This is a genomic window from Pseudomonas putida (assembly GCF_050990305.1).
Taxonomy (GTDB): domain Bacteria; phylum Pseudomonadota; class Gammaproteobacteria; order Pseudomonadales; family Pseudomonadaceae; genus Aquipseudomonas; species Aquipseudomonas putida_AH.
This window is the reverse complement of record NZ_CP158817.1, coordinates 6458344-6573686: the sequence shown is the minus strand read 5'-3', so window position 1 is coordinate 6573686 and position 115343 is coordinate 6458344. Positions and strand designations below refer to the sequence as shown.

103 protein-coding genes and 1 pseudogene (2 of these 104 only partly in view) are annotated in these 115343 nt (G+C 58.8%); 58 read left to right on the top strand and 46 right to left on the bottom strand.

The features are described 5' to 3' along the window. The 22 genes from mnmE to ABTV22_RS29840 form a co-directional block, all read left to right on the top strand. On the top strand, positions 1–1140 hold the 3' portion of the coding sequence (gene mnmE / locus ABTV22_RS29945; protein ID WP_433737943.1) for a tRNA uridine-5-carboxymethylaminomethyl(34) synthesis GTPase MnmE. Its footprint begins 231 nt before the window's first position; the window shows 1140 of its 1371 coding nt (coding positions 232–1371); its start codon lies off the left edge, out of view; the stop codon is at positions 1138–1140. Between the two features lie 551 nt (positions 1141–1691). Beyond that, positions 1692–3590 carry a tRNA uridine-5-carboxymethylaminomethyl(34) synthesis enzyme MnmG gene (mnmG, locus tag ABTV22_RS29940; RefSeq protein ID WP_433737941.1) on the top strand — a complete coding sequence of 633 codons (1899 nt, stop codon included), beginning with the start codon at positions 1692–1694 and terminating at the stop codon, positions 3588–3590. Beyond that, positions 3587–4231, top strand: coding sequence for a 16S rRNA (guanine(527)-N(7))-methyltransferase RsmG (gene rsmG / locus ABTV22_RS29935; RefSeq protein ID WP_433737940.1), 645 nt, complete (start codon positions 3587–3589; stop codon positions 4229–4231). The genes mnmG and rsmG overlap by 4 nt, the downstream gene beginning before the upstream one ends. 18 nt (positions 4232–4249) lie before the next feature. Next, positions 4250–5047 carry a ParA family protein gene (locus ABTV22_RS29930; protein WP_060540279.1) on the top strand — a complete coding sequence of 266 codons (798 nt, stop codon included), beginning with the start codon at positions 4250–4252 and terminating at the stop codon, positions 5045–5047. 9 nt (positions 5048–5056) lie between these two features. Further along, on the top strand, positions 5057–5929 hold the full coding sequence (locus ABTV22_RS29925) for a ParB/RepB/Spo0J family partition protein (RefSeq protein WP_433737939.1): 873 nt from the start codon (positions 5057–5059) through the stop codon (positions 5927–5929). A gap of 148 nt (positions 5930–6077) precedes the next feature. Then, positions 6078–6485, top strand: a complete 408-nt coding sequence (locus ABTV22_RS29920; protein ID WP_433737938.1) for a F0F1 ATP synthase subunit I — start codon at positions 6078–6080, stop codon at positions 6483–6485. A gap of 16 nt (positions 6486–6501) precedes the next feature. Next, positions 6502–7371 (top strand): F0F1 ATP synthase subunit A, encoded by an 870-nt coding sequence (atpB, locus tag ABTV22_RS29915; protein WP_433737936.1) that lies wholly within the window; start codon positions 6502–6504, stop codon positions 7369–7371. Positions 7372–7505: 134 nt separating this feature from the next. Further along, positions 7506–7763, top strand: a complete 258-nt coding sequence (gene atpE / locus ABTV22_RS29910) for a F0F1 ATP synthase subunit C (protein ID WP_003097235.1) — start codon at positions 7506–7508, stop codon at positions 7761–7763. A 58-nt stretch (positions 7764–7821) separates the two neighbouring features. Next, positions 7822–8292 (top strand): F0F1 ATP synthase subunit B, encoded by a 471-nt coding sequence (locus ABTV22_RS29905; protein WP_433737934.1) that lies wholly within the window; start codon positions 7822–7824, stop codon positions 8290–8292. A 12-nt stretch (positions 8293–8304) separates the two neighbouring features. Further along, entirely contained in the window at positions 8305–8841 is a 537-nt protein-coding gene (locus ABTV22_RS29900) for a F0F1 ATP synthase subunit delta (RefSeq protein WP_085716114.1), read from the top strand. 21 nt (positions 8842–8862) lie between these two features. After that, on the top strand, positions 8863–10407 hold the full coding sequence (gene atpA, locus ABTV22_RS29895; protein WP_433737933.1) for a F0F1 ATP synthase subunit alpha: 1545 nt from the start codon (positions 8863–8865) through the stop codon (positions 10405–10407). A gap of 50 nt (positions 10408–10457) precedes the next feature. Then, positions 10458–11318, top strand: a complete 861-nt coding sequence (gene atpG, locus ABTV22_RS29890; protein ID WP_433737932.1) for a F0F1 ATP synthase subunit gamma — start codon at positions 10458–10460, stop codon at positions 11316–11318. A 27-nt stretch (positions 11319–11345) separates the two neighbouring features. After that, positions 11346–12722, top strand: a complete 1377-nt coding sequence (gene atpD, locus ABTV22_RS29885; RefSeq protein ID WP_433737931.1) for a F0F1 ATP synthase subunit beta — start codon at positions 11346–11348, stop codon at positions 12720–12722. Between the two features lie 45 nt (positions 12723–12767). Next, positions 12768–13193 carry a F0F1 ATP synthase subunit epsilon gene (locus ABTV22_RS29880; protein ID WP_110965655.1) on the top strand — a complete coding sequence of 142 codons (426 nt, stop codon included), beginning with the start codon at positions 12768–12770 and terminating at the stop codon, positions 13191–13193. A 113-nt stretch (positions 13194–13306) separates the two neighbouring features. Further along, positions 13307–14674 carry a bifunctional UDP-N-acetylglucosamine diphosphorylase/glucosamine-1-phosphate N-acetyltransferase GlmU gene (glmU, locus tag ABTV22_RS29875; RefSeq protein ID WP_433737930.1) on the top strand — a complete coding sequence of 456 codons (1368 nt, stop codon included), beginning with the start codon at positions 13307–13309 and terminating at the stop codon, positions 14672–14674. A gap of 200 nt (positions 14675–14874) precedes the next feature. Then, positions 14875–15651, top strand: coding sequence for a DeoR/GlpR family DNA-binding transcription regulator (locus ABTV22_RS29870; protein WP_433737928.1), 777 nt, complete (start codon positions 14875–14877; stop codon positions 15649–15651). Position 15652: 1 nt separating this feature from the next. Then, the gene (gene glmS, locus ABTV22_RS29865) at positions 15653–17485 is read left to right on the top strand and encodes a glutamine--fructose-6-phosphate transaminase (isomerizing) (RefSeq protein WP_433737927.1); all 1833 of its coding nucleotides are present in this window, start codon (positions 15653–15655) and stop codon (positions 17483–17485) included. A gap of 76 nt (positions 17486–17561) precedes the next feature. Further along, a complete protein-coding gene (locus tag ABTV22_RS29860; protein WP_433737925.1) occupies positions 17562–18464 on the top strand; it encodes a LysR family transcriptional regulator in 903 nt (300 codons plus the stop codon). A 129-nt stretch (positions 18465–18593) separates the two neighbouring features. Beyond that, positions 18594–19220 (top strand): glutathione S-transferase family protein, encoded by a 627-nt coding sequence (locus ABTV22_RS29855; protein ID WP_433737924.1) that lies wholly within the window; start codon positions 18594–18596, stop codon positions 19218–19220. A gap of 61 nt (positions 19221–19281) precedes the next feature. Beyond that, on the top strand, positions 19282–21312 hold the full coding sequence (locus ABTV22_RS29850; RefSeq protein ID WP_433737923.1) for a pyridoxamine 5'-phosphate oxidase family protein: 2031 nt from the start codon (positions 19282–19284) through the stop codon (positions 21310–21312). Between the two features lie 111 nt (positions 21313–21423). Further along, a complete protein-coding gene (locus ABTV22_RS29845; RefSeq protein WP_433737922.1) occupies positions 21424–22617 on the top strand; it encodes a DUF3142 domain-containing protein in 1194 nt (397 codons plus the stop codon). Continuing rightward, positions 22604–24718 carry a hypothetical protein gene (locus tag ABTV22_RS29840; protein WP_433737921.1) on the top strand — a complete coding sequence of 705 codons (2115 nt, stop codon included), beginning with the start codon at positions 22604–22606 and terminating at the stop codon, positions 24716–24718. The genes ABTV22_RS29845 and ABTV22_RS29840 overlap by 14 nt, the downstream gene beginning before the upstream one ends. A 3-nt stretch (positions 24719–24721) precedes the next feature. On the opposite strand, the gene ABTV22_RS29835 is transcribed toward ABTV22_RS29840, so the two are convergent. After that, on the bottom strand, positions 24722–25351 hold the full coding sequence (locus ABTV22_RS29835) for a LysE family translocator (RefSeq protein WP_433737920.1): 630 nt from the start codon (positions 25349–25351) through the stop codon (positions 24722–24724). A gap of 145 nt (positions 25352–25496) precedes the next feature. Here ABTV22_RS29835 and ABTV22_RS29830 point away from each other — a divergent pair, with 145 nt between their 5' ends. Further along, complete coding sequence (locus ABTV22_RS29830) at positions 25497–25970, top strand: Lrp/AsnC family transcriptional regulator (RefSeq protein ID WP_433737919.1); 474 nt, start codon at positions 25497–25499, stop codon at positions 25968–25970. Positions 25971–26054: 84 nt separating this feature from the next. On the opposite strand, the gene lpdA is transcribed toward ABTV22_RS29830, so the two are convergent. Then, positions 26055–27455 (bottom strand): dihydrolipoyl dehydrogenase, encoded by a 1401-nt coding sequence (gene lpdA, locus ABTV22_RS29825; protein ID WP_433737918.1) that lies wholly within the window; start codon positions 27453–27455, stop codon positions 26055–26057. 217 nt (positions 27456–27672) lie between these two features. On the opposite strand from lpdA, the gene hflK (ABTV22_RS29820) reads away from it, so the two are divergent. The 5 genes from hflK (ABTV22_RS29820) to cfaB all read left to right on the top strand — a co-directional run bounded on the left by hflK (ABTV22_RS29820) (position 27673) and on the right by cfaB (position 35152). Continuing rightward, complete coding sequence (hflK, locus tag ABTV22_RS29820) at positions 27673–29631, top strand: protease modulator HflK (protein WP_433741543.1); 1959 nt, start codon at positions 27673–27675, stop codon at positions 29629–29631. Beyond that, positions 29628–30671 carry a protease modulator HflC gene (gene hflC, locus ABTV22_RS29815; RefSeq protein ID WP_433737916.1) on the top strand — a complete coding sequence of 348 codons (1044 nt, stop codon included), beginning with the start codon at positions 29628–29630 and terminating at the stop codon, positions 30669–30671. The genes hflK (ABTV22_RS29820) and hflC overlap by 4 nt, the downstream gene beginning before the upstream one ends. Further along, complete coding sequence (hflK, locus tag ABTV22_RS29810) at positions 30668–31726, top strand: protease modulator HflK (protein WP_433737915.1); 1059 nt, start codon at positions 30668–30670, stop codon at positions 31724–31726. The genes hflC and hflK (ABTV22_RS29810) overlap by 4 nt, the downstream gene beginning before the upstream one ends. Then, a complete protein-coding gene (locus tag ABTV22_RS29805) occupies positions 31723–33621 on the top strand; it encodes a cation-translocating P-type ATPase (protein ID WP_433737914.1) in 1899 nt (632 codons plus the stop codon). The genes hflK (ABTV22_RS29810) and ABTV22_RS29805 overlap by 4 nt, the downstream gene beginning before the upstream one ends. 346 nt (positions 33622–33967) lie before the next feature. Next, positions 33968–35152 carry a C17 cyclopropane fatty acid synthase CfaB gene (gene cfaB, locus ABTV22_RS29800; RefSeq protein WP_433737913.1) on the top strand — a complete coding sequence of 395 codons (1185 nt, stop codon included), beginning with the start codon at positions 33968–33970 and terminating at the stop codon, positions 35150–35152. On the opposite strand, the gene cls is transcribed toward cfaB, so the two are convergent. Further along, positions 35149–36588: a cardiolipin synthase gene (gene cls / locus ABTV22_RS29795; RefSeq protein WP_433737912.1), complete on the bottom strand. Its 1440-nt coding sequence runs from the start codon at positions 36586–36588 to the stop codon at positions 35149–35151. The genes cfaB and cls overlap by 4 nt on opposite strands. 133 nt (positions 36589–36721) lie before the next feature. Here cls and ABTV22_RS29790 point away from each other — a divergent pair, with 133 nt between their 5' ends. Then, positions 36722–37243 (top strand): DUF3617 domain-containing protein, encoded by a 522-nt coding sequence (locus tag ABTV22_RS29790; protein WP_433741542.1) that lies wholly within the window; start codon positions 36722–36724, stop codon positions 37241–37243. Positions 37244–37333: 90 nt separating this feature from the next. Here the strand turns inward: ABTV22_RS29790 and ABTV22_RS29785 are convergent, their stop codons facing one another. The 6 genes and pseudogenes from ABTV22_RS29785 to ABTV22_RS29760 form a co-directional block, all read right to left on the bottom strand. Continuing rightward, entirely contained in the window at positions 37334–38230 is an 897-nt protein-coding gene (locus tag ABTV22_RS29785; RefSeq protein WP_433737911.1) for a His/Gly/Thr/Pro-type tRNA ligase C-terminal domain-containing protein, read from the bottom strand. Positions 38231–38451: 221 nt separating this feature from the next. Further along, a complete protein-coding gene (locus tag ABTV22_RS29780) occupies positions 38452–39327 on the bottom strand; it encodes a metal ABC transporter substrate-binding protein (protein ID WP_433737910.1) in 876 nt (291 codons plus the stop codon). Between the two features lie 11 nt (positions 39328–39338). Beyond that, the gene (locus ABTV22_RS29775) at positions 39339–40205 is read right to left on the bottom strand and encodes a metal ABC transporter permease (RefSeq protein WP_433737909.1); all 867 of its coding nucleotides are present in this window, start codon (positions 40203–40205) and stop codon (positions 39339–39341) included. Continuing rightward, positions 40205–40873, bottom strand: a complete 669-nt coding sequence (locus ABTV22_RS29770; RefSeq protein ID WP_433737908.1) for a metal ABC transporter ATP-binding protein — start codon at positions 40871–40873, stop codon at positions 40205–40207. The genes ABTV22_RS29775 and ABTV22_RS29770 overlap by 1 nt, the downstream gene beginning before the upstream one ends. Continuing rightward, the gene (gene folE2 / locus ABTV22_RS29765) at positions 40870–41766 is read right to left on the bottom strand and encodes a GTP cyclohydrolase FolE2 (protein WP_433737906.1); all 897 of its coding nucleotides are present in this window, start codon (positions 41764–41766) and stop codon (positions 40870–40872) included. Before folE2 ends, ABTV22_RS29770 begins: the two co-directional genes overlap by 4 nt. Before the next feature lie 121 nt (positions 41767–41887). Next, positions 41888–42264, bottom strand: a pseudogene (locus tag ABTV22_RS29760) (glutamine synthetase). 141 nt (positions 42265–42405) lie between these two features. Here ABTV22_RS29760 and zigA point away from each other — a divergent pair. Continuing rightward, positions 42406–43611 (top strand): zinc metallochaperone GTPase ZigA, encoded by a 1206-nt coding sequence (gene zigA, locus ABTV22_RS29755; RefSeq protein WP_433741540.1) that lies wholly within the window; start codon positions 42406–42408, stop codon positions 43609–43611. A 12-nt stretch (positions 43612–43623) separates the two neighbouring features. Here the strand turns inward: zigA and ABTV22_RS29750 are convergent, their stop codons facing one another. Then, the gene (locus tag ABTV22_RS29750; protein WP_433737905.1) at positions 43624–43980 is read right to left on the bottom strand and encodes an NADH:ubiquinone oxidoreductase; all 357 of its coding nucleotides are present in this window, start codon (positions 43978–43980) and stop codon (positions 43624–43626) included. Positions 43981–44005: 25 nt separating this feature from the next. On the opposite strand from ABTV22_RS29750, the gene ABTV22_RS29745 reads away from it, so the two are divergent. Next, positions 44006–44971, top strand: a complete 966-nt coding sequence (locus tag ABTV22_RS29745) for a CobW family GTP-binding protein (protein WP_433737903.1) — start codon at positions 44006–44008, stop codon at positions 44969–44971. Positions 44972–45039: 68 nt separating this feature from the next. Here ABTV22_RS29745 and ABTV22_RS29740 read toward each other — a convergent pair whose 3' ends face one another. Next, positions 45040–45453: a DUF3301 domain-containing protein gene (locus ABTV22_RS29740; protein WP_433737902.1), complete on the bottom strand. Its 414-nt coding sequence runs from the start codon at positions 45451–45453 to the stop codon at positions 45040–45042. A 119-nt stretch (positions 45454–45572) separates the two neighbouring features. Between ABTV22_RS29740 and pdxY the strand changes: the two genes are divergently transcribed. Then, entirely contained in the window at positions 45573–46445 is an 873-nt protein-coding gene (pdxY, locus tag ABTV22_RS29735; protein ID WP_433737901.1) for a pyridoxal kinase PdxY, read from the top strand. A gap of 91 nt (positions 46446–46536) precedes the next feature. Here the strand turns inward: pdxY and ABTV22_RS29730 are convergent, their stop codons facing one another. After that, positions 46537–47019, bottom strand: a complete 483-nt coding sequence (locus ABTV22_RS29730; RefSeq protein WP_096514158.1) for an acyl-CoA thioesterase — start codon at positions 47017–47019, stop codon at positions 46537–46539. Between the two features lie 281 nt (positions 47020–47300). Between ABTV22_RS29730 and ABTV22_RS29725 the strand changes: the two genes are divergently transcribed. Beyond that, positions 47301–49064: a cation:proton antiporter gene (locus tag ABTV22_RS29725; RefSeq protein WP_433737900.1), complete on the top strand. Its 1764-nt coding sequence runs from the start codon at positions 47301–47303 to the stop codon at positions 49062–49064. A 21-nt stretch (positions 49065–49085) separates the two neighbouring features. Here the strand turns inward: ABTV22_RS29725 and ABTV22_RS29720 are convergent, their stop codons facing one another. The 4 genes from ABTV22_RS29720 to uvrD all read right to left on the bottom strand — a co-directional run bounded on the left by ABTV22_RS29720 (position 49086) and on the right by uvrD (position 53429). After that, on the bottom strand, positions 49086–49493 hold the full coding sequence (locus ABTV22_RS29720; RefSeq protein ID WP_007954245.1) for an SMI1/KNR4 family protein: 408 nt from the start codon (positions 49491–49493) through the stop codon (positions 49086–49088). Between the two features lie 138 nt (positions 49494–49631). Then, entirely contained in the window at positions 49632–50510 is an 879-nt protein-coding gene (locus tag ABTV22_RS29715; RefSeq protein WP_433737899.1) for a Tim44 domain-containing protein, read from the bottom strand. 179 nt (positions 50511–50689) lie between these two features. After that, a complete protein-coding gene (locus tag ABTV22_RS29710; protein WP_433737898.1) occupies positions 50690–51130 on the bottom strand; it encodes an EamA family transporter in 441 nt (146 codons plus the stop codon). A gap of 115 nt (positions 51131–51245) precedes the next feature. Further along, positions 51246–53429: a DNA helicase II gene (gene uvrD, locus ABTV22_RS29705; RefSeq protein ID WP_433737897.1), complete on the bottom strand. Its 2184-nt coding sequence runs from the start codon at positions 53427–53429 to the stop codon at positions 51246–51248. Between the two features lie 260 nt (positions 53430–53689). Between uvrD and ABTV22_RS29700 the strand changes: the two genes are divergently transcribed. Further along, complete coding sequence (locus ABTV22_RS29700) at positions 53690–56551, top strand: EAL domain-containing protein (RefSeq protein ID WP_433737896.1); 2862 nt, start codon at positions 53690–53692, stop codon at positions 56549–56551. Between the two features lie 54 nt (positions 56552–56605). Here ABTV22_RS29700 and ABTV22_RS29695 read toward each other — a convergent pair whose 3' ends face one another. Continuing rightward, complete coding sequence (locus ABTV22_RS29695) at positions 56606–56920, bottom strand: hypothetical protein (protein ID WP_433737895.1); 315 nt, start codon at positions 56918–56920, stop codon at positions 56606–56608. Positions 56921–57269: 349 nt separating this feature from the next. Between ABTV22_RS29695 and hexR the strand changes: the two genes are divergently transcribed. Then, complete coding sequence (hexR, locus tag ABTV22_RS29690) at positions 57270–58136, top strand: transcriptional regulator HexR (protein ID WP_433737894.1); 867 nt, start codon at positions 57270–57272, stop codon at positions 58134–58136. A gap of 159 nt (positions 58137–58295) precedes the next feature. After that, positions 58296–58508, top strand: a complete 213-nt coding sequence (locus ABTV22_RS29685; protein WP_433737893.1) for a PA3496 family putative envelope integrity protein — start codon at positions 58296–58298, stop codon at positions 58506–58508. On the opposite strand, the gene ABTV22_RS29680 is transcribed toward ABTV22_RS29685, so the two are convergent. Next, positions 58450–59412 carry a LysR family transcriptional regulator gene (locus tag ABTV22_RS29680; protein ID WP_433737892.1) on the bottom strand — a complete coding sequence of 321 codons (963 nt, stop codon included), beginning with the start codon at positions 59410–59412 and terminating at the stop codon, positions 58450–58452. The two genes, ABTV22_RS29685 and ABTV22_RS29680, sit on opposite strands and share 59 nt — an antisense overlap. 190 nt (positions 59413–59602) lie before the next feature. On the opposite strand from ABTV22_RS29680, the gene ABTV22_RS29675 reads away from it, so the two are divergent. Then, the gene (locus tag ABTV22_RS29675) at positions 59603–61018 is read left to right on the top strand and encodes an acetyl-CoA carboxylase biotin carboxylase subunit (protein WP_433737891.1); all 1416 of its coding nucleotides are present in this window, start codon (positions 59603–59605) and stop codon (positions 61016–61018) included. Between the two features lie 11 nt (positions 61019–61029). After that, complete coding sequence (oadA, locus tag ABTV22_RS29670) at positions 61030–62838, top strand: sodium-extruding oxaloacetate decarboxylase subunit alpha (protein ID WP_433737890.1); 1809 nt, start codon at positions 61030–61032, stop codon at positions 62836–62838. Between the two features lie 78 nt (positions 62839–62916). Here the strand turns inward: oadA and ABTV22_RS29665 are convergent, their stop codons facing one another. From ABTV22_RS29665 to ABTV22_RS29650, 4 genes are all read right to left on the bottom strand, one after another. After that, positions 62917–64038 carry an autotransporter outer membrane beta-barrel domain-containing protein gene (locus ABTV22_RS29665; RefSeq protein ID WP_433737889.1) on the bottom strand — a complete coding sequence of 374 codons (1122 nt, stop codon included), beginning with the start codon at positions 64036–64038 and terminating at the stop codon, positions 62917–62919. 307 nt (positions 64039–64345) lie between these two features. Next, positions 64346–65017, bottom strand: coding sequence for a GNAT family N-acetyltransferase (locus ABTV22_RS29660; protein WP_433737888.1), 672 nt, complete (start codon positions 65015–65017; stop codon positions 64346–64348). 17 nt (positions 65018–65034) lie between these two features. After that, a complete protein-coding gene (locus ABTV22_RS29655) occupies positions 65035–65481 on the bottom strand; it encodes an N-acetyltransferase family protein (protein ID WP_433737886.1) in 447 nt (148 codons plus the stop codon). Between the two features lie 9 nt (positions 65482–65490). Continuing rightward, complete coding sequence (locus tag ABTV22_RS29650; protein ID WP_433737885.1) at positions 65491–66114, bottom strand: FMN-binding negative transcriptional regulator; 624 nt, start codon at positions 66112–66114, stop codon at positions 65491–65493. A gap of 92 nt (positions 66115–66206) precedes the next feature. Between ABTV22_RS29650 and ABTV22_RS29645 the strand changes: the two genes are divergently transcribed. Further along, positions 66207–67757 (top strand): PLP-dependent aminotransferase family protein, encoded by a 1551-nt coding sequence (locus ABTV22_RS29645; RefSeq protein ID WP_433737884.1) that lies wholly within the window; start codon positions 66207–66209, stop codon positions 67755–67757. A 102-nt stretch (positions 67758–67859) separates the two neighbouring features. Here ABTV22_RS29645 and ABTV22_RS29640 read toward each other — a convergent pair whose 3' ends face one another. The 6 genes from ABTV22_RS29640 to aspA all read right to left on the bottom strand — a co-directional run bounded on the left by ABTV22_RS29640 (position 67860) and on the right by aspA (position 78799). Beyond that, on the bottom strand, positions 67860–72410 hold the full coding sequence (locus tag ABTV22_RS29640) for a hypothetical protein (RefSeq protein WP_433737883.1): 4551 nt from the start codon (positions 72408–72410) through the stop codon (positions 67860–67862). A gap of 150 nt (positions 72411–72560) precedes the next feature. Then, positions 72561–73661, bottom strand: coding sequence for a polyamine ABC transporter substrate-binding protein (locus tag ABTV22_RS29635; protein ID WP_433737882.1), 1101 nt, complete (start codon positions 73659–73661; stop codon positions 72561–72563). Positions 73662–73676: 15 nt separating this feature from the next. Then, positions 73677–74705 (bottom strand): histone deacetylase family protein, encoded by a 1029-nt coding sequence (locus tag ABTV22_RS29630; protein ID WP_433737881.1) that lies wholly within the window; start codon positions 74703–74705, stop codon positions 73677–73679. A gap of 234 nt (positions 74706–74939) precedes the next feature. Then, positions 74940–75932, bottom strand: a complete 993-nt coding sequence (locus tag ABTV22_RS29625; RefSeq protein WP_433737880.1) for an AraC family transcriptional regulator — start codon at positions 75930–75932, stop codon at positions 74940–74942. Between the two features lie 160 nt (positions 75933–76092). Then, positions 76093–77097, bottom strand: a complete 1005-nt coding sequence (locus ABTV22_RS29620; protein ID WP_433737879.1) for an asparaginase — start codon at positions 77095–77097, stop codon at positions 76093–76095. Between the two features lie 277 nt (positions 77098–77374). After that, positions 77375–78799, bottom strand: a complete 1425-nt coding sequence (aspA, locus tag ABTV22_RS29615; protein WP_433737878.1) for an aspartate ammonia-lyase — start codon at positions 78797–78799, stop codon at positions 77375–77377. Between the two features lie 180 nt (positions 78800–78979). Here aspA and ABTV22_RS29610 point away from each other — a divergent pair, with 180 nt between their 5' ends. From ABTV22_RS29610 to ABTV22_RS29590, 5 genes are all read left to right on the top strand, one after another. Continuing rightward, positions 78980–79897 (top strand): LysR substrate-binding domain-containing protein, encoded by a 918-nt coding sequence (locus ABTV22_RS29610; protein WP_433737877.1) that lies wholly within the window; start codon positions 78980–78982, stop codon positions 79895–79897. A 306-nt stretch (positions 79898–80203) separates the two neighbouring features. Beyond that, positions 80204–80695, top strand: a complete 492-nt coding sequence (gene purE, locus ABTV22_RS29605) for a 5-(carboxyamino)imidazole ribonucleotide mutase (RefSeq protein WP_034149342.1) — start codon at positions 80204–80206, stop codon at positions 80693–80695. Positions 80696–80706: 11 nt separating this feature from the next. After that, a complete protein-coding gene (locus ABTV22_RS29600; RefSeq protein ID WP_433737876.1) occupies positions 80707–81789 on the top strand; it encodes a 5-(carboxyamino)imidazole ribonucleotide synthase in 1083 nt (360 codons plus the stop codon). A 108-nt stretch (positions 81790–81897) separates the two neighbouring features. Further along, positions 81898–82143, top strand: coding sequence for a GlsB/YeaQ/YmgE family stress response membrane protein (locus tag ABTV22_RS29595; RefSeq protein ID WP_103395967.1), 246 nt, complete (start codon positions 81898–81900; stop codon positions 82141–82143). Between the two features lie 87 nt (positions 82144–82230). Further along, positions 82231–82767 carry a DUF3299 domain-containing protein gene (locus ABTV22_RS29590; protein ID WP_433737874.1) on the top strand — a complete coding sequence of 179 codons (537 nt, stop codon included), beginning with the start codon at positions 82231–82233 and terminating at the stop codon, positions 82765–82767. A 76-nt stretch (positions 82768–82843) separates the two neighbouring features. Here the strand turns inward: ABTV22_RS29590 and ABTV22_RS29585 are convergent, their stop codons facing one another. Both ABTV22_RS29585 and ABTV22_RS29580 read right to left on the bottom strand, forming a co-directional pair. Then, positions 82844–83743, bottom strand: coding sequence for a D-hexose-6-phosphate mutarotase (locus ABTV22_RS29585; RefSeq protein WP_433737873.1), 900 nt, complete (start codon positions 83741–83743; stop codon positions 82844–82846). A 70-nt stretch (positions 83744–83813) separates the two neighbouring features. Next, complete coding sequence (locus ABTV22_RS29580) at positions 83814–84218, bottom strand: acyl-CoA thioesterase (protein WP_007942704.1); 405 nt, start codon at positions 84216–84218, stop codon at positions 83814–83816. A 363-nt stretch (positions 84219–84581) separates the two neighbouring features. Here ABTV22_RS29580 and ABTV22_RS29575 point away from each other — a divergent pair, with 363 nt between their 5' ends. The 8 genes from ABTV22_RS29575 to ABTV22_RS29540 all read left to right on the top strand — a co-directional run bounded on the left by ABTV22_RS29575 (position 84582) and on the right by ABTV22_RS29540 (position 95383). Further along, complete coding sequence (locus tag ABTV22_RS29575) at positions 84582–85880, top strand: MFS transporter (RefSeq protein WP_433737872.1); 1299 nt, start codon at positions 84582–84584, stop codon at positions 85878–85880. Positions 85881–86081: 201 nt separating this feature from the next. Then, complete coding sequence (locus ABTV22_RS29570) at positions 86082–87083, top strand: phosphate ABC transporter substrate-binding protein PstS (RefSeq protein ID WP_008045533.1); 1002 nt, start codon at positions 86082–86084, stop codon at positions 87081–87083. 465 nt (positions 87084–87548) lie between these two features. Next, the gene (locus ABTV22_RS29565; protein WP_433741539.1) at positions 87549–89582 is read left to right on the top strand and encodes an ABC transporter permease subunit; all 2034 of its coding nucleotides are present in this window, start codon (positions 87549–87551) and stop codon (positions 89580–89582) included. Positions 89583–89597: 15 nt separating this feature from the next. Then, entirely contained in the window at positions 89598–91268 is a 1671-nt protein-coding gene (pstA, locus tag ABTV22_RS29560; RefSeq protein ID WP_433737871.1) for a phosphate ABC transporter permease PstA, read from the top strand. A 201-nt stretch (positions 91269–91469) separates the two neighbouring features. After that, entirely contained in the window at positions 91470–92303 is an 834-nt protein-coding gene (pstB, locus tag ABTV22_RS29555) for a phosphate ABC transporter ATP-binding protein PstB (protein WP_175387254.1), read from the top strand. A gap of 106 nt (positions 92304–92409) precedes the next feature. After that, positions 92410–93171, top strand: coding sequence for a phosphate signaling complex protein PhoU (gene phoU / locus ABTV22_RS29550; protein WP_095194608.1), 762 nt, complete (start codon positions 92410–92412; stop codon positions 93169–93171). Between the two features lie 169 nt (positions 93172–93340). Next, positions 93341–94267, top strand: a complete 927-nt coding sequence (locus ABTV22_RS29545) for a response regulator (RefSeq protein ID WP_433737869.1) — start codon at positions 93341–93343, stop codon at positions 94265–94267. Positions 94268–94465: 198 nt separating this feature from the next. Beyond that, on the top strand, positions 94466–95383 hold the full coding sequence (locus ABTV22_RS29540) for a peptidoglycan DD-metalloendopeptidase family protein (RefSeq protein ID WP_433737868.1): 918 nt from the start codon (positions 94466–94468) through the stop codon (positions 95381–95383). Between the two features lie 65 nt (positions 95384–95448). Here the strand turns inward: ABTV22_RS29540 and ABTV22_RS29535 are convergent, their stop codons facing one another. The 3 genes from ABTV22_RS29535 to phoB all read right to left on the bottom strand — a co-directional run bounded on the left by ABTV22_RS29535 (position 95449) and on the right by phoB (position 98960). Beyond that, positions 95449–96789, bottom strand: a complete 1341-nt coding sequence (locus ABTV22_RS29535) for a hemolysin family protein (protein WP_433737866.1) — start codon at positions 96787–96789, stop codon at positions 95449–95451. Positions 96790–96902: 113 nt separating this feature from the next. Continuing rightward, positions 96903–98189: a phosphate regulon sensor histidine kinase PhoR gene (gene phoR, locus ABTV22_RS29530; RefSeq protein ID WP_433741538.1), complete on the bottom strand. Its 1287-nt coding sequence runs from the start codon at positions 98187–98189 to the stop codon at positions 96903–96905. A gap of 81 nt (positions 98190–98270) precedes the next feature. Next, positions 98271–98960, bottom strand: a complete 690-nt coding sequence (gene phoB / locus ABTV22_RS29525; RefSeq protein WP_008064504.1) for a phosphate regulon transcriptional regulator PhoB — start codon at positions 98958–98960, stop codon at positions 98271–98273. A 152-nt stretch (positions 98961–99112) separates the two neighbouring features. Here phoB and ABTV22_RS29520 point away from each other — a divergent pair, with 152 nt between their 5' ends. Then, positions 99113–99496, top strand: coding sequence for a COG4315 family predicted lipoprotein (locus ABTV22_RS29520; protein WP_433737865.1), 384 nt, complete (start codon positions 99113–99115; stop codon positions 99494–99496). Positions 99497–99585: 89 nt separating this feature from the next. Here the strand turns inward: ABTV22_RS29520 and ubiA are convergent, their stop codons facing one another. Both ubiA and ABTV22_RS29510 read right to left on the bottom strand, forming a co-directional pair. Continuing rightward, the gene (ubiA, locus tag ABTV22_RS29515) at positions 99586–100476 is read right to left on the bottom strand and encodes a 4-hydroxybenzoate octaprenyltransferase (protein ID WP_433737864.1); all 891 of its coding nucleotides are present in this window, start codon (positions 100474–100476) and stop codon (positions 99586–99588) included. After that, positions 100476–101039, bottom strand: a complete 564-nt coding sequence (locus tag ABTV22_RS29510; RefSeq protein ID WP_433737863.1) for a chorismate--pyruvate lyase family protein — start codon at positions 101037–101039, stop codon at positions 100476–100478. Before ABTV22_RS29510 ends, ubiA begins: the two co-directional genes overlap by 1 nt. A gap of 199 nt (positions 101040–101238) precedes the next feature. Here ABTV22_RS29510 and ABTV22_RS29505 point away from each other — a divergent pair, with 199 nt between their 5' ends. From ABTV22_RS29505 to ABTV22_RS29495, 3 genes are all read left to right on the top strand, one after another. Beyond that, a complete protein-coding gene (locus ABTV22_RS29505) occupies positions 101239–101409 on the top strand; it encodes a rubredoxin (protein ID WP_007942683.1) in 171 nt (56 codons plus the stop codon). A gap of 18 nt (positions 101410–101427) precedes the next feature. Further along, positions 101428–102576: an NAD(P)/FAD-dependent oxidoreductase gene (locus tag ABTV22_RS29500; RefSeq protein WP_433737862.1), complete on the top strand. Its 1149-nt coding sequence runs from the start codon at positions 101428–101430 to the stop codon at positions 102574–102576. Positions 102577–102770: 194 nt separating this feature from the next. Then, positions 102771–103046 (top strand): HU family DNA-binding protein, encoded by a 276-nt coding sequence (locus tag ABTV22_RS29495; RefSeq protein WP_003213368.1) that lies wholly within the window; start codon positions 102771–102773, stop codon positions 103044–103046. Between the two features lie 83 nt (positions 103047–103129). Here ABTV22_RS29495 and ABTV22_RS29490 read toward each other — a convergent pair whose 3' ends face one another. After that, positions 103130–103513, bottom strand: coding sequence for a hypothetical protein (locus tag ABTV22_RS29490; RefSeq protein WP_433737860.1), 384 nt, complete (start codon positions 103511–103513; stop codon positions 103130–103132). Next, entirely contained in the window at positions 103510–104922 is a 1413-nt protein-coding gene (locus ABTV22_RS29485) for a PAAR domain-containing protein (RefSeq protein ID WP_433737859.1), read from the bottom strand. The genes ABTV22_RS29490 and ABTV22_RS29485 overlap by 4 nt, the downstream gene beginning before the upstream one ends. A 665-nt stretch (positions 104923–105587) precedes the next feature. Between ABTV22_RS29485 and ABTV22_RS29480 the strand changes: the two genes are divergently transcribed. Then, positions 105588–105971, top strand: coding sequence for a helicase (locus ABTV22_RS29480; protein ID WP_433737858.1), 384 nt, complete (start codon positions 105588–105590; stop codon positions 105969–105971). Here the strand turns inward: ABTV22_RS29480 and ABTV22_RS29475 are convergent. The 8 genes from ABTV22_RS29475 to exbB all read right to left on the bottom strand — a co-directional run bounded on the left by ABTV22_RS29475 (position 105961) and on the right by exbB (position 114048). After that, positions 105961–106734, bottom strand: coding sequence for a Fic/DOC family protein (locus ABTV22_RS29475; RefSeq protein ID WP_433737857.1), 774 nt, complete (start codon positions 106732–106734; stop codon positions 105961–105963). The two genes, ABTV22_RS29480 and ABTV22_RS29475, sit on opposite strands and share 11 nt — an antisense overlap. Beyond that, entirely contained in the window at positions 106731–106988 is a 258-nt protein-coding gene (locus ABTV22_RS29470) for a hypothetical protein (RefSeq protein ID WP_433737855.1), read from the bottom strand. The genes ABTV22_RS29475 and ABTV22_RS29470 overlap by 4 nt, the downstream gene beginning before the upstream one ends. Positions 106989–107145: 157 nt before the next feature. After that, on the bottom strand, positions 107146–108546 hold the full coding sequence (locus ABTV22_RS29465) for an aminoacyl-tRNA deacylase and HDOD domain-containing protein (RefSeq protein WP_433737854.1): 1401 nt from the start codon (positions 108544–108546) through the stop codon (positions 107146–107148). Positions 108547–108624: 78 nt separating this feature from the next. Next, complete coding sequence (recG, locus tag ABTV22_RS29460; RefSeq protein WP_433737853.1) at positions 108625–110700, bottom strand: ATP-dependent DNA helicase RecG; 2076 nt, start codon at positions 110698–110700, stop codon at positions 108625–108627. A gap of 9 nt (positions 110701–110709) precedes the next feature. Next, complete coding sequence (locus ABTV22_RS29455) at positions 110710–111639, bottom strand: hydrogen peroxide-inducible genes activator (RefSeq protein ID WP_175375796.1); 930 nt, start codon at positions 111637–111639, stop codon at positions 110710–110712. A gap of 265 nt (positions 111640–111904) precedes the next feature. Next, positions 111905–112654: an energy transducer TonB family protein gene (locus tag ABTV22_RS29450; protein WP_433737852.1), complete on the bottom strand. Its 750-nt coding sequence runs from the start codon at positions 112652–112654 to the stop codon at positions 111905–111907. Then, entirely contained in the window at positions 112651–113079 is a 429-nt protein-coding gene (gene exbD / locus ABTV22_RS29445) for a TonB system transport protein ExbD (RefSeq protein ID WP_433737851.1), read from the bottom strand. The genes ABTV22_RS29450 and exbD overlap by 4 nt, the downstream gene beginning before the upstream one ends. Before the next feature lie 6 nt (positions 113080–113085). After that, a complete protein-coding gene (gene exbB / locus ABTV22_RS29440) occupies positions 113086–114048 on the bottom strand; it encodes a tonB-system energizer ExbB (RefSeq protein WP_433737849.1) in 963 nt (320 codons plus the stop codon). A gap of 188 nt (positions 114049–114236) precedes the next feature. Here exbB and ABTV22_RS29435 point away from each other — a divergent pair, with 188 nt between their 5' ends. Then, positions 114237–115091: an SDR family oxidoreductase gene (locus ABTV22_RS29435; protein WP_433737847.1), complete on the top strand. Its 855-nt coding sequence runs from the start codon at positions 114237–114239 to the stop codon at positions 115089–115091. 88 nt (positions 115092–115179) lie between these two features. Here ABTV22_RS29435 and ABTV22_RS29430 read toward each other — a convergent pair whose 3' ends face one another. Continuing rightward, positions 115180–115343 carry the 3' end of a hypothetical protein gene (locus ABTV22_RS29430; RefSeq protein WP_433737846.1) on the bottom strand. The gene runs 577 nt beyond the window's last position, so 164 of the gene's 741 nt are visible here — the last part of the coding sequence; the start codon falls outside the window, past its right edge; it ends in the stop codon at positions 115180–115182.

Genomic DNA, 115343 nt, shown 5'->3' with positions numbered 1-115343 from the left:
GACGTGCTTGAGCTGCAGGGACATGGCGGCCCCATCGTTCTGGATATGTTGCTCAAGCGCTGCCTTGAATTAGGTTGTCGACTCGCCCGCCCCGGGGAGTTCAGCGAACGTGCGTTCCTCAACGACAAACTCGATCTGGCCCAGGCCGAGGCAATTGCCGACTTGATCGAAGCCAGTTCTGCACAGGCCGCGCGCAACGCTTTGCGTTCCCTGCAAGGCGCGTTTTCGTCCCGTGTGCATAACCTCACAGAGCAACTCATCGGCCTGCGTATTTACGTCGAAGCGGCAATCGACTTTCCGGAAGAAGAAATCGACTTTCTTGCCGATGGCCACGTATTGAGCATGCTCGACAAAGTGCGTGAAGAGTTATCCACCGTCATGCGTGAAGCCGGTCAAGGCGCCTTGTTACGCGATGGCATGACGGTGGTGATTGCCGGTCGGCCGAATGCCGGTAAATCCAGCCTGCTCAACGCGCTGGCAGGCCGCGAGGCTGCCATTGTGACCGAAATTGCCGGTACCACCCGCGATGTATTGCGCGAACATATCCACATCGACGGCATGCCACTTCATGTGGTGGACACTGCAGGTCTTCGCGATACAGATGATCATGTGGAAAAAATCGGCGTGGAGCGTGCCTTGAAGGCCATCAGCGAAGCGGATCGCGTGCTGTTGGTTGTCGATGCTACGGCGCCTGAAGCGCTTGATCCCTTCGCCTTATGGCCAGAATTTCTTGAAACTCGCCCCGATCCGGCAAAAGTTACGCTGATCCGCAACAAGGCTGATTTGACGGGTGAAACAATTGCCCTGGATGTCAGCGAGGATGGCCATGTCACCATTAGCCTGAGTGCAAAATCTGCAGGTCCAGGCCTGGAACTGCTGCGCGAGCACCTCAAGGCCTGCATGGGGTACGAGCAGACATCGGAAAGCAGCTTCAGTGCTCGCCGCCGTCACCTTGAAGCCTTACGTCATGCCAGTGCGTCCCTGGAACACGGCCGTTCTCAACTGACCCTGGCCGGTGCGGGTGAATTGCTGGCCGAGGACCTTCGCCAGGCTCAGCAATTTCTAGGGGAAATCACCGGGGCCTTCAGCTCAGATGACCTATTAGGGCGAATCTTCTCCAGCTTCTGCATCGGTAAATAGTCCCGTCGTTGTTCACAGGCAGGCCATTCGGACCTGCCTGTCCTCTCCTTCTCAAAACAAAACCTTCCATATCGAGTGAACTCACCCTGGCTGAGCGGATTCGTCGTGGCCAAATTTCGCCCGCACGCGTCCTTTTCTGTGGATTAAGCTCTGTGAATAACTGCCACTGAGGGCAGTTGATAACAGGGCCTCAAAACTGAAGGTAACCCGTTCTGTGGATAACCACTCCATTCATCCACAGGCTTAAACCGGTTATCCAAGGACCTCATTGGCACATGAACACAGGGTTTTAAACCTCTGTACACGTTGAAAATAAAGGCCTGTATCAATCTATCCACAGAAAGGCCGCTCACTAGAAATAAACATAAAAACAAAGATTTAATAAATTTCTTTCTTTTTAATTTCTATAACCGTGAGTTCTCCACAGCTGGTTAAATTTTGTGCAAAGGGTTCTTTAGGAAGGGCGAAGTCCCTATACTTGTCGACCAGGTCCAAAAACCTGAGCTCAAACTATTCCTGAATTACCTACTTAAGCAGGCACGAGGTGCGTGGTGGATTTCCCTTCCCGTTTTGAAGTGATCGTCATCGGCGGCGGTCATGCCGGTACCGAGGCAGCACTGGCCTCAGCACGTATGGGGGTGAAAACCCTTTTGCTGACGCATAACGTGGAAACCCTCGGTGCCATGAGCTGCAACCCCGCCATCGGCGGTATTGGCAAAAGCCACCTGGTCAAGGAAATCGATGCCTTGGGCGGCGCGATGGCCATCGCTACCGATAAAGGTGGTATTCAGTTTCGCGTGTTGAACAGCCGTAAAGGCCCCGCTGTGCGAGCAACCCGCGCACAGGCAGACCGGGTTCTGTACAAGGCGGCTGTCCGCGAAATTCTTGAAAACCAGCCGAACCTGTGGATATTTCAACAGGCAGCGGACGATCTGATCGTCGAGCAGGAACAAGTCCGTGGTGTTGTCACCCAAATGGGTCTGCGATTCCTCGCCGATTCTGTGGTGTTGACCACAGGTACCTTCCTCGGTGGACTTATCCACATTGGTTTGCAGAATTTTTCCGGCGGGCGCGCCGGTGATCCACCTTCGATCGCGCTAGCTCACCGTTTGCGTGAACTTCCATTGCGTGTGGGTCGTTTGAAAACCGGCACCCCACCGCGTATTGACAGCCGGTCTGTGGATTTCTCGGTGATGACCGAGCAACCGGGTGATACGCCGATCCCGGTGATGTCGTTCATGGGCAACAAGGAACAGCATCCACAGCAGGTCAGTTGCTGGATTACCCATACGAATTCGCGCACCCACGAAATCATTGCCGCGAACCTCGACCGTTCACCGATGTATTCCGCTGCCGGTGAGATCGAAGGTATTGGTCCTCGTTATTGCCCTTCAATCGAAGACAAGATCCATCGCTTTGCCGACAAGGCAAGCCACCAAGTTTTCATCGAACCAGAAGGCCTGACGACAAACGAGTTGTATCCGAACGGGATATCCACATCCCTGCCGTTCGACGTGCAACTGCAGATCGTGCAATCGATCCGTGGCATGGAAAACGCGCACATCGTGCGTCCCGGCTACGCCATCGAGTACGACTACTTCGATCCTCGCGATCTGAAGTACAGCCTGGAAACCAAAGTCATTGGCGGTTTGTTCTTCGCCGGACAAATCAACGGCACCACCGGGTACGAAGAAGCCGGCGCCCAGGGATTGTTGGCCGGGACCAACGCTGCACTGCGTGCACAGGGCAAAGACGCCTGGTGCCCACGTCGCGACGAGGCCTACATCGGTGTGTTGGTCGATGACTTGATTACCCTCGGTACCCAAGAGCCGTACCGGATGTTCACCTCCCGTGCCGAATATCGGCTGATTCTGCGTGAAGATAACGCCGACCTGCGCCTGACCGAAAAAGGCCGTGAACTGGGTCTGGTGGACGACGTGCGTTGGGCGGCATTCTGCAAAAAACGCGAAAGCATCGAACTGGAAGAGCAGCGCCTGAAAAGCACCTGGGTTCGCCCCGGTACCGTGCAGGGCGATGCGATTGCCGATAAATTCGGCACGCCGCTGACTCATGAATACAACTTGCTCAACCTCTTGAGTCGCCCGGAAATCGACTACGCTGGCCTGATCGCCGTAACCGGTGAAGGTGCGCAAGACCCACAGGTCGCCGAGCAGGTCGAAATCAAGACCAAGTACGCGGGCTACATTGATCGCCAACAGGAAGAAATTGCCCGGCTGCGCGCCAGCGAAGACACGAAACTGCCTGTGGATATCGATTACACGAACATTTCCGGTCTCTCAAAAGAGATCCAGAGCAAGCTCGGTGCGACTCGTCCGGAAACCTTGGGTCAGGCGTCGCGTATCCCGGGCGTTACGCCAGCTGCGATTTCCCTGTTGATGATTCATTTGAAAAAACGCGGCGCGGGCCGTCAGTTGGAGCAAAGCGCTTGAGTTCGTTGGTCACCTTGCAACATGCCGAAGAGTTATCCACAGGGGCGCATCAGCTCGGTGTGACGCTGACAGAAACCCAGCACGCGAAACTGCTGGGTTACCTGGCTCTGTTGATTAAATGGAACAAGGCTTACAACCTGACCGCTGTACGTGACCCGGATGAAATGGTGTCCCGTCACTTGCTCGATAGTTTGAGTGTGATGTCATTCATCGAAAACGGTCGCTGGCTGGACGTTGGCAGCGGCGGAGGCATGCCGGGTATCCCTCTGGCCATCCTGTTTCCGGAGTCTCAGGTCACCTGCCTGGACAGCAATGGCAAGAAGACTCGCTTCCTGACCCAGGTCAAACTCGAACTCAAACTGGATAACCTGCAAGTTATCCACAGTCGTGTCGAAGCCTTTCAACCTGCTCAGCCGTTCAACGGGATCATTTCCCGAGCGTTCAGCAGCATGGAAAACTTCACGAACTGGACTCGTCACTTGGGTGACACCGAAACACGTTGGCTGGCAATGAAGGGCGTTCATCCCGCTGATGAGCTGGTAGCATTGCCAACAGACTTCCACCTCGATAGCGAACACGCCCTGGCCGTACCCGGTTGCCAAGGCCAACGCCATCTGCTGATACTGCGCCGCACGGCATGATTGGGAACACAAGCAAGAATGGCTAAGGTATTCGCGATAGCGAACCAGAAGGGTGGTGTGGGCAAGACCACCACCTGCATCAACCTCGCAGCATCCCTCGTCGCCACCAAGCGCCGGGTGTTGTTGATCGATCTCGATCCACAGGGCAACGCCACCATGGGTAGCGGTGTGGATAAACACGGGCTGGAAAACTCGGTCTATGACCTGCTGATCGGTGAATGCGATCTGGCCCAGGCCATGCACTTTTCCGAGCACGGTGGTTACCAGCTGTTGCCGGCCAACCGCGATCTGACCGCTGCCGAAGTGGTTTTGCTGGAAATGCAAATGAAGGAAAGCCGCCTGCGCAGTGCGTTGGCGCCGATCCGTGAAAACTACGATTACATTTTGATCGATTGTCCACCGTCGCTTTCGATGCTGACGTTGAACGCATTGGTTGCCGCGGATGGGGTAATTATCCCCATGCAGTGCGAGTACTTTGCACTCGAAGGGTTGAGCGACCTTGTGGATAACATCAAGCGCATCGCGGAATTGCTAAACCCGAACCTCAAGGTCGAAGGCCTGTTACGTACGATGTACGACCCACGCCTGAGCCTGATGAACGATGTGTCGGCGCAGCTCAAGGAACACTTCGGTGATCAGCTCTACGACACCGTCATTCCGCGCAACATTCGACTGGCCGAAGCGCCAAGCTACGGCATGCCGGCGCTGGCGTATGACAAAGCATCTCGTGGCGCCGTCGCTTATCTCGCCCTGGCGGGCGAGATGGTTCGCCGTCAACGCAAAAACTCACGCATCGCCGCTGCTCAGGCAACTTAAGGAATCCCCATGGCCGTCAAGAAACGAGGTCTCGGACGTGGACTGGATGCACTGCTGAGTGGTCCGACTGTCAGCGCGCTGGAAGAACAGGCGGTTCAAGCCGATCAACGCGAGTTGCAACATTTGCCGCTGGATCTGCTGCAGCGTGGCAAGTACCAGCCACGGCGCGATATGGATGTTCAGGCGCTCGAAGAGCTCGCGCAGTCGATCAAGGCTCAGGGCGTCATGCAACCGATCGTGGTTCGCCCGATTGCTGGCGGTCGCTTCGAAATCATTGCCGGTGAGCGCCGCTGGCGTGCCAGCCAGCAGGCAGGCCAGGAAACCATCCCCGCCATGGTCCGCGATGTGCCGGACGAAACCGCGATTGCGATGGCGCTGATCGAGAACATTCAGCGCGAAGACCTCAACCCCATCGAAGAAGCATTGGCCTTGCAGCGTCTGCAGCAGGAATTTCAGCTGACTCAGCAGCAGGTGGCTGAGGCTGTGGGTAAGTCCCGCGTGACAGTGGCCAATCTACTGCGCTTGATTTCCCTGCCTGAAGTTATCAAGACCATGTTGTCCCACGGCGACCTGGAAATGGGTCATGCCCGTGCATTGCTCGGTTTGCCGGATAATCAACAGGTTGAAGGGGCGCGACATGTTGTCGCACGCGGACTGACGGTGCGCCAAACTGAAGCACTGGTTCGCCAGTGGTTGAGTGGCAAACCGGAGCCTGTAGAAGTTGCAAAACCGGACCCGGATATCGCGCGGTTGGAGCAGCGTCTGGCCGAGCGCCTAGGCTCTGCGGTGCAGATTCGACACGGTAAGAAAGGGAAGGGGCAGTTAGTGATTGGATATAACTCCCTGGATGAACTACAAGGTGTACTCGCACATATCCGCTGAAACATTTCCACATGTAGCGCGCAGTCGGAAATCACTACCTGATAGTTGAATAGGGGCTGAACCGCCCCTATACTCTGCGCGCATTTTGTCGGCACAAATTATGCCAAGTTATTGAATTTCGGCAGCCGACCATTGGAGAGCAATAGTGATGGAAACACGCACGCCAAACCGCTTGCCGTTCCATCGTCTGGCGGTTTTTCCGGTGTTGGTGGCTCAATTTGTCATTTTGCTCATTGCCGCTTTGGCGCTCTGGCAATGGTATGGAGTCGTTGCCGGGTACTCGGGACTTTGCGGAGGCCTGATAGCCTTGCTGCCCAATGTTTATTTCGCTCACAGAGCATTCCGGTTTTCCGGCGCTCGAGCAGCTCAAGCCATCGTCCGGTCTTTTTACGCCGGCGAGGCGGGCAAACTGATTTTGACGGCAGTGCTCTTTGCATTGACGTTTGCAGGTGTGAAGCCACTGGCGCCGCTAGCTGTATTCGGCGTCTTCGTGCTGACCCAACTGGTCAGCTGGTTCGCGCCCCTGCTGATGAGAACAAGACTTTCGAGACCTTAGGGCGTTTGAGGCAACCATGGCAGAGACAACCGCTTCGGGCTATATCCAGCACCACTTGCAGAACCTGACTTTCGGTCAGCACCCTACCGGCGGCTGGGGCTTTGCCCACACCGCAGCAGAAGCCAAGGAAATGGGCTTCTGGGCTTTCCACGTCGATACCCTCGGCTGGTCGATCGCATTGGGTCTGATCTTCGTTTTCCTTTTCCGCATGGCGGCAAAGAAAGCGACTTCCGGTCAACCAGGTGCTTTGCAGAACTTCGTTGAAGTTTTGGTCGAATTCGTCGATGGCAGCGTGAAAGACAGCTTCCACGGCCGTAGCCCGGTAATTGCGCCGTTGGCACTGACCATCTTCGTCTGGGTGTTCCTGATGAACGCCGTCGATCTGGTACCGGTCGACTGGATTCCTCAGCTGGCCATCCTGATCTCCGGCGACCATCACATCCCATTCCGCGCCGTGTCGACCACAGACCCGAACGCAACCCTGGGCATGGCGTTCTCGGTTTTCGCACTGATCATTTTCTATAGCATCAAGGTCAAGGGCATCGGCGGTTTCATCGGCGAGCTGACCCTGCACCCGTTCGGCAGCAAGAACATCTTCGTTCAGATCCTGCTGATCCCGGTGAACTTCCTGCTGGAATTCGTGACCCTGATCGCCAAGCCGATCTCTCTGGCTCTGCGTCTGTTCGGCAACATGTATGCCGGCGAGTTGGTGTTCATTCTGATCGCTGTGATGTTCGGCAGCGGTCTGCTCTGGCTCAGCGGCCTGGGCGTTGTTCTGCAGTGGGCGTGGGCGGTATTCCACATCCTGATCATCACCCTGCAGGCGTTCATCTTCATGATGTTGACCATCGTCTACCTGTCGATGGCGCACGAAGAAAACCATTAAGACCAGTTTCGACTAGTCTGATGTCCCTCTCGGTCAAACGGGAGGGGAGTCCTTACGGGGACTCTGAAACGATTTGTTTTACCGCTTTAAATTAAAAAAACCTAAACCATACGACGTAAAAGTCGGGAGGAAAGATGGAAACTGTAGTTGGTCTAACCGCTATCGCTGTTGCACTGTTGATCGGCCTGGGCGCACTGGGTACCGCAATTGGTTTCGGCCTGCTGGGCGGCAAGTTCCTGGAAGGCGCAGCGCGTCAGCCAGAAATGGTTCCAATGCTGCAAGTTAAAATGTTCATCGTTGCCGGTCTGCTCGACGCCGTAACCATGATCGGTGTTGGTATCGCTCTGTTCTTCACCTTTGCGAACCCGTTCGTTGGTCAGATCGCTGGCTAATTACTCGGATCTTCCGAGTAATTTGATGTGATGGACAACGTAACTGCGAGGTGTTGGCGTGAACATTAATGCGACCCTGATTGGCCAGTCCGTTGCGTTCCTCATTTTTGTACTGTTCTGCATGAAGTTCGTATGGCCTCCGGTCATCGCGGCACTGCACGAACGTCAAAAGAAGATCGCGGATGGATTGGACGCTGCCAGCCGAGCAGCTCGCGACCTGGAGTTGGCCCACGAGAAAGTGGGGCAACAACTGCGCGAAGCGAAAGCTCAGGCAGCTGAAATCATCGAGCAAGCCAAGAAGCGCGGTTCTCAGATTGTCGACGAAGCCCGTGAACAGGCTCGCGTCGAAGCTGACCGTGTGAAGGCTCAGGCTCAGGCCGAGATCGAACAGGAATTGAACAGCGTCAAAGACGCGCTGCGCGCCCAAGTGGGTAGCCTGGCCGTTGGCGGTGCCGCGAAGATCCTGGGTGCCACAATCGATCAAAACGCGCACGCAGAGCTGGTTAACCAACTGGCTGCTGAAATCTAAGCGAGGGCGATCATGGCAGAACTGACCACGTTGGCCCGACCTTACGCTAAGGCGGCCTTCGAGCACGCTCAGGCCCACCAGCAACTGGCCAATTGGTCAGCCATGCTCGGCCTGGCAGCAGCGGTGTCGGAAGACGACACCATGCAGCGCGTGCTCAAGGCCCCGCGACTGACGAGCGCAGAAAAGGCCGCCACGTTCATTGACGTGTGCGGCGACAAGTTTGATGCCAAGGCACAGAATTTCATCCACGTTGTTGCCGAAAACGAGCGTCTCCTGCTTCTGCCGGAGATCGCCGCGTTGTTCGACCTGTACAAGGCCGAGCAAGAGAAATCGGTAGACGTAGAAGTGACCAGTGCTTTTGCATTGAACCAAGAACAGCAAGACAAACTCGCCAAGGTTCTCAGTGCACGACTCAACCGGGAAGTGCGCCTGCAAGTCGAGGAAGACAGTTCCCTTATTGGGGGCGTTGTCATCCGCGCCGGCGACCTGGTTATCGATGGCTCGATTCGCGGCAAAATCGCGAAACTTGCCGAAGCATTGAAATCTTGAGTTTGAAGGGGCAGCAGAGCAATGCAGCAACTCAATCCTTCCGAAATAAGTGAAATTATCAAGGGCCGCATCGAAAAGCTCGATGTGACCTCCCAAGCCCGTAACGAAGGCACTGTCGTCAGCGTATCTGACGGTATCGTGCGGATTCACGGTCTGGCCGACGTAATGTCTGGCGAGATGATCGAGTTTCCGGGCGGCGTCTACGGTATGGCCCTCAACCTGGAGCAAGACTCCGTAGGTGCCGTTATCTTGGGCGCATACCAGTCTCTGGCTGAAGGCATGAGCGCCAAGTGCACTGGCCGCATCCTGGAAGTTCCGGTTGGTAAGGAACTGCTGGGTCGCGTAGTCGATGCACTGGGTAACCCAGTTGACGGCAAAGGTCCGCTGAACAACACCGCGACCGACGCGGTCGAGAAAGTTGCTCCAGGCGTGATCTGGCGTAAGTCGGTAGACCAGCCTGTACAGACTGGCTACAAGGCTGTCGATGCGATGATCCCTGTCGGCCGTGGCCAGCGTGAGCTGATCATCGGCGACCGTCAGATCGGTAAAACCGCTCTGGCGATTGACGCGATCATCAACCAGAAAGACAGCGGCATTTTCTGCGTCTACGTAGCTGTTGGTCAGAAGCAATCGACCATCGCCAACGTGGTTCGCAAGCTGGAAGAAAACGGCGCACTGAAAAACACGATCATCGTGGCTGCCAGTGCTTCGGAATCTCCTGCGCTGCAATACCTGGCTCCGTACGCCGGTTGCACCATGGGTGAATTCTTCCGTGACCGCGGTGAAGACGCGCTGATCGTTTATGACGATCTGTCCAAGCAGGCAGTGGCTTACCGCCAGATCTCCCTGCTGCTGCGCCGTCCACCAGGCCGTGAAGCTTACCCAGGCGACGTGTTCTATCTCCACTCCCGTCTGCTGGAGCGCGCATCCCGCGTTTCGGAAGAGTACGTAGAGAAGTTCACCAATGGCGCAGTGACCGGTAAAACCGGCTCCCTGACTGCACTGCCGATCATCGAAACCCAGGCTGGCGACGTTTCCGCGTTCGTTCCGACCAACGTGATTTCCATCACCGACGGTCAGATCTTCCTGGAATCGGCCATGTTCAACTCGGGCATCCGCCCTGCAGTGAACGCCGGTGTTTCGGTATCCCGTGTGGGTGGTGCCGCTCAGACCAAGATCATCAAGAAGCTGTCCGGTGGTATCCGTACCGCTCTGGCTCAGTACCGTGAACTGGCGGCATTCGCCCAGTTTGCTTCTGACCTGGACGAAGCGACACGTAAGCAACTTGAGCATGGTCAGCGCGTTACCGAGCTGATGAAGCAGAAGCAATACGCGCCAATGTCGATCGCCGACATGTCGCTGTCGCTGTATGCCGCTGAGCGTGGGTTCCTGACTGACGTAGAAATCACCAAAGTCGGCAGCTTCGAGCAAGCGCTGATTGCTTACTTCAACCGCGATCACGCCGACCTTATGGCGAAGATCAACGTGAAGGGTGACTTCAATGACGAAATCGACGCTGGCCTGAAAGCCGGTATCGAGAAGTTCAAGGCCACCCAAACCTGGTAAGCCGCAGCGGGAGCCGCAAGGCTCCCGCTTGCTAACCTGATAGGTGTTACATGGCAGGCGCAAAAGAGATTCGCAGTAAGATTGCGAGCATCAAAAGCACGCAAAAAATTACCAGCGCCATGGAAAAAGTGGCGGTCAGCAAAATGCGCAGGGCACAAATGCGCATGGCTGCTACCCGCCCTTATGCGGAGCGCATCCGCCAGGTTATTGGCCATCTGGCCAACGCTAACCCGGAATATCGCCACCCGTTCATGATCGACCGTGAAGTAAAGCGCGTCGGTTATGTCGTTGTGAGCAGTGACCGTGGTCTGTGTGGTGGCTTGAACACCAACCTGTTCAAGGCTTTGGTCAAGGACATGGCGGTAAACCGCGAAAACGGTGTCGAGATCGATCTGTGTGTGATTGGTAGCAAGGGTGCGGCTTTCTTCCGCAACTTCGGCGGTAACGTCGTTGCAGCTATCAGCCACTTGGGTGAAGAGCCGTCGATCAATGACCTGATCGGCAGCGTCAAGGTGATGCTGGATGCTTATCTGGACGGCCGTATTGACCGTTTGTCCGTGGTATCCAACAAGTTCATCAACACCATGACGCAAACGCCTACCGTGGAGCAGTTGGTTCCGCTGGTGGCAACCCCGGATCAAGAGCTCAAGCACCACTGGGACTATCTCTACGAACCTGACGCCAAAGAGCTGCTTGACGGCCTGATGGTGCGTTACGTGGAGGCTCAGGTGTACCAGGCGGTGGTCGAGAACAACGCGGCTGAACAAGCTGCGCGGATGATCGCGATGAAGAACGCTACCGACAACGCCGGTGATTTGATCAGCGAATTGCAGCTGGTCTACAACAAGGCGCGTCAGGCTGCGATCACCCAAGAGATCTCGGAAATCGTCGGCGGCGCTGCCGCGGTTTAACGGTTCAAATTTTCAGAGGATCCAGCTATGAGTAGCGGACGTATCGTTCAAATCATCGGCGCCGTTATCGACGTGGAATTTCCACGCGACAGCGTACCGAGCATCTACAACGCGCTGAAAGTACAAGGCGCGGAAACTACCCTGGAAGTCCAGCAGCAGCTGGGTGACGGCGTAGTGCGTACCATTGCGATGGGTACCACCGAGGGCTTGAAGCGCGGTCTGGACGTGGTCGACACCAAGGCTGCCATCTCCGTACCGGTCGGTAAAGCGACCCTGGGCCGGATCATGGACGTCCTGGGCAACCCGATTGACGAAGCTGGCCCGATCGACACCGAAGAGCGCTGGGGTATTCACCGCGCTGCTCCATCCTTCGCAGAACAAGCAGGCGGCAACGACCTGCTGGAAACCGGCATCAAGGTTATCGACCTGGTTTGCCCGTTCGCCAAGGGTGGTAAAGTCGGTCTGTTCGGTGGTGCCGGTGTAGGCAAAACCGTAAACATGATGGAACTGATCCGTAACATCGCCATCGAGCACAGCGGTTATTCCGTGTTCGCCGGTGTGGGTGAGCGTACTCGTGAGGGTAACGACTTCTACCACGAGATGAAGGACTCCAACGTTCTGGACAAAGTGGCACTGGTTTACGGTCAGATGAACGAGCCGCCGGGAAACCGTCTGCGCGTAGCTTTGACTGGTCTGACCATGGCCGAGAAGTTCCGTGACGAAGGTAACGACGTTCTGCTGTTCGTCGACAACATCTATCGTTACACCTTGGCCGGTACTGAAGTATCCGCACTGCTGGGCCGTATGCCTTCGGCAGTAGGTTACCAGCCGACCCTGGCTGAAGAGATGGGCGTGCTGCAAGAGCGCATCACTTCGACCAAGCAAGGTTCGATTACGTCGATCCAGGCCGTATACGTACCAGCGGACGACTTGACTGACCCGTCGCCAGCGACCACCTTCGCCCACTTGGACGCTACTGTCGTTCTGTCCCGTGACATCGCTTCCCTGGGTATCTACCCAGCGGTAGACCCACTGGACTCGACTTCGCGTCAGCTGGACCCGAACGTGATCGGCAACGACCACTACGAAACCGCTCGCGGTGTTCAGTATGTGCTGCAGCGTTACAAAGAACTGAAGGACATCATCGCGATCCTGGGTATGGACGAGCTGTCGGAAGCCGACAAGCAGTTGGTAAACCGTGCTCGTAAGATCCAGCGTTTCTTGTCGCAGCCGTTCTTCGTGGCTGAAGTCTTCACTGGTTCCCCAGGTAAATACGTTTCCCTGAAAGACACCATTGCTGGCTTCAAAGGCATCCTCAACGGTGACTACGACCACCTGCCAGAACAAGCGTTCTACATGGTCGGCGGCATCGAAGAAGCGATCGAGAAAGCCAAGAAACTGTAATCCCGGCGCCCGGAAACGGGCGCTAATTTAGGGTGAGGCAATCAGATGGCTATGACAGTCCATTGCGATATCGTCAGCGCGGAAGGAGAAATCTTTTCCGGTCTGGTCGAGATGGTGATTGCGCACGGTGCACTGGGTGATCTTGGTATCGCTCTGGGTCACGCGCCGCTGATCACTAACCTGAAGCCAGGCCCGATCCGCCTGGTCAAGCAGGGCGGGGAAGAGGAGGTGTATTACATCTCCGGTGGTTTCCTCGAGGTTCAGCCGAACATGGTCAAGGTACTTGCCGACACTGTGCAACGCGCTGCCGACCTGGACGAAGCCTCCGCTCAGGAAGCCGTTAAGGCTGCCGAGAAGGCGTTGCATGACCGGGGCGCAGAATTCGATTACGGTTCTGCCTCCGCACGTTTGGCCGAGGCTGCAGCTCAGCTGCGTACCGTCCAACAGATCCGCAAGAAGTTCGGCCACTAAGGCGCGCTTGTTGTGTGATTGATAAAAAAGGGTAGCCTCGGCTACCCTTTTTTCTTTTCCGATGTTCATCACTTTGGTCGCCGCCGCTGACCACCCAGGATTGGTAGCCAGTCATGTCACTTGAAATCGTTATCCTCGCTGCTGGCCAAGGTACGCGCATGCGTTCGGCCTTGCCGAAAGTCTTGCACCCGATTGCCGGCAACTCGATGCTTGGCCATGTTATCCACAGCGCCCGACAACTTAATCCACAGCGCATCCATGTGGTGATTGGCCACGGTGCCGATTCGGTGCGTGAACGTCTTGCCGCTGACGATCTGAATTTCGTCCTTCAGGACAAACAACTGGGCACCGGCCATGCCGTGGCTCAAGCCGTTCCCTTTATCAAATCCGATACGGTGCTGATTCTGTACGGGGACGTACCACTGATTGAAGTGGAAACCCTGCAGCGCCTGCTCAAGAAAGTTGCGCCGAAGCAATTGGGTCTGCTGACCGTCGAACTGGACGACCCGACCGGCTATGGCCGTATCGTTCGTGACGCCAACGGGCAAGTAACTGCCATCGTCGAGCAGAAAGACGCCAACGAAGCCGAACGTGCGATCACTGAAGGTAACACTGGCATTCTCGCGTTGCCTTTCGAAAGCCTGGGCGGTTGGATGAGCCGTCTCTCCAACAACAATGCCCAAGGCGAGTACTACCTGACTGACGTGATTGCCATGGCGGTGAGCGATGGTCTGGTGGTGGCCACCGAGCAACCTCACGATGCCATGGAAGTGCAGGGCGCCAATGACCGCAGGCAGCTTTCTGAACTTGAGCGTCACTATCAATTGCGCGCCGCTCGCCGCTTGATGGCCCAAGGCGTAACACTGCGGGACCCGGCACGTTTCGACGTACGCGGTGAAGTGACCGTGGGTCGTGACGTGCTAATCGATATCAACGTGATCCTCGAAGGCAAGGTTGTCATCGAAGACGATGTGGTGATCGGACCGAACTGCGTGATCAAGGACAGCACCCTGCGCAAAGGTGTGGTGATCAAGGCGAACAGCCATATCGAAGGTGCCATTCTTGGTGAAGGCAGCGATGCTGGTCCGTTCGCGCGTTTGCGTCCTGGCTCGGTGCTTGAAGCGAAGGCGCATGTGGGTAACTTCGTCGAGCTGAAAAACGCGCACCTGGGCGAAGGCGCCAAGGCCGGTCATCTGACCTACCTGGGCGATGCCGAAATTGGCGCGCGCACCAACATTGGTGCTGGCACGATCACCTGTAACTACGATGGCGCCAACAAGTGGAAAACCGTGTTGGGTGAGGATGTCTTCATCGGTTCCAACAACTCGCTGGTGGCACCTGTGGATATCTCTTCTGGTGCTACCACGGCGGCCGGTTCGACCATTACGCAGAATGTGGATAACGCGCAGTTGGCCATTGGTCGCGCGCGGCAGAAGAACATCGATGGCTGGAAGCGGCCGGAGAAGCCAAAGAAGAGCTGAGTTATCCACAGCTGGAGAAAATCAAAAGATCGCAGCCTGCGACAGCTCCTACAAGGTGAAACTTATCCCCATGTAGGAGCTGCCGCAGGCTGCGATCTTTTTGTTATCCACAACGGTTATTTATCACCTCGTGCTTGACGAAGTTTCACTGATAGGTTTTGATTGCTTACGTTATCTTTCGAAACGAAACTTACTAAGCCATGTCGAAACGCAACACCCCCCAGCGCCGCCACAACATCCTGGCCTTGCTCAACGAGCAGGGTGAAGTCAGTGTGGACGAACTGGCCAAGCGTTTCGAAACCTCTGAAGTTACGATTCGCAAGGACCTGGCCGCACTTGAAAGCAATGGTCTGCTGCTGCGCCGTTATGGTGGTGCGATCACCATGCCTCAGGAGTTGGTGGCCGATCTTGGCCAGCCGATTTCCAAATACAAGCAAGCCATCGCCCGTGCGGCAGTGACGCGGATTCGCGAACATGCGCGCATTATCATCGACAGCGGCAGCACTACCGCATCGATGATTCCGGAACTCGGTCAACAACCGGGCCTGGTGGTGATGACCAACTCTCTGCATGTCGCCAATGCTTTGAGCGAACTCGAACATGAGCCGGTGCTGTTGATGACTGGGGGCACCTGGGACCCGCACTCCGAGTCCTTTCAGGGGCAGGTGGCCGAGCAGGTACTACGCTCTTACGACTTTGATCAGTTGTTCATCGGTGCCGACGGTATCGATCTCGTGCGCGGTACCACCACGTTCAACGAACTCTTGGGTTTGAGCCGGGTCATGGCTGAGGTGGCCCGCGAAGTGGTGGTCATGGTCGAGGCCGACAAGATCGGCCGCAAGATTCCCAACCTGGAGCTGCCCTGGAGCAGTGTCCATACCCTTATTACCGATGATCGCCTGCCGCAAGAGGCCCGCGATCAGATTCAGGCCCGCGGCATCACATTAATTTGCGCGGCTGTCAGTCAGGAGAAATAGCATGTGTGGAATTGTTGGCGCAGTCGCAGAACGTAACATCACTGCCATCCTGCTCGAAGGCCTGAAGCGTCTGGAATACCGTGGGTATGACAGCGCCGGCGTGGCGGTTTTTACTAATGACGGAAAACTTGAGCGCTTGCGCCGACCGGGCAAAGTCGCCGAGTTGGAACAGGCTCTGGCTGAACAAGCGTTGACCGGTCGCCTGGGCATCGCCCACACCCGCTGGGCCACTCACGGTGCACCGTGCGAGCGCAATGCACACCCACATTTCTCCGGTGATCTGGCGGTGGTGCACAACGGCATCATCGAAAACCACGAAGCGTTGCGCGAACAACTCAAAGCCTTGGGTTACGTCTTCACGTCGGACACCGACACCGAAGTCATCGCTCACCTGCTCAACCACAAACTCAAGGACCTGCAAGACCTGACCGTGGCCCTCAAGGCAACCGTCAAAGAATTGCACGGTGCTTACGGCTTGGCGGTGATCAGCGGCCAGCAACCCGACCGTCTGGTGGCGGCTCGCAGCGGTAGCCCGCTGGTGATTGGCCTGGGGCTGGGTGAAAACTTCCTGGCTTCCGACCAGTTGGCCCTGCGCCAAGTCACCGACCGTTTCATGTACCTGGAGGAGGGCGATATCGCAGAAATTCGTCGCGACAGCGTGCAGATCTGGGACGTGACCGGTCAGGTGGTAGAGCGCCAGACAGTGCAATACAGCGACGGCGCCGAAGCCGCTGATAAAGGCGAGTTCCGCCACTACATGCTCAAGGAAATCCATGAGCAACCGTCCGTGGTGCAACGTACCCTGGAAGGTCGTCTGAGCCAGAACCAAGTGCTGGTGCAAGCGTTCGGTCCACAGGCTGCCGAACTGTTCGCCAAAGTGCGTAATGTACAGATCGTCGCTTGCGGCACCAGCTACCACGCTGGCATGGTCGCGCGTTACTGGCTCGAAGAACTGGCCGGCATCCCGTGCCAGGTCGAAGTCGCCAGCGAGTTCCGCTACCGCAAGGTGGTGGTGCAGCCTGACACGCTGTTCGTCACCATTTCCCAGTCAGGCGAAACCGCCGACACCTTGGCCGCCCTGCGTAATGCCAAGGAATTGGGATTCCTCGCCAGTCTGGCGATCTGCAACGTCGGCATCAGCTCTCTGGTGCGTGAATCCGATTTGACGCTGCTGACCCAGGCCGGTCGCGAAATCGGCGTGGCATCAACCAAGGCATTCACCACACAACTGGTTGGCCTACTGTTGCTGACCCTGTCCCTGGGCCAGGTTCGCGGTACCTTGGCCCATGGCGTAGAAGCCTCGCTGGTCGAAGAACTGCGTCGTCTGCCGACCCGCCTGGGTGAAGCGCTGGCGATGGACAGCACTGTGGAAAAGGTGGCCGAGCTGTTCGCCGAGAAGAATCACACGCTGTTCCTTGGCCGCGGCGCGCAATTCCCTGTTGCGATGGAAGGGGCGCTCAAGCTCAAGGAAATCTCCTACATTCACGCTGAAGCCTACCCGGCCGGCGAACTGAAACATGGTCCATTGGCGCTTGTGGATAACGACATGCCCGTGGTCACCGTCGCGCCGAACAACGAACTGCTGGAGAAACTGAAATCCAACCTTCAGGAAGTCCGCGCCCGTGGTGGTGAGCTGATCGTCTTCGCCGACGAGAAGGCCGGCATGACCAATGGTGAAGGTACGCACGTTGTGCAGATGCCGCATATCCACGACATCCTCTCGCCAATCCTCTACACCATCCCGCTGCAATTGCTGTCGTACTACGTGGCCGTGTTGAAAGGCACCGACGTCGACCAGCCACGAAACCTGGCAAAATCGGTGACTGTGGAATAAGTTATCCACAGCAGATCACACCTTGAAAATCGCAGCCAACAGGCTGCGATTTTTTTATCTGAATCGAGGGTACGCCATGGACCGCTTCCAGGAAATGCAGGTCTTCGCCGCCATTGCCCAGGAGCAGGGCTTTTCGGCGGCGGCGCGGCGTTTGGGCATGTCGGCGGCCAGTGTCACCCGGGCGGTCGCGGCGTTGGAGAAGCGCATTGGCACGCACTTGCTGACGCGCACCACGCGCAGTGTGCATTTGAGCGAGGCGGGTCAGCGGTTTCTTGAAGACTGTCGGAGAATTCTCAGCGAGGTACAAGAAGCTGAAGATTCGGCAGCAGGCAGTCACGCCCAACCCCGTGGGCAATTGACGATTACGGCACCGGTTTTATTTGGTGAGTTGTTCGTCACTCCGCTGATGGTGAGTTTTCTGACGCAATTCCCGGAAGTCACGATCAATGCCCTGCTGGTGGACCGTGTGGTTAGTGTGGTCGAGGAGGGCGTTGATGTGGCGGTGCGCATCGGTGAACTGCCCGACAGCAATCAACATGCGATCCGGGTCGGCGAAGTGCGGCGGGTGATTGTTGCGTCGCCGAAGTTTCTGGCGAGCCATGGTCGCCCAACGCACCCTCTGGATCTGGTTCAGGGGCCGATTATCGCGACGTCCGCTATCGGCCAGTTAAGAAGCTGGCCATTCCTCGAACATGGCGAGCCGCTCAGTGTCCGCGCTGATCCAAGACTTGTGGTGACGGCGAATCAGGCCGCCATCACCGCAGCGGCCCTCGGTTTGGGCTTCACTCGCGTACTGTCCTATCAGGTCGCGAGCAAAGTGGCGGCCGGGGAGCTGGAAATCATCCTGGCGGATTTCGAGATGCCGCCATTGCCCATCCATGTGGTTTACCAAGGTGGGCGCAAGGCGCCGACGCGGGTTCGCAGTTTTGTCGACTTCACGGTGAAGGCGCTCAGGGAGCATCCGGCCTTGCAGGAATAAAGTTCTATTTCACTGGATGAAATAATGGATTGCGTTTGCTGGTTATTCTGTTGTTTTGGTGAGTAGTAGAAGATGGCTGCCATCGGCGCTGATCTGTCCTGAACTGCGCCACTCACTGCGGAGTCGACCATGCAAGCCATCAAGCTCTACAACTTCCCACGTTCCGGCCACGCTCACCGTGTGGAATTGATGCTTTCGCTGCTGAACCTGCCGACCGAACTGATCTTCGTCGACTTGGCCAAGGGCGAGCATAAAAAACCTGAGTACCTGGCGCTGAATGCCTTTGGTCAGGTGCCGGTGCTGGACGATCAGGGCGTGGTGTTGGCGGACTCCAACGCGATTCTGGTTTACCTGGCGCAAAAGTATGGCAACGGTCGATGGTTACCCGCCGATCCCGTCGGGGCGGCAAAAGTGCAGCGCTGGTTGTCCGTCGCCGCCGGCCCCATCGCATTCGGTCCCGCCCGGGCCCGATTGATCACGGTGTTCGGTGCACCCTACAACGCTGAAGAAACGATCGCTTACGCCCATACCGTGCTCAAGGTCATCGATCACGAATTGGCTAAGTCAGCTTATCTGACCGGCGATGAACCGACGATTGCAGACGTGGCGGCTTACAGCTATATCGCCCACGCGCCGGAAGGCAATGTGTCGCTGGATGACTACGCTAACATCCGTGCCTGGCTAACCCGCGTCGAAGCCTTGCCCGGATTTGTCGGCATGCCGCGCACGGTCGCCGGCCTGCAAAAAACAGCCTGATGATTGTGGCCCGGTTTTCGGGCCCTTCACGCTGCGCCATGGGTGCAGGGGAGAAGCCGTAATGGATCGTTCACCGTGGCATGTCGGCGAGCAACAGTTGCAGGCACATGTAGGCGTTGTCGAGCGCATGGAGACGCTGGGTCGTAGGGTGATTCGCACCGAGATGCCGGATCAGCACCGTACCTTCTACGAGCAATTGCCGTTCATGCTGTACGGCGCGGTTGATGGGGACGGGCTTCCCTGGGCCAGCGTGCTGGAAGGCGAACCGGGCTTTGCCCATTCACCCGAGCCGGGTGTATTGCAGTTCAACAGCCTGCCGGCTGCCGACGATCCGGCGCAGTTGGGCGACGGGGCGGCGATTGGACTTCTGGGGATCGAGCTGCACACTCGACGGCGCAACCGAATCAACGGGCGGGTGGGTGGCTTATCGACCAGCGGCTTCGGGGTGGCGGTGCAACAGTCGTTCGGCAACTGCCCACAGTACATACAACTGCGCCAGTTTCGTACGGTGCCGTTGACGGACCCGGCCACGCGTGTCGCCCAGCACCTGAGCGAGCTGGATGATGCAGCCAAAGCCGTGATCGCCGAGGCAGACACCTTCTTTGTCGCCAGTTACGTGGACGTTGATGGCGAGCGTTCGGTGGATGTTTCCCATCGCGGAGGGCAGGCCGGATTCGTGCAAGTGGAAGGAAACTGCCTGACCATTCCTGACTTCGCCGGTAATCTGTTTTTCAACACGCTGGGCAATCTACTGGTCAATCCTCGGGCCGGTTTGCTGTTCATCGATTTTAATTCCGGTGATCTGCTACAACTGAGTGGCCGTACCGAAATCATTCTTGAAGGGCCAGAGGTTGAGGCTTTTCAGGGTGCCGAACGTCTATGGATGTTCCACGTGGAACACGTTGTTCGTCGTCCTGCTGCACTTGCCCTACGTTGGCGATTCGATGGTGTATCCCCCACCAGTTTGTTGACAGGCACCTGGCCACAAGCCAAGGCCCGCCTACAAGCACAGGCCCTGGGAGATAAATGGCGGCCATTGCGGGTGGCGCGGATCGAAGCGGAAAGCCACAACATCCGCTCGATTTATCTGGAGCCCGCCGATGGCGCCGGGTTTCCTCTGTTTCAAGCCGGGCAGCATCTACCGCTGCGATTCAACATCGACGGTGAAGTGCATATCCGCACCTACAGCCTATCGAGTGCACCGTCTGATGATTTTTTTCGCATCAGTGTGAAGCGTGACGGGCGAGTATCGTCGCACTTGCACGAGCAGGTTAACGTGGGTGATCTGTTGGAAGCACGCGCTCCTCAAGGGCATTTCACCGTAGCCCCTCATGAACGTCGTCCTCTGGTTTTGCTTGCGGCCGGCGTGGGTATTACACCTTTGCTGTCGATGTTGCGCGAAGTGGTTTATCAGGGATTGCGTACGCGCCGTATCCGGCCGACCTTGTTCCTGCAGAGTTCGCGCGGCTTGGCCGATCAGGTGTTTGGTGCTGAACTCAATCGCTTGCTCGACGATGCCGGTGACGCGGTCAAGGTCGTACGTCTGCTCAGTCAACCGGAGCCTGAAGCGCGGGAAGGTGAGGATTTCGAATTGACCGGGCGGATTGACGTCGCCGTACTCAAAGACCTGATTGAAGCCGACGATTACGATCAGGTGGATTTTGTCCTCTGCGGTCCGAGCAGTTTTACCCAAGGGTTATACGACGGTCTGCGGGAGCTGAATATTCGCGACGCGCGGATTCATGCCGAAACCTTCGGTCCTTCAACATTGCGTCGGCGTTTGGACCCCGATGCAATCATCATCGAGCAACCGCCCGCCGCGACGACCTCGGTGCCGGTGGTGTTCCAGCGTTCGGCCAAGGAGGCGCGTTGGCAACCCGAAGGCGGCAGTTTGCTGGAGCTGGCGGAAAGCCGTGGCTTGCATCCGGAATTCAGTTGCCGTGGCGGCTCCTGCGGAACCTGCAAGACGCGTCTGGTCAGTGGCCAAGTGCATTATCCGCAGCCTCCCGCGGAGGTGCCGGATGAAGGACAGGTGCTGATTTGCTGTGCGATTCCGGCTCAGGGCACGCAGCCTTTGGTTCTGGATCTCTGATAAATGCACCTGGCTGAATATTGCTCACCAGTCGATGGCTGAGTAGGGTAATGGTCAGAACGAAGAAGGGCCGAGAAAGGCCCTTTGTGCATTTCAGGGACAGGCGTTTTCATGGTTTCTTTTACTCGCTGGATGATCGTGTTGACGGCCCTGGCGCTGCTCAACGGTTGCGGACAGGACGCACCGCCGCTCGATCAGCAACTTTATGTCTGGCAACGGCAATGGACACCGGCCCATGAAGCGGCCCTGAGAGACAGCCACACAGACTTCTCCACATTGCGTGTGCTTGCCTTGCAGGCATTCCCCCAGGCGGGCTGGAGTCGGGCGCGGATAGATCCGACGCTGCTCAGGGGTGATGGTCGGCCAGTGATTGCAGTGATTCGTCTCGATGGTCAGCTCAAGTCGCTGGATCAGGACGAGGCCACAGCGCAGATCCAGCAGGTGATCGGTGATTGGCAAGCACAGGGTTTGAGCCTCTCTGGCGTGGAAATCGATCATGATGCGGGCAGCGCGCGACTACCGGCCTACCGTGAATTTCTGATGCATTTGCGCGCAGTGCTGCCGACCACTATGGCGCTGAGTATCACTGCATTGCCGGCCTGGCTCGACAGCCCCGAATTACCCGCGCTCTTATCCACAGTCGACAGCAGTGTGTTGCAGGTGCATGCGGTGAGCGATCCGCGTCGGGGGCTGTTTGATCCGGATCAGGCCCGGCAATGGGTAAAGGCCTGGAGTCGCATCACCACCCGACCTTTTTATCTGGCACTGCCGGCTTATGGCGTGGCGCTGGTGCCGAGCACCCGCGGCGCGCCAATCGTGGAAAGTGAAGTCAGCATCGAACACGTTGGAAAACGCCAGGAGTTGCTGGCTGATCCACAGCAATTGAGTCAGCTTGGCGCCCAATTGCGTGCTGATCCACCAGCGCATTTGGCGGGCCTGATCTGGTTTCGCCTGCCGCTGACCAATGACCGCCGAGCCTGGAGTTTGAACACCCTGCGCGCAGTCGCCCGTGGTGACACCCTCGACAGCCGGCTGGTGCTGAACCTCTCGGCGCAACAAGGGCTTTATGAGATCGGTATCCGTAATGAAGGTAACCTCGACAGTGCCTGGCCCGAGCGTCTGACGCTGGTGGCGCGAGGATGCGAGGGTGGCGATGCGCTGGCCGGGTATACATTGCAACAAAGTGCGGATCTGCTTACCTTCACACGCCAGCGCGAAGGCCGGATTGCGGCCGGAGGGCAGCGCGCGATCGGTTGGGCGCGATGTGCAAATATTGATCAAGGAGCGTCGAATGTTCACCCGTAACTGGCCACGCCATCTGCTGTGCCTGAGCCTGAGTCTACCGTTGGGTTCGGCGTTGGCGTGCGGTCCCGACTTTCCCATGCGCTTGCTGGACAACCGCGATCAATCGCTGGCGGAACTGCCAGAGGGCAACTTTCGTTTTGAGATCAACCGGCTTGGCCATGGCATCGCGGGCCTGAAAAATGTCACTGAAATCGCCTACGGCATGGACGCCACGGACTATGCAGAGCAGCGCAGCCAGGCCGAGCAAATTGGGTTGACCGCTGAGCAGCAAGCCTTGGTGACGCAGTTGCGTGGAATGACGGATGCCCATCAGGTCGATTTGAAAGGCACGGATTTGCCCGCCGAACTGCGGCTGTATCTGGCGGGCGCTGTCGCTTTTGCTGCCAATGACCAGGGGTTGGCGGCAGAGTATTTTCAGAAAGTACTCGCATTGCCTGCTGATCAGCGGGCGTTACGCAGCACCTGGGCAGCGTATTCGTTGGGGCGGGCGTTGTTCGCCATGAGTGCGCAGGCGGGTGCAGCTCCCGATCTGTCCGAGCGTTCAAGAAAGGCCTTCGAGCAAACCCGGCAATTGAGTATCGACGGTTTCAGCGATCCGCTGGAACTGGGTGTGGCCAGCCTCGGTGAAGAGGCCCGCGTGGCCCGCACCGCCGGTGACTGGGACAACGCCATCGAACTCTACGCCACGCAAAATCGCCATGGTTCGACAGTGGGTTATACCTCGTTGAAATTGCTGGCGGCCGATCTGGCGACTATGCCGGAGGCGCAATTGGCGGAACTGTTAAAGCATCAACCGGTGCAGCAGCTGGTAACCGCCTCGTTGATCAGCCGACTGGGCTGGTCGTTCGGTGATCAACCGCCGAATGAAAAAAAATTGGTCAAGCTCCTGCAAGAGAGCACCCACGGCAGTCTCGACAATGCCGATCGCCTGGCTGCGCTGAATTATCAACAGGGTGATTACGCCAGCGCCAAGGCATTCCTCGAACACGCCGGTGATGGCGGCTTGACCTGGTGGTTGCGGGCCAAACTGGCGGTGCGTGACGGTGATAAAAATGCTGCGGCCGCCGCGTATGCGAAAGCGGCCCAGGCTTTTCCGCAGAATGAATCCTGGGGTGAGCGACGAACCCCGGATTGGGCGTTCGAAACCTTGCAGCCCAAGTGCCGGGTCGATGGCGAAAGCGCGATTTTGGCCCTGCAACGCGGGGACTACCTGCAGGCGTTCGATCAGCTCTATCGCAGCAAAGACATCTACTGGTTCGATGCGGCGACCGTGGCGGAACGGGTTCTGACCCTTGATGAACTCAAGCATTACGTCGACACCCAAGTGCCGGCTCCACCACCGTTGACTCAACAGGAACGCGAGAACTACGTGCCGTTGCCGGTGGCAGCGAGTTTGCGCAATTTGCTCGGGCGGCGTCTGTTGCGCGAGGGACACTATGAAGCGGCGCCGGCTTACTTCGATAACGACGGTCTGCGCCATAAGGCCAGGTTGTATGGTCAGCAACGCCTGGCTGCCGATGCGGCGTGGTGGCCGACGCGCCGCGCCGCTGCACTGTTCAATGCCGCCTGGACGGCACGCGAGTGGGGCATGGATATCCTCGGCTACGAAATGGCCCCGGACTACGCCACGTTGGGCGGTAACTTCAGCCTCGAAACCACCGAGTTGAAAGTCGGGCCGCTGGTGGCCGAGGATGAAGTAAAGCGTCAGCAGGCCAGCGCCGCGCAACCCGATCAGCGTTATCACTACCGATTTGTCGCCACGGCATTGGCCAGTCGTGCCGCCGACAATTTGCCCCACACCAGCCAGGCGTTTGCCGCCGTGCTGTGTGAAGCGGCCGGTTGGAACAGCAGTCTGGAAGAGCAGAGTGCGCTCTATCAGCGTTACGTGAAGGACGGCCCGTTTGTGCCGTGGGCGGCGGATTTCGGCCATCAATGCCCGTATCCCGACTTCGAAAACGCCGACAAGCGCTATGTCACCCAGACCATCGAAGCGTCTCGCTTAGCGCTAAGACCGTATAAAACCGCACTGCAGGTCGGCGGTGCGCTGGCCGTTGCGGCAGCGGGGCTGATGCTGTTGATTCGCCGCCGCAAGGCCCGGTGACTCTCAAGCCTGTTGAACAAAGGTCAACCGCACGGCGAACCCGATTAACAGGCTGCCGAACAGCCATTGCTGCAAGCGTTGAGCCGAGGGACTGCGTTGCAACCACCGGCCCAACGCGGCACCGGCCAAGGCATAAGCGCTATCGAACAGTAAGCCGGCGGCCACCAGCACCACGCCCAGGGTGGCGAATTGTGCGAGCACCGGTCCTGCATGGGGGTCAATGAACTGCGGAAGTAGCACCGAGCAAAACAGCAGGGCCTTGGGGTTGAGCAGGTTGGTCAGCAACCCGCGCTGGATGGCTTGCCGATAATGTGGTTTTTCGTCGGTCGAAATCGAGCCGTTCAGGGTGGGCAGCAGGGTCGTGCGCAGGCACTGAATGCCAATCCATAGCAGGTACGCGGCGCCGGCCAGTCGTACCACATCGAAGGTCCATGGCGCAGCCTTGAACAAAGCCGCCAGACCCAGCGCCGCCAACGCCACATGACAACCTCGGGCGATGGCCAGACCCACGGCGGTGGCCAGCGCCGCACCTTTGCCTTGGCGGGCACCGGTCTGCAACAGCAGGATCATGTCAGGGCCCGGCAACAGGTACACCACCGCCAGCGCCATGAAAAACAGCCAGAGTCCCGCCATGTTGCACCCCATTTGTTGTCGATTCGGTAGGGTCAGTCTAGGCCGAAGGGGTGGGGCAGGTGCTTGCGTAGTTTGCTTCTAAAGCGGTCAGGTTTGGCATAACCTGCCATTCATTGACCTTTAAACTCTTCGGATCTGCCAAACAATGAAACTCGATGCCTACGACCGCAAGATTCTCGCCGCGCTGCAGCGGGATGGTCGCCTGAGTAATGTGCAACTGGCCGACGAGATCGGTCTATCCGCGTCACCCTGCTTGCGTCGGGTACGGATGCTGGAAGACGCTGGGGTCATTCGAGGCTATCAGGCCAATCTGGATCGCGATGAAGTCGGGCTCGGGTTGACCGTGTTTGTTGGCGTGAAAGTCGAGCGCCATAACGACGAACAGGCCGAAGCCTTTCGCTTGGCGGTGACGGCGTTGCCTGAAGTGGTTTCGGCCTTTTTGGTGTCAGGGGAGTCGGATTTTCTGCTGCAAGTGGTGGTACCGGACCTGCGTGCTTATGACCGCTTTCTCACCGGATGCTTGCTCAAGTTGCCGGGGGTGAGCGATATCCGCAGCAATTTTGCAATTCACACGGTGAAGGCGCCGGGGGCATTGCCGTTGGGGCATTTGCCTCTCTGAAATTTAAAAGATCGCAGCCTTCGGCAGCTCCTACACAAAGTAATCCGTGTAGGAGCTGCCGAAGGCTGCGATCTTTTGATCTTTCTACATCTGCGTTGCCATCCCCTCCACATTCATCGCTGCCTGGCGCAACGCTTCGGACCGGGTTGGATGTGGATGACAGGTCAGTGCGATGTCTTCGGCAGAAGCGCTGAACTCCATGGCCACGCAATACTCGCCAATCATTTCACTGACACTCGGCCCGACCAGGTGCACGCCGAGGATTTCGTCCGTGCGCTCATCGGCCAATACTTTGGCGAAACCTTCGGTTTCGTGATTGATCTTCGCCCGGCTGTTGGCGGTAAAGGGGAATTTGCCGACCTTGTACGCCCGACCTTCGGCTTTGAGTTGTTCCTCGGTCTTGCCCACGCTGGCCAGTTCTGGTCTGGTGTAAATCACGTTGGGGATCAGCGCGTAGTTAACCTCGCCAGCCTTGCCGACAATCTGCTCGACGCAAGCCATGGCTTCGTCTTCGGCCTTGTGCGCGAGCATCGGTCCGGATGTCACATCGCCGATAACCCAAACTCCGGCAGCCTCGGTGCGATGCCCCTTGTTGGCGAGCATCCCGCGTTTGTCCGTGGCGAGGCCGACATTCTCCAGGCCCAAACCCTGTGTATAAGGTCGGCGCCCGATGGCCACCAGCACGTAATCGGCTTCGAGCGTTTCGGCGGTGCCACCGGCGGCGGGCTCAATGCTGAGTTGGACGCCGGTGTCAGACGTCGTCGCGCGGGTCACCTTTGAGCTCAACTTAAAACTGATCCCTTGTTTGCTTAACGAGCGCTGCAAGGTCTTGCCGGCTTCGCCGTCCACACCGGGGCAAATGCGATCGAGGAATTCGACCACGGTCACCTGTGCGCCCAAACGCCGCCAAACCGAGCCCAGCTCCAGTCCGATCACGCCAGCGCCGATCACCACCAAATGCTTCGGCACTTGCTCCAGTGACAGTGCGCCGGTGGAATCCAGGATGCGCTTGTTATCAATGTTCACGCCCGGCAGGGGAGTGGGCTCGGAGCCGGTGGCGATAATAATGTCCTTGGCGCTCAGCTCAGTTTTGCCGCCAGCGTTGTCCGTCACCGTGACTTTACCCGGCCCGTCGATGTGGCCCCAGCCCTTGATCCAGTCGACCTTGTTTTTGCGAAAGAGAAACTCGATGCCCTTGGTCAGCCCGGTCACGCTTTCATCTTTCTGTTTCATCATTTGGGCGAGGTTGAGGGTGGGTTTGACCTCGATGCCCAGGTTGGCGAATTCCGCGCCCATGGCTGCGTCGTAAAGCTCGGAGGCGTGCAGCAGTGCCTTGGACGGCATGCAGCCGACATTCAGGCAGGTGCCACCGAGGGTGGCGCGTCCTTCCACGCAAGCCGCTTTCAAACCCAGTTGGCCAGCGCGAATCGCTGCGTTGTAGCCGCCGGGGCCACCGCCAAGTATCACGACGTCATAGGTGCTCATGGATCTACTCCTGGATGGAAAGAGGATCGGGAGGGGTAAACGTAGTTCTGGAATAAAATTACGAACGTAATATGTGCGTTTTGACGCATTTCGGTCAAGGCTTCAGCCAAGAGACAGGTTGCGCATCTTTAGATAGCGCATTTGAGTACAAAAATTTCACCGTATCCGTTATATCGTAACGAAATACGAGGTGAGTAACGCTGAGCACTGGGGTGGTATGCAAGTCGATCTCGATGTAGAGGGGGCGCAGGTAGCCGAGCTGCCGCGCTTTCAGCAGGCGGTTTTTCAAGGGCGGCGATTGCGTCAGTTCGCTATCGGCTTCGGTGTGCTGGCGGCAATGGGACTGGTGCTGGGGTTCTTTGTCGGGCTGTTTGCGCCGCAATCCCTTTGGCCGGTGTTGTTGTTCAATTTAAGCGCTGCGCTGTTGGTGATGCTGGCTGGCCTGCAATCGGCGTGGTGGGTGACGCAATGGCGCGCACGGGCGATGAATCCCCAGGTGGCGGCGGTCGTTGAAGAAGACACCCAAGCCCCGGTTGGCTGGTACGAGCGATTGTTGGATCGCATAGGCCAACGTTGGGTGAATTTACTCCGACAGATCGGCGCACCGACGCTGTGGCTCGGCGGTTGGGCGGTCTTGACGTTGCTGTGCGTGGAACAGGCCTGGAACTTTGGACTGCCCGCCGCTGCATTGGGTTTGTCAGCCACTGTGGGCGCGGTCCTGGCGTTATTGCTGGCCTTCGGTTTGTTGGTGTTGGAGCGGCACCTGGCCCAGGAAAACGCCGCTCAATGGCCCGAAGCCGGCGCATTGGCGCAACTGGCACGAGTCGTCATTATCAGCCTGGTACTCGGTGCGTTATGCCTGTTGTTTGGCAATGAAACCTCGATCTGGCCAGTGCGTCTGGCAGTGCTGATCGGCTTGCTGCCGGGACTGGTGGCGGTGGAGTTGCTGTTGCGCGCGGTGTTGTCGCTGTTCAGTCCTCGTCGCGAACAACTTGAACCGGTGTTGCTGGCGCGCAGCATGGCTGCCGACATGTTGCGCTGGCCGCCGCAGCCGTTGCTGGCATTGCAGCACGAGTTGCACAACCGCTTTGGAATCGATCTGCGGCAGATTTGGGCATTCACGTACATGCGCCGGGCGTTTTTACCGGTGCTGGCGTTTGTGGCGGCGGTGGGTTGGTCGCTCACCGGCATCCACGAAATACCGCTGCAAGGGCGGGGCGTCTACGAGCGATTCGGTAAACCGGTGACGGTGTTCGGACCCGGATTACACGCGGGTTTACCTTGGCCGTTGGGTCGGGTGCTGAGTGTCGAAAACGGCGTGGTTCACGAGTTGGCCACCAGTGTCGGCGAAACGCCTGCACCGGCTCAGGCTGACCCCGCTGAAGGTCCGGCGCCGATCACGGCCAACCGCTTGTGGGACGCGAGCCATGTGAATGACAAATCCCAGGTGATCGCCAGCAGTCGGGCGGACAAGCAGAGCTTTCAGATCGTCAACATGGACGTACGCTTCGTCTATCGCATCGGTTTGAGTGATCAGGCGGCACTGGCGGCGACTTACAATAGCGCCGATGTACCGACATTGATCCGCAGCACCGCCAGCCGGATACTGGTCCACGATTTCGCGTCGCGAACCCTCGACGGATTGCTCGGCGAAGACCGTGTTGGGTTGGCCGAGGAGATCGGCCGTGCAGTGCAGGCAGACTTGAACACACTCGACAGCGGCGTGGAAATTCTTGCCACCGTGGTCGAAGCGATTCACCCCCCGGCCGGCGCCGCCAATGCCTATCACGGTGTGCAAGCGGCGCAGATCGGGGCGCAGGCCTTGATCGCTCGTGAACGCGGTGCGGCTGCTGAAGCCACCAACCAAGCGCAGTTGCAGGCCAGCATCGCTCACGATCAAGCCACGGCCAGCGCCCATGAAATCAATGCAGGTGCGCAAGCGGCCGACCTTAAATTCGCAGCTGAGCAAAAAGCTTACGTCAGCGCCGGGCAGGCCTTCGTGCTGGAGCAGTACCTCAGTCAACTGTCCCAGGGTTTGGCCAGCGCCAAACTGCTGGTGCTCGATCACCGTCTGGGCGGTAGCAGCAATGCGCCGACCATCGACCTGCGTACCTTCACACTACCGGCTGACCCCGCGTCGTCGCGTCAAACCGCTCAGCCAGGAGTTGCCCATTGAACCAGACTCACACTCATGATCATGATGATCACGCCGGCCACGATCATGGCCATGGCGGGCATCACCACCACGGCCACCATCACCATCATCACGGTGATCCACAGGAAGCCGGCCCGTTTCCCTGGCGGCGAATGGGGTGGGCGGCATTGCTTGTGGCGTTTGCCGTTGCGGCGGCGAGCCTGGTGCAGGTGAGGTCGGGGGAGGCCACCGTTATCACACGTTTCGGCAATCCATCGCGGGTATTGCTGGAGCCGGGCCTTGGCTGGCGCTGGCCAGCACCGTTCGAAGCAGCGATCCCGGTCGACCTGCGGTTGCGTACCACATCCAGTGGTTTGCAGGACGTGGGTACACGGGACGGCCTGCGCATCATCGTTCAGGCGTATGTGGCCTGGCAGGTGCAGGGTGACCCGGACAATGTGCAGCGCTTCATGCGTGCTGTACAAAATCATCCCGACGAAGCGGCCCGGCAGATTCGCACCTTCGTTGGCTCTGCATTGGAAACCACGGCCAGCAGTTTCGATCTGGCCAACTTGGTGAATACCGATGCCAGTCAGGTGCGCATCGCCGATTTCGAAGCGCAACTGCGTCAACAAATCGATCAGCAGTTGCTCACCACCTATGGCGTGCGTGTGTTGCAGGTCGGCATCGAACGCCTGACCTTGCCCTCGGTCACGCTCACCGCGACGGTCGATCGCATGCGTGCCGAACGTGAAACCATTGCCACCGAACGCACCGCCATCGGCAAACGTGAAGCGGCGCAAATTCGTTCAGCTGCCGAACGTGATGCGCGGATCGTGCAGGCCGACGCCACCGTAAAGGCGGCGGATATCGAAGCGCAATCCCGTGTTGAAGCCGCGCAGATTTATGGCCGTGCCTATGCAGGCTCGCCGCAGCTCTACAACTTGCTGCGCTCGCTCGACACCTTGGGCACCGTAGTCACGCCGGGGACGAAACTGATTCTGCGCACCGATGCCGCGCCTTTCCGGGTACTGGTGGACGGTCCGCCAAGCCTTGAAAACAAAACCGGATCGCAACCATGAGTTGGGTTCCACGTGGAACAAATGAGTTGAGCAGTCCCTGGATTCAGGCCGGGCGCCTGGCATTTCTCGCGTTGTACGCGGTGACTGTTCTGGCCGCACTGGCGTGGGCGTTCTCCAACGTGCGGCAGATCGATCCGCAAAATCGTGCGGTGGTTTTGCATTTTGGCGCGCTGGATCGTATTCAGAATGCCGGGTTGCTGTTGGCCTGGCCGCGTCCGTTTGAGCAGGTCATTTTATTGCCGGCAGCCGATCGGGTGATTGAGCGTCGTGTGGAAAACCTGCTGCGCAGTGATGCGGCACTACAAGCCGATCGAGTCGCCAGTTTCGCCACGCCGATCAGTGATGCATTGGCGGGGTCCGGTTATCTGCTGACCGGCGATTCCGGGGTGGTGCAACTCGATGTGCGTGTGTTCTACAAAGTCACAGATCCGTACGCCTTTGTACTGCAAGGCGAGCACGTGTTGCCGGCGCTGGATCGTCTGGCCACTCGTAGTGCGTTGGCACTGACGGCGGCGCGTGACCTGGACACTATTTTGGTAGCGCGACCGGAGCTGATCGGCGCCGACAGCAAGGCCGCCGAAAGACGTGAACGCTTGCGCGGCGATTTAGTGCAGGCGATCAATCAACGGCTGGCCGAACTGACGGCCACCGGGCAGGGGCTAGGGATTGAAGTCGCGCGGGTCGATGTGCAATCGAGTTTGCCCGGCCCGGCAGTGAACGCTTTCAACGCCGTGCTGACTGCGAGCCAGCAAGCCGACAAAACTATCGCCAACGCACAGACCGAAGCCGAGAAGTTGACCCAGACGGCCAACGAGCAGGCCGACCGTGCACTGCAGGTTGCCCACGCCCAGGCGAGCGAGCGATTGGCCAAAGCCTCCGCCGACACCGCCACGGTGTTGAGCCTGGCCAAGGCACAACAGCAGGGTACTGACCCGCAAATGTTGCTGCGGATTTACCGCGAGCGGATGCCGAAAATTCTCGGTCAGGCCGGCTCGGTGACCACCGTCGATCCCAAAGACGATTCCCGCCTGATCATTCAGGGAGCCTCACAATGACTGCGCAAACTGCCGCTGCCCCGAGCATGCTGTCCTCGGCCGAACAACGCAGCGCCGCCCGCCAGTTGACCCTGGCCATGCTCGCCCTCGGCTTGCTTTCGCTGGGCCTGGTGTGGCGCTGGTTGTCACCCGAGCAGACCGGTGTCAGCCAATTGCTGTTGGGTTTTGCATCGTTACTGGTGGCCGTTCCGGTCATGCGTTCGGCCTGGTACAGCCTGCGTTATCCGAGCCTGCATGGGATCACCGATCAGTTGATCGCCCTGGCCATGCTCGGTGCTTGGGCCACCGGGGATCTGCTGACGGCGGCCCTGCTGCCGATCATCATGATCTTCGGGCATGTATTGGAAGAGCGCAGCGTGATTGGTTCGCAAGAAGCGATTCACGCCCTCGGAAAACTCACCCGCAGCCATGCGCGAAAGATTCAGGCCGACGGTTCCATCGTTGAGGTCGACAACGGCACGCTCAAGGCGGGCGACCGGGTGGAGGTGCGCGCGGGTGATCGGGTGCCGGCGGATGGGCGAGTGATGTCCGGTCAGGCGAGTCTCGACACGGCCTCCATTACCGGCGAATCGGTGCCGATAGAGGCGGGCATCGGTATGACGGTGTTCGGTGGCGCCATCAATCTGGATGGACTGCTGCGTATCGAAGTGACCCGTACAGGGCATGAGTCGACCCTTGGCAAAGTCATCGCGCTGATGCAAAACGCCGAACGTTCCAAGCCACCGATCACACGGCTGCTGGAGCGTTACGCCGGCAGCTACATGGTACTGGTGTTGCTGCTGGCGGCGGTGACCTGGTTCATCACCAACGATGCCCAGGCCATGCTCGCTGTGTTGGTGGCGGCTTGTCCCTGTGCGTTGGTGTTGTCAGCACCGGCCACAGCAATTGCCGGAGTGGCGGTGGCTGCACGGCACGGCATCCTGATCCGCAGCTCGGCGTTTCTTGAAGAGTTGGCAGACCTGACTTCGCTGGTGGTCGACAAGACTGGTACCTTGACCTTCGGCACCTTGCGCCTGCAATCCATCGAGAGCCCGCTGGAGGATCGCAGTCACGTCTTGAAACTCGCCGCCAGCCTCGGTTCGGCCAGTAGCCACCCGGTCAGCCGCGCATTGGCCGGGCTGGTGACTCAGGAGCATTTTGTGCTGCTCACGGATATCCGTGAGCGTCAGGGCTTGGGGGTGGTGGCGATGACAGAGCAGGGTGAAGCTGCATTGGGGCGACCTGAGCTGTTTGCTCAATTGGGGATTGCCGTTTCTACCGTTCCGGAGCACGACGGCCCAATCGCCGGGCTGGCGCTTAACGGTGAGTTCCTCGCCTGGCTGTTGCTGGCTGACAGCGTGAAGCCCGAAGCCAGGTTTGCCCTCAACGAACTGCGCGACCTTGGCTTGGGGCGGCAACTGTTACTCACCGGTGACCGGCAAAGTGTTGCGCACACGCTGGCTCGAGACGTCGGGATCAGTGATGTCGAGGCTCAGGCGTTGCCAGAGGACAAACTCAACCGAGTGTTGAAAGAAATCGGCAACGGTTTTCGGCCTATGGTGGTCGGAGATGGCATCAACGACTCGTTGGCGCTGAAGGCCGGTGTGGTGGGCGTCGCCATGGGCGCCGGTGGTGCGGATATCGCCTTGGCTTCGTCTGACATCGTGCTGATCGGCAGCGACTTGCGTCGGCTCGGTACGTGCGTGCGCTTGAGTCGTCAGTGTCGGCAGACTTTGCAGGTCAACGTGATCATCGGCCTGGGTTGGACCCTGGCAATTGTGGCCTTTGCCGCATTCGGCTGGCTTGGGGCGGCCGGGGCGATGATTGCGGCGTTGTTGCATAACTTCAGCACGTTGTTGGTGCTGGGTAATGCGGGGCGTTTGCTGCGGTTCCAGGAGCCGTTGCTCAAACTGTAGGAGCGAACCTGTTTATCCCCGTTGGGTCGCGCAGCGACCCTAAAACCCGCGCCAGGGGTATCAATCAGATAGATCGCGCGCACTGGATAGGCGACTGCTTCGCAGCCGAACGGGGATGAATCCCCTGACCACAAGGCCTCGCTCCTACAAAATGGATGGGTAACAGATTCATAGAACTGTGGGCCAGATCTGTAGTCATTTAGGGTAAGGGCGATCATTTCTGTGACTTCTCGGCCAGTTGGCGAGTACATCAGGATCATAGAAACCCGCTATCAAATCGATAGGCAGCTATTTTTCAAGGATGGTCTAACCTCTCAGCAGACGTCTGAAACAAGGGGGATTTTCCATGCTCGCGCAACTTCCACCGGCCTTACAGAATCTGCAGTTACCGCTACGCCTGCGACTCTGGGACGGCCATGAATTCAATCTGGGGCCGACGCCCAGTGTCACAATTGTGGTGAAGGACCCACAGATGGTCACCCATTTCACCCAGCCAAGCCTGAACTCGTTGGGAGCAGCGTTCGTGGAGGGCAAGCTGGAGCTCGAGGGCTCCATCAGTGAAGTGATTCGCGTCTGTGATGAATTGAGTCAGGCGTTACTGGCCGACGACGAAAGCGGACAAACGATCCGTACCGCCCATGACAAGGAAACCGACGCCAAGGCCATTTCCTATCACTACGACCTTTCCAACTCGTTCTATCAGCTGTGGCTCGACAGCGACATGGCCTATTCCTGCGCTTATTTCGAGACCGGCAGTGAGTCCCTCGAACAAGCCCAACAAGCCAAGTTCCGTCATCTGTGTCGAAAGCTGCGCCTGCAACCGGGCGAGTATTTGCTCGATGTCGGCTGCGGCTGGGGCGGGTTGGCGCGGTTTGCCGCCCGTGAGTTCGGAGCGAAAGTGTTCGGGATCACCCTTAGTAAAGAGCAACTGGATCTGGCTCGGGAACGGGTAAAAGAAGAAGGTCTGGAGGACATGGTCGAGTTGCAATTGCTCGATTACCGAGACCTGCCTCAGGACGGGCGTTTCGACAAAGTGGTCAGTGTCGGCATGTTCGAACACGTCGGTCATGCGAACCTGGCGGAGTACTGCGAAACCCTGTTCGGCGCGGTAAAAGAGGGCGGTCTGGTGATGAATCACGGCATCACCGCCAAACACACCGATGGCCGCCCAGTAGGCCGTGGCGCCGGTGAGTTCATCGAGAAATATGTGTTCCCTAATGGCGAGCTACCGCACCTGTCGATGATCGCCGCTGAAATCAGCGAGGCGGGCCTTGAGATCGTCGATGTCGAGAGTTTGCGTCTGCACTACGCTCGAACCCTGGATCACTGGAGCGAACGCCTGGAAGACAACCTTGAGGCCGCCGCGAAGCTGGTGCCAGAACAAGCGTTGCGGATCTGGCGCCTGTACCTGGCTGGATGCGCCTATGCGTTCGCCAGGGGGTGGATCAACCTGCACCAGATCCTTGCCGTGAAGGCGCACCCCGATGGCAGCCATGAACTGCCCTGGACTCGGGACGACATCTACAGTTAGAGAATCGGTGAAATGAGCCGGGCGACCCGCATGCCGACTTGTTGAAGGCGCGCGGTCTCCCGGCCTTCTTCTTTCGCGATTTCGTGGGCCTGAGCGAAATCATCGTTGAGCATCTGCGCCACCTTGGCGGCAAAGGTGGTGTCGACTGTCAGCAACATCACCTCGAAATTCAACCGGAACGAGCGGTTGTCCATGTTGGCGCTGCCAATGGCACTGATTTCGTTGTCGATCAGCACCACTTTCTGATGCAGGAAACCAGGCTCGTAGCGAAATACCCGTACGCCCGCGCGCACGGCTTCGAAGGCATAGAGACTGGACGCGGCGTAGACGATTCGGTGATCGGGCCGTGACGGCAGCAGAATCCGCACATCGACCCCACGCAATACCGCAAGGCGTAACGCGGCGAATACAGCTTCGTCGGGGATGAAGTACGGGCTGGTGATCCACACCCGTTCGGTCGCTGCATGGATAGCTTCGACGAAGAACAGTGAACAGGTTTCGTAGGAATCCGCCGGTCCACTGGCGAGCAATTGGCACAGTACACCCGTGTCCGGGTAGACCTCCGGCAGGATCAGCGGGGGTAACGATCGGGCGGCCCAGAACCAGTCTTCGGCGAAGGATTCTTGCATGCAGGCCACCACCGGTCCGCGCACTTGTACGTGAGTATCGCGCCAGGGCGCCAGAGGTGGTTTTTCGCCCATGTATTCGTCGCCCACGTTGTGTCCGCCGACGAAGCCGAGCATGCCGTCGACCACCACGATCTTGCGATGGTTGCGGAAGTTGACCTGGAAGCGGTTGAGCCAGCCGCTACGGGTCGCAAAGGCTTTGACCTCGACACCGCCATCACGCAGCGTCTGTACGTAGCTGTGGGGCAGAGTGTGACTGCCGATCCGGTCGTAAAGCAGGTAGACCGCAACGCCTTCGGCCGCTTTCTCTAGCAGCAGGTTTTGCAGACGCTGGCCGAGACGGTCGTCATGAATGATGAAGAACTGGATCAGTACAGCTTGTTTGGCTTGGCGGATGGCGTTGAAAATCGCATCGAAGGTAGCCCGGCCATTGATCAACAGGCGCACATCATTGTTTGCCAGGCAGGGCATGCGCCCCAGCTTCGGCATCGCCCTCAGAGAGGCGTACGCGGTGGAAGCGCGAGCGGTAAGGGCTTCCTCTACCCACGGCCGCCAATTGAGCTCGGAGACGGCTTTGCGCATCTCTTCGTTGGCCTGACGCCGGGCCTTGATGTAACCATCGAAGGTGCTGCGCCCGAACACCAGATAGGGAATCAGTGTCAGGTAGGGCATGAAGATCAACGATAGGGCCCAGGCGATCGAGCCCTGTGCGGTTCGAACGGTCAACACGGCATGGATCGCTGCGATCGTGCCCAGGGAGTGCAGCAGTGCGATGGTGTAGCCAAAAATATGCGGTCCAAAATAATCCATGGGGGGCAGCCTTGCTCCTGAAGATTCAATGCCTAACAGACCATGTTCCGGGCAGAATGTCGCTATTTAATTGCCCCATGAACCGAAGCCCGTGGCTGACGTCTAACGGCCACTATCGATCAGGAGTTACATGATGAACGTTCGTCTGCTGGGTTTGGCCATTACGCTGGGTTTGGCACTTCCTGTGGTTGCTCAGGCACAGATGCTCCAGCCGGGTTTGTGGGAATTGACCACCAGTAACATGAAGGTGGATGACCAGAACCTGCCGGATCTGCAATTGATTTTGGGGCAACTACAAAGTCAGATGACTCCCGAACAGCGTGCACAGCTGGAAAAACAGGGCATCACCATGGGTGGCAAAGGCATTCGCGCGTGCCTGACACCAGAGCAGGTCAAGACCGACGATATCCCGCTGACCGACCCACAGTCGGGCTGCAAGCAGGAAATCACCGACCGCGCCGGCAACCAGTGGAAATTCCGCTTCAGCTGTCCGAAGGCGCAGGGAGCGGGTGTGGCTACGTTCCTCAGTGACCGTGAATTCACCACCAAGGTCAACGGTACGTTCAATGCCACCGGCATTCAGCAGAAGGGTAGCCTTGAGAGCCGCGCCGTGTGGTTAGGCCAGGATTGCGGCACCGTGAAGCCAAGAGCCTAAAAGCTTCGCGGGCAAGTCGGGTCGCCGCATCGCTCGCTCCTACGTTCCGTAGGAGCGTGGCTTGCCCGTGAAGAGGCCCTTACAGACACCCTAGGTCTCGGTCTGACCCAGCCACTCACACACCGCCTCAACCTTCATCCTGCCAAAGTTCTCCCCATCACGGCTGCGGACACTCACAAACCCGCCGGCCTTTTCCCTCTCGCCGATTACCACCAGGTACGGCACCGTCTGACTGTGCTGACGGATCTTGTAGCGAACTTTTTCATTACGCAGATCCGAAAGGGCATGCACACCACTTCGACGAAGGTGTTCGGTCACCGAGTGTGCATAACTGGCCTGGCGATCATCCATGCTGACGACCACGACCTTGGGCGGTAGGCGCCACTGCTGCAGTTCCTGGTGGTTGGACCAACAGGTTCCGTAGATGCGTTGTTGTAAGGTTCCGCTGATATGGTCGAGGGCAAATGCCTGCACTACCTTGGTGGTGGGGACGTGCGGGCCGGCGGCCAAATAGTCGGTGTCCCCAAGACGGTAAAGCGACAGATCGTCGGGCGGTGTCGTTGAGGAAGGGATAGGGCGGCGGCGAATCGAATGATTGGTTGCCGCCAGGGACTGCATGCGCGCTTCGATCACTGGCAGGTCCGACGGCGTCAACGGGCGCTCGACATCGAACTCGCAATAGAACCCATCACCCAGTACCGAGCCCGTTCGCAATTGCGCGTGGGCGTGGAGCTGTTGAACAGCCATTGCCAGCATCAGCGAACAGGAACGACGCAGAATCTCCAGTCCGTCGGGTTCCTGCGCCGTCACGATACTGACCCGGGCATCGGCCTTGATCATGAATTCACAGTCCACCAATTCGCCATTCACCCGACCCGCTACCGCTGCGTTGGCCAATCCGGGGCCAATACTGGCGGCAACTTCGTGCACGGACAGCGGTTGGTCGTACTCACGTAATGAACCATCGGGCAGGGTGATCTGGATCATGGTTATTGTTCTCGGGTGCTTCGATCACACGCATTAGCGGAACAACAGTAGAGGCAAACCTTGGCGGTTGTCATGTAGACGTTTGTCGTGTCCTGTCATTACAAGCTCGGAAATCATTCTGCAGGGCCTTGGAGTCACGTTCCAGCTCAACATGGATGCGAGCCACATTTTCAGAAAAGTCTGATGCATTGACGCTGACCGACGAAGATTGTTCTTGCGGATCATGGCTTGCTCAACGCGTCGTAGAGGGTATTGAGGTTGTATTCGAACATCCCGGTAAACGTACTGGCCGGGCCACTCGCCGCGAGGGCATCGGAATACAAGGTGCCGCCAATCCGCGCGCCACTTTCGTTAGCGATCTGCTTGAGCAGACGCGCATCCTTGATGTTCTCCATGAACACCGCTTTGACCTTGGCCTGACGAATCTGAGTGATCAGCGCAGCGACTTCAGCGGCCGATGGTTCGCGTTCAGTGGACAGGCCTTGGGGTGCCATGAAATTGATTGCGTAGGCTTGGCCGAGGTAACCGAAGGCGTCATGGGAGGTCACGGTTTTGCGGTTGCCCGGCGGCAGCGAGCCAAGCTTGGCTTTGGCTTGCGCGAGCAAGGCATAAATTTGTTTCAGGTAGGTCTGGCTGTTGCGCTGGTAGTCGTCCTTGTTGGTTGGGTCGGCGGCGATCAATGCCTTGGTGATGTTGCGGATGTACAACTCGGTGTTCGCCAGGTTGTGCCAGGCATGAGGGTCAGGAACTTTCTCGCCATCCTCGTCCAGAGAGCGCGGAATCACGCCTTGGCTCGCGCTGATCACGGGGGCTTTGGTTTCGGAGCTGGTCACCAGTCGATCCAGCCATGGCTCGAATCCCAAGCCGTTTTTTATGATGAGTTTTGCCTTGAGCAACGCCCGGCCGTCGTCCGGGGTTGGCTCATAGGTGTGGGCATCAGCGTCGGGGCCGACCATGTTGGTGATCTGGATGTGATCGCCGCCGACCTGATGCGTCATGTCGGCGAGGATGCTGAAGCTGGTGACCACCTGGAGTTTCTCCGCCGCCGATAACGACATCGACAACATCAAACTGAACAGCACGAGTAAAGCGCGCATCGGGTAACACCTCATTGGGATGTGAGCATAGGTGGGCGGCGCAGCAAGCCGTGCACCGGCCCCAGCACCACGGACACGAGATACAAAGCGCCAGCCACCAGCACGATGGCCGGGCCGCTGGGCAACGCGTAGTGGAACGACAGCAGCAATCCGAGCCATACCGAGAGGCAGCCGAAGAGCGCGGAAATGACCATCAACATTGGCAAGCGACGGCTCCAGAAACGTGAGGCCGCAGCGGGTAGCATCATCAGGCCGACAACCATCAAGGCCCCTATGGCCTGGAAACCAATCACCAGGTTCAGCACCACCAACGTCAGGAACACGCCATGGGCCAGCGGACCGAGACGGCTGACGGATTGCAAAAACAGTGGGTCCAGGGTGTCCAGTACCAGAGGGCGATAAATCAGCAACATCGCAATAAGGCTGATCCCCGAGACCCAGAGCATGCCGGTCAGAGTCGGGCCATCGACCGCCAAAGCCGAGCCGAACAATAGATGCAACAGGTCCAGACGCTTGCCGGCGATACCGAGGATCAGCACGCCACTGGCAAGGGATATCGGGTAAATCGCAGCGAGGCTGGCGTCCTCCCGCAGGCCTGTACGACGCGTGATCCAAGCTGCGAGGCCGGCCATTCCCAGGCCGGCGCCGAGGCCGCCGAAGGTCAATGCAGGAAGGCTCAGACCGGCGAACCAGAAGCCCAGTGCAGCACCGGGCAGGATGCCGTGGGCCACGGCGTCACCGATCAGGCTCATTCGCCTGAGGATCAGAAACACTCCCAAAGGCGCTGTGCTGCACGCAAGGACCAGGCCGCCGAGTAACGCTCGGCGCATGAAGACGAATTCGTGGAAGGGTTGCCAAAGATGAGCCGCAGTCAGCATTAAGCCACCTGCGATTGGGGTGATTGGCGGATGAGGTCGGCACTTGAACCGAACACGCATCCACTGCTTTTGATCAACAGGGTGTGAGGAATATGTTGGCGAACGGCAGCGAGGTCGTGGCACACCATCACCAGGGTCCGGCCTGAGGTATGCCAGGCATGGAGATGTTTCCACAGCAATGCCTGACCCAGTTCGTCCAAAGCCGCGTGGGGTTCGTCGAGCAGCAATATCGGTGCATCGGTGAGGCTCAGGCGAGCGAGCAGGGCACGCTGCAACTCACCGCCTGAGAGCGCCATCAGGGGGCGTTGCTCCAAACCGCTCAGGCACCAATCGGCCAGAACGGAATCAAGACGTTGCCTGCGCCGCTCAGGCGATTGCTTGCTACCCCAGAAGCCGGCAGAGACCAGTTCCTCAAGACTGATGGGGAATTGGCGATCCAGGTGTTGTTGCTGTGGCAGAAATGAGAGCGAGCCTTTGCGTGGAACATCCAGCATGACCTTACCTTCCAGCGGCTTCTGCAAGCCTGCGATGACTTTCAACAGACTGCTTTTGCCGCAGCCGTTGGCACCGATTACGGCGGTCAGGCTTCCTTTCGGGAGCGCGATATCCAGGGCGGGTGTCAGTGGCTGGCCGGGCGCGCCCCAACGTAAAGACTGGCAATGGATCATGCGGCCTCCCAGTTCCAGCTACTTTCGGCGACGGCGTCGTGGGCATGGAGGCTTTCAGCATGTATCACTCGCAGGTGAAAACCATTGATGCCCGCAGAACGTTTCAGGGCCAGGTTTAAGCGTCGCGCTGCGTCCTCGCAGAACATCAGGTTTTGACCGTTGGCCAGTGCGAAGGCTTGCTCATCCGCACGCTTTACGGCGGTTTGCACGGCGGTACCGAGGGCGGCTTCGGCGTCATTGATGAGTGCGATCAGCGGCAGTTCATCCAGATAGCTATCCAGACGTAGGCGCAGTTGCACGGTACTGCGTTGACTGTGGGGGGTGGCGACGATGCCTTTTGGGGAGCCCAGCCAGGCCAATATGTCGGCGTGGTTCAGCGTCCGGTTGGCGAAGTCATCGACGAATTTCTGCTGGATCAATTGCCGGGAAAGCGCCGCTGAGCAGGGGCAGGTGGAGGAATAAGGGACGTCGATTTTTAGTTCCACGTGGAACATTGCGTTTTTCAACTGAGCTTTAATGCTGATGGGATAGGTTTTCCAACCGGCCAAAGGGCTGACCAGCGCCGGTCTTTTCAGCAGCAAGTCGAAGTGAATGTTCAAGTAAGCGCTGTTCGACAGTCCTTCATGACTGGTCAGGAAATTCAGTAAGACTCGCCGAAGCAGATCGGGCGAAAGGGTTGCCTGCTCAAGCATTTCCAGCGCCAGGTAGAGCCTGGACATATGTATGCCGCGAGCCTCACCGTCATCGAGGCTCACGCCGGCATCAGCCGTTGCAACCAGCCGTTGGCCATCAAACAAAACAGGAAGAGCAATGCCACACATGCCCACCCACTCCAGTGGCAAGGCCTGGCGTGAGGCCTGCGCGGCGATATCCGGCAGAGTCAGCGCATTCATGAGCAGGTCCATCGAGGGGAATAGGTTTTAATGTTATACCATAACAATAAAGACGACGATGCCTTTTTCATGAGCAGGTTTTCATCTAGCGCGCGGGCGTTGCTCCCCCATTTGAGTCTGCCTAACAGCCGGCAATTCGATTGCAGGTGAACTTGCCACTGCTGCCGCCAGAGCTGGAAAACCGATTGATCGTGGTCCAGCCGACACGCCGGTTGTAACCGACCCAGGCCTCACCGTCGGACGCGATCCCGGTGAAGAACGTCAGTTGGCCGTAGCGACTGTTGGTTTGCGCCCAGAAACGTTTCCGACCGCATCGAAGCCTCTCAAGTACATCGTGCTGCCTGCGGTATTGACGCTGTAGGCGTTGCCTTCGCTATCCACGCAGGCCAGCAGGTTGGCGCTGCGGGTGCAGGTGGCCAGGGACGGAATTTGCGCGCTGGCATCGAATGCGACGAGCAGTGAAATGCTCAACAGCGCGTGTTTCAGGGCACTACGCATGGCGTTTCTCATCAACCGGATGGGCTTCAGCATCGCACCCTTTTGTCGATGGGGGCGAGCGTGAGTGGTTTGATTGTGTTGTTATACTATAACATCATAGATCTCCGACGATCTGGTCGGACGCCCTGTGAGGAACATCAAATGCCCAACCGTCTCCCCGTTACCGTCCTGTCGGGCTTTTTAGGTGCAGGAAAAAGTACACTTTTAAATTACGTACTACGTAATAGAAATAATCTGCGAGTCGCTGTCATCGTCAACGATATGAGTGAAATCAACATTGACGGCAGCGAAGTCCAGCGCGATGTCAGTCTGAACCGCGCGGAAGAAAAACTGGTGGAAATGAGCAACGGCTGCATCTGCTGCACGCTGCGCGAAGATCTGCTGGAGGAGGTGAGCAAGCTCGCTCGGGACGGTCGATTTGATTATTTGTTGATCGAGTCGACGGGCATTTCCGAACCGATGCCTGTGGCAGAGACCTTTACGTTTCGCGACGAAAGCGGCCAGAGCCTTAGCGATATCGCGCGGCTGGACACCTTGGTGACGGTGGTCGATGGCATGAACTTCCTGCCCGACTATAAGGCCGCCGAAAGCCTGGCCTCCCGTGGTGAAACGTTGGGCGAAGAGGACGAGCGCTCAATCACCGATCTGTTGATCGAGCAGATCGAGTTCGCCGACGTCATCCTGATCAGCAAGATCGATCTGGTCAGCCGCCGTGAACGCCAGGAGCTGATCGCCATTCTCGAGCGGCTCAATCCTCAGGCAGAAATTATCCCGATGGTCATGGGCGAAGTACCGCTGGAAAAGATCCTCGATACCGGTCGCTTCAACTTCGAGAAAGCGTCGCAGGCGCCGGGATGGCTGCGGGAAATGCGCGGTGAACATGTACCGGAAACCCAAGAGTACGGCATTGCTTCCGGCGCCTATCGGGCGCGTCGTCCCTTCCATCCGCAGCGTTTCTTCAGCTTTCTCAATCGTCCATGGCCCAATGGCACGCTGCTGCGCTCCAAGGGTTTTTTCTGGCTGGCGAGCAAGCACATGGACGCCGGTAGCTGGTCCCAGGCCGGTGGGTTGATGCGTCATGGTTATGCCGGGCGCTGGTGGCGTTTCGTGCCGAAGAACCAGTGGCCCCAAGACGAAGAGAGTACCGCCGCCATCATGAAGAACTGGACCACCGCTTCCGGTGATTGCCGGCAGGAACTGGTGTTCATCGGCCAGGACATCGATTTTGCGCAGCTTACCGCTGAGCTTGATGATTGCTTGCTGACTGATGATGAAATGGCGTTAGGTGTCGAGGGCTGGCAACTGTTTCCCGATCCGTTTGGCCCCTGGTTTGATGAGGCGGCCTGACTGTCCTTCGTTTCAAGGCTTGAGCCAGGTTCCCTGGCTCTGGGCTTCGCAAAACGGCTTCAAATAGGCCGCATCCGTGGCAACGCCGTAATAGTGAATATCCTGCCGGTAAGGCATATTGGCCACTTGGGCGTTGCTGCACACACCGAAAGCACCGCCAGGGCATTGGTCAACGTACTGCACTTCGACTTTCTGCCCGGCCAGTGTTGGTTGGCAGAATCCATCGGCGAACAATTTTTCCGGGATGTTGCGATTTTGCTGGCAGACTTTAACGTCGAGCCGTTCTCCTTGACTGTGGACGACGCAGGCCTGGGCCAGCGCTTCACCACATGCCAGTGTCAGCAGTAACGACAATCCCATCCACCGCATCTTTTCCTCCTCAGAACCTTTGATCATGTTGCAGAACATTCCGACCCACGTCATCGCCGGACCCTTGGGGGCCGGCAAGACCAGCCTGATCAAGCACCTGCTGGCGCAACGTCCGGCCAGTGAGCGTTGGGCAGTGCTGATCAACGAGTTCGGCCAGATCGGCCTCGACGCCGCGCTGCTGACCCGCGATGCCGATGGTATCGCACTGGGTGAGGTGGCCGGGGGCTGTCTGTGTTGCGTCAATGGCGCGCCGTTTCAGATCGGGCTCGGCCGATTGCTGCGCAAGGCGCGACCGGATCGGTTGTTCATCGAGCCATCGGGGCTTGGGCATCCAGCGCAGTTGTTGAAGCAGCTCAGTGAAGCACCCTGGCAAGGTGTACTAAGCGTACAGCCATGTGTACTGGTGCTGGACGCCCAGGCCCTCGCCGATGGCAAGGCTCTTGCGCAGGCGCAACAGGAAGTGTTGAAAAGCGCTGGCCTGTTGCTGATGAATAAATCGGAAAATCTCGATGATGCCGCTCGTCAGCGCCTCGCTGCGCAATTGCCGGCGCGCCGGATGCACTGGACGCAGCACGCTGTGATGCCCTTGAGCGAATTACCCGGTTTGGCAGCTCAGGCCGAGTCAGGTGTGGATAACTTTGTGATGCCCAAGGGATTGGCGCAGATGCCGGCGATCTGGACTGACCCTGCACAACCGATTTGCTTGAGTCAGGAACAGGAGGGTGGCTGGAGCATTGGCTGGCGCTGGCATCCGAGCCAGACATTCGATGTGGTGCTTGTCGATCAATGGCTCGCAGATCTGAATTGGCGGCGGGCGAAGCTGGTTATCCACAGCGACGAGGGATGGGTATCAAAGAATGCAGTGGATAACTCGGCTCAGCAATGGCAGGCGAGTGAGTGGCGGCAGGATTCACGGATTGAACTGATTTTCAGTGAACAGCAGGATGAGCATTCATTGCGCAAAGCGATGGCCGATTGTCGTTCAAGGTGAAGATCAAAAGATCGCAGCCTTCGGCAGCTCCTACAGGTAAATTCGTTCTAGATGCAGTAGCTCGCGACTCATGGCCGCCATTTACTGTGTTCTTGTCGCCAATGGCTCAGCTGGACCACATTGGTGCTGGGTTTGACTACATCGGCCACGGGTGGCGTTTCATCGAATGGCATCGGGTAGGGTGCAAGTTCGATTTGCGCGCTGTGGGCGCCGAACTGGGTGATGGTGCCGTTATGCCGGGTCTCGCCGGTCACGGTGAATTCAAAGTTATACACCCGCGCCAGACGGCGCCGGCCGCGGGCATCCTTGATGAACGTGATTTTTTTCAGCGCCACGTTACCATCCAGCAACTCCACTCCGACGTTGCTGCAATGCTGCTTGACCCGCTCCAGTGCACGTTCGCGCAAACCGTGGTTGTGCCATAGCCAGGCGCCAGCGGTGGCGAACAGCATCAGCACGAAAATATTCTCTAGGGTCAGCATCAACAGTGCGCTCCAACAAATTAGTGTCAGCTTAACTGCGTCGCCGGTCTGTCGTACAGGCTGTGTTTAGTCGCATACTGCGCTGCTCGAATTTCAATCGTTTTACGGAAACTCACCGCATGAAACGTACGCCCCATTTGCTCGCCATCCAGTCCCACGTGGTGTTCGGTCACGCTGGCAACAGTGCTGCGGTTTTCCCGATGCAGCGGGTCGGGGTGAATGTCTGGCCGCTCAACACCGTGCAATTTTCCAACCACACCCAGTACGGCCAATGGGCTGGCGAGGTGCTGGCGCCGCACCAGATTCCCGATCTTGTGGAGGGCATCGCGGCGATTGGCGAATTGGGCAATTGTGATGCGGTGCTGTCGGGGTACCTGGGCAGCGCAGCGCAAGGCCGGGCCATCCTCACGGGTGTGGCGCGGATCAAGGCGATGAATCCCAAGGCGCTGTACCTGTGCGACCCGGTGATGGGCCACCCGGAGAAGGGTTGCAGCGTGCCCGCGGAAGTCAGCGATTTCCTGCTGGAGGAAGCCGCTGCGGTGGCCGATTTCATGTGCCCGAATCAACTGGAGCTCGACAGCTTCTCGGGGCGCAAGCCGCAGTCGTTACTCGATTGCCTGGCGATGGCGCGGGCGCTGCTGGTGCGCGGGCCGAAAGCGGTGCTGGTCAAGCACCTGGACTATCCCGGTAAAACGCCGGACGTGTTCGAGATGCTGTTGGTGACAGCTGAAGGCAGTTGGCACCTGCAACGTCCGCTTCTGGCGTTTCCGCGTCAGCCAGTGGGTGTTGGCGACCTGACGTCCGGGTTGTTTCTGGCGCGTGTGCTGCTGGGCGATAGCCTGGTCGCCGCTTTCGAGTTTGCCGCGTCCGCGGTGCACGAGGTGCTTCTGGAAACGCAGGCCTGCGCCAGCTATGAGCTGGAACTGGTACGGGCGCAGGATCGAATTGCGCATCCACGGGTTCGGTTTGAGGCTATCCCGATCAGTTTGTAACCGGGGCGAAACGAAAAGATCGCAGCCTGCGGCAGCTCCTACAGGATACGCATGTCTCTGTAGGAGCTGCCGCAGGCTGCGATCTTTTGCTTTAAGCGTCGCCCTTGATTTCCTGATAGCGCTTTTCCAGCTCCTGGCGAATCTGGCGACGCTGCTGGGCCTGGATATAGCGGCGCTTGCTTTCGCTGTTGTCCGGTTGCAGCGGCGGTACGGGTGCGGGTTTACGCTGATCATCCACCGCGACCATGGTGAAAAAGCAGCTATTGGTGTGGCGCACCGAGCGCTCACGAATGTTCTCGGTTACCACCTTGATGCCCACCTCCATTGAGGTGTTCCCGGTGTAATTGACCGAAGCCAGAAATGTCACCAGCTCGCCGACATGGATCGGCTCACGGAAAATCACTTGGTCCACCGACAGGGTGACCACGTAGCGGCCGGCATAACGGCTGGCGCAGGCGTAGGCGACTTCGTCGAGGTACTTGAGCAAGGTACCGCCGTGAACATTGCCAGAGAAGTTGGCCATGTCGGGGGTCATCAATACCGTCATCGACAGTTGGGCGTTTCCAGGTTCCATAGCATTCTCACGGATCAAGGCAAGGTTTGAGGGCGCACCTCTGCGGGTGCCAGCGTGGTTTTTCAACCAACAGTTATCGGGACGCCGGGCGCGAAGATGCCGTCACGCTGGATCGATCTGTTTCCATATATTGCACCGCCTTTTTGCTGGAAGTCGCGGTGTTACCCTGCAAAAAAACGCCCCGAAGGGAAAAATCCTACGCGGAAAGCGAATTTTATCTCTGCTTGATCGGACGCTTTCTGCGTTCGCGATTGAGCGATGCGACCAAGGAGCCCCACGCCATGCATGCCATCAGCTTTATTCAGGACCTGGCGGTGATCATGTTGGTTGCAGGTGTGGTGACCGTGCTTTTCCATCGCCTCAAACAACCGGTGGTGCTGGGCTACATTGTCGCGGGCTTTATTATCGGTCCGCACACACCGCCATTCGGCCTGATCCACGACGAAGACACCATCAAGACCCTGGCGGAACTCGGGGTGATTTTCCTGATGTTCTGTCTGGGGCTGGAATTCAGCCTGCGCAAGCTGTTCAAGGTGGGCGCCACTGCGTTTATCGCGGCATTCCTGGAAATCGTGCTGATGATCTGGATTGGCTACGAAATCGGTCGCTGGTTCGACTGGAACACCATGGATTCGCTGTTCCTCGGTGCAATCCTGGCCATTTCCTCAACCACCATCATCGTCAAGGCACTCAACGATCTGAAGATGAAAAATCAGCGCTTTGCACAGCTGATTTTCGGTGTGCTGATCGTTGAAGACATCCTCGGCATCGGCATCATCGCGTTGCTGTCGAGTATCGCGGTCAGCGGTACGGTCAGCTCGGGCGAGGTGTTTTCCACAGTCGGCAAGCTCTCGCTGTTCATGATCGTTGCGCTGGTGATTGGTATCTTGCTGGTGCCGCGATTGTTGGCCTACGTGGCCAAATTCGAAAGCAATGAGATGCTGTTGATCACCGTGCTGGGTCTGTGTTTCGGCTTCTGCCTGCTGGTGGTCAAGCTTGAATACAGCATGGTGCTTGGCGCATTCCTGATTGGCGCGATCATGGCCGAATCCCGGCAGTTACTGAAAATCGAACGCCTGATAGAACCGGTTCGCGACTTGTTCAGTGCCATTTTTTTCGTGGCGATCGGGTTGATGCTCGACCCGATGATCCTCCTGCAGTACGCCTGGCCAATCGCGGTGATTACGGTGGCGGTCGTACTCGGCAAGATGTTGTCCTGTGGTCTGGGGGCGTTTATCGCCGGCAATGACGGGCGCACGTCCCTGCGCGTCGGGATGGGGCTTTCGCAGATCGGCGAGTTCTCTTTCATTATTGCTGCCCTGGGCATGACCTTGCAGGTCACCAGTAACTTTCTTTACCCGGTGGCTGTGGCAGTTTCCGTGATCACAACATTGCTGACGCCGTACCTGATCCGAGCTGCCGATCCGTTGTCGATCAAGTTGTCGGCGGCAATGCCTCAGCGTCTGGGACGGGTATTGGGAATGTATGGCGAATGGCTGCGCAGCATTCAGCCGCAAGGCGAGGGCGCGCTGCTGGCTTCGATGATTCGACGGATTTTGCTGCAGGTGGGGGTCAATCTGGCGTTGGTGATCGCAATCTTCCTCGCCGGGGCCTATTTCGCCGAGCGCATCTCAACCTACCTGCAAGACTGGATCAACGATCCGAGCTGGCAGAAAGCATTGATCTGGGGAGGTGCGCTACTGGTGTCGTTGCCGTTTTTGATCGCGGCCTATCGCAAGCTCAAGGCGCTGTCGATGCTGCTGGCGGAAATGGGTGTGAAGCCGGAAATGGCCGGACGCCACACGCAGCGAGTGCGCCGGGTGATCGCCGAAGTGATCCCGATCCTCTCGCTGCTGGTGATTTTCCTGCTATTGGCTGCCTTGTCGGCCAGTATTCTGCCGACCAACAAGTTGCTGGTGCTGATTGCCGTGGTAGCGGCCGCCGTGGCTGCGCTGTTGTGGCGCTGGTTTATCCGCGTCCACACGCGCATGCAGGTGGCCTTGCTCGATACCTTGGATAACCACAAGGATTCACCAGGGCACTGAGCCTGCCGGGCGTCAGCTGACTCAGCTTTCCAGCCAGACGTCCCGCGCCCAGTGCCACACCGACTCCCAGGACTCTTCGGTGATCAACTCTTCTTCGCCTGACCACAGCACTACGGTGCCATCCTCTTCGACGCAGTAGTAGTCGTCACCGTCCTGGCAGATCGGGATCAGGTCGCGCGGTACACCGGCATCCCAGGCATTGGCGGCAACGTCTGGCAGGTAGGTATGGGATTGCGGGTCGGTGACAGTCACCGGTTCCAGGCTGCCGTAGACCACGTCGCTGACGGTCAGCAGGAATTCCTTGAAGACAAACGGAATGTTGATGAAGAGTTCTTCTTCGATTTCGACCAACTGGTCTTCGTCGGGCAACTCCAAGGGGACCGGTACCGGTTCGTTGGCTTCACGCAGTTGTTCGATGATTTCTTCCACGTCCGGGATCCTCTTGCTTGAATGGCGCGGTTTATATGGGGCGGTTTATACAGTAGCTCGCTATAGATGCAACCGCGAAATAGAAAACCCCGGCCGAAGCCGGGGTTTTTATTACAGCACATGAAGCGAAGAGGATAATCAGCCGTTCTGGCGGATCCCTGCCACCAGCCAAGGCTGGTTTTCGCCCTGGGCACGTTCCATGTTCCAGCTTTCGCTGAACACTTCGCCCTGGTCGAAGCGGGAAGTTTTCGACACGCCGCTGAAGGTCAGGGTGGCAATGGTCTTGTCGGCGCGATCATCCACACCGTCCAGTTGCACATTGAGGTTATCAATGTAGGTGGACTGGAAGCCGTCACCCAGATCAGCACGTTCGCGCTTGAGGAACTCCAGCATCTGCGGGGTCACGAACTCGGCGATTTTGTCCATTTCGTTGGCGTCCCAATGCTGTTGCAGGGACTGGAAATGGTTGCGAGCCGCTTCGACGAAGCTCGTTTCATTGAACCAGGCTGGCGCGTTGATGACCGGACGTGCGGCAACAGGGGCAGCCGAACCTCCGAAGATCGAGCCCATGGCCGGTTTTTGTTCGAACACTTCACGCTGCATCGGCGCGTGACCGGCCGGAGCGTATTGCTCCTGCTGTTTGCGACGACGGGCGGCGATGAAACGGAAAACCAGGAACGCGATGACCGCCATGATCAGGATGTCGAAGATCTGCATGCCCTGGAAGCCGCCGCCCATGAACATGGACGCCAGCAGGCCACCGGCCGCGATGCCGGCCAGAGGGCCGAGCCAGCGCGAAGCACCGCCGGCCTTGGCAGCCGCGCCAGCGGCACCGGCAGCACCAGCGGTCGCCGCAGCGCCGCCCATGCCTGGAGAAGAAGGAGCCATCTGGCTTGTCTGGTGAGTCGGCGCAGCGCCTGCGCTTTTGCCACCACCGAAGCGCTTGGCGGCATTGACGTCGAGACTCATCGTCAAGCCGATGCACAACGCCATGGCGATGCTAAGAAAACGTTTCATAAAGGGAATTCCCATTTGTGGAAGGCACGCGCGCCATGTTGCACAGCTGAAGTGTTACTGGCTAGCGGCAGAGTGTTTCGGGCTTTTGCCTGACAGGTTCGGTTCAGCTTCCGTCAGCGCAATAAGACTGGTTCACTTTGGTCTGTAGGATGAGTGGATAAGTTCTATAGGAAGGATGCCTAGCGTCGCAGTGCCAGAAGGATCACTCCGGCCGTAATCAGGCCGATTCCGCCCCATTGTCGCAGGTCGAGTTTTTCGCCCAGCAACATGACGCCGAGCACGGCAACCAAGACAACGCTGAGCTTGTCCACCGGAGCAACCAGTGACGCTGGGCCGACTTTAAGTGCGCGGAAGTAGCAGATCCACGACGCACCGGTAGCCAGGCCAGACAACAGCAAGAACAGGTAACTTCTGGCTGAAATCGATCCCAAAGACTGATATTGGCCCGTCGCGTACAAAATCAAGGCCAGGCTGATCAGAACCACCACCGTGCGCAGCAGCGTGGCAAAGTCTGAATTGACGTTTTCTACGCCGATCTTCGCGAAAATTGCAGTCAAAGCCGCAAAGGCAGCCGATAACAGGGCCCAGAATGTCCAGGAAGAAAAGAAGCCTGAGCCCATGAGTCGTTTCCTACCAGATCAGTGTGAAATCACAAGAGATCGCAGCCTTCGGCAGCTCCTGCAGGTGTACGCGTTCCCATGTAGGAGCTGGCGCAGCCTGCGATCTTTTCAGCCGTTAGACCGCCTCCAGCTTCGCATACCCCAGCATCAACCACTTACTGCCTTCGCTGAAGTTCACCTGAACCCGCGCCTGTGCACCAGCGCCTTCGAAGTTCAGGATCACGCCGTCGCCAAATACCGAGTGCCGAACCGCCTGGCCAAGGCTGAAGCCAGTCTGCGGGATTTCACTGCCGCCAAACAGGCTGCTGGTACTCTGCTGCTGACCACCACCGAACGGACGGCTGACGCTGTTGGAAAGCCGCACTTCCTGGATCAGGCCTTTGGGCACTTCACGTACGAAGCGTGACACCTTGTTGTAGGTCTCGCTGCCGTACAGGCGCCGGGTTTCAGCATAGGTCATCACCAGGTTATGCATGGCGCGGGTGACGCCGACATAAGCCAGGCGGCGTTCTTCTTCAAGGCGGCCGGGCTCTTCCAGGCTCATCTTGTGCGGGAACAGGCCTTCTTCCATACCCACCAGGAACACATAGGGGAACTCCAGGCCCTTGGCGCTGTGCAGAGTCATCAGCTGAATGCTGTCTTCGTGCTCGTCGGCCTGGGTGTCCCCGGCTTCTAGTGAGGCGTGACCGAGGAACGCCGCCAATGGCGTCAAGTCCTCGTCTTCCTCGCTGTTTTCGAAGTTGCGCGCGGCGCTGACCAGTTCCTCAAGGTTTTCTACTCGGGCCTGGCCTTTCTCGCCTTTTTCCGCTTCGTGGTAGGCGATAAGCCCCGACTGCTCGATAACGGTTTGCGTCATCAAGTGCAGCGGCATTTCCATGCACTTGGCCGCGAGGTTTTCGATCAGCTCGATGAACGCGCCGAGTGCGCTGGCCGCGCGACCGGTAACGCCCTTGTTGGCCACCAGTTGGCGCATCGCTTCCCACATGGAAACATCGCTGTGGCGCGCATGGTCACGAATCGCTTCGACGGTTTTTTCGCCAATGCCACGGGCCGGTACGTTGATTACACGTTCCAGCGCGGCATCGTTGCCTCTCCCTTCGAGCAAGCGCAGGTAGGCCATGGCGTTCTTGATTTCCGCCCGTTCGAAGAAGCGCTGGCCGCCATAGATGCGGTACGGAATACGCTCGCGCAGCAAAGCCTCTTCCAAAACCCGCGATTGGGCGTTGGAGCGGTACAAAATTGCGATATCACTGCGTGCCAAGCCGGTTTTCAGCGCACTTTCGATGGTTTCGACAACGTAGCGCGCTTCGTCGTGTTCGTTGAACGCGGCGTACAGATTGATCGCTTCGCCGTCGCCACCATCGGTCCACAGCTCCTTGCCCAGGCGCCCGGTGTTATTGGCGATCAGGGCGTTCGCGGCTTTGAGGATCCCCGCGGTGGAGCGGTAGTTCTGCTCCAGGCGAATGGTTTCGGCGTCCGGGAAGTCATCGGAATATTGGTAGATGTTCTCGATTTTCGCGCCACGCCAGCCGTAGATCGACTGGTCGTCGTCACCGACGACCATCAGGCTGTCGCCACCTTTGGCCAGCAGGCGCAGCCAGGCGTACTGCACGGCGTTGGTGTCCTGGAACTCGTCCACCAAAATGTGCCGGAAACGCTTTTGATAATGGGCCAGCAGTCCGGGGTGGTCGCGCCACAGATCGAGGGCGCGCAGCAGCAATTCGGAGAAGTCGATCACGCCGGCGCGCAGGCATGCCGCCTCGTAGGCTTCATAGATGCTGCGCATGGTGGCCAGGAACAGATCGCCGCTGGCCTGAATGTGTTGCGGGCGAAGTCCTTCGTCTTTCTGCCCGTTGATGAACCACTGGGCCTGACGGGCCGGCCAGCGTTGCTCGTCCAGACCAAGCTCGCGTATCACCCGCTTGACCAACCGCTGTTGGTCATCGCTGTCGAGAATCTGGAAGGTTTGGCTCAGACCTGCTTCCTGCCAGTGCGCCCGCAGTAATCGGTGCGCCAGGCCGTGGAAAGTGCCAACCCACATGCCGGCCGGGTTGATACCCATCAGCTGCTCGATGCGATGGCGCATCTCGGCTGCTGCCTTGTTGGTGAACGTCACCGACAGGATGGAGTGGGGAGACGCGTTTTCAACCTGGATCAACCAGGCGATACGGTGCACCAGCACTCGGGTTTTACCGGAACCAGCACCGGCCAGGACCAACTGACGGCCGACGGGGGCCGCTACGGCCTGGCGTTGGGCATCGTTGAGGGAGTTCAGCAGAAGGGAGAGATCATCGCGCATCGGGGCATTCTAGGGGGCGGCGCCACACCGGGCAAACTCCGCTTTGCTTTAACCGATGAAAGAAGCGCGAGGGACGACCGGTCAGTCACCGCTTGCAAGCGTTAGCCAGCCTCACATACGGCCCTTGGGCGGAGTCGGGTGCTCATTGCTTTTGTCTGTTTTTTGATCTGTAGCAGTTTGGTCCGGGCATTGGCTTGTGTATGCTCCGTCGACGTTTCGGGCCTCATGCTCATCATTATTATAAGAACAAGAAATTGCCTATGACCCTCAGCTCTGACCTGTCTGGCCCTTCTGTGGAGCCTCGGGTTATCCGAAAACAATACGCCATGGAAATGGCGGTCGAACGCACGCGCCTGCTGTACCAGGGCTCACTGCTGCCCACCTTGTTCATGTTGATCAATGGTCTGGTTTGCGCCGGCTTACTCTGGAGCCCGCAGCGCTACTTCCTGGTCACTGTCTGGCTGGTCTGGTTGTTATCGCTGGTTGCATTACGGGTGATTCAGGTCGCTGCCTTCGACTCGGCGATTCCCCATCGTCAGGCGCATCCGATCTGGCAACGAATGTTTTGGCTGGGCTCGGGGCTCACCGGTCTTACGTTGGCCGGTGCCGGAATCGCGCTGGTTCCCGCCGACAATTTCATCCAGCAAGCCTGGGTATTCGGATTGATCGGTGCGGCAGCCCTTTCGGCCAGCGTCGCCTATGCCGTCAGCCTGCCGGCGTTTCTATCGTTTACCTTGCCCTGTCTATTGCCGGCCATTGCCTTCATGTTCTGGGGGCAGGAGCACGGATGGGGCTGGTTTGGCCTGATCCTGCTGGGTGCATTGAGCGTGGTCGCCTGGCAAGTCAATCGATTGATCGATAGCAGTCTGTTGCAACGCTTTCAGAATCAGGCGCTGATCGAGCATTTGCAGCAAGCGCAAAATCGCAGCGAACAGCTCAATCGCAAACTGGCCAGGGAAATCGATCAGCGTCGGCGTGCTGAAGGGGAGTTACGCGAAATCCAGATCGACCTGGAAAGCCGTGTTGCCCAGCGCAGTCTTGAATTGGACGTCGCCAACCAGGCTCTGAGCAAGAGCGAGGCGCGCCTGGCGCTGGCGTTGAAGGCCAGTGAGCTAGGGCTGTGGGACTGGAATCTGCAAACCGATGAAGTCCATCACACGCATATTCAGGAATTGTTCGGCCTGGCGCCGGAATATGTCACGGCGATGTTGCGCCACCTCAAACCGCGCCTGCATCCGGAGGATCTTCCTGCGCTGAGAAAGGCGTTGGTCGAGCACCTGAAGGGGCGCACAGAGGATTACCAGGTTGAGTACCGCATGCGGCATGGCGAAGGTCACTGGGTCTGGATCGAAGACCGCGGACGTGCGGTCGAGCGTGCCGAAAATGGCCGGGTGATCCGTATGGTCGGCACTCGCCGCGACATCAGTGTCAGTAAGGCGCTGGAAGAACAGCAGCAACTGGCAGCGACCGTATTCGAGGCCGCCAGTGAAGGCATCGTGATTTTCGATCCCAACTATGCCCTGATCGCCGCCAATCAAGCCTTCAGCCGGGTCACCGGTTACGAAATCGAAGACATGCTCGGTCGTAAAGTGGTCGAGTTACCGTGCAGTCGCGATGCTCGCCGCCATTACGCGACTATTCATCAGGCGCTGGAGCAGCAAGGCAGTTGGCAGGGTGAGCTGGTGGAAACCCGCAAGAACGGCGAGATGTATCCGCAATGGCTACAGTTGAGCACCGTGCGCGATACCCGGGGAAATGTGAGTCATATTGTCGGCTTCTTCGCGGATCTTTCGGCTCGTCGCGAATCCGAAGAGCGCATGCGCTATTTAACTCACTACGATGAACTTACCGGGTTGGCCAATCGCGCCATGTTCCGCGAACGGCTCAGTGAAGCGCACCAGCGGGTGCGTCAGGGTGGCTATCGCAGCCTGGCGTTACTGCACATCAATCTTGACCGTTTCAAGCAGCTCAACGACAGCCTCGGTCATGAGGTGGCCGACCAGTTGTTGCAAAAGATGGCCCGGCGACTGGTCAATGCGTTGCCTGAAGCGGACACCATCGCACGCTTGTCCGGCGACGAGTTTGCGGTGTTATTCAATACCTACGGCAACCTTTCGAGCCTGGCGCGCGTGGCGACACGATTGTCGAACAAGCTGCGGGTGCCGGTGATGGTCGAGGGGCATGAGCTGGTGATCAGTGCCTCAATGGGCATCAGTTTGCTGCCGGATAATGCGCGGGAAATTTCCGCATTGGTCAGTCAGTCGAACATGGCCATGCAGCACGCCAAGCACTTGGGTGGAAACAATTTCCAGTTCTATACCGACAGCCTGCAAGCCAGCACGCTTGAGCGCTTGCAGCTGGAAAATCAACTGCGTAAAGCCATTGAAGAGAAGCAGTTGAAAGTGTTTTACCAACCGAAATTGTGTCTGGCCACGGGCAAGCTGAATGCAGCGGAGGCGCTGGTGCGTTGGGATCATCCGACCATGGGACGCGTGCCCCCAGGGGATTTCATCGGCCTGGCCGAAGAAACTGGTTTGATTGGGCCTATAGGCGAATTTGTATTGCGCCAGGCATGTTTGCAGGCCTGTGAGTGGCAGCGGCAGGGACTGGAGCCTATCCGGGTATCGGTTAACTTATCGGTGCATCAGCTGAGGCAGGGCAAATTGGTCAGTCTGGTGCGGCAAGTGCTGGAGGAAACCGGGTTGGCGCCGCACTACCTGGAGCTGGAACTCACCGAAAGCCAACTGCTCGATAGTGTGGAGCACATCATTTCGACTTTCCAGCAGTTGCGTGATTTGGGGGTGAAGCTGGCGATCGACGATTTTGGCACCGGTTATTCATCCCTTAGTTACCTCAAGCGGATTCCCGTGGATTACGTGAAGATCGATCAGGCGTTCATTCGCGGACTGGGTGAGGGTACAAAGGATGCGGCGATTACCCGGGCGATCATTGCCATGGCTCATGGCTTGTCGCTGAAGGTCGTGGCGGAAGGGGTGGAGCGGCGCGAGCAGCTGGAGTACCTCAAGGGCGAGCGCTGCGATGAAGTGCAAGGGTATCTCATCAGTCGGCCGATAGAGGCGCCAGGATTGGCAGATCTGCTGCGTGAACAATGCACTGACTGAAAGAGCGCTTCCCGCCGGTTCATTTTCGAGGGGCGGCGGGAAGTGGATATGTTTTTAATGGGTAATCATGATGTCGCCGATTCGATGAAGTAGTTCGCCTTTATAGAAAATACTGACGCCCGTAACATTAGAATCGCCCATTACTATATATTCGACGGCTTTCTCGGTTGCAACCGGAAGTGAAATCTCTTTGGAAGTTTCCAGTTTAAGCTCCAGTCGAATATTGAATGATTTGTCCTGAAGTTTCATGTATTCCAGTTTGGGTATAACGCCGCTGTGGGCAACAGTTACGATGCCATAGACGCGGAAGGACTGGTTACCTGGCATTCGATCGATTTGTGCGGTCCAGTCTTTGGTTTTGATGTTCATGGTATATAAGTCCTTTAGTTGATAGTTGTTGCTTCCTGCTGAATTAATATATCCACCCGCAGCGACGAGTAGCGAGTATTTTAAATTCAAGTTTGTAAGGCTGTATGTTCTAGCCGCTAGCGCTTAAATAGTTAAAGTGGAGTTGAGGCGAGTAATTAACGGGGTGCTGTTGGGCTGAAATCACGAGGAGAGGGCGTATTGAGCCACCCTCAGTGAGTGCTACATCGGGCGTGGGCACGTGAAATCGAGGGATCCGGTTACGCATTGAGCAGGCAAAATGCCGTTTCATGTAGTATAACTACAAGCGTGCTACATCCCGGCGCCTGCCAATAACAAAGAGTCCATTCCTTTGAATCTGCTGCAACACATCGCCCAGTCTCGTCACCTGTTACGCAAGTCGGAGCTCAAGGTCGCCGATCACGTGCTGCTTGACCCCGCGGCCGTGATGCACAGTTCGATGGCCGACCTGGCCCATAGTGTCGGCATCAGCGAGCCGACCATCGTGCGCTTTTGCCGTGCCATCGGTTGCTCCGGGTTCCAGGACCTGAAGTTGAAGCTCGCCCAGAGCCTGGCGGCCGGCGCGAGCTTCGGGCAGTTCGCGATCCACGAAGACGATTCGGTCGCCGACTACAGCCTGAAGATTTTCGACACCACCCTGCATACCCTGATGGAGGTTCGCGAGAAGCTCGATCCGGTGGAGTTACAGCGAGCGGTGACGCTGATGTCCCAAGCCCAGCGCGTGGAGTTCTATGGCTTCGGCGCTTCGGGTGCCGTAGCGGCAGATGCGCAGCACAAATTTTTCCGCTTGTTGCTGACCGCGGCGGCGTATTCCGACCCGCACATGCAAGCGATGTCGGCGGTGACCCTGAAGCCGACCGATGTGGCGATCTGCATTTCCCAGTCCGGACGTTCCAAGGACCTGTTGATCACCGCCAACCTGGTGCGTGAAAGCGGCGCGTCGTTGATCACCCTGTGCCCAAGCCAGACGCCGTTGGCCGAGTTGTCGACCGTCAACCTGGCGATCGATGTTCATGAGGACACGGAGATCTACACACCACTGACCTCGCGGATCGCTCACCTGGTAGTGATCGACGTGCTGGCGATGGGCGTGGCCATGGCGCGCGGGCCGAGCCTGGTCAACCACCTCAAGAGCGTCAAGCGCAGCCTGCGCAGCTTGCGGCTGTCGCCCAAATCGGTGAAAGCGATCGACGATTGAAAAAGATCGCAGCCTGCGGCAGCTCCTACAGGGTTTCTGTGTAGGAGCTGCCGAAGGCTGCGATCTTTTGATTTTCATCCATCTGTAACGATCCCGCCGCTAAAGCGTAACCCCGTGCGCCTACTTTGAAGCTCCCGTACTCGCCTTGGGAGACTCGAAATGGCCCAGCCCTACGAAGAACGCAACAGCGCCGTCAAAACCCGTCGTCAGCAGGAAGATCAGCGCCGCATGGAATTTCGTCGCGCCATCGAAGATCGTTGTGAACGCCGTCAGCTTCTGGCCGAAATCGGTGACTTTCCCGAAGAGTTCGAACTCAATTATTGGCAGTCCGCCTCGACGACTTCCCGTCGAAGCGCTCAACCAGGGCGCTGATCTGCACCCGTTCGCTGCGTACGAACGCAAGGAATGCGTGAGCCACTGGTGACAGCCGTTTAGCTTTGGCTTGCACCAGGCACCAGCTGCGGTAAAGCGGCAGTTCCTCGACCGGCAGCTCGATCAAGCCGCCGGTCGCCAGTTCCAGGTTCAGGGCGTGGCGCGTCAACAGCGCCACACCCAGGCCCGCCAACACACATTCACGCTGGGCTTCGGCTGACGAGACTTCCTGGGTCTGGTTGAAGTGCACGCGTTTCTCCTTGAAATACTCCTCGCACGCCAGTCGCGTGCCGGAACCGGGTTCCCGCAGCAGCAAGGTGTAAGGTTCAAGGTCTTGAAGGCGTAACGGGCCCATGTGGCACAGCGGATGATCGGGCGGCGCGGCAGCGACAATTGGGTTGTTGAGGAACGGCAGAAACTCCAGTCCCATGTCTTGCGGCACCATCGACATGATCACCAGATCATCCCGGTTATCGGAGAGGCGACGAATCACTTGCCCGCGATTGACCACCGTCAGTTGCAGGTTAACCTCCGGATGCTGGCGCTTGAACGCCGCAAACAGGTGCGGTACGAAGTACTTGGCGCTCGATTCCACCGCCAGTTTCAGTTGACCTTGCAGCGAGCCCTGCATGTCGGACAGCTGCATGTCGAGGTTTTCCAGGCGCCCGAAAATGTCCCGGCTGGCGCGTTGCAGTGCTTCGGCCGCTTCGGTCATGTAGAGTTTTTTGCCGACGTAATCGAACAAAGGTTGGCCAATCAGCTCTTCCAGCTGACGAATTTGCAGGCTGACGGCCGGTTGCGTGAGCGACATTTCGTCGGCTGCGCGGCTATAGGACCTCAGATCGCAGACTTCGTTGAAGATCTGCAATTGACGCAATGTCATACGCATCAATGACTTACGCATTTTCAAACGCTCTCGTCGCAGGCTGATGCGCCAACTATAAGTCTTTACTTATGCGTGACCCAATAATTATTCATTTTTGTTAATCCCTTGTGGGCGCTAACGTTGCCCTGCGACCAAATTGAAACATTTGGTCACGCGTCGACCTGGGTCTAGCAGGTCGTGGGTACCACCGGCTCAAGGGAAACTCCAAGTGATAAAAAAGATCCTGATCGCCAACCGTGGTGAGATTGCCGTACGAATCGTGCGTGCCTGCGCCGAAATGGGCATTCGCTCGGTCGCGATCTATTCCGACGCCGACCGCCATGCCCTGCATGTGAAGCGCGCGGACGAGGCCCACAGCATTGGTGCCGAGCCACTGGCCGGTTACCTGAATCCGCGCAAGCTGGTGAACCTGGCCGTGGAAACCGGCTGCGATGCCCTGCACCCCGGTTATGGCTTCCTTTCGGAAAACGCGGAACTGGCGGACATCTGCGCCGAACGCGGTATCAAATTCATCGGTCCATCGGCTGAAGTCATTCGCCGCATGGGCGACAAGACCGAAGCGCGCCGCAGCATGATCAAGGCTGGCGTACCGGTCACCCCGGGCACCGAAGGCAACGTCTCGGGCATCGAAGAAGCCCTGAGCGAAGGCGATCGTATCGGTTATCCGGTGATGCTCAAGGCCACTTCCGGTGGTGGCGGCCGCGGTATTCGTCGCTGCAACAGCCGCGAAGAACTCGAACAGGCTTTCCCGCGTGTTATCTCCGAGGCCACCAAGGCTTTCGGTTCGGCGGAAGTGTTCCTGGAAAAGTGCATCGTCAACCCGAAACACATCGAAGCGCAGATCCTCGGCGACAGCTTTGGCAACGTGGTGCACCTGTTCGAACGTGATTGCTCGATCCAGCGCCGTAACCAGAAGCTGATCGAGATCGCCCCGAGCCCGCAGCTGACCCCGGAACAGCGCGCCTACATCGGCGACCTGTCGGTGCGTGCGGCCAAGGCTGTGGGTTACGAGAACGCCGGTACCGTGGAGTTCCTGCTCGCCGAGGGCGAGGTGTACTTCATGGAGATGAACACCCGGGTGCAGGTGGAACACACCATCACCGAAGAGATCACCGGCATCGACATCGTTCGCGAGCAGATTCGCATCGCGTCCGGGTTGCCGCTTTCGGTGAAGCAGGAAGACATCCACCACCGTGGTTTCGCCCTGCAATTCCGGATCAACGCCGAAGACCCGAAAAACAACTTCCTGCCGAGCTTCGGCAAGATCACCCGTTACTACGCGCCCGGCGGTCCTGGCGTTCGTACTGACACGGCGATCTACACCGGTTACACCATTCCGCCGTTCTACGATTCCATGTGCCTGAAGCTGGTGGTGTGGGCGCTGACCTGGGAAGAGGCGATGGACCGTGGCTTGCGCGCTTTGGACGACATGCGTGTGCAGGGGGTCAAGACCACCGCCGCCTATTACCAGGAAATCCTGCGCAACCCGGAATTCCGTAGCGGCCAGTTCAATACCAGCTTCGTCGAAAGCCACCCTGAACTGACCAACTACTCGATCAAGCGCAAACCCGAAGAGCTGGCCCTGGCCATCGCCGCCGCCATCGCCGCCCACGCAGGCCTGTGAGGAATAAAACAATGTCCAAGAAGATTCACGTAACCGACACCATCCTGCGCGACGCCCACCAATCGCTGCTCGCCACCCGCATGCGCACCGAAGACATGCTGCCGATCTGCGACAAGCTCGACAAAGTCGGCTACTGGTCCCTGGAGTGCTGGGGCGGCGCCACGTTCGACGCCTGCGTACGCTTCCTGAAAGAAGACCCGTGGGAGCGCCTGCGCCAGCTGCGCGCAGCGCTGCCGAATACCCGTCTGCAAATGCTTCTGCGTGGCCAGAACCTGCTGGGCTACCGCCACTACAGCGACGACGTGGTCAAAGCCTTCGTCGCCAAGGCAGCGGTCAACGGCATCGACGTGTTCCGTATCTTCGACGCCATGAACGACGTGCGTAACCTGCGCGTGGCCATCGAAGCAGTGAAAGCGGCGGGCAAGCATGCCCAGGGCACCATCGCCTACACCACCAGTCCGGTGCATACCATCGACGCCTTTGTGGCCCAGGCCAAGCAAATGGAAGCCATGGGTTGCGATTCCGTGGCGATCAAGGACATGGCCGGCCTGTTGACCCCGTACGCCACTGGCGAATTGGTCCGGGCTCTGAAGGCCGAGCAATCGCTGCCGGTGTTCATCCACTCCCACGACACCGCTGGCCTGGCCGCGATGTGCCAACTCAAGGCCATCGAAAACGGTGCCGACCACATCGATACCGCGATCTCCAGCTTCGCTTCGGGTACCAGCCACCCTGGCACCGAGTCGATGGTCGCTGCCCTCAAAGGCACCGAGTTCGACACCGGCCTGAACCTGGAACTGCTGCAAGAGATCGGCTTGTACTTCTACGCCGTGCGCAAGAAGTACCACCAGTTCGAAAGCGAATTCACCGCCGTCGATACTCGCGTGCAGGTCAACCAGGTTCCAGGCGGCATGATCTCCAACCTGGCCAACCAGCTCAAAGAGCAGGGCGCACTGAACCGCATGAGCGAAGTGCTGGCAGAGATCCCGCGCGTTCGCGAAGACCTCGGCTTCCCGCCGCTGGTGACGCCGACCTCGCAGATCGTCGGCACCCAGGCTTTCTTCAACGTGCTGGCTGGCGAGCGCTACAAGACCATCACCAACGAAGTGAAGCTGTACCTGCAAGGCGGCTACGGCAAGGCGCCAGCCCCGGTGAACGAGCAACTGCGTCGCCAGGCCATCGGCAGTGAAGAAGTGATTGATGTGCGTCCGGCCGACCTGCTCAAGCCGGAAATGGCCAAGCTGCGTGCCGACATCGGCGCGTTGGCCAAGTCGGAAGAAGACGTGCTGACATTCGCCATGTTCCCGGACATCGGTCGCAAGTTCCTCGAAGAACGTGCCGCCGGCACCCTGACCCCTGAAGTGCTGCTGCCGATCCCGGAAGCAGGCAAAGTCGCCTCGGCGGGCGGCGAAGGTGTGCCAACCGAGTTCGTCATCGACGTCCACGGCGAAACCTACCGCGTCGACATCACCGGTGTCGGCGTCAAGGCCGAAGGCAAGCGTCACTTCTACCTGTCCATCGACGGCATGCCGGAAGAAGTGGTGTTCGAACCGCTCAACGAATTCGTCGGTGGTGGCAGCAGCAAGCGCAAGCAAGCCTCTGCACCGGGGCACGTCAGCACCACCATGCCGGGCAACATCGTCGATGTACTGGTCAAGGAAGGCGACACCGTCAAGGCGGGTCAGGCTGTGCTGATCACCGAAGCGATGAAGATGGAAACCGAAGTCCAGGCGGCCATCGCCGGCAAAGTCACCGCCATTCACGTGGCCAAGGGTGACCGCGTTAACCCGGGCGAAATCCTGATCGAGATCGAAGGCTGAGATAACGGCCTCGATACAACGCTTTAAACCTCGGGGGAGCATGGGCTCCCCTTTTTTTTGCCTGGAGTTTGTGCGGAGCTAGAAGTTCATTCGCCATTGGCCTGTGATGCCATGACTGCGGCTATCGCTGCCCATTTCACCCATAAGACCAACGCGGAGCGTGTTGGGAGCTGAAAGCTTGAGGTCCATGCCGATATCGAACATCAGCTTGTCCCGATCCAGTGGCGCACTGTAGGTGCTGTAGTCATTGCCGCCGCTGAGCAAACGTTGCCTGGTTTCGGTATAGACCTCGCCGTAGGTATGTTTCCAACCAGCACTCAAATGCGGCGTCAGTTGCATGCCGTTATTCAGCCGGTTGAGTTTCGCCAGTCGAAGTCCAAATGTACTGCTTAAATTTTCCTCGGATTGTCCTTTGACTTTCAAAGCCGCAAGGCCACCTTTCTCCGTGAAGTTGTCGCGCTGATAACGTTGATAGCCAAGGCTGGCGAATGGTTCGATCCTGACGTCGGCGCGGCCCAGGTTGTAACCCAATTGCGCGAAGCCTTGTTGAGTGAAGGCATCGTAGCGACCTTCAGGGCGATCCGTGAAACCAGGGAGGTCGACCCGGCGTGCACTGCTTCCCTTATGGCTGTTATGGGTTACGCCGAGGCGAAGGGAGGTTGGCCCGATCTGGCGCAAGGCATAGGCACCCAGGTGCCAGCTTTCCAGATCACCATCGAGCTCTCTGCTTTTCTGGTCAGTGAGAGAGTTACCGCCCATCACGCCCACACGCCAATGCTCATTCATTTGCCAGTCAGCACCCAGTAGCAGTCCTTGAGTGGCGTATTTCAGTGGGTCATTGTCTCGATCCATTCTTCCGTTGTGTCCCAGCGCTTGCAGCCAGACTCTGCCATTGGCTTCTTTGCCTGTGGCCATTCGATGCGATCCGTTTTGACGGTGGGTCACACCCGTAGCGTCCAGCTGGTACATGGCCGAGAGCAGTGTCGCGCTGATTTGAGCGTCACTGTTGAGCGTGGCTTTAGCGAGGTTTGCGTTACTGTCACCCGTGAAACTTTCGAGATCGAGGGCGAGGGATTCGTTCGTGTAGCCGGACCATTTCGGCGCTGTATTGCCCGAAGCGAACGTAACGTTGCTAAAGCCCAGCGCTGAGGCAACCGTTAAAACAAAAAAACAGTGCTTGTTCGGGGGCTGATAGGGCATTGGATTTGGCCTCTTGTAGACAGGAGGCCAAACTCTAGGAAGCGGCTGACGTTTCCGATGTCAGCTGGTTCCGTAGGCGGTGCGGGCAGTGTCGGATCATTTTGTGGAAAAAAGGCTGGCTGCGGTGCTGGGCGGGTTTTTACTGATGCCTGGTGGTGGGTTTTCCTACGGCGGGTCGAACTCGGTGGGGTATCAGTGGGAGTCGTGTATGAAAATCAAAGGATCGCAGCCTTCGGCAGCTCCTACAGGGTGTGCCCCGATCTCGTGTAGGAACTGCCGCAGACTGCGATCTTTTGCTGTTGAATCGCTAGCTCCGACACTCGACAAGCGTTTTCAGCTGTCCCGATCCACTCTGGTTCTCATCGCTCAGCCACTTCTCGAATCCTGCCGCAATCGCCGGCCATTCCGAGTCCAGAATCGAGTACCACGCGGTATCGCGGTTTTGCCCCTTGACCACCATGTGCTGGCGGAACACCCCTTCAAAACTGAAGCCCAGGCGTTCGGCCGCGTACTTGGAGCGGGCGTTGCCGTTGTTGCACTTCCACTCCAGGCGACGGTAGCCGAGGGCGAAGGATTCCTTGGCCAGCAAGTAGATCGCCTCGGTGCTTTTCGGCGAGCGCTGCATCGGCGCGCCGAAGGTGACGTGGCCGATTTCGATACGACCCTGGGCCGGGACAATGGACATCAGGCTGAGGATGCCTTGCACTTCGCCGCTGGTGCGGTCGATCACACTGAAGAAATACGGATCGCTGTGGGCGGCGTGGTTATTCAGCCAGTCATTGAAGGCACTGCGCTGCGGGAACGGGCCGTATGGCAAATAATCCCAGAGCTTCGGGTCAGCGCCGGGACCTTGCAGGGCATTGAACAAGTCATCGCCGTGACGTGCCGGGTCGAGCTTTTCCAGGCGGATGAAACGCCCCTCGATGGTTTGAACCGTTGGCGCCGGAACGCCTTTCCAGTCTGCGAGTGAAGTCGACATGCTGTGCTCCTTGAATCTTAAATGGCTTTGCGAAACTGGATGAAACCAGGGCGTTCGGCGATGCGCTCGTAGAGCTGAATCGCGGTGGCGTTGGTTTCGTGGGTCAGCCAATGCACTTTGCAGCAGCCGTCGGCCTTGGCGGTTGCGTAGACGTGCTCGATCAGCAGGCGACCGACGCCCGTGCCACGGGTTTGCGGCTCTACCAGCAAATCTTGCAGGTAGCAGGAGTTTTCGATGCTCCAGTTCGAACGATGGTAGATGAAATGCACCATGCCCACCGCCTTGCCGTCGACCCAGGCGAGTGCGGCGTGGGTCGGTTCGTTAGGGTCGAGAAAGCGTTGCCAGGTACTTTGTGTGACAGCCTCGGGCAGTTCGGTGTTGTAGAAGCGCAGATAGGCCTGCCACAGCGGCAGCCAGGCGGCGTGGTCAACGGCGCTGACCGAGCGAATTTCAACTGGGTTCATCTTCGTTCCTTATCGCATCAATTGGGCGAGTGCCTGGTCGTGCATATCCGGGCTGGTAGCCAACCCCTCGCGCACGCCGGCGATGTCGGCGGGACTACGGTTCTGGCTGAGCTTGCGCTTGCCCTCCAGGCGTTCGATCGGTAGGGCGAAACCGACGATGGCCTTGAGCATGCCGTCGATGTAATCGGCGGGGGCATCTTCGACTTTCCACGGCTGGGCACGGCCGCTCTCATGACGATCGGTGAGGGTGCTGACGATGTCGAGCAGCCGTCCGCCATCATTGAAGGTTTCGGCGCGGCCATAGGCGTGCACGGCGACGTAGTTCCAGGTCGGCACGACTTTGCCGTGCTCGGCCTTGCTCGGGTAAAAGCCCGGGCTGACATAGGCGTCTGGACCGGAAAAAATCAGCAGGGCTTCGGCACCATCGCGCAGGTCTTTCCACTGCGGATTGGCCTTGGCCAGATGCCCATACAGCGTGCCGCTCGGGCCTTGTTCGCGATGCAGTAGCACCGGCACGTGGCTGGCCTGCAAACCGTGTTCGCCGTGGGTGACCAATATGGCGAGGCGGGTGGCGAGAATCAGCTCGTGCAACTGGGACAGTTCATCGATGGCAAAAGCGCGGGGCGTGTACATGGCGAAATTTTCCTTGGCGAATGCCTGCATCCTAGGCAGGCTATTGGACTGTTGTAAGAGCCATTAATGACCAATTTCATAGGTCCATTGAGATGAATAGCGAGCCGCTCTCTCTGTCCTTCAACCCGGCCGGTATCGAACTCGATCGCCGTCAGGGCTTGAGCCGCCAGCTCTATCAGGCATTGCGCTTGCGTGTGCTGGACGGTCGCCTGGCCAGTGGCACGCGCTTGCCGGCGAGCCGGGATCTGGCGGCGGCGCTGGCGATTTCCCGTAACAGTGTGGTGCGCGCCTACGATCAACTCTATGCCGAAGGATTCATTGAAGGACGGGTGGGTGACGGCACCTATGTCGCGCAATTACCGCAAAGCGCGTTGCCGGGGGAAAAACTATCCACAAAAGTATCCACAGGGTTGTCAACAGGCTTACCCACAGCCTTATCCACAAATCGGCTGGATTTACCTGTGGTTTCATCCAGTAAAGTTATCCACAGCGGTGCATTGCAGCGTATTGAAAACAACCATTTGGCTTTGCCGCCGAGTGGTCCGCCGCGTGCTTTTCGGGTGGGCGTTCCGGCGTTCGATCTGTTTCCTTTTGAGGTCTGGGCCAAGCTGAATGCGGCTTTCTGGCGCAAACCGGATTTACAGCAACTGTGTTACGGCGACCCGGCGGGCGATGCGCGTTTACGCGGGCTGATCGCGGCATATTTGCGCAGTTCCCGTGGCATGCAGTGCACGTCTGAGCAAATTGTGATCACCAGTGGTGCACAACAGGGCATCAGCCTTTGTGCACAGCTATTGGTGGAGCCGGGCGACGGGGTGGCGATTGAAAATCCGGGGTATCGGGCTGCCGGTCATGCCTTCGCCATGGCGGGGGCACGCCTGCACGGCGTGGCGGTGGACAGCGAAGGCATCGACTGTGCCGAGTTATCTGCGCTCACCGGTTGCCGTCTGGCTTATGTCACGCCTTCACATCAGTACCCGACCGGTGTGGTCATGAGCCTGGCGCGCCGTCTGGAATTACTGGCGTGGGCCGAGCGCACCCAAGGCTGGATCGTCGAGGATGACTATGACGGCGAATACCGATACAGCGGAGCACCGTTGGCGCCGTTGGCGGCGCTGGATCGGCAAGGACGGGTGTTGTACGTCGGGACTTTCGGCAAAGTCGCCTTCCCGGCGTTGCGCTTGGGTTATCTGGTGTTGCCGCCAGCGCTGACCCAGGCGTTTTCTCAGCGCCGGGCGGTGGACGTGCGGCATTCCGAGGTGAGCACCCAAGCGGTGATGGCCGAATTCATGGCTGCCGGGCATTTTCAGCGACACATTCGCCGTATGCGTCGCGCGGCATTGAGTCGCCGCAATGCATTGCTGACAGGCTGGCCGCGGGATATCCCTGGCGTTGGCAGCTTGCCGAGCGTCGCGGCAGGGCTGCATTTGACGGTTGTAGTCGAATCACAGGCTCGTGAGCAAGAACTGATAGAAAGCGCCGCGAGCGTCGATGTCGAGATCAATGCGCTGAGCAGCTATTGGCTTGCCGATACGCAAAAAGCGTTGGACCAGCGTGCCGGGCTGGTCTTGGGCTTCGCGGCGGTGCCTGAAGCGGCGATCAGTGCCGCGTTAGCACGATTGGAAAAAGCTTGGCGTCTGTAGGAGCGAGCATGCTCGCGATGGACTCAAGAGCGCCGATGGGAGCCAGGTCCCCAGCGTTATCGTTAACGACCATCGCGAGCGAGCTCACTCCTACAAAGAGCATTAGGTGTTATTGCGGGTCTCGCTTTTGGGCAAGAACAGCGACTTGGCCAGTTGGGGGCTGATCTCGCTGCGATAGATGGCGATCAGTTCACTGTTGGGCGTGTCCGCTCGCAAGTCAAACCCGCCCCCCAGTTTCCTTTGAGAGGCGGTTTTCAGATGGGCTACGGTGAAGCCATCGGCAGGCGTTTCAAGCTTTGGGTAATGAAAGTGCGCGTACCAGAGTACCGCGCCGCTACCCCCGTCCTTCCCGTTGCCAATCTCTCGGATTTCATACTCTTCAAGAAAGTCTTTTCTGTACCCCTTGAGCCGATTGCGACCGGGGACTTTGACGATGTCCGCCAGCCCATTGCTGTGCAGCCATTCAACACGGGCGGCGGTCGGGGGTTGTCGTTTGATCATGCCGATTCGAGTGAGGCGACCCTTTTCGCCAAGGTTGATCGCCTCGTCATTGAGCTGCTTTGTCAGTTTGACGGCTGAAACCTGGCCACCATCGGTGACGTTCTGGTCGATCAGGGCCTGTTCGATTGCCTGGGCCGCTTGTGTCATTCGCTCGGCGTGCTGCTTGAACATCTCCTCGATTTCCACCGGGATTCGCCCGGCTTGATTGGCGTGCGTCTCGGTTCGCTGGATAAACGCCTGCAGTTGATCGAGCAGAATCTGGCCTTTCTGGATGCTGACCTCCAGAGAGGGGCGAACGGGCGTCGGCAGAGGGGTCTGTGGCGTCAAGTGTTCGAGCCAGTTGCCGGGGGTTTTTTCGTGGAACGTAGCAATGACCTTTCCGGTCAGCGGAGATTTCACGTCGAACAAATCTGCCACTTCGCCGTCCACTCGCGGGCGGGGCGTGCCGACCACGGTCCCTTTGAAGCGCGTCTTGATGATGCGTTTGCGCACAGGTGCAGGGCGGGACGGGCCTGGTTTCGGCTCCAGCAGCCTGCGTTCCTGCAATAGGCCGGCGAGATGTTTCGTGGTGGGCTCGTTGAATGCCTTGATCCGCTCGCGCATGAGTTCCAGCGGTGAACTCAGCAGTTGTCCGGGAAACTCTTCCGCCAGATCGGCAACACGCTGGTCGAGGTTGGCGAATTGCTCCAGCAGATCGTTGAAGGCGTCGATTTGTTCGAGCAGCGGGAGAGTATCTCCTTCGGCAGTAAGGTCCAGGGAGGACTGAATGGTGAGGCCAGCATCTTCGACAAGTTGTTCGATTGCCTGACGTGCCGGCGTTGAGTCAGCCGGGTTGCTGTCATCCAGACAAAGCCGCGAAGCAATGCTGATCTGGAAGAGCTTCAGGTCTTTGAGATCGAACCTTGGTAGGTGCGCGATGAAATCGCGGGCCATTTCATTGGCCTCTCTACCCAGTCGCGTCAGCTCATCGATACGGGCCCGGGCGAATTCAATCTTGTCGATAAAGCCCTGGGTCAGGTCGCTGGTGAGTTGATGAATCTGACGGGGCGTCTGCGGACCTTTGATCTTTTCATTGTCCAGCAGCGCGAGGGATCGGCGCATACGTTCCCCGAATACGCGATTTTGCCGAATGAACCATTTCTGAGTCAGTGATAACTGGCTTTCCAGGCAATCGATCATCACGGTCCGATAGTTGAGGATGGGTCCGAGGGTGTTGTAGGTCTTGAGTTGTTCACCGTATTCGCCGTACGCCGCCACCTGCGAATTCAGGGTTTCGAGCAAGGATTGGTGATTGGAATCGGTGGCGGCTTTTTCTGCGGTTTCCAGTTCCTTTTCCAGCTCGAGTCTGCGGCCATCGAACGCTTTGAGTTGTCGCTGCAAGTCTGCCAGGCGCTGCTGGTTGGCGCGCTCCAGGTCTTTGCGACGACCGCCGCCGCGCAGCCGAAGGCGCGTGTCCACGAACCATTGTCCCTGGGTGGAATGAGTCAGCAGAGGGCCTTGCACCGCGGGTGTTTGCCGCGAATCGACGATCTGCACATCATCATTGTCGTTGAGCATGACCTCGAACCAACGTTGACCGACCTTGGCGTACCACTTGCGGTTAAGCCCTCTGAGATGCTGGTGGGGCCCGTCAGGTGAGGGTGCCGTGAGGCCTGCGGGTTCTGTAATGCTCAGTTGATCAAGCAAGGCGCCTAGCCCAGTGGGTGTCAAAGCACCGAGGGCGTGCAGAGGAGGTTCGTGTGCGGTTTGCGGTTGGCTGGCCTGCCAATCGGGAAGCTTGGTCAAGATCGGTTTGGGGCTGGGCAGCGGTTGTGGAGCAGGGTGCGAGGTTTGGGTTTTTTCCAGTCGTCGCGCAGAGGGTTTATGGCGAGCGGCTGCTTGATGGGCGAGCACCATGCCGATCATCAGCAACAGGTCGGTCATGGCGGACCAGGCACTCTCGCTATCGCCCTGTTCCTTGGCGTCGGCTGCTTCCTGCAGATCATCCATGATCTGCCAGATCCAGGCCGCCGTCCCGACCGTGCGCCCCAGGAAGGGCAGTGCCACATTGAACAGCATCCACGCGCCTTGCTTGAGTGTTGCCCAGCGGGCTTCGGCGTTGGAGACCGATTGGCGGTCAGCCAGCGTGACCAACGCATCGGCGTTGGCTTTGAACAAGGCCGGGAAGGGGTTGTCCTCCAGCGGCTTTGTGCTCAAAGCCACGCTGCCCATCTTGCGCAGCAACGAAGTGGGTTCGACCAGCAGTTGACTCAACGTCCAGGCCGAAGGCAGCTCGCCGGGCAAGACATATTGGGAGTAATTGAAGCGCACGCTGTCTGGCAGCCAGGCGAGGATCGATTGGCGAAGTGCTTTGCTCTGTTTGATCGCATACAGCAGATTGGCTTCGCCCGGATACTGCAACAGCGGGTGATCGAGTAGCGGTCGGTAGAGCAGGCAAGGTCCTTTGGTGGTGAGTCGCGGCCCGATTACGAACATGTTGGCGACTTCATCGGCTTTGCCGTCGGTACGGTCGCCGGTGATGAACGCCAGTGGGCGTATGATGATCTCCAGCCCATCCACAACGCGCTCGGCAGGGGTTGGCTGCATGGCCGCGACGACATATCGATACCCGCGTTCGTCAATGCCGGCCTGGCTGCGGATCTTGAGTTGCAGTGCCAGCAGCGGCAACTGAAGGCGCAAATGGCGAACATAGAGTTCGCGCCTTCGCGACGTTTCCAGCGCATCGGTGAGTAACTTGCGTTTGATCAGCGCGGGGTAAGTCGCGCCGATGTTCACCTGCGTCACGAGTTGCTCCAGATAGGCCGGTGTCATCCACGCTGGTGTTGCATCGCCGTTTTTGTATTGCACCGCCTTGTTGCCCAACGGGACCGCAATCAGGTTTTGCAGGGCAAGCTCCACCAGCGATAGCGTGAGGGTCTGGGTCTTTCCCGGCACGACAAACGTCCCGTAAACCACAAGGCTGGTGATGCTGATCTCGACATCCTCAAGTTTCAGGGTCGAGGCTGCCGGATAGTCTTTGATCATCTGTTCGCGCAGGCTTTGCAGCGCAAAGTCCGGCAGCGATGCAATGTCGTCCAGGAAGGTTTTACCGGCGTCCTGTTCGCGCAAGCTGGCAATGTCCATCAAATGCCGACTGTATCGAGTGAGGTCTGCCGGCGAGGCACCCTTGAGCCAGTCCGGCATTAATTGCTGAACCTTGCTGAAAGAAGACGCCGGCGGTTCATGGAGGTCAGTGCGGTGACCCACAGGTAAAAGACTTGGCGCAGATGGGGTTTCTGCAACGTTCAGGGCACCGATGGCTTCGATCTCGAGCGCGATCAACGCGCAAGCCTGATGATGGAAAAAATGGCCATCGGGCTCGTACAGGCGCCACTGCGAATCCTGCTGCACAGGAAGCGTTTCACCCAATGCCTCAACTGAGTTGTAACGCTTGAATCCTTGGACGATGGAGTGCGTGAGCACAACAGTACGATCGTTGAGCGTGCCTGTGAGCACGGCCATATCCAGAATCTGCGAGTGCTTGCTTGTGCCGTTTTCCACGTTGTCGATGTCGATCAGGCAGGCTTTGGTCAGGTACTTGTCCCCGGCGCGTCGTGAAGTGCGGTCCGGTTGGCTGAACACGGCACGGGCCACGGCTTTTTCGTCTTCGCTCCAGTCCAGTGTCGGGTCGATATTCCAGATGCCTTGCAGCGACTGCGAGAGCTGGTGCCAGCGCGGTGCCTGGGGGCTTGTCTCCTTGTTCCAGTAATCGAGCTGCTGTTGCTGAAAAGCGTTGAACAGCAGCGGGGCGAGGATATTGAGCAGGCGTGCGATCGCATCGATTTTCACGGGGAGCTGAACCACGGGGTCGGCCGCCGGGTGATGGGTCAGAAAGTGTTCGCCGTCGATGTACGTTACGGTCGATCGCGTGTACCCGAGTCTAACCAGCACATGGGTGAGCGATTCGTACGAATGATTGCCCTCAACCACGTGATCGCGGGTAATGACCCAGGTCGGGGTGACGACCACGGCGTGCATTGGATCGATCTTCAGTTGCGGATACAGAGCGTCAAGTTCGCGCTTGAGGACATTCGCAGCCACTTCACTGATCGAAGGGCCGGTGATCAGTTCTGTCAGTACATCTTTCTCTTTTTGGTAGTTGGTTTCGGGCATGGTCGTCTCCTGACGGGGGGGTAGCCGCTGTGGATGACACAGCGCTGAATCAGGGGACGGTATCGGGCCGTTGGAGCGGTCCAGCGGTAGTTAAATATCGCCGGCAAAAAAAGACCCGCAACGCTGCGGGTCCTCAGTGCTGGTGGTAAATCAGGTTCCGGACTTGATCTTGGTCCAGGCCCGGGTCCGCGCACGCTCTGCATCACGTGGCAGCGGTTGCAGCGTGTAGAGCGTGCTCATCGCCGTTTCGGTCGGGTACAGGTTGGGGTTGTTGCGGATCGCCGGGTCGACCAGCTCGGTGGCGTCCTTGTTCGGGTTCGGATAACCGACGAAGTCGCTGACCGGGGCGATCACCTGGGGTTGCAGCAAGTAGTTGATGAAGGTGTAGGCGTCTTCCGGGTTTTTCGCGCCTTTTGGAATCGAGAGCATGTCGAACCAGATCGGCGCGCCTTCCTTGGGCAGGCGCATATCGACGACCACACCGTTCTTGGCTTCCTTGGCGCGGTTGGCGGCCTGGGAGAAGCTGCCGGAGTAACCGACTGCGACGCAGATGTCGCCGTTGGCGATATCAGCCATGTACTTGGACGAATGGAAGTAGGTCACGTACGGGCGGATCTTCATCAACAACGCTTCCGCCTTGTCGTAGTCCGCAGGCTTCTTGCTGTTGGGGTCCAGGCCGAGGTGTTGCAGGGCCAGCGGCAGGATCTCCGACGGCGAGTCGAGCAGGGCGACGCCGCACTGCTTGAGCTTGCTGATGTTCTCTTCCTTGAAGATCAGGTCCCAGCTGTCCACTGGCGCATCGGCGCCTAGCGCGGCCTTGACCTTGTCCGGGTTGAAGCCGATCAGGATGGTGCCGTACATGTAAGGCACGGCGAATTTGTTGCCCGGGTCGTTGGCTTCGATCAGCTTCATCAGCTTGGGATCGAGGTGGTTCCAGTTGGGCAGCTTGCTGCGGTCCAGCGGCTGGAACACACCGGCTTCGATCTGCTTGGCCAGGAACACGTTGGACGGCACCACCACGTCGTAGCCGGAGTTACCGGTCAGCAGCTTGGCTTCCAGGGCTTCGTTGGTGTCGAAAATGTCGTAGACCAATTTGGTCTGGGTGTTCTGCGCCTTGAAATCTTCCAGGGCCTTGGGGGTGATGTAGTCGAACCAGTTGTAGACGCGCAACGTTCGTTCTTCGGCGTGAACGGCGCCGCTGAGCACCGTTGCGCACAAAGCGGGTACGACAAAACGCTTAAGATTCTTCATTGTTCTTGTTCCTCATTAAACGCTTTCGAAGCCTTCGAGAACGTTCACGGCATTGATGCCGATTTCTTCGACCGCGTAACCGCCTTCCATCACAAACAGCGTCGGTTTACCGAGGGCGGCAATGCGCTTGCCCATGGCCAGATAGTCCGGGCTGTCGAGTTTGAATTGCGAGATCGGATCGTCTTTAAAGGTGTCGACGCCCAGGGACACGACGATGATGTCGGCGCCGTAGCTTTCGATTTCCTTGCAGGCTTTTTCCAGCGCCGCGCTCCAGACATCCCAGCCTGAACCTGCAGCCAATGGATAGTTGAAGTTGAAGCCTTCACCGGCCCCTTCGCCCAATTCATCGTCATAGCCGAGGAAGAACGGGAATTCGGCTTCCGGATGGCCGTGGATCGAGGTGAACAGCACGTCGTTGCGCGCATAGAAAATCGACTGGGTGCCGTTTCCGTGGTGATAGTCGACGTCGAGGATCGCGACCTTTTTGTGGCCTTGATCCAGGAACGCCTGGGCGGCGATGGCAGCGTTGTTGAGGTAGCAATAACCCCCCATCAAATCGCTGGCGGCATGGTGTCCCGGTGGACGGCACAGGGCGAAGGCACTGCGGGCGCCTCGCTGGATTTCCTCTTGCGCGGTCAGCGCCACTTGCGCGGCGCTGTACGCTGCTTGCCAGGTGCCGGCAGTGATCGGCGCGCCGCCGTCGAAGCTGTAATACCCCAGCTCGCCGTGCAGGCTGGTGGGCTTGATGCGGCGCAGGGTGCGGGCCGGCCAGGTGTAAGGCAGCAAGTCGCCGTCGGTGTTGAACGCGGTCCAGCGGTCCCAGGCGCCTTTGAAGAAGTCGAGGTAGTCGCGGCTGTGGATGCGAGCAATCGGCTCGAGGCCGAAATCCTTCGGTCCTTCTACCGGGCCGAGGTTCTGGTTTTGCACCCGCGCCAGCACGTGGTCGGCACGGGACGGCATTTCGAAGCAAGGCTTGAGTTGCCCGTCGATCAATTCGCAACGGCCATGGTGCAGGTGGTGATCATCTGAGTAGATCGTCAGCATTTCTTGTTCTCCGCAGGCTGATTCGGTTGAACACAGTCTTGCGGCGCGGGCGGTTTTGGAGAACGGCAGGAAAGGCCAAAAGGGGATTTATATGGCCAAAACATATGACCGAAATTCGCCCCTTCCAATCTGTAGGAGCAAAGCTTGCTCGCGATGGCATCGCCGCGTTTGAACAGATGCACCGTGGTGTTCTTATCGCGAGCAAGCTTTGCTCCTACAGGGATCAGGTTGCTTTCACGGGCGGAACTGGCTTGGCGCCACGCCGCTCCAGCGCACAAACGCATGGCGGAAGCTTGCGGTTTCGCTGAAACCCAAGGCCTCGGCGATCCGGTAGATGGGCATTTGATCCTCACAAAGCATCTGCTTGGCCTGTTCGAAGCGCAGCTCGTCGAGCAACTCCTGATAGCTGCAACCCAGGTCCTTGAGGTGTCGCCGCAAGGTACGCGCCGAGCAGTTCATCTGTTCGGCCAGCCCTTCGAGCCCCGGAGCGGCATTCAATTGCGCGCTGAGCAATTGTCGAATCCGCCCCAGCCATGCCTGACGACCGGTGAATTCGGTGTTCTGTTTGCGGCAGCGTTCGGCCATGGCCTGGTGGGTGATGACATCCGCCAGTGGCAAGGGTTGGTCAAGCCACTGTTTGTCGAAGGCGAAGGCGTTGTCTCGCTCACCGAAGTGCAGCGGGCAATCAAAGTGTTCGGCGTAGCTCGCCTCGTAATCGGGGGCGGCGTGTTCGAAGCGCGCAGCCAAAAGCGGCAGCGGATGCCCGAGCAGGTCGTCGCAGATGATCTTCAGCGAGACCAGGCAGAACTCGGCGTTGAACACGGCCATCGCCGGGCTTTCGCGGTAATCGGCGGCGACGAACCAGACGCGCTCGCCGTCTTCCTCAAGGCTCAGTTCGAAAAGTGTTCCCAGCAGCGCCGGATAACGTATTGCCAGTCGTAACGCGTCACCGAAGGTGGCACAGGTGAGCAGTGCGTAACCGAGTATGCCGTAGGACGAAACGTGCATCCGCCGCCCCAACTCCAGGCCGATATCGTGTTTTAGCGCAACGGCGTTGGCACAGACCTGCATCTCCTGGTTAGTGGTGATGCGTGTGTCGGCCCGGTTGAGATCCGCTGCGCTGATGCCGCTGCCGGCCAACAAGGCATCGCTGGGCAGGCCTTGTGCCTTGAAGGTGTTGAGCACCAGGGAGACGGCATTGAGGGTGGTGAGGTGGGAGTGGAGCATGGAGACTTCCAGCCTTGTGATGGCTGGAACACAGCAAGTTACATGCCTGATGATGAACCCTGTAGGAGCTGACGAGTGAAACGAGGCTGCGATCTCTTGATTCTGTTTTTTAAGATCAAAAGATCGCAGCCTGCGGGAGCTCCTACGGAGGTGGTGTGTATCAGCTCAGTTCGCCGCAAAGGTCGAGTTCCACGAGGCGTCGTACTTCAGCGGTTTCAAGGCCTGCCCCCAGCAGTCCATGTAACTTGCCAAACGCCGCTTCGCGGGTCATACCGCCACCCGAAAGCACGCCAACGCCACGAAGCCGGCTGCCAGCCTCATAGATATCGAGCTCGACGCCACCTTCGTGGCATTGAGTCACGGCGACCACCACCACACCCTTGTCCCGCGCTCGTTTCAGGCTGGCGAGGAACTCGGGGTTATCGCTGGGGCCGGTGCCGCTGCCGTAGCACTCCAGCACCAAACCTTGAATACCGCTATCAAGCAGGCCATCCACAATCTCGGCGCGGATACCGGGAAACAATGGCAGCACCGCGACATTCGCCAGGTGTTTGTTCTGGTTGTAGTTCAACGCCGCGGGCAGAGAAGGAGCCTTTGTACCGCCACCCTGGCGTTCCAGGTGCTTGAAGGGGTGCCGGCCGAAACTGCGTACCTTCGCGCAACGGGTCGGGTCCAGCAGCTCGCCGTGAAAGTACAGGTGCACACCCGGCGCCAAGCCTTTGCCCAGGGCAACCAGCGCACCGCCGAGGTTTTCCCAGGCATCGCTGTCGGTCACGCCGGCCGGCAACATTGAGCCGGTGAAACACACAGGCGCGTGCAGGCCGAGCAACTGGAAACTCATGGCCGCCGCGCTGTAGGCCAGGGTGTCGGTGCCATGCAAGATCAGCACACTGTCACAGCCCTGCACGTCGACGGCATCGACCACCGCTTCCCGCAGTTGCTGCCAATACGTCGGGGTCATGTTGGCGCTGTCGATCAGCGGTGACATTTCACGAAAGCGCCACTGTGGCACCACCAAGTCAGGCTGGCTGTGCAGGTATTCACGCATCCGCACTTCGAAGCCGGACGCCGGAGCCAGGCCATTGGCACTGGCTTGCATGCCGATGGTGCCGCCGGTGTAGAGGACCATGACGTGTTGGGCGGCAGGGTAGGTCGAGGAATTCATCGAGGTTCTCCGAGAACAATGACTTCCCTTGTAGGAGCGAGCCTGCTCGCGAATGCAGTTGATCATCCTGCATTGATGTCGACTGACACACCGCTTTCGCGAGCAGGCTCGCTCCTACAGGGTTTTTCGCACTGTAACCGATCAGCGAAAAGGTCAGCATGAGCACTGCAAAATCCGAACAAAAAAAAGGGCCTGGAGAGTGATCTCCAGGCCCTCAAAAGGTGAGAGGTGTCTAGTCCCTCGACCTGGTGAGCGGTGCTACCAATAACGCGTCGGGTCAGGCCTTCAGAGGCACCAGACGCGGAGCAATCATGTTTTCCGGGCGCAGGATGTCGGCGAGCATGGCGTCGTCGAGCAAACCTTCTTCACGCACCAGTTCCAGCACGCCACGGCCGCTTTCAAGGGCGATACGGGCGATGCGGGTGGCGTTTTCATAGCCGATGTACGGGTTCAGCGCAGTCACTAGACCGATCGAGTGCTCGACCAGTTCACGGCAGCGTTCTTCGTTGGCGGTGATGCCGACGATGCAGTGCTCGCGCAGCATGTCCATGGCGCGTTGCAGCAGGCGGATCGAGTCGAGGATCTTGAAGGCGATCAGCGGCTCCATCACGTTCAGTTGCAGTTGGCCGCCTTCGGCCGCCATGGTCAGAGCCAGGTCGTTACCGATGACCTGGAATGCAACCTGGTTCACGGCTTCCGGGATTACCGGGTTGACCTTGCCTGGCATGATCGAGCTGCCCGGCTGACGCGCTGGCAGGTTGATTTCATTGATGCCGGTACGCGGGCCGCTGGACAGCAAACGCAGGTCGTTGCAGATCTTCGACAGCTTGACGGCGGTGCGCTTGAGCATGCCGGAGAACAGCACGAAGGCGCCCATGTCGGAGGTGGCTTCGATCAGGTCGGCTGCCGGAACCAGCGGTTGACCGCTGATCAGGGCCAGGCGCTGAACGGCCAGGTGCTGGTAACGCGGGTCGGCGTTGATGCCGGTGCCGATGGCGGTACCGCCCAGGTTCACTTCAGTCAGCAGTTCCGGGGCCAGCGTCTTCAGACGGGCCAGGTCTTCGCCCAACGTGGTGGCGAAAGCGCGGAATTCCTGGCCGAGGGTCATCGGCACGGCGTCTTGCAGCTGGGTACGACCCATCTTCAGGACGTGTGCGAATTCTTCACCTTTGGCCGCGAACGACTGGATCAGGCTGTCGAGGCTGGCCAGCAGGGAGTCGTGGCCCAACAGCAGACCCAGGCGGATCGCCGTCGGGTAGGCGTCGTTGGTCGACTGCGCCATGTTCACGTCGTTGTTCGGGTGCAGGTATTGGTATTCGCCCTTCTGGTGACCCATGGCCTCCAGCGCGATGTTGGCGATGACTTCGTTGGCATTCATGTTGGTCGAAGTGCCAGCGCCGCCTTGAATCATGTCCACCACGAACTCTTCGTGGAAATCGCCGCGGATCAGTCGTGCGCAGGCTTCGCTGATGGCGGCGTGCTTGGCTTCACTCAGGTGACCCAGTTCGCGGTTAGCGTCAGCAGCGGCTTGTTTGACCATGGCCAGGCCGACAACCAGCTTCGGGTAATGCGAAATCGGAACGCCGGAGAGACGGAAGTTATTCACCGCTCGTAGGGTCTGGATGCCGTAGTACGCGTGAGCCGGTACTTCGAGTTTGCCAAGCAGGTCTTTTTCTGTGCGGAAGGATGCAGCGGAGGACATGATAGAAATCATCTCGATATGGACCCGGTCTGTGCCGGAACACTGCAAATGCTAGGCTTGTGGAGATTTTTGGGCCAATGCTGTTAAACACTGCCCTATGCATATTCGGCATAATGCGCGTGTGACGCCGCGTTCGCGGCGAGCGTGTGACCTAAATTGGTGCGTGTCCGGGAGGACGTGATGAATCTGGAAAGTAAATGGCTGGAGGACTTCAGTGCCCTGGCCGCCACCCGCAGCTTCTCCCAGGCGGCGGAGCGACGCTTCGTGACCCAGCCGGCTTTCAGTCGACGGATCCGTAGCCTTGAAGCCGCGCTGGGACTGACACTGGTCAACCGCTCGCGCACGCCGATCGAGCTGACGGCGGCGGGGCAGTTGTTTTTGGTGACCGCGCGCACCGTGGTCGAACAGCTGGGCGAAGTGCTGCGCCATCTTCATCACCTGGAAGGCGGGCAGGGCGAAGTGATGCAGGTCGCTGCCGCACACTCGTTGGCGCTGGGTTTCTTCCCGCGCTGGATTGCGCAGCTGCGCAACGAAGGCTTGAACATCGCCACACGGCTGGTGGCGACCAACGTCGGCGACGCCGTGCACGCGCTGCGCGAAGGCGGCTGCGACCTGATGCTGGCGTTCTACGATCCCGATGCGGCGATGCAGATGGACCCGGAAATTTTCCCGTCGCTGCACCTGGGGCATACCGAGATGCTGCCGGTGTGCGCAGCGGATGCCGAGGGCAAGCCGCTGTTCGATCTGGAGGGCGAGGGCAGCGTGCCGTTGCTGGCTTATAGCGCCGGGGCGTTTCTGGGGCGATCGGTGAATATGCTGCTTCGCCAACGCGCGCTGCGTTTCACCACCATCTACGAGACTGCCATGGCCGATAGCCTCAAGAGCATGGCGCTGGAAGGGCTGGGCATTGCCTGGGTGCCGCATCTTAGCGTGCGCGCCGAACTGGCTCGCGGTGAACTGGTGGTGTGCGGCGGGCCGCAGTGGCATGTGCCGCTGGAAATTCGACTGTATCGCTGCGCGCTGGTGCGTAAAGCCAACGTGAGATTGTTGTGGCGCAAGCTCGAAGGTGGGGCTGCGCAAACCCCTACCGGTCTGTAGGAGCCGGCTTGCTGGCGATCCGGGCACATTGCTCTGCCTGTTAAACCGCGTTGTAAGTATCGCCAGCAAGCCGGCTCCTACAAAGGATTGGCGATACGGAGCATTGACCTTAGAGTCAATAAAACCGGGGCTTTGCGTCGTATGACAGATGGTCGAAACGGGGGCTGTTTATCTGCCGTATTGCGGTATACTGCGCGGCCTTCGGTCGGTTCATCCGGCCATAATTCGTACAATCAAGCCACGCAAAATGCGTGGCTTGTTGTTTTTTGACGCGCCTGCGGGCGCCCAGAGAGAAGAGGCACGACGATGAGTGCACTGGTTGGCGTGATCATGGGCTCCAAGTCCGATTGGTCCACCCTTAGCCACACCGCCGATATGCTGGAAAAGCTCGGCATCCCTTACGAGGTGAAAGTGGTCTCTGCCCACCGCACCCCGGACCTGCTGTTCCAGTACGCTGAAGAAGCGGAGGCGCGTGGCATCGAGGTGATCATCGCCGGTGCCGGTGGCGCGGCCCACTTGCCTGGCATGTGTGCGGCCAAGACCCACCTGCCAGTGCTGGGTGTGCCGGTGCAGTCGGCCATGCTCTCGGGTGTCGATTCGCTGTTGTCCATCGTGCAGATGCCGGCGGGCATCCCGGTCGCCACCCTGGCCATCGGCAAGGCTGGCGCGATCAACGCAGCGCTGCTGTCGGCCAGTATCCTGGGCGCCAAGCACCCGCAGTTCCACGAAGTGCTGAAAACCTTCCGTGCTGAGCAGACAGACAGCGTCCTGGAAAATCCAGACCCACGCATCGCCTGAGGTTGTTGACGATGAAGATCGGTGTAATCGGTGGCGGCCAGTTGGGTCGCATGTTGGCGCTGGCGGGGACTCCGCTGGGCATGAACTTCGCTTTCCTGGACCCGGCGCCGGACGCCTGTGCCGCTGCATTGGGCGAACACCTGCGTGCCGATTACGGCGATCAGGATCACCTGCGTCAGCTGGCCGATGAAGTCGATCTGGTGACTTTCGAATTCGAGAGCGTCCCGGCGGAAACCGTGGCGTTCCTGTCGCAATTCGTGCCGGTCTATCCGAGTGCCGAAGCGCTGCGTATCGCCCGTGATCGCTGGTTCGAAAAGAGCATGTTCAAGGACCTGGGGATTCCGACCCCGGCGTTCGCCGACATTCAGTCTCAGGCTGACCTGGACGCCGCCGTGGCGTCCATCGGTCTGCCGGCCGTGCTCAAAACCCGCACCTTGGGTTACGACGGCAAGGGCCAGAAAGTGCTGCGCACCCCTGAGGACGTGGTTGGCACTTTCGCCGAACTGGGCAGCGTGGCCTGCCTGCTGGAAGGCTTCGTGCCGTTCACCGGTGAAGTCTCGCTGATCGCCGTGCGTGCACGCGATGGCGAAACGAAGTTCTACCCACTGGTCCACAACACCCACGACAGCGGCATTCTCAAGCTGTCTGTGGCCAGCACCGATCACCCACTGCAGGGCTTGGCGGAGGATTACTCCAGCCGTGTGCTCAAGCAGCTGGACTACGTTGGCGTGATGGCGTTCGAGTTCTTCGAAGTCGACGGTGGCCTCAAGGCCAACGAAATCGCACCGCGCGTACACAACTCCGGGCACTGGACCACCGAAGGCGCCGAGTGCAGCCAGTTCGAAAACCACCTGCGGGCGGTGGCCGGCCTGCCGCTGGGGTCGACCGCCAAGGTTGGCGAAAGCGCGATGCTCAACTTCATCGGTAAAGTACCGGAGACCGAAAAGGTTCTGGCCATCGCCGATTGCCATCTGCATCACTACGGCAAGGCGTTCAAGGTCGGACGCAAGGTCGGTCACGCCAACCTGCGCTGTGTCGACCGTGAAACACTGGCCGCGCAGATCCTCAAGGTCGAAGCGCTGATCGCCGAGTAAACCGTTTCATGGCAGCGGCGGAATCATTGAGAGTCCGCCGTTCTCTCATGGCAGGATGCCAAAGTCTGTCTAGGCTTTGGTGTACCTGTCCATTCAGAGGAAAATGCCATGGGAATCATCGGAACCATCTTTATCGGCTTGATCGTCGGCCTGCTGGCGCGGTTCCTGAAACCGGGCGATGACAGCATGGGCTGGATCATGACCATCCTGCTCGGTATCGGCGGTTCGCTGGCGGCCACTTACGGCGGTCAGGCCCTGGGCATTTACCAGGCAGGCCAAGGCGCCGGGTTCGTCGGTGCACTGGTCGGCGCCGTGGTATTGCTGGTGATCTACGGTCTGATCAAAAAGAACTGATCCAGGCGACAAAGTCCTCTCGGCTGCGCAAGCCGGGAGGGCTAGAATGCTCGGCGCTTCACGTCCATTCCTTTGTCGAGCACTTACATGCGCCGTCTTCTTTTATCGCTTCTTTTCCTGGGTGCGGGCCTTGCCCATGCCGGCGATTTGCCGGAAACCGACTGGCTCGAACTGATGCCCAAGTCAGACCAGAAAGCCCTCGAGGCCATGCCCGAGATCGACCACAACTCCCCCGAGGCCACTGGCACCTTTACCGAAAAGGGTGGCATGAAGCAGAGCAAAGGCCTGCCGGCGGTGATGTATTCGACCAAAACCGTGGCGTCGATGAACGACAAAAACATCCGGTTGGGCGGTTATCCGGTGCCGCTGGAAACCGATGCGAAGGGGCACAGCACGTTGTTCTTCCTCGTACCGTATCCGGGCGCTTGCATCCACGTACCGCCGCCACCGCCCAATCAGCTGGTGCTGGTGCGTTACCCCAAGGGCCTGAAGCTCAATGATATCTACACCCCGCTGTGGGTCACCGGCACGCTGAAGATCGAGAAGGTCAGCAATGACCTGGCGGATGCGGCGTATGCGCTGGATGCGGCGAAGGTGCGGGTGGTCAAGGAATCAGACCTGTAAAAAACATCGTAGGAGCCGGCTTGCTGGCGATAGCAATCCCGGGAATGCCATCGCCAGCAAGCCGGCTCCTACAGGTTCAGAGTGAAGCGCTGCTTACACTCACGCCCAGGGTATGACTGGCACCCGGCGCCAACACCACCACGTCGTCCATCACATTCGCCGTCTCGATGCACAGCATGCGCTGCCAGCCATCGTCGGCCATGTCGCTGAATGCCGCGGCGCGATCAATCCATGGGTTCCAGATCACTGCCGAGCGTGAACCGCTGCTGGTCAATTCGATGCGTCGTTCCCAGGTCGGGTCGACAATGCTCAGCTTCTCGGGGGGATTGAGGTAGATGCGGTCGGTTTCGCCAGTAAAACGCAAGTCGCCGGTTTGCGACTTGGTTTTCCAGTCCTCCAGCGTCTCGATGTAGCTAAGGCCATTCACGCCATCTACATGTACGTTGCGCACATCGCTGACAGCAAAGTAGCTGTGCAGCGCCTGGCTGATGGTCACTGTTTCAGCACTCTGGTTGTGGCTGGTCAGGTTGATGTGCAGTTGTTCATCCAAGCGAATGCTCAACTTCAAATCCACCTGATGCGGCCAGCCTGGCAGACCACCTTCGGGATAAGGCAGGAGGAACTCGACCTTCAGGCTGTCGCCCTCGGTTTCGATGCCACCCAGCTCCCAATCCATCGCCCGCACCAGTCCATGGGCGCTTGGCGGCTCGTTGCTGACGCGCATGGCCTGCACGCTCTGCGGGTTGCGCGAGAAGTTGCCAAACCACGGCCAGCACACGGGCACGCCGGCACGGATGCTTTTGCCGGTCTTGAATTCGGCCTTCTCGTTCAGCCAGATCAGCGGTGGCTGACCGTCGACCTGATAACTAAGGATGTGCGCGCCTTGCTGGGCCACCAACAATTCGGCCTGACCGTGGCGAATGCGCCAGCAGTTCAGTTCATCCAGTTTCACGGCTTCAACGTTGGGCGTGCTCATGGGACAGCTCTCGATCAGTAATCAGGACTGCAATGGACCGTAAAACGGTCGCCGGGTTTAACGAGGCGCTTTAACGAGCGCGAGGTGGAACCGAGCGAGTGCGGCCGCTGCCATCAATGGCGACGAACACGAACACCGCTTCGGTGACTTTGCGCCACTCGCTGGACAGCGGATCGTCGCTCCAGACCTCGACCATCATCTTGATCGAGCTGCGACCGATTTCCAGTGCCTGGGTATAAAAGGAGAGCTGAGCGCCCACTGCCACCGGAACCAGAAACGCCATGCGATCGATCGCAACCGTGGCCACGCGGCCACCGGCAACCTTGCTGGCCATTGCAGTGCCTGCCAAATCCATCTGCGCCACCAGCCAGCCGCCGAAAATATCGCCAAAGCCGTTGGTTTCGCGGGGAAGCGCAGTGATTTGCAGGGCCAGGTCGCCTTGCGGGATCGGATCTTCTTGTTCGAGCTCTATCATGCCGGGGGTGCCTCTGACCCGTGACTCTTCGTTGGTCTTTCAGTGAGTAGCCGTCTTCGGAAAAACGATTCAGCACCGAACATACTACGTTCGTCACGTTTTCCATAAAGGCGCCTAAAGGGAAACTCTGCGAAATCGCCTATGAACCTGACAGGCGCTTTCGCACAGCAACCCTTTCAAGATGTTGCATAGTTGCGAGTATATCGGTCGATAGACTCCGATACGACCGTCCGGTTCTCATTTTGACCGTCAAATACGCGCCTCTATGTGCTTTTTCGAACAATTTGTTATCGTGCCGGACCTGCCCGAGCCCTTGCCAGCGTTGTTGGGGCGACAGACCTGACTATAAGAGAAACCCTTGCCATGACCACAGCGCCCTCGAGTATCGCGCAGCCTACACAACCCGCACGTCCGCTGACCCGCAGCGACTACAAGACGCTTTCATTGTCGGCACTGGGCGGTGCGCTGGAGTTTTACGACTTCATCATCTTCGTGTTCTTCGCCACGGTGGTGGGCAAGCTGTTTTTCCCGGCAGACATGCCCGAGTGGCTGCGCCTGATGCAGACCTTCGGCATCTTCGCCGCCGGCTACCTGGCGCGACCGCTGGGCGGCATCGTGATGGCGCACTTCGGCGACCTGCTGGGCCGCAAGAAGATGTTCACCTTAAGTATTTTCATGATGGCGGTACCGACCCTGATCATGGGCATGCTGCCAACCTATGCGCAGATCGGCATGTGGGCGCCGATCCTGTTGCTGTTGATGCGGGTGATCCAGGGTGCGGCGATTGGTGGTGAGGTGCCGGGCGCCTGGGTCTTCGTTTCCGAACACGTGCCGCAACGACATGTTGGCTATGCCTGTGGGACCCTGACCAGTGGCCTGACAGCGGGCATTTTGCTCGGCTCTCTGGTTGCCACGGCAATCAACAGTATTTACACCCCGGTGGAAGTTTCGGATTACGCCTGGCGGATTCCGTTCCTGTTGGGCGGTGTGTTCGGCCTGTTCTCCGTTTACCTGCGCCGTTGGTTGCACGAAACCCCGGTGTTTGCCGAGCTGCAACAGCGCAAGGCCCTGGCTGAAGAAGTGCCGTTGCGTGCGGTGTTGCGTGATCATCGTGGGGCGATTGCCATTTCGATGCTACTGACCTGGCTGTTGTCCGCCGCCATTGTGGTCCTGATCCTGATGACCCCGACCGTGCTGCAGACGGTCTACCACTTCTCGCCAACCACGGCACTGCAATCCAACAGCGTGGCGATCGTGCTGCTGAGCTTTGGCTGCGTCATTTCCGGTGCGCTGGCGGATCGCTTCGGTGCGGGTCGCGTCTTTGTGTTCGGTTGCGCTGCATTGCTGGCCAGCTCCTGGACCTTCTACCACAGCCTGGCCGACCATCCTGACTGGCTGTTCCCGATGTACGCCCTGACCGGTCTGTTGGTCGGCACCATTGGCGCCGTGCCGTACGTGATGGTCAAGGCGTTCCCGCCAGTGGTGCGCTTTAGCGGCCTGTCGTTTTCCTACAACGTCGCCTATGCCATTTTCGGTGGCCTGACGCCGATGGTCGTCAGCCTGCTGCTCAAGGAAAGTGCGATGGGGCCTGCTTATTATGTGGCGGTGCTTTGTGGGGTGGGGATTCTGGTGGGGGCGTATCTCTGGAAGAAGGGGCGCTAGTTCTGGCCTCATCGCCAGCAAGCCGGCTCCTACAGTGATTTGTAGGAGCCGGCTTGCTGGCGATCAACGATTACGCGGTATTACTTAGAAACACCGAATACTGGCCTTTCATCCAATTGTCATATTTCAGCCATAGAGTGTTCACACGGCCTGCTGATACTTGGCCCCGAATTAACACACCCTATCTGCTAGGAGTAAGGCATGAAACTGAAGCGTTTGATGGCGGCAATGACTTTTGTCGCTGCTGGCGTTGCGACCGCCAACGCGGTTGCCGCTGTTGACCCTGCTATCCCGAGCTACACCAAGACCACTGGTGTGTCGGGCAACCTGTCCAGCGTCGGCTCCGATACCCTTGCCAACCTCATGACCCTCTGGGCTGAGAACTACAAGAAAGAATACCCGAACGTAAACATCCAGATTCAGGCCGCTGGCTCCGCCACCGCGCCACCTGCGCTGACTGAAGGCACCTCCAACCTGGGCCCGATGAGCCGCAAGATGAAGGACACCGAACTGGCTGCCTTCGAACAGAAATACGGCTACAAGCCAACCGCTATTCCGGTTGCCGTGGACGCCCTGGCTGTATTCGTACACAAGGACAACCCGATCCAGCACCTGACCATGGAACAGGTCGACGCGATCTTCTCGTCCACTCGTCTGTGCGGCGCTAAAACCGAAGTGAAAACCTGGGGTGACCTGGGTGTGACCGGCGACCTGGCCAACAAGCCAGTTCAGCTGTTCGGTCGTAACTCGGTATCCGGCACCTACGGCTACTTCAAGGAAGAAGCCCTGTGCAAAGGCGACTACAAGCCAAACGTCAACGAACAACCAGGCTCGGCTTCGGTCGTGCAGTCGATCAGCTCCTCGCTGAACGGCATCGGTTACTCGGGCATCGGCTACAAAACCGCTAGCGTGAAGACCGTGGCCCTGGCCAAGAAAGGCAGCCAGGACTTCATCGAAGACACCGAAGAAAACGCCCTGAACGGCAAGTACCCGCTGTCGCGCTTCCTGTACGTATACGTCAACAAAGCCCCGAACAAGCCTCTGGCCCCGCTGGAAGCCGAGTTCGTGAAACTGGTTCTGTCTAAACAGGGCCAGGAAGTGGTAGTGAAAGACGGCTACATCCCACTGCCAGCCAAGGTTGCTGCAAAAGCACTGGCTGACCTGGGTCTGGCGGAAGGCGGCGCTGAAGTCGCAAAAAAGTAACACCCTAGGTCTGGGGTAAACCCAGACCTGTAGGAGCCGGCTTGCTGGCGAAAGGATCGGCTCGGTCCGACAGGCTCGCCACGGTGCGGCCATCGCCAGCAAGCCGGCTCCTACATCCCCCAAATTTTCGATCCACTGCCAGTTCCCGCTGGCGGCGGATTTGTTGCGTCACTGCACTGTCATCTTTCTGTCATACAGGATCGCTAGGGTGTGCGAATGAATGATCTGGCCAATTCCAACATGACTACAAATCCCCCCAAGCGAATTGATTTCAATACGCCTGAGCTACAACGCAAGCGCCGCATTCGCGCGCTCAAGGATCGTTTGACGCGCTGGTACGTCCTCGTGGGCGGCCTCGCAGTGCTCGGCGCGATCACGCTCATCTTCTTCTTCCTCGCCTACGTCGTAGCCCCTCTGTTTCAGGGAGCAAGCCTGACCGCCAAGGACGCCATCACGCCTGCCTGGATGCAAGATGCCGGCAAGCCATTGATGATTTCCCTGGAAGAGCAGAACCAGGTGGCCATGCGGGTTTCCGACAAAGGCCAGGCGCTGTTCTTCGACATCGACAGTGGCGCTGAACTCAAGCGCGTCGATCTGCCGGTTCCGGCGGGCACAACGGTGACCTCCATTGGCGAGGACCAGCCAGGTCACCCGCTGGTGGCGGTCGGTCTGTCCAACGGCCAGGCCCTGGTGTTCCGTCACACCTATAAAGTCAGCTATCCAGATGGCAAGAAAACCATCACGCCAGCCGTCGAGTATCCATACGGCGAATCGCCAATTGCGCTGAACGAAGCTGGCGGTGCCTTGGAGCATGTCAGCCTCAACGCCACCGATTCGACCCTGATGCTGGTTGGCTCCACCGGTTCGCAACTCAATGTGCTTTCGCTGACCAGCGAAGAAAACATGATGACCGGCGAAATCACCAATGAGCAGAAGCGTATCGATCTGCCGCAAATGACCGAGCCGGTGAAGAACATCTTCGTCGACCCGCGCCAGCAGTGGCTGTACGTGGTGAACGGTCGTGCCCAGGCCGACGTGTTCAGCCTGCGCGACAAGAGCCTCAATGGCCGTTACAAACTGCTGGAAGACGGTGACGCTCAAGTCACCGCCAGCACTCAGTTGGTCGGCGGCATTTCGCTGATCGTGGGCGACTCCAAGGGTGGCCTGGCCCAGTGGTTCATGGCTCGCGATCACGATGGCGAACAGCGCCTGAAGCAGATCCGTACCTTCCAGATGGGCACTACGCCGATTGTGGAAATCACCGCTGAAGAGCGCCGCAAAGGCTTCGTTGCACTGGATGCATCGGGCAAGCTCGGCGTGTTCCACAGCACCGCGCACCGCACCTTGCTGGTCGACCAGGTGGTCGAAGGCCAGGGCCTGTTCGGTCTGTCGCCACGGGCCAACCGCGTAATCGTGGAATCCGGCGGCAAGATTCACCCGCTGCTGCTGGACAACCCGCACCCGGAAGTGTCGTGGAGCGCGCTGTGGAGCAAGGTCTGGTACGAGAACTACGACGAGCCTAAATACGTCTGGCAATCGACCGCCGCCAACACCGATTTCGAACCGAAGCTGAGCCTGTCGCCACTGACGTTCGGCACCCTGAAAGCCGCGTTCTACGCCATGTTGCTGGCCGCGCCTCTGGCCGTCGCCGCTGCGATCTATACCGCGTACTTCATGGCCCCAGGCATGCGCCGCAAGGTCAAGCCGGTGATCGAGCTGATGGAAGCGATGCCGACGGTGATCCTCGGTTTCTTCGCCGGTCTGTTCCTCGCGCCTTATGTGGAAGGGCACCTGCCGGGCATCTTCAGCCTGCTGATGCTGCTGCCGATCGGCATCCTGGTCGCCGGTTTCACCTTCAGCCGCCTGCCTGAGTCGATCCGCCTGAAAATCCCTGACGGCTGGGAAAGTGCCCTGCTGATTCCAGTGATCCTGTTCGTGGGTTGGCTGTCGCTGTACATGAGCCCGTTCATGGAGAACTGGTTCTTCGGTGGTGACATGCGCATGTGGATCTCCCACGACCTGGGCATCACCTACGACCAGCGCAACGCACTGGTGGTCGGCCTGGCCATGGGTTTTGCGGTCATTCCGAACATCTACTCCATCGCCGAAGACGCCGTGTTCAGCGTGCCGCGCGGTTTGACCCTCGGTTCCCTGGCCCTCGGTGCCACGCCTTGGCAAACCATGACCCGGGTGGTGATCCTCACCGCCAGCCCAGGCATCTTCTCGGCGTTGATGATCGGCATGGGTCGTGCGGTCGGTGAAACCATGATCGTGCTGATGGCCACCGGCAACACCCCGGTCATGGAAATGAACCTGTTTGAAGGCCTGCGTACTCTGGCCGCCAACGTCGCGGTGGAAATGCCGGAGTCGGAAGTCGGCGGCAGCCACTACCGCGTGCTGTTCCTCTCGGCGCTGGTGCTGCTGTTGTTCACCTTCATCATGAACACCCTCGCGGAACTGATTCGTCAGCGTCTGCGCAAGAAATACTCGTCGCTTTAAGAAAGGTAGAAGTCTGTGAAACAGAACTCCCTGAAAGGATGGTTCAAGAGCGGCGCCCCAGGCGTCTGGATCAGCGGTGGCGCGGTGTCCATCGCGGTCATCATGACCATTGGCCTGCTGGCAGTGATTGCCGTGCGTGGTCTGGGTCACTTCTGGCCGGCGGATTTGATTCACGCCAGCTACGACGTCCCGGGCCAGGGCCAGCATCTGGTCATTGGCGAAGTGGTTCAAAAGGAAGAAGTGCCCCGTGCGCGTCTCAAGAGCGCTGGCCTGCCGGTGCCGGATGAAGGCCCGGAATTCATGACCCGCGAGCTGATCAAGGTCGGCAACCGTGACTTGAATGGCAACGACTTCACCTGGACCGTCGGCGAGTGGCTGACCAACCAGAAAACCCCCGTCGAGTTGATGGCGCTGGAGCGTCGTGAGTGGGGCAATTTCTACGGCTACCTGGTCAACGTCAAACAGGACGGCAAGGTTATCGCTGAAGGCGAAGCGGCATGGCCGGAGCTGCAAGCGCGGATTAATCGCGTGAATCAGCTGGCTGCGCAACTCAAGACCTTGGAAAAAACCGACATCGGTGCGATCAACGCCGGTCTCGAGCGCATCCGTCTGCACGGTCGCAAACTGGAACTGGAAGGCAAGCTCGACCCGGCCGCGCAAGCGGACATGGATGCCGAGCGCGCCGAGCTCAATGCCCGATATCAGGACGTGGAAGCGCGTCTGAGCGACCTGCATGCACAGTTCAACCGCGACAGCCTGACCGCCCGTGATGCCAATGGCAAGGAAGTCGAAATTGGCCTAGGCAAAGTGGTTCACGCCTATCAGCCAAACGCCATGGGCACCTTCTCCAAAGTCGGTTTCTACTTCAGCAAGGTCTGGGAATTCCTGAGCGACGACCCGCGTGAAGCGAACACCGAAGGCGGGATCTTCCCGGCGATCTTCGGCACCGTGATGATGACCCTGATCATGGCGATGATCGTGACCCCGTTCGGCGTGCTGGCGGCGGTCTACCTGCGTGAATACGCCAAGCAGAACACCCTGACCCGGGTGATCCGCATTGCGGTGAACAACCTGGCGGGCGTGCCGGCCATCGTGTACGGCGTGTTTGGCCTTGGCTTCTTCGTTTATGTGTTGGGTGGCTCGCTCGACCGCCTGTTCTTCCCCGAAGCCTTGCCGGCGCCGACCTTCGGCACACCGGGTCTGTTGTGGGCTTCGTTGACCCTGGCGCTGCTGGCGGTGCCGGTGGTGATCGTGGCCACCGAGGAAGGCCTGGCGCGGATTCCTCGCACCGTGCGTGAAGGCTCGTTGGCCCTGGGCGCGACCAAGGCTGAAACCTTGTGGAAGATCGTACTGCCCATGGCCAGCCCGGCCATGATGACCGGCATGATCCTCGCCGTGGCCCGTGCCGCGGGCGAAGTGGCGCCGCTGATGCTGGTGGGTGTGGTGAAACTGGCGCCGTCGCTGCCGGTAGACGGCAACTACCCGTACCTGCATCTGGACCAGAAGATCATGCACCTTGGCTTCCATATTTATGACGTCGGCTTCCAGAGCCCGAACGTCGAAGCCGCGCGGCCACTGGTGTACGCCACGGCGCTGCTGCTGGTGCTGGTGATCGCGACATTGAACCTGTCGGCCGTTTATATCCGTAACCACCTGCGCGAGAAGTACAAGGCGCTGGATAGCTAATCACGCCGCCGCTCCCTGTAGGAGCACAGCTTGCTGGCGATGGCGATTTCAAGGACCCCATCGCTGTAGGAGCCAGGCTTGCCGGCGAAGGCGATTTCAAATACGCCTTCGCCGATAAGCCTGGCTCCTACAAAAAATTGCATAACCGCAGGCACATCCTGCGGCTCACTGAACCGAATTTGTTAGCACAGGGAGCCTCCCATGCAGCACGAAGCACATACCCACGGCATCAACATGTCGGCCTTGGGTCGCGACAAACAGAGCCTGAGCCTCGAGCAGGAAACCGTGGCCATCGAAGTGCCGGGACTGAGCCTGTTCTACGGCGAGAAACAAGCGCTGTACGACGTCAGCATGAACATCCCGAAACAGCGTGTGACCGCCTTCATCGGTCCGTCCGGCTGCGGCAAATCCACGCTGCTGCGCACCTTCAACCGCATGAACGACCTGGTCGATGGCTGCCGTGTCGAAGGCGCGATCAACCTGTACGGCAACAACATCTACCGCAAGGGCGAAGATGTGGCCGAGCTGCGTCGTCGTGTCGGCATGGTGTTCCAGAAGCCGAACCCGTTCCCGAAGACCATCTACGAGAACGTGGTCTACGGCCTGCGCATCCAGGGCATCAACAAAAAGCGTGTGCTCGACGAAGCCGTTGAGTGGGCATTGAAGGGCGCGGCACTGTGGGATGAAGTCAAAGACCGTCTGCACGAGTCGGCACTGGGTCTGTCTGGTGGTCAGCAGCAACGTCTGGTGATTGCCCGCACCATCGCCGTCGAGCCGGAAGTGCTGCTGCTCGATGAGCCCTGCTCGGCACTTGACCCGATCTCGACGCTGAAAGTCGAAGAGCTGATCTACGAACTGAAATCCAAGTTCACCATCGTGATCGTGACCCACAACATGCAGCAGGCCGCGCGGGTTTCCGACTACACGGCGTTCATGTACATGGGCAAACTGGTTGAATTCGGCGACACCGACACCCTGTTTACCAATCCGGCGAAGAAGCAGACCGAAGACTACATCACGGGTCGTTACGGCTAGCAGTAGCTACAAGCCGCGCGCTTCAAGCGGCAAGTAGCGGTTCGAGTACGACACAAAACAGCTTGCAGCTTGTAGCTTGCAGCTCACAGCTATCGCGGAGCAAAAGATGATTTCGAAGGAAGGCTTAACCCACCACATCTCCCAGCAGTTCAACGCTGAGCTTGAGGAAGTGCGCAGTCACCTCCTGGCCATGGGCGGGCTGGTCGAGAAGCAGGTCAACGACGCGGTAACCGCGCTGATCGAGGCCGACTCAGGTCTGGCCCAGCAAGTGCGTGAGATCGACGACCAGATCAACCAGATGGAACGCAACATCGACGAAGAGTGCCTGCGCATCCTGGCCCGTCGTCAGCCGGCGGCATCCGACTTGCGTTTGATCATCAGCATCTCCAAATCGGTGATCGACCTGGAACGCATCGGTGACGAAGCGACCAAGATCGCCCGCCGCGCTATCCAGTTGTGCGAAGAAGGCGAAGCGCCGCGCGGTTACGTCGAAGTTCGTCACATCGGCGATCAGGTACGCAACATGGTGCGCGATGCCCTGGACGCGTTTGCCCGCTTCGACGCCGACCTGGCGTTGTCGGTGGCGCAGTACGACAAGATCATCGACCGCGAATACAAGACCGCCCTGCGTGAGCTGGCGACCTACATGATGGAAGACCCACGCTCTATCTCGCGGGTCTTGAGCATTATCTGGGTGCTGCGTTCGCTGGAGCGCATCGGCGACCATGCGCGCAATATCTCGGAACTGGTGATTTACCTGGTGCGCGGTACTGATGTGCGCCACCTGGGTCTTAAGCGAATGAAAGAAGAAGTTGAAGGAACAAGCGGCGAAACCGCTAATGTTCCGGGCAAAGCTGACGATAAGTAAGGTTGCCCCAGAGACGCGCCCGGCCTTTTGGCCGGGCGTTTTCATTTGTGGCTCACGAATTCGAAAAGCAGCACCCGTGAACGAAAAGTCCCGGCGTGACTGAAGGTTTTTTGGCAAAGTGCCATCAGTATAGCGGTAAGCTTGCCGGGATTTTTTATAGGGGTGATGGATGAGTAAGGTCAGTGTATTGGTCGTGGACGATGCCTCGTTCATTCGTGACCTGGTAAAAAAATGCCTGCGTAACTATTTCCCGGGCATGCGGATCGAAGATGCGGTCAACGGCAGAAAGGCCCAGGCCCTGTTGGCCCGTGAAGCGTTCGATCTGGTCCTGTGCGACTGGGAAATGCCGGAAATGTCCGGTCTGGAGCTACTGACCTGGTGCCGTGAGCAGGAAAGCCTCAAAGGCATGCCGTTCGTCATGGTCACTAGCCGTGGCGACAAGGAAAACGTTGTCCAGGCGATTCAGGCAGGGGTATCCGGTTACGTCAGCAAGCCGTTCACCAACGAGCAACTGATCACCAAGGTCAAGCAGGCGCTGCACAAGGTCGGCAAGCTCGATGCATTGATAAACACCGCCAGCACCAAAACCGTCTCGGCGTACGCCAACGATTCGTTGAATGCGTTGACCGGTGGCAAGGCGCCAGTGGCGACGCCGACCGTCGCTGCCCCCGCAGCGCCTGCGGCCGCTGCCCCATCGCGCGGTGGCTTGCTCAACAGCCCACCGGTCAAGGCGCCGGTAGCCGCCGCAGCAGCCGGGGGAGGGCGTGGTCAAGGGCAACTGCGCTTGCCGAACGGCATCCAGCAATGCGTGATCAAGGCTCTGAGCCTCAAGGAGGCACTGCTGGTGGTCAAGCGTGCCGAACGCCTGCCGCAAGTGCTCGACAGCGCGGTGCTCGATCTGGAGCAGGGCGAAAGCGCCGAAACCGCTCGCCTGAACGGTTACCTGCACGCCATCGCTGCCCACGAGCCGAAGCCCGACAGCGAATGGCTGCAACTGACCTTCCGCTTTGTCGATCAGGATGCGCAGAAGCTTGATTACATTTCGCGATTGATTGCTCGTGGGACGGCGCAGAAGCACTTCATTCCAGGTGCATGATTTTAGCCGCCTGACAAAACGTCTTCGCGGGCAAGCCTCGCTCCTACAGATTCCACCGACCTGTAGGAGCGAGGCTTGCCCGCGAAGGGGTCACCACCTATCACCCTGATCCGCCCATCTTGAAACATCTGTCGACTACGCAGGTCAATTCCGACTGCTAGGCTCAACTTCCAGGCTTTACTCGACAGATCCCTGCCCATGTTCCCGCGTCTGCTGTTTTTCTGTGGTCTTTTCATGGCCTCCACCTCGGCTGTGGCCATGACTATTTACACCTCCACCAATGCCGATGGCGTGGTCTCCTACAGTGATCGCCCCACCAAGGGTTCGAAGGTCTTCGTTTTTCGCGATCGGATGGTCGAGCACCTGGAGCGTCAGGTGTACCTCGACATCAAGAAGCTCAAGGGCATGGACAGCGTGTATGTGCGCAATGACCTGTATGCGCCGGTGGAAATCGAGTTGAGTTTTGCCAGTTTGAACAACGTCAGCGGTGCACCGAGCCGGCCGATTCGAAGAGTAATGCCGGCACGCAGCAGCATTCGTCTGGCGTTGCTCAAGGCGACGCGGCCCGGAAAGCCGCTGGCATATACCCCAAGCTTCCAGTACTTCCTCGGAGACCCGTCAGGGGCTGCCATGGCCTATCAATACCCGTTCCCCTGGCGTGGCGGACCCTTTCGCCTGAGTCAGGGCGCCAACGGCCAGTACAGCCACTACGGGCCGAAGAATCGCTACGCCATGGACATCGCCATGCCCGAAGGCACACCGATCATCGCCGCTCGTGGCGGGGTCGTGGTGAAAACCGAGAACAATCAGACCGGACGCGGCAGCGATCCATCGGGTAATTTCGTGCGGATATTGCACGACGACGGGACCATGGGCGTGTACCTGCACCTGAAGAAAGGCTCGGTCAGCGTTCGCGAGGGGCAGCGGGTGGTGGTGGGCAGCGCGCTGGCGCTATCGGGTAATACCGGCAACAGCAGCGGGCCGCATCTGCATTTCGTGGTGCAGCGCAATACGGGGATGGGGCTTGTGTCGATTCCGTACCGGTTCAGTCAGCCGGTGGGGGCGTTGCCCAACTTTGCGTTGGGCGGTAGGAGCCGACTTGCTGGCGATGAATGATTACGGGGTGCCGCAGGGGCATCGCGGTGCCCCTATCGCCAGCAAGCCGGCTCCTACAAAGGCAATCAGTCGAGCATCAACACTTTGGCCAACACAATCTTCGGCCCTTTCATCTTCTTGATGATGATCCGCAAACCTTCGACTTCCAGCACTTCTTCCTCTTCCGGCACCCGCTTGAGGCTTTCATAGACCAGGCCGGCGAGTGTCTCGGCTTCGACGTGGTCCAGATCGATCCCCAGCAGCCGTTCGACCTTGAACAGCGGTGTATCGCCACGCACCAGCAGTTTGCCTGGCTGGTACGCAAGAATCCCGCGCTCGGCCTTGCGGTGTTCGTCCTGGATGTCGCCTACCAGAACCTCCAGCACGTCTTCCATGGTCAGGTAGCCGATGATGTTGCCGTCCGCCTCTTCAACCACGGCAAAGTGTGAGCCACCCTTGCGGAACTGCTCCAGCAATTGCGACAGCGGCATGTGCCGGGACACACGTTCCAGCGGGCGGGTCAGTTCAGCCAGGTTGAACGACTCGGGAATGTGGTCCAGGGCTGCCAGTTCCAGCAGCAGGTCCTTGATGTGCAGCAGGCCGACGAACTCCTGATGCTCGCTGTCGTACACCGGGTAGCGGCTGAATTTGTGGCGACGGAACATCGCCAGGATTTCCTTGAGCGGTGCGTTGATTTCCAGGGTCACCAGGTCTTCGCGGGAGTTGGCCCAGTCGACCACTTCCAGCTCGCCCATTTCCACCGCCGAGGCCAACACGCGCATACCTTGGTCGCTCGGGTCCTGGCCACGGCTGGAGTGCAGGATCAGCTTCAGTTCTTCGCGGCTGTAATGGTGCTCGTGGTGCGGGCCGGGTTCACCCTGGCCGGCAATACGCAGGATCTGGTTGGCACTGGCGTTGAGCAGGTAGATGGCTGGGTACATGGCCCAGTAGAACAGGTACAGCGGCACCGCCGTCCACAGCGACAGCAGTTCGGGTTTGCGGATGGCCCAGGATTTCGGTGCCAGTTCGCCGACCACGATGTGCAGGTACGAAATGATGAAGAATGCGGTGAAGAACGACACCGCCTTGACCAGCTCGGCGGAGTCCACGCCGACGGCACTCAGCACGGGGCCCAGAAGGTGCGCAAATGCTGGTTCACCGACCCAACCCAGGCCCAGGGAGGCGAGGGTGATACCCAATTGGCACGCCGACAGGTAGGCATCGAGCTGACTGTGTACGGTGCGCAGGATGTGCCCGCGCCAGCCGTGCTGCTCAGCGATGGCTTCGACCCGGGTCGAGCGCAATTTGACCATGGCAAATTCCGCCGCAACGAAAAATCCGTTGAGCAAAACCAGGATCAGAGCAAAAAGAATCATGCCGAAGTCGGCGAATATTGTTGCGAGGGTCAAACCAGGGGAAGGGTCCATGATGGAGTTTTGCAGGTTCCGTGTATTCGAATGGATAGTAAAAAGTACGCCTGAAAGGCAGGCGCAAGTCAGCCAATGTAGCGGCTGACCGTGCGATTGCCTAGTGCCCCGTATCAGTCGGTGGTGCTGATCACACGGGATTTGCTGACCTGGGCAGGGGCGAAGTGGCAGGTAAAGGTACTGCCGTGGCCCGGCACGCTGCTGATCTCCATGCGCGCGCGATGACGCAACAGCACGTGTTTGACGATCGCCAGGCCCAGCCCGGTGCCGCCGGTGTTGGAGTTGCGGCTGGAGTCGACACGATAAAAGCGTTCCGTCAGGCGCGGCAGGTGTTTGCTGTCGATACCGATACCGGAGTCCTGCACGCTCAGGTGCGCGCCTTGTTCATCGCCCCACCAGCGAATGCGGATATGGCCTTCGGCCTGGGTGTATTTCACCGCGTTGAACACCAGATTGGAAAACGCGCTGCGCAGTTCCGCTTCGCTGCCTTTGAGCAGAATCGTCGGGTCCGCTTCCAGGGTAATGTGCTGGTTTTTCTGCCCCGACAGTTGTTGCGCATCACTCTTGATCGATTGCAGCAAGCCGTCGATGGCCACGGGCTGGTTGTCCGACGGGTAGTCGGTGGCTTCCAGCTTGGCCAGCAGCAGCAAGTCATTGAGCAAGGTCTGCATGCGCCCGCCCTGTTGCTGCATCTGCTGCAGGGCTCGGCTCCAGCGCGGGTTCACTTCCTCGACATTGTCGAGCAGGGTTTCCAGATAGCCGCAAATCACTGTCAGCGGCGTACGCAACTCATGGGACACGTTGGCGATGAAATCCTTGCGCATTTGCTCAAGCTGATGAATGCGTGTGACGTCGCGCACCAGCATCAGGTGCTCGTTGTTGCCGTAACGGGTGATGTACAACTGAATGCGCATCCGGTCGTTGGTCGGCGAGGGGATTTCCAGCGGTTCGGCGTAGCTGTCCTGCTCGAAGTATTCCTTGAAGCGCGGATGGCGCACCAGGTTGGTTACCGGTTGACCGCTGTCCTGAGGGGTCTTGAGGCCCAGCAGGGTTTCGGCGGCGCGGTTCCACCATTCCAGGTTGCCGTCACTGTCGAGCATGACCACAGCGTCTTTCAACGCGGCGGTGGACTCCTGAACCCGGTCGATCACCGCTTGCAAGCGCCCGCGCACCCGTTGGTCACGACGTTGCAGGTGGTAGATGCTGTCGAACACCTCGCCCCACAGGCCGTAGCCATCGGGTGGTGCTTCATCGGGTTGATGCAGGCGCAGCCATTCGTGCAGGCGCAGCAGTTGTTTGAGAGTCCAGGCCAGGTAAATGCCCAGGCCGGCGGCGAGGCTCCAACCGTAGTAGCCGGTGATCAGGCCGATCACCAGGCAGGCGGTGACCAGCAGCAGCATGTGGCGAATCAGGGTGCCATGCCAGTTTTGGTTCACTTTAACGCGCGTCCTTGTCTACTTCTAAAGCGGGAAAAGTCCGGGTCAGGCTTTTGTAGAAAAGCGGTAGCCGGTGCCGCGCACGGTTTGTACCAGATTTTCGTAGGCATCGCCGAGGGCTTTGCGCAGGCGGCGGATATGCACGTCGACAGTGCGCTCCTCGACATACACGTTGCCGCCCCAGACCTGATCCAGCAACTGGCCTCGAGTGTAGGCGCGTTCCTGGTGGGTCATGAAAAATTGCAGCAGTCGGTATTCGGTCGGACCCATTTCCGCGGGTTTGCCATCGATGGTCACGCGGTGGCCGATCGGATCGAGCAGCAGGCCACCGACTTCGATCGGCGCTTCGCCATCGGATGGGCCGGCGCGGCGTAGAACGGCTTTCAGGCGTGCAACCAGTTCACGGGGGGAGAAGGGTTTGGTGATGTAATCGTCGGCGCCGACTTCCAGGCCCTGGATCTTGTTGTCCTCTTCGCCCTTGGCGGTGAGCATGATGATCGGGATGTCCCCGGTCAATTCATCGCGCTTGAGGCGGCGGGCCAGTTCGATACCGGACGTGCCGGGCAGCATCCAGTCGAGCAGGATCAGGTCGGGTTTGCGGTCGACGATAATGGCGTGGGCCTGCTGAGAGTTCTCCGCCTCCAGGCAGTCATAGCCGGCCATTTCCAACGCAACGGCGATCATTTCGCGAATGGGCGCTTCGTCGTCGACGATCAGAATGCTCCTGCCAACCATGCCTTAATCCTCTTGTCATTTAACTGTCTTGCGCCGCATTAGATAACGGAAATATTGCAGTCGTGTGACAGTATTTTAGCCGCCCGGCGATTGTCACGAACCTGAACTAAGCTCTAAGTCCGAATCCTGACAACCGCAAAAGGAAGGTTTCCATGAAGCACGTTGCTCAATCCTGGAAGGCTCTGCTGGTCACTGCTGCGCTAACGCTGCCGACACTGGCCCTCGCCGCCGAGCCGGCAATGATGAAAGACGGGATGATGGTCGATCACAAGGGCATGACCCTGTACACCTTTGACAAGGACTCCGGCGGCAAGTCGATGTGTAACGACGAGTGCGCCAAGAACTGGCCGCCAATGATGGCCCCGGCGGGTGCCAAGGCCGAAGGCAAGTGGAGCGTCATCAAGCGTGACGACGGCACGATGCAATACGCATATGACGGCAAGCCGCTGTACACGTTCGTGAAGGACAAGGCACCGGGAGACATGACGGGCGACAAAATGAAGGACGTCTGGCACGTCATTCACGAGCACAAGTAACGTAAATCACAAAAAGATCACAGCCTTCGGCAGCTTCTACAGAACGATCTCAATGTAGGAGCTGCCGCAGGTTGCGATCTTTTCAGCTTTCAGCGCAGTGCGTAATCCAGCACGATCCCGATGAAAATCGCCAACCCGGCCCAGTGGTTGTGCAAGAACGCCTTGAAGCAACGCATCCGGTCCTTGTCACGGGTGTACCAGAACTCCCAGGCAAAGCAGCCTGCCGCCACTGCCAGGCCAAGGTGGAACCAGCCACCGAGCTCGAATTTCGAGCCGGCCAGCAGCAGGCAACCCAATGCCAACCCCTGCAGGGTCAGGATGATCACCCGGTCCGCCTCTCCAAACAGAATTGCCGTGGATTTCACGCCGATCTTCAGGTCGTCGTCACGGTCGGTCATGGCGTAGTAAGTGTCGTAGCCCACGGTCCACAACAGGTTCGCGATCCACAGCAACCACGCCACCGCCGGCAGTTCGCCGGTTTCGGCGGTGAACGCCATTGGCATCCCCCAGGAAAACGCCGCACCCAACACCACTTGCGGATAATAGGTGTAGCGTTTCATGAACGGATAAGTGCAGGCCAAGGCCAAGCCACCGAAGGATAACCAGACCGTCGCCGCATTGGTGCATAGCACCAGGAGGAAGCTCACACCCATCAGCAATGCAAAAAATACCAGCGCCTCTTTCGAGCTGATCTTGCCGCTCGGCAGCGGGCGCTGTTCGGTGCGCTTCACATGGCCATCGACCTTGCGGTCCGCCCAGTCGTTGATCACGCAGCCGCCGGCACGGGTCAACACCACGCCGAGCACGAAAATCACGATGTTGGCGAGCGACGGCGAGCCTTTGCCGGCAATCCACAACGCCCACAGCGTCGGCCACAGCAGCAGATAAATGCCGATCGGTTTGTCCATGCGCGTCAGCTGAATGAAATCCCAGGCCCGTGGGTTCAAGCGATTCAGGGACTTGAGCAGGCTCTGGTACATCAGCAGTTCTCCGGTTGGGCGCCAGCGGCGCTCCACAGGGTCGGCAGGAAGATTTCAGCCACCAGCACGCTCAACCTGCCGCGGTCGAAGCGCGAGCGGCGGCCCCACAGTTCAGGGCGCTGAACGTCCGTCGGCAGCCATGCTTGAGGATAGTGACAAACCTCGATGGCGCGGCGCTGGAACGCGTGGTCGCAAAACAGCAACTCACCCAGGGAGCGGCTGCCCAGTTCGTCCATGTGCAGACCATCGCCCTGCAAGGCACTGCGCGCCGCGACGCTGCGGGCAAACACCCACGCCTGGCCATTTCCCCTTAAAAACACCTCGCGCACCCAGCCTTCACTGCCTTCGGCCAGGTCCAGCGCGGTGCATTCATCGGCGCGCAAGGTCTGCCAGCCTTCGAACAGCGGCGTGACACTGAAACCGTCATGCGACAGGCGGGTCAGGCGTCGGGTCAGCGATCCTTCATCGAATAGCCAGTCGAGGGTCAGCGGGTCGGGGAGGGGCGTCAGCAGGCTTTGAGGGAGCCAGAGCGGGACCGAACGGGAGGATTTTGAGTGCGGCACAGTGAGTCATTATTGGCAGCAAAGGAGGCGGCGAGCTTAACATGTCAGCTCATCAATTTGAGTGATCTGGCAGCCCGTTGCGCCGAACAGGCTTGCATCTGCCTGCCCTCATCAGTACAAAACGCCCTGAGCCGGACGGCAATGCTCCAACCATTGACCGTTCGTGCCGGCAAAAGCCTGAACCCTGAGGAATACCAGAATGAAAAAGTGGCAATGTGTGGTTTGTGGCCTGATCTACAACGAAGCCGATGGCTGGCCGGATGACGGCATTGCGCCGGGCACCCTGTGGCAAGACGTGCCGGAAGACTGGCTGTGCCCGGACTGCGGTGTAGGCAAGATGGATTTTGAAATGATCGAAATCGCCGCTTAACAAACTGAGGAGTAAGGAATGAACGCACCTGTCGTAATCGTCGGCACCGGATTGGCTGGCTACAACCTGGCCAGGGAGTTTCGCAAGCTTGATGGCGAAACCCCGCTGCTGCTGATTACCGCCGATGACGGGCGCTCCTACTCCAAGCCAATGCTTTCCACCGGCTTCGGCAAAAACAAAGATGCTGACGGCCTGAGCATGGCTGAACCGGGCGCGATGGCCGAACAGTTAAAGGCCGAAGTGCGCACCCACACGCGCATCAGTGGCATCGACCCGGGCCACAAGCGCCTGTGGATCGGTGAGGAAGCGGTGTATTACCGCGACCTGATCCTGGCCTGGGGCGCCGAAACCGTGCGCGTACCCATCGAAGGTGACGCGACGGATTGCGTATTCCCCATCAATGATCTGGAAGACTACGCGCGCTTTCGCGCCGCTGCGGCTGGCAAACGCCGGGTCCTGCTGCTCGGCGCCGGCCTGATTGGCTGCGAGTTCGCCAACGATCTGAGCCTGGGTGGTTTTGAGGTGCAACTGGTTGCACCGTGCGAACAGGTCATGCCGACCCTGCTGCATCCGGCAGCGGCGGCTGCCGTTCAGGCCGGGCTGGAAAGCCTGGGCGCCCGTTTCCACCTCGGGCCGGTGCTCAATCGTCTGGTACGCGTCGCCGATGGTCTGGAAGCACATCTGTCCGACGGCCAGGTCATCCCGTGCGACGTGGTGGTCTCGGCCATTGGTCTGCGTCCACGCGTCGATTTGGCCGCTGCTGCCGGTTTGCAGGTCAATCGCGGCGTGATGGTCGACCGTCATCTGCAAACCTCCCACGCCAACATCTACGCGTTGGGCGACTGTGCCGAGGTCGATGGGCTGAATCTGTTGTACGTGATGCCTCTGATGAGCTGTGCGCGAGCGCTGGCCCAGACCCTTGCTGGCAACCCGACGGTCGTCAATTACGGCCCGATGCCCATCACCGTCAAAACCCCAGTGTGTCCATTGGTCGTTTCTCCGCCGCCTAGGGGTTCAGAGGGTATCTGGACCGTCGAAGGGCAGGGCGCCGACATCAAGGTGCTATGCCGCGACGCCAGCGGGAAACTGCTGGGTTATGCCCTCACAGGCGCCGCCGTGATGGAAAAATTGGCCCTGAACAAAGAGCTTCCGGCGTTGCTGGCGTAAATACCGGTCGTTCTGTCGGAATCACCCCCAAAATGCCCATATAAAGGTCGCGCCAATACTGGCGCGGCTCCTCCGTGCGTGCCATCCTCACTTCCGTCTGCCGCAGAGTAGAGCACCTGCGGCGCTTTGGGCGCTGCTCCGCAGAGAGCAGCACGGACATAACAACAAAAAACCGTCAAAGGGGCTTCACTAACATGCGTAAACCAGAACTCGCCGCCGCAATTGCTGAAAAAGCAGACCTCACCAAAGAGCAGGCCAACCGCGTCCTCAACGCCGTTCTCGAGGAAATCACTGGCGCCCTGCACCGCAAAGACAGCGTCACGCTGGTAGGTTTCGGCACCTTCCTGCAACGCCACCGCGGCGCCCGCACCGGCAAAAACCCGCAAACTGGTGAGCCAGTGAAAATCAAGGCCAGCAACACCGTTGCGTTTAAGCCGGGTAAATCGTTGAAGGACAGTGTTAATCCGTAATCTGTTTCCCGAACCTGCCTTGCAGGGGAGTGGAATAAAGAATGGGCACGCCAACTGAAGTTGGGTGCCCATTTTTTGTTTGGCTATTTAAGTAAGCCTGATTTCAAAATCGCGATTAGTACTGCCAAAGCGGCGAATGAAGCAATGACACTCCATTGCAGTGCGACCAATTTTCGTCTCAATGGGCATGGGAAGTTGTCAAAGTCCTCAGCGCTGAGGATGCCATGCTTGATGTAAAACCTGGGAAAGGTAAGAAGGACACAAGCGCTGCCCACGAGTTGAATCTTGCTTCTGGGGCCCGGATTGAAACTTACCGCGCTAGTAATGGTTGAAGAGCTGTTCTTAAAATACTCAAGCAACAAATCAGTCTTCTTATAGCCAAGGTACAGAGCTATCACGTTGCCGATCATTAGAGTGGCAAGCGGAATGCTGAACAAAAAACGAGCAATCATTTCTGCTTTAGTCATCGCGTCCACTCGTAAACGAGTTCAGCAATTTCCTCACCCCCGATTTCTCCCACTTTTCCACCTGCATAAGTGCCAATACCAGCCGCAACAATACTGCAAGTAAGTATCGAAAGGCCGCCTGTTGGAACTCCCAACGCCACGCAAAGTCCTCCGATTGCTGGGGCGGCTAGAATCCTGCCCACGGCCAATCCACCAACTGCTCCGCCTGTAAAACTCCCCGACTCAGTTAGCCGGATTCGCTCGCACGCTTCGGTCTTCTCTGCAGTGCATACATCCTGAACTTTCAGGGCAGATGCCCCGCCACCAATAGTTGTACCAATCCAACCACCGTACTTAACGTATTTTGAAGCCTTTGCCACACCCTCAAGATGGCTGGCGTAGCCCGGTATTTGGCCTGCTGGATTGGCATTGGTCCATAGATGGACCAGGCTTTGACCGGAGATGCCCAGCTTTTTTTTCAGATTGATGTGGTCAGGGAAGCCGATGCCCTTGCGGGTCAGCGCCGTCATGTGGGTATTAAGATGTGTGAACAGACGCTGACGTTCAGCAAAAAATGTCGGCGAGCGCAGGTGTCCATCGCGTTGCAGCGTCCTTTGTTGCAATGCTTCGAGTTCCCTCATGGTTTTGCCAACGTTATCCAGATTGTTTTTGAAAATGCTCGCACCGACTCCGATGGCGCTTGAGCCATGGGTCAGGAAAGTCTGTATGGCATCACGGTGTAGCACCATGAAATCCGCTTCTTCCGGGCTGAGCGTTTCAATAATCCGGTTGGTCTTGGCTGCCACCTCCATGAGCAAGGCCTCCTCGCGGGTGCATTGATAATTGTTGGGATCACCGAGCACAATCATCGAGCCCGCTTTGACATCTCGCAGGTTAGGGTTCAGTAGCTTGAATTTGCCCATCACCGCCGGGTCGCGCAAGGTGAACAGGTTGGCTTCAAGTTGTTCGCGAGTGGAGCTTCTGGGGACGACGTAGAAACCAGGTTCTTGAATGTCGAGGTTGTCCAATCGCTTCGGAGATTGGTTACTTGCAACAGGAGCATCGCCGATTTGGCGCAATGTCGTCGAATGGCGTGGTGCTGGCGGTGGCGTCGGTTGAACGGATGCCCTGCCAGTTTTCGGTGCAGCACTTTCGTTCCTGTAGCTACCCTCGAAATTCGATGGAATCAGTTGGGCTCTACAAGGGCAACTGCTGTAACTATCAAGTGTGCCGGCCACCATCCTTTGGTCACTCAGGATGTGTGTGACACCACCCACAATCCGATAACTCTTTCCGTCCCTTCCACAGCTGACCAGATCACCCACACGAGCATGAGGGGGACCGAACAAACTAAAAGTATCGTCACCCTCCAGAACAGTGCCACCACAGGTGGTTTTGTCACCTCGTCCGATGAAGTATCCGATTGTCATTGATTGCTCTCCCTGTCCATTGGTGCCCCAAGCATCCGGGCACGTTGCTGTTTTCGATGTCTTGCACCGACTCAGGATTGAGTTGAACTTGCGCAAGTTACTTGGGGGAAGATGCAAATCAAGGTGCCAAAGGCTAGTCCAGACGTTTCCTACGCAGGCTTCGGAAACAGGGAAGAAAACCTGTGGGACTTTGGTCTTCAATTGGTGGTTTGAGGGTAGGGTTAGCCCAAAGAAAAAACCGGTGGGGGCGATGCTCATCGGGGTTTTGAGCTTCAGCGGTCAGTTGGTAGGTTTTAGTGTTGATGTTCGGACAGATGCTGGAGAGTTGGCCGTTGCATTTGGGGTTTTTTTTCCAGCAGGCGGAAAGAGTCTTTTGGCGCTGGCTTAAGTCGCCTGGTTCATGCGCAATCAGGTGTCATGAAGGAAATGTCCGAGAGGTTTGCGGGCTGCAAGGTCAAAAGATCGCAGCCTTCGGCAGCTCAGGGATGTGTTTTTCAATAGTAGGAGTCGGAACATGAGAGCATTCGTGGGAGAGTGAAATCGTGACTTGGCGGTCATCATGCAAGAAATAGGGTTGATCTTCTTCTAACTCAACTCAGTAGTGGCGTTCTCGTCTCAACTCGCTACACTGCGCCAGCCGTTCATTTTTCTTTTGAGGCTTGCGCATGAAATTTCGTTTTCTGCTGTGGATGATGGGTTTGTTGATGGGTAAGGCCAGTCGGACCAATCCTGCGTTTCAGCAGCAGTTGGGTGATAAGGAGTTGGTGTTTCAGCTGCAAACCCTGGACGGGAAGGTGGCGCGGCATTTCCGGGTGAAGGATCAGCGCATTACCAGCAAGGCTGGTGTGTATGCCGAACCGGCGTTTGCCATTGCGTTTAAAGATGCCGCCTATGGCTTTGCCACGATGCAGGCGAAGAACAAGCAGTTGGCGTTCATGACGGGGATTCAAGACAAGTCGATTCAGATCAAGGGCAACCCGGCGCTTGTGATCTGGTTCCAGGGGCTGACCAAGTATTTGAAGCCGAAGAAGGCCAAGCCTAAGGCTTGAGGTCATCTGATTCGGCAGGGGTTTGGGTGTCGTACGGTTGTGTCCGGTATGTCTTGTAGATCTGCTGGACTTGCGGGTTATCCAGGCTCTCGTAAGTGATGCCTTCCTTGTCCAGGCCATCCAGGCCCCTGATATCGCTTATGGTTTCAGGCCATTCGTCACGGCTGGAGATGTCGACGATGAATGGTTTCAGGTAGCTATCGAGAGCCCCCTCGCGAGGCTCTCGGATCTCATCGCTGAGTGCCCGCAGATAGTCATCCTTGTTTGTTTTTGACCAGTCAATGGCGAACTTGGCGCGATAGCAGAGCTCCATAAAGACCAGCAAGATGGTACGTCCGTTGCCGTCCAGGAAGGGGTGTGCGAAAGCCAGCTGGCCCATCACCCGGCCAGGGTGGGCTTTGAAGGACTTCTTGTCTGCTGCCAACTCCAGTGCGTAGTCGACAGACATCTTGATGGCGTGCGGGTGTTCGAAGACGGTACTTCGGGGATCGTCGTGTGAGCCTTTGAAGACTGCCAGGTGGGGCACAAGCTCATTTCGGTCTTTTCCTGCCCAGTGATAAAAACCGGAGAACAGGATTTCATGGACTTTGAGCACTGCCCTGTAGTCGATTGACTTCTTCTTCGCCAAATAGGCGAGCGCATCTTCGATGCTCAGTTCGAACGAAAGATGCTCTGATTCTTTTACTTCGGTGGGGTCTTTGAGTTGCAGCGAATTTTGCAGGTATCCAGCAGCTTCGAAGTCGCCGAACGGATCGAAAGTCATGCGCTACGTTTCTGTGAGCGCCTTTCCTGAAGGTAGCGCCCTTGAAGTGCCAAGGTCTCTGATTTGCTCAGGACGCCTTTTTTCTTGAGATTGACGAGCAGTTGCTCGACGCCATCCAATTCAACGACATCGCCCGCCATGCGGGTAATGAGCACGGCCATACGGCTCATACCGTCAGGATCGGCTGTAATTTTGTGATCTTTGGCAAGCTTGCGGACTTGGCTCGCAACGCTGCCGGCAGCTGTCTGGGTCATTGGGAAAGCCCTCTGTTTGCAGTCAAATCATAGCAGGGCGCTTGTTTTTTGTCCGCGTTGGCTCGTGCCAGGGAGACCGAGGTGGATTCATCGCGGGCAAGCCTCGCTCCTACAGAACTAGCTGATCTGTAGGGGGCGAGGCTTGCCCGCGAATGCTTTATCCCTGGCTGAACTGCGAAGCCAGTTCGCGCAGCAGTACTTCAGCTTCGAGAACTTTGCTGACGACGTCTTCGGCCTTGGCGCGGCTCAGGCCGAGGCGCTCTAGCAGGGCGTCGGGGATGTCTTCGTCCGGGCCGGAGCCGATGCCCCGGCTGCGCAGTAGGCGCACGGACAGGCATACCAGGTTCGGGTACTCAGCGTAGTCGCCGTCGTAGCTCGGGTCGTGCTGGAAGCGCAGCGCAGTGGCCAGTTCTTCGGGCATGTCCCAGTAGCGCATCAACCATGACCCGATCTGTTCGCGGCTGATGCCCAGCAGGTGCTGCTCGATATAGCTGTGGCACAGGTGCGGGTTGACCTCCAGATGCCGGCAGATCAGCGAGAAATGCGGTGGGAACACGTGGGCCAACAGCAGGTAGCCAAAGTTGTGCAGCAAGCCCGCCAGGTAGGTCAGGCCGGCTTCCGGGCGCTGGGTACGCGGCATGGCGCGGGTCAGGCCTTCGATGACGGCGGCAGTGTAGATCGACTGCTGCCAGTAGGGGGTGCTGTGTTGCGGGTGGTCTTTGGGCAGGCTCAGGGTTTTGCCCAGGGCCAGGCCCAGCGCCAGGTTGATCACCAGATCGAAGCCCAGCACTCGCACGATGGCATCTTCTACCGAACGAATCTTGCCTGGCGAGGCGTAGTACGGTGATGCGGCCCAGCTCACCACTTGCGCCGCCAGCGCCGGGTCGGTCTCCACCACGCCAGTGATGTCGTCGATGGTGGCGTTGGGGTCGACGCGTAGCTTGATGATTTTCTGTGCGGTTTCGGCCAGCGGTGGAATCTCGATGGTCGCTTCCAGGCGTTGCTGGATGCGCCGCGCGGTGAACGCTTGAACGGCCTGAGTGATTTCCTCACGGTCATCGTCAGGGCGGTCGAGGTTCGGGCGGATGCTGCTCAAGGCTTCGCCAAAGTTGGCGGCACTGGCCTTGTTGAGCATGGATTTGAAGGCTTCGTTGCTGATCTCCAGCAGCACACCAGGTTCGCCAGAATTGACCAGCACCGACGGCTCGCGCAGCAAGCTTTCTTCATACAGGCACGGCGAACTGGTGAGTGTCGGCAAGCCCGGCAACAGGCTCAGGCTGTGTTTGCCGAGCATCTTTTCCAGGCGCTCGGTCGGCACCGCGGCGAGGCGTCGGCCCGTGAGTTCGGTTAGACGGTTGAGGTCGAGCAACTGGCTCTGCGGAAACAGCACCATCAGCGCGCCGACGGCGTCATCAAGCAGCACGGCCTGGACCTTACGTGCCGGGTTCAAGCCGTGATGGTCGAGGACTTCTTCATAGGCAATGCCCAGTTTGCCCAACAGCAGCCGTATAACCGACGGAGCGTGCGGGGAGGCGGGTGCGAGGGCAACTTCGGTCATGGTCTGTATCCGTACTAAAACAATTGCGGGAGTATAACCAGCTTGCTCAAACCCATCCTCCTGAAACTGCGACGGTGCTCACACTTGGCCGTATTGCTGCCCGTGACGTAGCCAGCGGTCGAGTAGTGGGCTGACGTGATCCGGCCAGCGCTCCAGCAGAGCCTGGGCGGCGTCACGTACGGCGGGAAGCAGGTCGGCGTCGCGCATCAGGTCGGCGACTTTGAATTGAAGCAGGCCGGTCTGGCGCGTGCCGAGCATTTCGCCCGGGCCGCGCAGTTCGAGGTCTTTTTCGGCGATGACAAAGCCGTCGTTTGTTTCGCGCATGATACCCAGCCGTTGACGACCAATCTGCGAGAGCGGCGGATGGTAGAGCAGCACGCAGTGGCTGACCGCACTGCCCCGGCCGACGCGACCGCGCAGCTGGTGCAGCTGCGCCAGGCCCAGGCGTTCAGGGTTCTCGATGATCATCAGGCTGGCGTTCGGGACATCCACGCCGACCTCGATCACCGTGGTCGCGACCAGCAGCTGCAAGTTACCGGCCTTGAACTCGGCCATCACCGCAGCTTTTTCGGCAGGCTTCATGCGACCGTGGATCAGCCCGACTTTCAGTTCGCCAAGGGCGGCGGTCAGGTCTTCGTAAGTGGTTTCGGCCGCCTGACAGGTCAGCTCTTCGGATTCTTCGATCAGCGTGCATACCCAATAGGCCTGACGCCCTTCGGCACAGGCGCTGCGCACCCTTTCGATGACTTCGACGCGTCGCGTGTCGGTGATCAGCACGGTGTTGACCGGCGTCCGGCCAGGCGGCAGTTCGTCGAGGATCGAGGTGTCGAGGTCGGCGTAGGCGCTCATCGCCAGCGTGCGCGGGATCGGTGTGGCGGTCATGATCAACTGGTGCGGGCACATCCGACCGCCGACGCCTTTCTGTCGTAAGGCCAGTCGTTGTTGCACGCCGAAGCGATGCTGCTCGTCGATGATGACCAGTGCGAGGTTCTTGAATTGCACCTCGTCCTGGAACAGCGCGTGGGTGCCGACCACCATCGGTGTGCCATTGGCGATCTGCTCCAGCGCGGCCACGCGGTTTTTACCCTTGAGCTTGCCAGCCAACCAGGCGACTTCAATCCCCAAAGGTTCCAGCCAGCGTTTGAAGGTGATGAAGTGCTGCTCGGCGAGAATCTCGGTGGGCGCCATCAGCGCCACTTGATAACCGGCTTCCAGCGCCTGAAGCGCGGCGAGGGCGGCGACCACGGTTTTACCCGCGCCGACGTCACCCTGAATCAGCCGCAGCATGGGCTCGCGCTGGCTCAAGTCGTAGGCGATTTCATTGCCGACCCGTTGCTGTGCGCCCGTAGGGTTGAACCCGAGGTTGGCCAGGTATTGGGTCGGCAGAACCGTGGCCTTGGGCATGGCCGGGGCACGCAATGAGCGCATGCTTTCGCGCAGACGTTGTTGGGACAGTTGATGGGTCAGCAGCTCTTCGAATGCCAGCCGGTGCTGCGCCCAGTGGTGCCCGAGGGCCAGCTCATCGACGTCGGCATCGGCGGGCGGGTTGTGCAGATAGCGGATTGCATCGGCCAGCGGCGCCAGTTGGTAATCGCGGGCCAGTTCGTTCGGAAGCCAGTCCGGCAGGCTCGTCGGGCCGAGCAGCGTGAGCGTTTGCATGCACAGCTGGCGCAAGCGCTGTTGGGTCAGGCCTTCGGTGAGCGGATAAACCGGGGTGAGGGTTTCATCCACGGGTGGTGGCTCGTCACCGGTAATGGCGCGGTATTCCGGGTGGTAGATTTCCAGTCCCGATGCGCCGGGCCGTGCTTCGCCATAGCAGCGAATGCGTGTGCCACGCTTGAGGCCTTCCTTCTGGGCATTGCTGAAATGGTAGAAGCGCAGGCTGAGCCCGCCGGTGCCGTCCTGCAGGCGCACCACCAAACTGCGCCGACGACCCATGACCACATCGGCACCGCTTACGGTGCCTTCGATCACGGCATCCTGCCCCGGGCGCAGTGCGCCGATCGGAACCACGCGTGTGCGGTCCTGATAACGCAGCGGTAGGTGAAACAGCACGTCCTGGAGATTTTCCAAGCCGACCTTGGCCAGTTTCTCGGCCATGGCTTCGCCGACACCCTTGAGTGCCGTCACTGACACTTGCGACAACTCGGTCATGACGCTGGCTTAACCTGCCACCACCTGCGCGGACGGCTTGGCCACCGAGCACAGGCGAATGGAGTCGGCGAGGATTTCAATAGCCTTGGGTCGCGGGAAGCTTGCGCGCCAGGCGATCGCCACCGTGCGATAGGGCGTCGGTGCCGACAGCGGCCGGACTTCGATTACGCCAGGTGCATAGTGATGGCTGTCGACCGCCGACAGCGGCAGGATCGAAACCCCGAGGCCGGACGCGACCATGTGGCGGATGGTTTCCAGCGAGCTGGACTCCACGGTGGTGTGCTTGGCGCCGTCGTTGCCCTTGGTCAGGGTCGGGCAGGCTTCCAGCACCTGATCGCGGAAGCAATGGCCTTCGCCCAGCAGCAACAGGCTCTTGTCGTTGAGCAGGTTGGCGTCGATGGATTCTTTTTGAGTCCATGGATGTTGGGCCGGCATCAAGACGTAGAACGGCTCGTCGTAGAGCTGCAGGGTCAGCACGTCGGCTTCGTTGAACGGCAGGGCAATGATGATCGCGTCGAGCTCGCCGTTGCGCAGCTTGTCGCGCAGCACGTGGGTGAAGTTTTCTTCGATGTACAACGGCATCTGCGGGGCGACCCGGTGCAGTTGCGGAATCAGGTGGGGAAACAGATACGGGCCAACCGTGTAGATCGCGCCGACTTTCAGCGGCGCGGTCAGCTGGTTCTTGCCGGCCTGGGCCAATTCGCGAATGCCTTGGGCCTGTTCCAGCACCTTTTGTGCCTGGGCCACGATGCCCTCGCCGACCGGGGTCAGGCGCACGGCGCTTTTGCTGCGCTCGAAAATCAGCACACCGAGTTCGTCTTCAAGCTTTTTCACGCCCACCGACAGGGTTGGCTGGCTGACGTGGCAACGCTCGGCCGCGTGACCGAAGTGCTGCTCTTGGGCGAGGGTAACGATGTAGCGTAATTCAGTGAGAGTCATAGCAAGCGTCCATGAAGTTGCGGGCCAAGCATACCGGCTGCAATCGATAGACGCACGTTATCAGAAGGTATGTATCGAACGACACCGGGCAATACCGGTTTGCCGTTGGTAGATATGCCAAAGGCACCTTTCGGTGCCTTTGGCTTTGTGGATTCTCTGTAGGAGCCGAGCTTGCTCGCGATGAGGCCGTAACATTCACCACTGTCGGTGACTGATGCACCGCTATCGCGAGCAAGCTCGGCTCCTACAGGTCCAGCGTTTCTGTTTAGCGTCGGCGTTTGTCGATCATGTACACAAAGGGTGCAACAATTTCGATGGAGCCGTTGGTGAGCATGTGAGCCGGTGGTTTTGGCAGCGGTTGGGCGCGACGAATCATATCCAGGGTGGCCCGGTCCAGATCCGCAGTGCCCGAGGCGCCTACCAGTTCAAATGACAGAACGTTACCTTCAGCATCCACTACGAAACGCAGGCGGTTCGTGCCTTCCTTCCCCCGTGACTGTGCACTGGCTGGGTATTTTTTGTACTTCTGCAAGTGTGCCAGCAGAGTACCCTCCCAGCTCGCCTTGGCCGCCACTTGAGCAGCCGAAGGACCTGGCGCCGGCGCAGCAGATTTCTCCGTCGGTGCCGGCGTCGGTGGCGCATCGCTCGGTTTAGCCTCGGAAGGCTTTTCCTTTGGTGGCTCCGGTTTTTTCTCAACAGGCTTGGGCGGTTGAGGCTTCGGTTTGGGTTTGACCGGTTTCGGCACCGCAATCTCGGCCTTCGGCGCTTCGGCGAGCTTCGGGATCGGCAGTTCTTCAACCGGAGTCGGTGGCTGCGGTGGGGTGACGACCTTCGGCGGTGCAGGCGGTGGTGGGGCTGGAACCGGGGCCAACTCGACCATCATTGCCTGGGGTGGCAATTCGATAGGCGGACGGGCGGTCCAATTCACGGCCAGCGCGATGGCCAGCGCGTGAACGCCCAGCACCACGGCCAGGCTACCGCTGTAACGCGTCAGCTTATGGCGCGTCGTGATCATTTCTTCACTGCCGACTCGAGTCCGACCAAACCGACCTTCAGGTAACCGGCCGAACGCAGGTTATCCATGACGTTCATCAGGTCGCCGTAATCCACGCCTTTATCGGCCTGGAAAAAGATCGTCGTGTCTTTCTTGCCCTGGGTTTTGGCGTCGAGCGTGGCGCCGAGCGCTTCGGCCTTCACTTCCTCTTCGCCCAGGAACAGGCGTTGGTCAGCCTTGACGCTGAGGAACACCGGCTTCTCCGGCCGCGGCGCCGGTTTGGCGGTGGAGGCGGGCAGATCAACTTTGATATCAACGGTGGCCAGCGGGGCCGCCACCATGAAGATGATCAACAGCACGAGCATCACGTCGATGAACGGCGTGACGTTGATTTCGTGGTTTTCGGACAGATCGTCGTCTGCCCCTTCTTTCAAATGCAGGCCCATGGCCGATTACCCCACTTTCACCATGTGCGGTTGCGAGCTGCGCTCAGGCTGGTGATCGAGGTCGCGGCTGACCAGCAGCAGGACTTGCGCCGACGCGTCGGACACCTGGGCCTTGTAACCGGCGATGGAGCGGGCAAACACGTTGTAGATCACCACTGCAGGAATGGCCGCGACCAGGCCAAGAGCTGTTGCCAGCAGGGCTTCGGCGATGCCGGGGGCCACAACGGCGAGGTTGGTGGTTTGGGTTTTGGCGATGCCGATGAAGCTGTTCATGATGCCCCATACGGTACCGAACAGGCCGACGAATGGCGCGGTGGAACCGATGGTGGCGAGCACGCCGGTGCCACTGCTCATGTTGCGACCGCAGGCCGCTACCAGGCGCTCAAGACGGAAGCTGACGCGTTCCTTGATACCTTCTTTCTCACGACTGTTGACCGACAGGCGCATCTCTTCGAGGGCGTCATGCACGAGCAGGTTAGCCAGCGTGCCTTCCTTCGCGGCGGTGGCACTGGCTTCCTTGAGGGAGGCGGATTTTTTCAGCTGGGCGATTTCACTGCGCAGGCGACGCTTGGCGCCCATCAGCTCAATACCCTTGGCAATCCAGATGGTCCAAGTGATGATCGAAGCAATGGCCAGGCCGATCATCACGATTTTCACGATGATGTCGGCATTCTTGTACATGCCCCATGGCGACAGGTCATGCGCCATGCCCAGCGTGTTGTCGGCTTCGAGGACTTCAGGTGCGTCTTCGCCAGGGGCTTGCTGGGTAGGCGCTACCTGAGCCGGGTCGGTTGCGGCGGGCGCAGCAGCCGGGGCGGCGTGGTCAGCGGCCGCTGGTGCGGTGGCAGGTGCTTGTGCGTCGGCGAAGGCTGCGGTCGGTGCCAGCATGAAGCTGAGCAGCAGGGCGGCCACAGCGCTCCAGGCGCGAGGTCGTTTGGTTGGCGAAGCGGGGATTTGATTGCGTGTCATGCTGGCCGGACCTGAGATAGAAAAACGATAATGCTCTTCCAGGCCTCGTGAGGCCGAGAACAAAAGTGGCGCGCATTATTGCAAGTAATTCTTGTTAACAAAAGTAATAGAGTCTCTTTTTTTCTTGTATTGCTAGCCGCTCGTCCAGTGCCAGCGCTAGTCTGTCGGTTTCCTAGGGGAGTTTTCTGATGTCCGCGCCTTCTGTTTTGATCGCCGGTTGCGGTGATGTCGGCAGCCGCCTGGCTACGCAATTGTTGGCAGCAGGGTGGGAGGTCCATGGTCTGCGTCGGGACGTCTCGCGCCTGCCGGATGGTGTGATTGGCGTGGCCGGCGATTTGTTCGATAAGGACTGTCCGGCGACCTGGCCAGTCGGCGCTGTGGATTATCTGGTGTATTGCGCCGCTGCCACTGATCACGATGAGGCCGGCTACCGCGCCGCTTATGTCCAGGGGTTGCAGCATGTACTGGAGTGGCTGGATGACTATGGACAGGTGCCCAGTCGCCTGCTGTTCGTTTCCAGCAGCAGCGTTTATGGCCAGCAGGATGGTGAGTGGGTCGACGAGTCTTCGCCGGCCGTGGCGTCCGGTTTTTCAGGGCGTGTGTTGCTCGAAGCCGAACAGATTGCCCTCAACAGCGGCATTGCGACCAGCATTGTGCGTTTGACCGGCATTTACGGCCCGAGCCGTGAGCGGCTACTCACCCAGGTGCGCCAGGGTTATCGCGTGGCGGTCGAGCCGCCGTTGTATGCCAATCGCATCCATGCCGACGATGCCGCCGGGTTGATGGCGTGCCTGCTCGAGGCCGATCGACGCGGCGTTGTGCTGGATGATGTGTATATCGGCGTCGATGACGCACCGGCTGCGTTGTCAGATGTGGTGGGCTGGTTGCGCGAATATCTGGGTGTGACCGAATGGGCGGATGAAGCCAGCGTGCGTCGCACCGGAAGCAAGCGTTGCAGCAATGCGCGGGCGAAGGCGTTGGGCTGGGAGCCGAAATACCCGACCTTCCGTGAAGGTTATGCCGCGATCCTCGAAGGGCGCTGAAAAGCAAAAGATCGCAGCCTTCGGCAGCTCCTACAGATGCATGCATGTTTCTGTAGGAGCTGCCGCAGGCTGCGATCTTTTCAGATAGTTACTGCTTTTCCAGCAGCCACTTGCGATCACCTGGTGTGAACTGAGGCATCTCGTCGTTTTGCGCCGTGTTCACCGCTTGGAAGATTTCCAGCGCCTTGCCCTTGCGCGCAAAGATCCATGGGTTTCCCTGGCCATTGAGTTGCAGCCACATGTTGTCGTTGC

Coding starts and splice junctions, on each gene's coding strand:
- ABTV22_RS29930 (WP_060540279.1), top strand. CDS start 4,250: ATGGCTAAGGTATTCGCGATAGCGAACCAGAAGGGTGGTGTGGGCAAG.
- ABTV22_RS29925 (WP_433737939.1), top strand. CDS start 5,057: ATGGCCGTCAAGAAACGAGGTCTCGGACGTGGACTGGATGCACTGCTG.
- ABTV22_RS29920 (WP_433737938.1), top strand. CDS start 6,078: ATGGAAACACGCACGCCAAACCGCTTGCCGTTCCATCGTCTGGCGGTT.
- atpB (WP_433737936.1), top strand. CDS start 6,502: ATGGCAGAGACAACCGCTTCGGGCTATATCCAGCACCACTTGCAGAAC.
- atpE (WP_003097235.1), top strand. CDS start 7,506: ATGGAAACTGTAGTTGGTCTAACCGCTATCGCTGTTGCACTGTTGATC.
- ABTV22_RS29900 (WP_085716114.1), top strand. CDS start 8,305: ATGGCAGAACTGACCACGTTGGCCCGACCTTACGCTAAGGCGGCCTTC.
- atpA (WP_433737933.1), top strand. CDS start 8,863: ATGCAGCAACTCAATCCTTCCGAAATAAGTGAAATTATCAAGGGCCGC.
- atpG (WP_433737932.1), top strand. CDS start 10,458: ATGGCAGGCGCAAAAGAGATTCGCAGTAAGATTGCGAGCATCAAAAGC.
- atpD (WP_433737931.1), top strand. CDS start 11,346: ATGAGTAGCGGACGTATCGTTCAAATCATCGGCGCCGTTATCGACGTG.
- ABTV22_RS29880 (WP_110965655.1), top strand. CDS start 12,768: ATGGCTATGACAGTCCATTGCGATATCGTCAGCGCGGAAGGAGAAATC.
- glmU (WP_433737930.1), top strand. CDS start 13,307: ATGTCACTTGAAATCGTTATCCTCGCTGCTGGCCAAGGTACGCGCATG.
- ABTV22_RS29870 (WP_433737928.1), top strand. CDS start 14,875: ATGTCGAAACGCAACACCCCCCAGCGCCGCCACAACATCCTGGCCTTG.
- glmS (WP_433737927.1), top strand. CDS start 15,653: ATGTGTGGAATTGTTGGCGCAGTCGCAGAACGTAACATCACTGCCATC.
- ABTV22_RS29860 (WP_433737925.1), top strand. CDS start 17,562: ATGGACCGCTTCCAGGAAATGCAGGTCTTCGCCGCCATTGCCCAGGAG.
- ABTV22_RS29855 (WP_433737924.1), top strand. CDS start 18,594: ATGCAAGCCATCAAGCTCTACAACTTCCCACGTTCCGGCCACGCTCAC.
- ABTV22_RS29850 (WP_433737923.1), top strand. CDS start 19,282: ATGGATCGTTCACCGTGGCATGTCGGCGAGCAACAGTTGCAGGCACAT.
- ABTV22_RS29845 (WP_433737922.1), top strand. CDS start 21,424: ATGGTTTCTTTTACTCGCTGGATGATCGTGTTGACGGCCCTGGCGCTG.
- ABTV22_RS29840 (WP_433737921.1), top strand. CDS start 22,604: ATGTTCACCCGTAACTGGCCACGCCATCTGCTGTGCCTGAGCCTGAGT.
- ABTV22_RS29835 (WP_433737920.1), bottom strand. CDS start 25,351: ATGGCGGGACTCTGGCTGTTTTTCATGGCGCTGGCGGTGGTGTACCTG.
- ABTV22_RS29830 (WP_433737919.1), top strand. CDS start 25,497: ATGAAACTCGATGCCTACGACCGCAAGATTCTCGCCGCGCTGCAGCGG.
- lpdA (WP_433737918.1), bottom strand. CDS start 27,455: ATGAGCACCTATGACGTCGTGATACTTGGCGGTGGCCCCGGCGGCTAC.
- hflK (WP_433741543.1), top strand. CDS start 27,673: ATGCAAGTCGATCTCGATGTAGAGGGGGCGCAGGTAGCCGAGCTGCCG.
- hflK (WP_433737915.1), top strand. CDS start 30,668: ATGAGTTGGGTTCCACGTGGAACAAATGAGTTGAGCAGTCCCTGGATT.
- ABTV22_RS29805 (WP_433737914.1), top strand. CDS start 31,723: ATGACTGCGCAAACTGCCGCTGCCCCGAGCATGCTGTCCTCGGCCGAA.
- cfaB (WP_433737913.1), top strand. CDS start 33,968: ATGCTCGCGCAACTTCCACCGGCCTTACAGAATCTGCAGTTACCGCTA.
- cls (WP_433737912.1), bottom strand. CDS start 36,588: ATGGATTATTTTGGACCGCATATTTTTGGCTACACCATCGCACTGCTG.
- ABTV22_RS29790 (WP_433741542.1), top strand. CDS start 36,722: ATGAACGTTCGTCTGCTGGGTTTGGCCATTACGCTGGGTTTGGCACTT.
- ABTV22_RS29785 (WP_433737911.1), bottom strand. CDS start 38,230: ATGATCCAGATCACCCTGCCCGATGGTTCATTACGTGAGTACGACCAA.
- ABTV22_RS29780 (WP_433737910.1), bottom strand. CDS start 39,327: ATGCGCGCTTTACTCGTGCTGTTCAGTTTGATGTTGTCGATGTCGTTA.
- ABTV22_RS29775 (WP_433737909.1), bottom strand. CDS start 40,205: ATGCTGACTGCGGCTCATCTTTGGCAACCCTTCCACGAATTCGTCTTC.
- ABTV22_RS29770 (WP_433737908.1), bottom strand. CDS start 40,873: ATGATCCATTGCCAGTCTTTACGTTGGGGCGCGCCCGGCCAGCCACTG.
- folE2 (WP_433737906.1), bottom strand. CDS start 41,766: ATGAATGCGCTGACTCTGCCGGATATCGCCGCGCAGGCCTCACGCCAG.
- zigA (WP_433741540.1), top strand. CDS start 42,406: ATGCCCAACCGTCTCCCCGTTACCGTCCTGTCGGGCTTTTTAGGTGCA.
- ABTV22_RS29750 (WP_433737905.1), bottom strand. CDS start 43,980: ATGCGGTGGATGGGATTGTCGTTACTGCTGACACTGGCATGTGGTGAA.
- ABTV22_RS29745 (WP_433737903.1), top strand. CDS start 44,006: ATGTTGCAGAACATTCCGACCCACGTCATCGCCGGACCCTTGGGGGCC.
- ABTV22_RS29740 (WP_433737902.1), bottom strand. CDS start 45,453: ATGCTGACCCTAGAGAATATTTTCGTGCTGATGCTGTTCGCCACCGCT.
- pdxY (WP_433737901.1), top strand. CDS start 45,573: ATGAAACGTACGCCCCATTTGCTCGCCATCCAGTCCCACGTGGTGTTC.
- ABTV22_RS29730 (WP_096514158.1), bottom strand. CDS start 47,019: ATGGAACCTGGAAACGCCCAACTGTCGATGACGGTATTGATGACCCCC.
- ABTV22_RS29725 (WP_433737900.1), top strand. CDS start 47,301: ATGCATGCCATCAGCTTTATTCAGGACCTGGCGGTGATCATGTTGGTT.
- ABTV22_RS29715 (WP_433737899.1), bottom strand. CDS start 50,510: ATGAAACGTTTTCTTAGCATCGCCATGGCGTTGTGCATCGGCTTGACG.
- ABTV22_RS29710 (WP_433737898.1), bottom strand. CDS start 51,130: ATGGGCTCAGGCTTCTTTTCTTCCTGGACATTCTGGGCCCTGTTATCG.
- uvrD (WP_433737897.1), bottom strand. CDS start 53,429: ATGCGCGATGATCTCTCCCTTCTGCTGAACTCCCTCAACGATGCCCAA.
- ABTV22_RS29700 (WP_433737896.1), top strand. CDS start 53,690: ATGACCCTCAGCTCTGACCTGTCTGGCCCTTCTGTGGAGCCTCGGGTT.
- ABTV22_RS29695 (WP_433737895.1), bottom strand. CDS start 56,920: ATGAACATCAAAACCAAAGACTGGACCGCACAAATCGATCGAATGCCA.
- ABTV22_RS29685 (WP_433737893.1), top strand. CDS start 58,296: ATGGCCCAGCCCTACGAAGAACGCAACAGCGCCGTCAAAACCCGTCGT.
- ABTV22_RS29680 (WP_433737892.1), bottom strand. CDS start 59,412: ATGCGTAAGTCATTGATGCGTATGACATTGCGTCAATTGCAGATCTTC.
- oadA (WP_433737890.1), top strand. CDS start 61,030: ATGTCCAAGAAGATTCACGTAACCGACACCATCCTGCGCGACGCCCAC.
- ABTV22_RS29665 (WP_433737889.1), bottom strand. CDS start 64,038: ATGCCCTATCAGCCCCCGAACAAGCACTGTTTTTTTGTTTTAACGGTT.
- ABTV22_RS29660 (WP_433737888.1), bottom strand. CDS start 65,017: ATGTCGACTTCACTCGCAGACTGGAAAGGCGTTCCGGCGCCAACGGTT.
- ABTV22_RS29655 (WP_433737886.1), bottom strand. CDS start 65,481: ATGAACCCAGTTGAAATTCGCTCGGTCAGCGCCGTTGACCACGCCGCC.
- ABTV22_RS29650 (WP_433737885.1), bottom strand. CDS start 66,114: ATGTACACGCCCCGCGCTTTTGCCATCGATGAACTGTCCCAGTTGCAC.
- ABTV22_RS29645 (WP_433737884.1), top strand. CDS start 66,207: ATGAATAGCGAGCCGCTCTCTCTGTCCTTCAACCCGGCCGGTATCGAA.
- ABTV22_RS29640 (WP_433737883.1), bottom strand. CDS start 72,410: ATGCCCGAAACCAACTACCAAAAAGAGAAAGATGTACTGACAGAACTG.
- ABTV22_RS29635 (WP_433737882.1), bottom strand. CDS start 73,661: ATGAAGAATCTTAAGCGTTTTGTCGTACCCGCTTTGTGCGCAACGGTG.
- ABTV22_RS29630 (WP_433737881.1), bottom strand. CDS start 74,705: ATGCTGACGATCTACTCAGATGATCACCACCTGCACCATGGCCGTTGC.
- ABTV22_RS29625 (WP_433737880.1), bottom strand. CDS start 75,932: ATGCTCCACTCCCACCTCACCACCCTCAATGCCGTCTCCCTGGTGCTC.
- ABTV22_RS29620 (WP_433737879.1), bottom strand. CDS start 77,097: ATGAATTCCTCGACCTACCCTGCCGCCCAACACGTCATGGTCCTCTAC.
- aspA (WP_433737878.1), bottom strand. CDS start 78,799: ATGTCCTCCGCTGCATCCTTCCGCACAGAAAAAGACCTGCTTGGCAAA.
- ABTV22_RS29610 (WP_433737877.1), top strand. CDS start 78,980: ATGAATCTGGAAAGTAAATGGCTGGAGGACTTCAGTGCCCTGGCCGCC.
- purE (WP_034149342.1), top strand. CDS start 80,204: ATGAGTGCACTGGTTGGCGTGATCATGGGCTCCAAGTCCGATTGGTCC.
- ABTV22_RS29600 (WP_433737876.1), top strand. CDS start 80,707: ATGAAGATCGGTGTAATCGGTGGCGGCCAGTTGGGTCGCATGTTGGCG.
- ABTV22_RS29595 (WP_103395967.1), top strand. CDS start 81,898: ATGGGAATCATCGGAACCATCTTTATCGGCTTGATCGTCGGCCTGCTG.
- ABTV22_RS29590 (WP_433737874.1), top strand. CDS start 82,231: ATGCGCCGTCTTCTTTTATCGCTTCTTTTCCTGGGTGCGGGCCTTGCC.
- ABTV22_RS29585 (WP_433737873.1), bottom strand. CDS start 83,743: ATGAGCACGCCCAACGTTGAAGCCGTGAAACTGGATGAACTGAACTGC.
- ABTV22_RS29580 (WP_007942704.1), bottom strand. CDS start 84,218: ATGATAGAGCTCGAACAAGAAGATCCGATCCCGCAAGGCGACCTGGCC.
- ABTV22_RS29575 (WP_433737872.1), top strand. CDS start 84,582: ATGACCACAGCGCCCTCGAGTATCGCGCAGCCTACACAACCCGCACGT.
- ABTV22_RS29570 (WP_008045533.1), top strand. CDS start 86,082: ATGAAACTGAAGCGTTTGATGGCGGCAATGACTTTTGTCGCTGCTGGC.
- ABTV22_RS29565 (WP_433741539.1), top strand. CDS start 87,549: ATGCAAGATGCCGGCAAGCCATTGATGATTTCCCTGGAAGAGCAGAAC.
- pstB (WP_175387254.1), top strand. CDS start 91,470: ATGCAGCACGAAGCACATACCCACGGCATCAACATGTCGGCCTTGGGT.
- phoU (WP_095194608.1), top strand. CDS start 92,410: ATGATTTCGAAGGAAGGCTTAACCCACCACATCTCCCAGCAGTTCAAC.
- ABTV22_RS29545 (WP_433737869.1), top strand. CDS start 93,341: ATGAGTAAGGTCAGTGTATTGGTCGTGGACGATGCCTCGTTCATTCGT.
- ABTV22_RS29540 (WP_433737868.1), top strand. CDS start 94,466: ATGTTCCCGCGTCTGCTGTTTTTCTGTGGTCTTTTCATGGCCTCCACC.
- ABTV22_RS29535 (WP_433737866.1), bottom strand. CDS start 96,789: ATGGACCCTTCCCCTGGTTTGACCCTCGCAACAATATTCGCCGACTTC.
- phoR (WP_433741538.1), bottom strand. CDS start 98,189: ATGCTGCTGCTGGTCACCGCCTGCCTGGTGATCGGCCTGATCACCGGC.
- phoB (WP_008064504.1), bottom strand. CDS start 98,960: ATGGTTGGCAGGAGCATTCTGATCGTCGACGACGAAGCGCCCATTCGC.
- ABTV22_RS29520 (WP_433737865.1), top strand. CDS start 99,113: ATGAAGCACGTTGCTCAATCCTGGAAGGCTCTGCTGGTCACTGCTGCG.
- ubiA (WP_433737864.1), bottom strand. CDS start 100,476: ATGTACCAGAGCCTGCTCAAGTCCCTGAATCGCTTGAACCCACGGGCC.
- ABTV22_RS29505 (WP_007942683.1), top strand. CDS start 101,239: ATGAAAAAGTGGCAATGTGTGGTTTGTGGCCTGATCTACAACGAAGCC.
- ABTV22_RS29500 (WP_433737862.1), top strand. CDS start 101,428: ATGAACGCACCTGTCGTAATCGTCGGCACCGGATTGGCTGGCTACAAC.
- ABTV22_RS29495 (WP_003213368.1), top strand. CDS start 102,771: ATGCGTAAACCAGAACTCGCCGCCGCAATTGCTGAAAAAGCAGACCTC.
- ABTV22_RS29490 (WP_433737860.1), bottom strand. CDS start 103,513: ATGACTAAAGCAGAAATGATTGCTCGTTTTTTGTTCAGCATTCCGCTT.
- ABTV22_RS29485 (WP_433737859.1), bottom strand. CDS start 104,922: ATGACAATCGGATACTTCATCGGACGAGGTGACAAAACCACCTGTGGT.
- ABTV22_RS29480 (WP_433737858.1), top strand. CDS start 105,588: ATGAAATTTCGTTTTCTGCTGTGGATGATGGGTTTGTTGATGGGTAAG.
- ABTV22_RS29475 (WP_433737857.1), bottom strand. CDS start 106,734: ATGACTTTCGATCCGTTCGGCGACTTCGAAGCTGCTGGATACCTGCAA.
- ABTV22_RS29470 (WP_433737855.1), bottom strand. CDS start 106,988: ATGACCCAGACAGCTGCCGGCAGCGTTGCGAGCCAAGTCCGCAAGCTT.
- ABTV22_RS29465 (WP_433737854.1), bottom strand. CDS start 108,546: ATGACCGAAGTTGCCCTCGCACCCGCCTCCCCGCACGCTCCGTCGGTT.
- recG (WP_433737853.1), bottom strand. CDS start 110,700: ATGACCGAGTTGTCGCAAGTGTCAGTGACGGCACTCAAGGGTGTCGGC.
- ABTV22_RS29455 (WP_175375796.1), bottom strand. CDS start 111,639: ATGACTCTCACTGAATTACGCTACATCGTTACCCTCGCCCAAGAGCAG.
- ABTV22_RS29450 (WP_433737852.1), bottom strand. CDS start 112,654: ATGATCACGACGCGCCATAAGCTGACGCGTTACAGCGGTAGCCTGGCC.
- exbD (WP_433737851.1), bottom strand. CDS start 113,079: ATGGGCCTGCATTTGAAAGAAGGGGCAGACGACGATCTGTCCGAAAAC.
- exbB (WP_433737849.1), bottom strand. CDS start 114,048: ATGACACGCAATCAAATCCCCGCTTCGCCAACCAAACGACCTCGCGCC.
- ABTV22_RS29435 (WP_433737847.1), top strand. CDS start 114,237: ATGTCCGCGCCTTCTGTTTTGATCGCCGGTTGCGGTGATGTCGGCAGC.